At 66.2% G+C, this 112,426-nt stretch carries 105 protein-coding genes (2 of these 105 cut by a window edge); 48 read left to right on the forward strand and 57 right to left on the reverse strand.

Annotated elements, in window-relative coordinates; genetic code table 11:
• On the forward strand, window positions 1–41 hold the final stretch of the coding sequence (clpS, locus tag AAIO73_RS14780; RefSeq protein WP_431311938.1) for an ATP-dependent Clp protease adapter ClpS. The gene continues 310 nt to the left of window position 1, outside the view; 41 of the gene's 351 nt are visible here — the last part of the coding sequence; its start codon lies beyond the left edge, outside the window; its stop codon occupies window positions 39–41.
• A 20-nt stretch (window positions 42–61) separates the two neighbouring features.
• On the opposite strand, the gene AAIO73_RS14785 is transcribed toward clpS, so the two are convergent.
• Window positions 62–400: a hypothetical protein gene (locus tag AAIO73_RS14785; RefSeq protein ID WP_345878967.1), complete on the reverse strand. Its 339-nt coding sequence runs from the start codon at window positions 398–400 to the stop codon at window positions 62–64.
• Between the two features lie 261 nt (window positions 401–661).
• Between AAIO73_RS14785 and murA the strand changes: the two genes are divergently transcribed.
• The gene (murA, locus tag AAIO73_RS14790) at window positions 662–1,945 is read left to right on the forward strand and encodes a UDP-N-acetylglucosamine 1-carboxyvinyltransferase (protein ID WP_345878968.1); all 1,284 of its coding nucleotides are present in this window, start codon (window positions 662–664) and stop codon (window positions 1,943–1,945) included.
• Window positions 1,946–2,051: 106 nt separating this feature from the next.
• On the forward strand, window positions 2,052–3,191 hold the full coding sequence (locus AAIO73_RS14795) for an aldose epimerase family protein (protein ID WP_345878969.1): 1,140 nt from the start codon (window positions 2,052–2,054) through the stop codon (window positions 3,189–3,191).
• Between the two features lie 67 nt (window positions 3,192–3,258).
• Here AAIO73_RS14795 and AAIO73_RS14800 read toward each other — a convergent pair whose 3' ends face one another.
• Entirely contained in the window at window positions 3,259–4,206 is a 948-nt protein-coding gene (locus AAIO73_RS14800; protein ID WP_345879160.1) for a cation diffusion facilitator family transporter, read from the reverse strand.
• 128 nt (window positions 4,207–4,334) lie between these two features.
• Here AAIO73_RS14800 and AAIO73_RS14805 point away from each other — a divergent pair, with 128 nt between their 5' ends.
• Window positions 4,335–6,242, forward strand: coding sequence for a putative bifunctional diguanylate cyclase/phosphodiesterase (locus tag AAIO73_RS14805; RefSeq protein ID WP_345878970.1), 1,908 nt, complete (start codon window positions 4,335–4,337; stop codon window positions 6,240–6,242).
• Window positions 6,239–7,288: a sensor histidine kinase gene (locus tag AAIO73_RS14810; protein WP_345878971.1), complete on the forward strand. Its 1,050-nt coding sequence runs from the start codon at window positions 6,239–6,241 to the stop codon at window positions 7,286–7,288. The genes AAIO73_RS14805 and AAIO73_RS14810 overlap by 4 nt, the downstream gene beginning before the upstream one ends.
• On the opposite strand, the gene AAIO73_RS14815 is transcribed toward AAIO73_RS14810, so the two are convergent.
• Genes AAIO73_RS14815 through cysD form a run of 3 tightly spaced genes read right to left on the reverse strand, consistent with a single transcriptional unit; the run spans window position 7,271 to window position 10,850 of the window.
• Window positions 7,271–8,017: a 3'(2'),5'-bisphosphate nucleotidase CysQ gene (locus AAIO73_RS14815; protein ID WP_345879164.1), complete on the reverse strand. Its 747-nt coding sequence runs from the start codon at window positions 8,015–8,017 to the stop codon at window positions 7,271–7,273. The two genes, AAIO73_RS14810 and AAIO73_RS14815, sit on opposite strands and share 18 nt — an antisense overlap.
• Window positions 8,011–9,933 carry a sulfate adenylyltransferase subunit CysN gene (gene cysN / locus AAIO73_RS14820; RefSeq protein ID WP_345878972.1) on the reverse strand — a complete coding sequence of 641 codons (1,923 nt, stop codon included), beginning with the start codon at window positions 9,931–9,933 and terminating at the stop codon, window positions 8,011–8,013. Before cysN ends, AAIO73_RS14815 begins: the two co-directional genes overlap by 7 nt.
• On the reverse strand, window positions 9,933–10,850 hold the full coding sequence (gene cysD / locus AAIO73_RS14825) for a sulfate adenylyltransferase subunit CysD (RefSeq protein WP_345878973.1): 918 nt from the start codon (window positions 10,848–10,850) through the stop codon (window positions 9,933–9,935). The genes cysN and cysD overlap by 1 nt, the downstream gene beginning before the upstream one ends.
• Window positions 10,851–11,232: 382 nt before the next feature.
• On the opposite strand from cysD, the gene AAIO73_RS14830 reads away from it, so the two are divergent.
• From AAIO73_RS14830 to AAIO73_RS14860, 7 genes are all read left to right on the forward strand, one after another.
• On the forward strand, window positions 11,233–12,588 hold the full coding sequence (locus tag AAIO73_RS14830) for an EAL domain-containing protein (RefSeq protein ID WP_345878974.1): 1,356 nt from the start codon (window positions 11,233–11,235) through the stop codon (window positions 12,586–12,588).
• A gap of 97 nt (window positions 12,589–12,685) precedes the next feature.
• The gene (locus AAIO73_RS14835; protein WP_345878975.1) at window positions 12,686–15,118 is read left to right on the forward strand and encodes an ATP-binding protein; all 2,433 of its coding nucleotides are present in this window, start codon (window positions 12,686–12,688) and stop codon (window positions 15,116–15,118) included.
• Window positions 15,119–15,179: 61 nt separating this feature from the next.
• A complete protein-coding gene (locus AAIO73_RS14840) occupies window positions 15,180–15,569 on the forward strand; it encodes a response regulator (protein WP_345878976.1) in 390 nt (129 codons plus the stop codon).
• Window positions 15,570–15,690: 121 nt separating this feature from the next.
• Window positions 15,691–15,897: a 30S ribosomal protein S21 gene (rpsU, locus tag AAIO73_RS14845; RefSeq protein ID WP_056459186.1), complete on the forward strand. Its 207-nt coding sequence runs from the start codon at window positions 15,691–15,693 to the stop codon at window positions 15,895–15,897.
• An 87-nt stretch (window positions 15,898–15,984) separates the two neighbouring features.
• Entirely contained in the window at window positions 15,985–16,593 is a 609-nt protein-coding gene (locus tag AAIO73_RS14850) for an FKBP-type peptidyl-prolyl cis-trans isomerase (RefSeq protein WP_345878977.1), read from the forward strand.
• A gap of 130 nt (window positions 16,594–16,723) precedes the next feature.
• Window positions 16,724–17,761: a M48 family metalloprotease gene (locus AAIO73_RS14855; RefSeq protein ID WP_345878978.1), complete on the forward strand. Its 1,038-nt coding sequence runs from the start codon at window positions 16,724–16,726 to the stop codon at window positions 17,759–17,761.
• A 235-nt stretch (window positions 17,762–17,996) separates the two neighbouring features.
• Complete coding sequence (locus tag AAIO73_RS14860) at window positions 17,997–18,233, forward strand: hypothetical protein (RefSeq protein ID WP_200913333.1); 237 nt, start codon at window positions 17,997–17,999, stop codon at window positions 18,231–18,233.
• A 599-nt stretch (window positions 18,234–18,832) separates the two neighbouring features.
• Here AAIO73_RS14860 and AAIO73_RS14865 read toward each other — a convergent pair.
• The gene (locus AAIO73_RS14865) at window positions 18,833–19,615 is read right to left on the reverse strand and encodes a metallophosphoesterase family protein (RefSeq protein WP_345878979.1); all 783 of its coding nucleotides are present in this window, start codon (window positions 19,613–19,615) and stop codon (window positions 18,833–18,835) included.
• A 143-nt stretch (window positions 19,616–19,758) separates the two neighbouring features.
• On the opposite strand from AAIO73_RS14865, the gene galU reads away from it, so the two are divergent.
• The gene (gene galU, locus AAIO73_RS14870; protein WP_056459509.1) at window positions 19,759–20,625 is read left to right on the forward strand and encodes a UTP--glucose-1-phosphate uridylyltransferase GalU; all 867 of its coding nucleotides are present in this window, start codon (window positions 19,759–19,761) and stop codon (window positions 20,623–20,625) included.
• Between the two features lie 34 nt (window positions 20,626–20,659).
• Here galU and AAIO73_RS14875 read toward each other — a convergent pair whose 3' ends face one another.
• Genes AAIO73_RS14875 through AAIO73_RS14915 form a run of 9 tightly spaced genes read right to left on the reverse strand, consistent with a single transcriptional unit; the run spans window position 20,660 to window position 27,945 of the window.
• Complete coding sequence (locus AAIO73_RS14875) at window positions 20,660–21,001, reverse strand: DsrE family protein (protein WP_345878980.1); 342 nt, start codon at window positions 20,999–21,001, stop codon at window positions 20,660–20,662.
• Window positions 20,983–21,732 carry a HesA/MoeB/ThiF family protein gene (locus AAIO73_RS14880; protein ID WP_345878981.1) on the reverse strand — a complete coding sequence of 250 codons (750 nt, stop codon included), beginning with the start codon at window positions 21,730–21,732 and terminating at the stop codon, window positions 20,983–20,985. The genes AAIO73_RS14875 and AAIO73_RS14880 overlap by 19 nt, the downstream gene beginning before the upstream one ends.
• Entirely contained in the window at window positions 21,729–22,145 is a 417-nt protein-coding gene (locus AAIO73_RS14885; RefSeq protein WP_345878982.1) for a hypothetical protein, read from the reverse strand. The genes AAIO73_RS14880 and AAIO73_RS14885 overlap by 4 nt, the downstream gene beginning before the upstream one ends.
• Entirely contained in the window at window positions 22,142–22,579 is a 438-nt protein-coding gene (dut, locus tag AAIO73_RS14890; RefSeq protein ID WP_345878983.1) for a dUTP diphosphatase, read from the reverse strand. The genes AAIO73_RS14885 and dut overlap by 4 nt, the downstream gene beginning before the upstream one ends.
• Entirely contained in the window at window positions 22,576–23,385 is an 810-nt protein-coding gene (locus tag AAIO73_RS14895) for an alpha/beta hydrolase family protein (RefSeq protein ID WP_345878984.1), read from the reverse strand. The genes dut and AAIO73_RS14895 overlap by 4 nt, the downstream gene beginning before the upstream one ends.
• The gene (coaBC, locus tag AAIO73_RS14900) at window positions 23,372–24,547 is read right to left on the reverse strand and encodes a bifunctional phosphopantothenoylcysteine decarboxylase/phosphopantothenate--cysteine ligase CoaBC (protein WP_345878985.1); all 1,176 of its coding nucleotides are present in this window, start codon (window positions 24,545–24,547) and stop codon (window positions 23,372–23,374) included. The genes AAIO73_RS14895 and coaBC overlap by 14 nt, the downstream gene beginning before the upstream one ends.
• Window positions 24,544–25,632 carry a hypothetical protein gene (locus AAIO73_RS14905; RefSeq protein WP_345878986.1) on the reverse strand — a complete coding sequence of 363 codons (1,089 nt, stop codon included), beginning with the start codon at window positions 25,630–25,632 and terminating at the stop codon, window positions 24,544–24,546. Before AAIO73_RS14905 ends, coaBC begins: the two co-directional genes overlap by 4 nt.
• Window positions 25,629–27,161 (reverse strand): 2-polyprenylphenol 6-hydroxylase, encoded by a 1,533-nt coding sequence (ubiB, locus tag AAIO73_RS14910; RefSeq protein WP_345878987.1) that lies wholly within the window; start codon window positions 27,159–27,161, stop codon window positions 25,629–25,631. The genes AAIO73_RS14905 and ubiB overlap by 4 nt, the downstream gene beginning before the upstream one ends.
• Window positions 27,162–27,213: 52 nt before the next feature.
• A complete protein-coding gene (locus tag AAIO73_RS14915; protein ID WP_345878988.1) occupies window positions 27,214–27,945 on the reverse strand; it encodes a class I SAM-dependent methyltransferase in 732 nt (243 codons plus the stop codon).
• Window positions 27,946–28,171: 226 nt separating this feature from the next.
• Between AAIO73_RS14915 and mutM the strand changes: the two genes are divergently transcribed.
• The 3 genes from mutM to dnaA all read left to right on the forward strand — a co-directional run bounded on the left by mutM (window position 28,172) and on the right by dnaA (window position 31,217).
• Window positions 28,172–28,984 (forward strand): bifunctional DNA-formamidopyrimidine glycosylase/DNA-(apurinic or apyrimidinic site) lyase, encoded by an 813-nt coding sequence (mutM, locus tag AAIO73_RS14920; RefSeq protein ID WP_345878989.1) that lies wholly within the window; start codon window positions 28,172–28,174, stop codon window positions 28,982–28,984.
• A gap of 91 nt (window positions 28,985–29,075) precedes the next feature.
• The gene (gene rpsT, locus AAIO73_RS14925; protein WP_056459222.1) at window positions 29,076–29,339 is read left to right on the forward strand and encodes a 30S ribosomal protein S20; all 264 of its coding nucleotides are present in this window, start codon (window positions 29,076–29,078) and stop codon (window positions 29,337–29,339) included.
• Between the two features lie 471 nt (window positions 29,340–29,810).
• A complete protein-coding gene (gene dnaA / locus AAIO73_RS14930) occupies window positions 29,811–31,217 on the forward strand; it encodes a chromosomal replication initiator protein DnaA (protein WP_345879166.1) in 1,407 nt (468 codons plus the stop codon).
• Between the two features lie 254 nt (window positions 31,218–31,471).
• Here the strand turns inward: dnaA and AAIO73_RS14935 are convergent, their stop codons facing one another.
• The 4 genes from AAIO73_RS14935 to secB form a co-directional block, all read right to left on the reverse strand.
• Window positions 31,472–33,103, reverse strand: coding sequence for an alpha-D-glucose phosphate-specific phosphoglucomutase (locus AAIO73_RS14935; RefSeq protein ID WP_345878990.1), 1,632 nt, complete (start codon window positions 33,101–33,103; stop codon window positions 31,472–31,474).
• 102 nt (window positions 33,104–33,205) lie between these two features.
• Complete coding sequence (gene trpS / locus AAIO73_RS14940; protein ID WP_345878991.1) at window positions 33,206–34,210, reverse strand: tryptophan--tRNA ligase; 1,005 nt, start codon at window positions 34,208–34,210, stop codon at window positions 33,206–33,208.
• Window positions 34,211–34,222: 12 nt separating this feature from the next.
• Window positions 34,223–35,803 (reverse strand): murein biosynthesis integral membrane protein MurJ, encoded by a 1,581-nt coding sequence (gene murJ, locus AAIO73_RS14945; protein WP_345878992.1) that lies wholly within the window; start codon window positions 35,801–35,803, stop codon window positions 34,223–34,225.
• Between the two features lie 365 nt (window positions 35,804–36,168).
• Window positions 36,169–36,669, reverse strand: a complete 501-nt coding sequence (gene secB / locus AAIO73_RS14950; RefSeq protein WP_345878993.1) for a protein-export chaperone SecB — start codon at window positions 36,667–36,669, stop codon at window positions 36,169–36,171.
• A 179-nt stretch (window positions 36,670–36,848) separates the two neighbouring features.
• Between secB and AAIO73_RS14955 the strand changes: the two genes are divergently transcribed.
• The 4 genes from AAIO73_RS14955 (at window position 36,849) to AAIO73_RS14970 (ending at window position 40,475) form a co-directional block, all read left to right on the forward strand.
• Window positions 36,849–37,493 (forward strand): Tim44/TimA family putative adaptor protein, encoded by a 645-nt coding sequence (locus AAIO73_RS14955; protein WP_526023811.1) that lies wholly within the window; start codon window positions 36,849–36,851, stop codon window positions 37,491–37,493.
• A gap of 5 nt (window positions 37,494–37,498) precedes the next feature.
• Window positions 37,499–38,776, forward strand: coding sequence for a murein transglycosylase A (mltA, locus tag AAIO73_RS14960; RefSeq protein WP_345878994.1), 1,278 nt, complete (start codon window positions 37,499–37,501; stop codon window positions 38,774–38,776).
• Window positions 38,757–39,299, forward strand: coding sequence for a Smr/MutS family protein (locus AAIO73_RS14965; protein WP_345878995.1), 543 nt, complete (start codon window positions 38,757–38,759; stop codon window positions 39,297–39,299). Before mltA ends, AAIO73_RS14965 begins: the two co-directional genes overlap by 20 nt.
• Window positions 39,300–39,689: 390 nt before the next feature.
• Complete coding sequence (locus AAIO73_RS14970; protein ID WP_345878996.1) at window positions 39,690–40,475, forward strand: hypothetical protein; 786 nt, start codon at window positions 39,690–39,692, stop codon at window positions 40,473–40,475.
• Window positions 40,476–40,531: 56 nt separating this feature from the next.
• On the opposite strand, the gene AAIO73_RS14975 is transcribed toward AAIO73_RS14970, so the two are convergent.
• On the reverse strand, window positions 40,532–40,969 hold the full coding sequence (locus AAIO73_RS14975; protein WP_345878997.1) for a J domain-containing protein: 438 nt from the start codon (window positions 40,967–40,969) through the stop codon (window positions 40,532–40,534).
• Between the two features lie 123 nt (window positions 40,970–41,092).
• On the opposite strand from AAIO73_RS14975, the gene AAIO73_RS14980 reads away from it, so the two are divergent.
• The 3 genes from AAIO73_RS14980 (at window position 41,093) to AAIO73_RS14990 (ending at window position 45,329) form a co-directional block, all read left to right on the forward strand.
• Window positions 41,093–41,833 (forward strand): WecB/TagA/CpsF family glycosyltransferase, encoded by a 741-nt coding sequence (locus AAIO73_RS14980; RefSeq protein WP_345878998.1) that lies wholly within the window; start codon window positions 41,093–41,095, stop codon window positions 41,831–41,833.
• A gap of 106 nt (window positions 41,834–41,939) precedes the next feature.
• A complete protein-coding gene (locus tag AAIO73_RS14985; protein ID WP_345878999.1) occupies window positions 41,940–44,090 on the forward strand; it encodes a cellulase family glycosylhydrolase in 2,151 nt (716 codons plus the stop codon).
• Window positions 44,091–44,339: 249 nt separating this feature from the next.
• Window positions 44,340–45,329 carry a glycosyltransferase gene (locus AAIO73_RS14990; RefSeq protein WP_345879000.1) on the forward strand — a complete coding sequence of 330 codons (990 nt, stop codon included), beginning with the start codon at window positions 44,340–44,342 and terminating at the stop codon, window positions 45,327–45,329.
• A 41-nt stretch (window positions 45,330–45,370) separates the two neighbouring features.
• On the opposite strand, the gene AAIO73_RS14995 is transcribed toward AAIO73_RS14990, so the two are convergent.
• The 4 genes from AAIO73_RS14995 to AAIO73_RS15010 all read right to left on the reverse strand — a co-directional run bounded on the left by AAIO73_RS14995 (window position 45,371) and on the right by AAIO73_RS15010 (window position 50,162).
• Window positions 45,371–46,237, reverse strand: coding sequence for a P-loop NTPase family protein (locus AAIO73_RS14995; RefSeq protein ID WP_345879001.1), 867 nt, complete (start codon window positions 46,235–46,237; stop codon window positions 45,371–45,373).
• Entirely contained in the window at window positions 46,234–47,604 is a 1,371-nt protein-coding gene (locus tag AAIO73_RS15000) for a GNVR domain-containing protein (protein WP_345879002.1), read from the reverse strand. The genes AAIO73_RS14995 and AAIO73_RS15000 overlap by 4 nt, the downstream gene beginning before the upstream one ends.
• Window positions 47,601–48,941 carry an AAA family ATPase gene (locus AAIO73_RS15005; protein WP_345879003.1) on the reverse strand — a complete coding sequence of 447 codons (1,341 nt, stop codon included), beginning with the start codon at window positions 48,939–48,941 and terminating at the stop codon, window positions 47,601–47,603. Before AAIO73_RS15005 ends, AAIO73_RS15000 begins: the two co-directional genes overlap by 4 nt.
• A 69-nt stretch (window positions 48,942–49,010) precedes the next feature.
• Complete coding sequence (locus AAIO73_RS15010; RefSeq protein WP_345879004.1) at window positions 49,011–50,162, reverse strand: GumK N-terminal domain-containing glycosyltransferase; 1,152 nt, start codon at window positions 50,160–50,162, stop codon at window positions 49,011–49,013.
• 292 nt (window positions 50,163–50,454) lie between these two features.
• Here AAIO73_RS15010 and AAIO73_RS15015 point away from each other — a divergent pair, with 292 nt between their 5' ends.
• From AAIO73_RS15015 to AAIO73_RS15050, 8 genes are all read left to right on the forward strand, one after another.
• On the forward strand, window positions 50,455–51,639 hold the full coding sequence (locus tag AAIO73_RS15015; RefSeq protein ID WP_345879005.1) for an outer membrane beta-barrel protein: 1,185 nt from the start codon (window positions 50,455–50,457) through the stop codon (window positions 51,637–51,639).
• 17 nt (window positions 51,640–51,656) lie between these two features.
• Window positions 51,657–52,427, forward strand: coding sequence for an SLBB domain-containing protein (locus AAIO73_RS15020; RefSeq protein ID WP_242118185.1), 771 nt, complete (start codon window positions 51,657–51,659; stop codon window positions 52,425–52,427).
• A gap of 61 nt (window positions 52,428–52,488) precedes the next feature.
• Complete coding sequence (locus tag AAIO73_RS15025; protein WP_345879006.1) at window positions 52,489–54,030, forward strand: lipopolysaccharide biosynthesis protein; 1,542 nt, start codon at window positions 52,489–52,491, stop codon at window positions 54,028–54,030.
• The gene (locus tag AAIO73_RS15030; RefSeq protein ID WP_345879007.1) at window positions 54,027–55,106 is read left to right on the forward strand and encodes a cellulase family glycosylhydrolase; all 1,080 of its coding nucleotides are present in this window, start codon (window positions 54,027–54,029) and stop codon (window positions 55,104–55,106) included. Before AAIO73_RS15025 ends, AAIO73_RS15030 begins: the two co-directional genes overlap by 4 nt.
• Window positions 55,103–56,221, forward strand: a complete 1,119-nt coding sequence (locus AAIO73_RS15035; RefSeq protein WP_345879008.1) for a glycosyltransferase family 4 protein — start codon at window positions 55,103–55,105, stop codon at window positions 56,219–56,221. The genes AAIO73_RS15030 and AAIO73_RS15035 overlap by 4 nt, the downstream gene beginning before the upstream one ends.
• Window positions 56,222–56,383: 162 nt before the next feature.
• Window positions 56,384–57,772, forward strand: coding sequence for an exopolysaccharide biosynthesis polyprenyl glycosylphosphotransferase (locus AAIO73_RS15040; RefSeq protein WP_345879009.1), 1,389 nt, complete (start codon window positions 56,384–56,386; stop codon window positions 57,770–57,772).
• Window positions 57,773–57,820: 48 nt separating this feature from the next.
• Window positions 57,821–58,444, forward strand: a complete 624-nt coding sequence (locus AAIO73_RS15045; protein ID WP_345879010.1) for an acyltransferase — start codon at window positions 57,821–57,823, stop codon at window positions 58,442–58,444.
• Window positions 58,445–58,591: 147 nt separating this feature from the next.
• Window positions 58,592–59,044, forward strand: coding sequence for a PilZ domain-containing protein (locus tag AAIO73_RS15050; RefSeq protein WP_345879011.1), 453 nt, complete (start codon window positions 58,592–58,594; stop codon window positions 59,042–59,044).
• A 4-nt stretch (window positions 59,045–59,048) separates the two neighbouring features.
• Here the strand turns inward: AAIO73_RS15050 and AAIO73_RS15055 are convergent, their stop codons facing one another.
• From AAIO73_RS15055 to AAIO73_RS15065, 3 genes are all read right to left on the reverse strand, one after another.
• Window positions 59,049–60,359: a hypothetical protein gene (locus AAIO73_RS15055; RefSeq protein WP_345879012.1), complete on the reverse strand. Its 1,311-nt coding sequence runs from the start codon at window positions 60,357–60,359 to the stop codon at window positions 59,049–59,051.
• Window positions 60,360–60,501: 142 nt separating this feature from the next.
• Window positions 60,502–62,475, reverse strand: a complete 1,974-nt coding sequence (locus tag AAIO73_RS15060) for a M10 family metallopeptidase (RefSeq protein WP_345879013.1) — start codon at window positions 62,473–62,475, stop codon at window positions 60,502–60,504.
• Between the two features lie 2 nt (window positions 62,476–62,477).
• Window positions 62,478–62,915 (reverse strand): hypothetical protein, encoded by a 438-nt coding sequence (locus AAIO73_RS15065; RefSeq protein ID WP_345879014.1) that lies wholly within the window; start codon window positions 62,913–62,915, stop codon window positions 62,478–62,480.
• Window positions 62,916–63,627: 712 nt separating this feature from the next.
• Here AAIO73_RS15065 and AAIO73_RS15070 point away from each other — a divergent pair.
• On the forward strand, window positions 63,628–64,434 hold the full coding sequence (locus tag AAIO73_RS15070; RefSeq protein WP_345879015.1) for a hypothetical protein: 807 nt from the start codon (window positions 63,628–63,630) through the stop codon (window positions 64,432–64,434).
• Window positions 64,435–65,143: 709 nt separating this feature from the next.
• Here AAIO73_RS15070 and AAIO73_RS15075 read toward each other — a convergent pair.
• The 10 genes from AAIO73_RS15075 to murB all read right to left on the reverse strand — a co-directional run bounded on the left by AAIO73_RS15075 (window position 65,144) and on the right by murB (window position 81,757).
• Complete coding sequence (locus AAIO73_RS15075; RefSeq protein ID WP_345879016.1) at window positions 65,144–68,872, reverse strand: Calx-beta domain-containing protein; 3,729 nt, start codon at window positions 68,870–68,872, stop codon at window positions 65,144–65,146.
• 234 nt (window positions 68,873–69,106) lie between these two features.
• Entirely contained in the window at window positions 69,107–69,325 is a 219-nt protein-coding gene (locus tag AAIO73_RS15080) for a hypothetical protein (RefSeq protein WP_345879017.1), read from the reverse strand.
• 164 nt (window positions 69,326–69,489) lie between these two features.
• Window positions 69,490–71,421 (reverse strand): Ig-like domain-containing protein, encoded by a 1,932-nt coding sequence (locus tag AAIO73_RS15085; protein ID WP_345879018.1) that lies wholly within the window; start codon window positions 71,419–71,421, stop codon window positions 69,490–69,492.
• A 420-nt stretch (window positions 71,422–71,841) separates the two neighbouring features.
• Complete coding sequence (locus AAIO73_RS15090; protein WP_345879019.1) at window positions 71,842–73,431, reverse strand: hypothetical protein; 1,590 nt, start codon at window positions 73,429–73,431, stop codon at window positions 71,842–71,844.
• Window positions 73,431–73,697, reverse strand: coding sequence for a spike base protein, RCAP_Rcc01079 family (locus AAIO73_RS15095; protein WP_345879020.1), 267 nt, complete (start codon window positions 73,695–73,697; stop codon window positions 73,431–73,433). Before AAIO73_RS15095 ends, AAIO73_RS15090 begins: the two co-directional genes overlap by 1 nt.
• 597 nt (window positions 73,698–74,294) lie before the next feature.
• Window positions 74,295–76,019: a TolC family outer membrane protein gene (locus AAIO73_RS15100; RefSeq protein WP_345879021.1), complete on the reverse strand. Its 1,725-nt coding sequence runs from the start codon at window positions 76,017–76,019 to the stop codon at window positions 74,295–74,297.
• A gap of 147 nt (window positions 76,020–76,166) precedes the next feature.
• Window positions 76,167–77,552, reverse strand: coding sequence for an HlyD family type I secretion periplasmic adaptor subunit (locus AAIO73_RS15105; protein ID WP_345879022.1), 1,386 nt, complete (start codon window positions 77,550–77,552; stop codon window positions 76,167–76,169).
• Window positions 77,549–79,390, reverse strand: coding sequence for a type I secretion system permease/ATPase (locus AAIO73_RS15110; RefSeq protein WP_345879023.1), 1,842 nt, complete (start codon window positions 79,388–79,390; stop codon window positions 77,549–77,551). The genes AAIO73_RS15105 and AAIO73_RS15110 overlap by 4 nt, the downstream gene beginning before the upstream one ends.
• A gap of 46 nt (window positions 79,391–79,436) precedes the next feature.
• On the reverse strand, window positions 79,437–80,723 hold the full coding sequence (locus AAIO73_RS15115) for a UDP-N-acetylglucosamine 1-carboxyvinyltransferase (protein ID WP_345879024.1): 1,287 nt from the start codon (window positions 80,721–80,723) through the stop codon (window positions 79,437–79,439).
• The gene (gene murB, locus AAIO73_RS15120) at window positions 80,720–81,757 is read right to left on the reverse strand and encodes a UDP-N-acetylmuramate dehydrogenase (RefSeq protein ID WP_345879025.1); all 1,038 of its coding nucleotides are present in this window, start codon (window positions 81,755–81,757) and stop codon (window positions 80,720–80,722) included. Before murB ends, AAIO73_RS15115 begins: the two co-directional genes overlap by 4 nt.
• A gap of 426 nt (window positions 81,758–82,183) precedes the next feature.
• Here murB and AAIO73_RS15125 point away from each other — a divergent pair, with 426 nt between their 5' ends.
• Window positions 82,184–83,164 carry an SDR family NAD(P)-dependent oxidoreductase gene (locus tag AAIO73_RS15125; RefSeq protein ID WP_345879026.1) on the forward strand — a complete coding sequence of 327 codons (981 nt, stop codon included), beginning with the start codon at window positions 82,184–82,186 and terminating at the stop codon, window positions 83,162–83,164.
• Between the two features lie 337 nt (window positions 83,165–83,501).
• Here the strand turns inward: AAIO73_RS15125 and dapE are convergent, their stop codons facing one another.
• Complete coding sequence (dapE, locus tag AAIO73_RS15130; protein WP_345879027.1) at window positions 83,502–84,632, reverse strand: succinyl-diaminopimelate desuccinylase; 1,131 nt, start codon at window positions 84,630–84,632, stop codon at window positions 83,502–83,504.
• A gap of 91 nt (window positions 84,633–84,723) precedes the next feature.
• Here dapE and AAIO73_RS15135 point away from each other — a divergent pair, with 91 nt between their 5' ends.
• Entirely contained in the window at window positions 84,724–85,755 is a 1,032-nt protein-coding gene (locus AAIO73_RS15135; RefSeq protein WP_345879028.1) for an esterase-like activity of phytase family protein, read from the forward strand.
• A 249-nt stretch (window positions 85,756–86,004) separates the two neighbouring features.
• On the opposite strand, the gene rpmB is transcribed toward AAIO73_RS15135, so the two are convergent.
• Window positions 86,005–86,298 (reverse strand): 50S ribosomal protein L28, encoded by a 294-nt coding sequence (rpmB, locus tag AAIO73_RS15140; RefSeq protein ID WP_345879029.1) that lies wholly within the window; start codon window positions 86,296–86,298, stop codon window positions 86,005–86,007.
• A 167-nt stretch (window positions 86,299–86,465) separates the two neighbouring features.
• On the opposite strand from rpmB, the gene AAIO73_RS15145 reads away from it, so the two are divergent.
• Both AAIO73_RS15145 and AAIO73_RS15150 read left to right on the forward strand, forming a co-directional pair.
• Window positions 86,466–86,699: a hypothetical protein gene (locus AAIO73_RS15145; protein ID WP_345879030.1), complete on the forward strand. Its 234-nt coding sequence runs from the start codon at window positions 86,466–86,468 to the stop codon at window positions 86,697–86,699.
• A gap of 41 nt (window positions 86,700–86,740) precedes the next feature.
• On the forward strand, window positions 86,741–87,190 hold the full coding sequence (locus AAIO73_RS15150; RefSeq protein ID WP_345879031.1) for a nucleoside deaminase: 450 nt from the start codon (window positions 86,741–86,743) through the stop codon (window positions 87,188–87,190).
• A 3-nt stretch (window positions 87,191–87,193) separates the two neighbouring features.
• Here AAIO73_RS15150 and AAIO73_RS15155 read toward each other — a convergent pair whose 3' ends face one another.
• Window positions 87,194–87,871, reverse strand: coding sequence for a YiaD family glycine zipper/OmpA-like lipoprotein (locus AAIO73_RS15155; RefSeq protein WP_242118125.1), 678 nt, complete (start codon window positions 87,869–87,871; stop codon window positions 87,194–87,196).
• Between the two features lie 172 nt (window positions 87,872–88,043).
• On the opposite strand from AAIO73_RS15155, the gene AAIO73_RS15160 reads away from it, so the two are divergent.
• A complete protein-coding gene (locus AAIO73_RS15160; protein ID WP_345879169.1) occupies window positions 88,044–89,348 on the forward strand; it encodes a hemolysin family protein in 1,305 nt (434 codons plus the stop codon).
• 69 nt (window positions 89,349–89,417) lie between these two features.
• Entirely contained in the window at window positions 89,418–89,768 is a 351-nt protein-coding gene (locus AAIO73_RS15165; RefSeq protein ID WP_345879032.1) for a hypothetical protein, read from the forward strand.
• A gap of 80 nt (window positions 89,769–89,848) precedes the next feature.
• Here the strand turns inward: AAIO73_RS15165 and AAIO73_RS15170 are convergent, their stop codons facing one another.
• Entirely contained in the window at window positions 89,849–90,493 is a 645-nt protein-coding gene (locus AAIO73_RS15170; RefSeq protein WP_345879033.1) for a helix-hairpin-helix domain-containing protein, read from the reverse strand.
• Window positions 90,494–90,496: 3 nt separating this feature from the next.
• Window positions 90,497–91,771, reverse strand: a complete 1,275-nt coding sequence (gene purD / locus AAIO73_RS15175) for a phosphoribosylamine--glycine ligase (protein ID WP_345879034.1) — start codon at window positions 91,769–91,771, stop codon at window positions 90,497–90,499.
• On the opposite strand from purD, the gene xseA reads away from it, so the two are divergent.
• The 6 genes from xseA (at window position 91,770) to AAIO73_RS15205 (ending at window position 96,278) form a co-directional block, all read left to right on the forward strand.
• The gene (xseA, locus tag AAIO73_RS15180) at window positions 91,770–93,251 is read left to right on the forward strand and encodes an exodeoxyribonuclease VII large subunit (protein ID WP_345879035.1); all 1,482 of its coding nucleotides are present in this window, start codon (window positions 91,770–91,772) and stop codon (window positions 93,249–93,251) included. The genes purD and xseA overlap by 2 nt on opposite strands.
• Before the next feature lie 12 nt (window positions 93,252–93,263).
• The gene (locus AAIO73_RS15185; RefSeq protein ID WP_345879036.1) at window positions 93,264–93,461 is read left to right on the forward strand and encodes a DUF2093 domain-containing protein; all 198 of its coding nucleotides are present in this window, start codon (window positions 93,264–93,266) and stop codon (window positions 93,459–93,461) included.
• Window positions 93,458–94,252: a M23 family metallopeptidase gene (locus tag AAIO73_RS15190; protein WP_345879037.1), complete on the forward strand. Its 795-nt coding sequence runs from the start codon at window positions 93,458–93,460 to the stop codon at window positions 94,250–94,252. The genes AAIO73_RS15185 and AAIO73_RS15190 overlap by 4 nt, the downstream gene beginning before the upstream one ends.
• 56 nt (window positions 94,253–94,308) lie before the next feature.
• Window positions 94,309–94,833, forward strand: a complete 525-nt coding sequence (locus AAIO73_RS15195) for a superoxide dismutase family protein (RefSeq protein ID WP_345879038.1) — start codon at window positions 94,309–94,311, stop codon at window positions 94,831–94,833.
• 35 nt (window positions 94,834–94,868) lie between these two features.
• Complete coding sequence (locus AAIO73_RS15200; protein ID WP_345879039.1) at window positions 94,869–95,945, forward strand: lactonase family protein; 1,077 nt, start codon at window positions 94,869–94,871, stop codon at window positions 95,943–95,945.
• Window positions 95,946–96,017: 72 nt separating this feature from the next.
• Window positions 96,018–96,278: a hypothetical protein gene (locus AAIO73_RS15205; RefSeq protein ID WP_345879040.1), complete on the forward strand. Its 261-nt coding sequence runs from the start codon at window positions 96,018–96,020 to the stop codon at window positions 96,276–96,278.
• Window positions 96,279–96,281: 3 nt separating this feature from the next.
• On the opposite strand, the gene AAIO73_RS15210 is transcribed toward AAIO73_RS15205, so the two are convergent.
• From AAIO73_RS15210 to AAIO73_RS15230, 5 genes are all read right to left on the reverse strand, one after another.
• Window positions 96,282–96,878, reverse strand: a complete 597-nt coding sequence (locus AAIO73_RS15210) for a 5'-methylthioadenosine/S-adenosylhomocysteine nucleosidase (protein ID WP_526023812.1) — start codon at window positions 96,876–96,878, stop codon at window positions 96,282–96,284.
• Complete coding sequence (locus AAIO73_RS15215; protein WP_345879042.1) at window positions 96,793–97,389, reverse strand: hypothetical protein; 597 nt, start codon at window positions 97,387–97,389, stop codon at window positions 96,793–96,795. Before AAIO73_RS15215 ends, AAIO73_RS15210 begins: the two co-directional genes overlap by 86 nt.
• A gap of 76 nt (window positions 97,390–97,465) precedes the next feature.
• A complete protein-coding gene (locus AAIO73_RS15220) occupies window positions 97,466–97,867 on the reverse strand; it encodes a type II toxin-antitoxin system VapC family toxin (RefSeq protein WP_345879043.1) in 402 nt (133 codons plus the stop codon).
• On the reverse strand, window positions 97,864–98,235 hold the full coding sequence (locus AAIO73_RS15225) for a hypothetical protein (protein ID WP_345879044.1): 372 nt from the start codon (window positions 98,233–98,235) through the stop codon (window positions 97,864–97,866). Before AAIO73_RS15225 ends, AAIO73_RS15220 begins: the two co-directional genes overlap by 4 nt.
• Entirely contained in the window at window positions 98,228–98,623 is a 396-nt protein-coding gene (locus tag AAIO73_RS15230; RefSeq protein ID WP_345879045.1) for a hypothetical protein, read from the reverse strand. Before AAIO73_RS15230 ends, AAIO73_RS15225 begins: the two co-directional genes overlap by 8 nt.
• Before the next feature lie 291 nt (window positions 98,624–98,914).
• On the opposite strand from AAIO73_RS15230, the gene acnA reads away from it, so the two are divergent.
• The gene (acnA, locus tag AAIO73_RS15235) at window positions 98,915–101,590 is read left to right on the forward strand and encodes an aconitate hydratase AcnA (RefSeq protein WP_345879046.1); all 2,676 of its coding nucleotides are present in this window, start codon (window positions 98,915–98,917) and stop codon (window positions 101,588–101,590) included.
• 73 nt (window positions 101,591–101,663) lie between these two features.
• Complete coding sequence (locus AAIO73_RS15240; protein ID WP_345879047.1) at window positions 101,664–102,668, forward strand: glycosyltransferase; 1,005 nt, start codon at window positions 101,664–101,666, stop codon at window positions 102,666–102,668.
• Window positions 102,669–102,866: 198 nt separating this feature from the next.
• Here the strand turns inward: AAIO73_RS15240 and AAIO73_RS15245 are convergent, their stop codons facing one another.
• From AAIO73_RS15245 to AAIO73_RS15255, 3 genes are read right to left on the reverse strand one after another with little or no spacing between them, the layout of a single operon-like run.
• Window positions 102,867–103,613 (reverse strand): HAD-IIB family hydrolase, encoded by a 747-nt coding sequence (locus AAIO73_RS15245; RefSeq protein WP_345879048.1) that lies wholly within the window; start codon window positions 103,611–103,613, stop codon window positions 102,867–102,869.
• 55 nt (window positions 103,614–103,668) lie between these two features.
• Window positions 103,669–104,049, reverse strand: coding sequence for a hypothetical protein (locus tag AAIO73_RS15250; RefSeq protein ID WP_345879049.1), 381 nt, complete (start codon window positions 104,047–104,049; stop codon window positions 103,669–103,671).
• The gene (locus AAIO73_RS15255; RefSeq protein WP_345879050.1) at window positions 104,042–104,740 is read right to left on the reverse strand and encodes an EI24 domain-containing protein; all 699 of its coding nucleotides are present in this window, start codon (window positions 104,738–104,740) and stop codon (window positions 104,042–104,044) included. Before AAIO73_RS15255 ends, AAIO73_RS15250 begins: the two co-directional genes overlap by 8 nt.
• A 125-nt stretch (window positions 104,741–104,865) precedes the next feature.
• Here AAIO73_RS15255 and AAIO73_RS15260 point away from each other — a divergent pair, with 125 nt between their 5' ends.
• A complete protein-coding gene (locus AAIO73_RS15260; RefSeq protein WP_345879051.1) occupies window positions 104,866–105,864 on the forward strand; it encodes an adenosine kinase in 999 nt (332 codons plus the stop codon).
• Window positions 105,865–105,942: 78 nt separating this feature from the next.
• Here the strand turns inward: AAIO73_RS15260 and AAIO73_RS15265 are convergent, their stop codons facing one another.
• The 4 genes from AAIO73_RS15265 to AAIO73_RS15280 all read right to left on the reverse strand — a co-directional run bounded on the left by AAIO73_RS15265 (window position 105,943) and on the right by AAIO73_RS15280 (window position 108,458).
• Window positions 105,943–107,499: an amino acid permease gene (locus AAIO73_RS15265; protein ID WP_345879052.1), complete on the reverse strand. Its 1,557-nt coding sequence runs from the start codon at window positions 107,497–107,499 to the stop codon at window positions 105,943–105,945.
• Window positions 107,500–107,610: 111 nt separating this feature from the next.
• Window positions 107,611–107,988 carry a histidine triad nucleotide-binding protein gene (locus AAIO73_RS15270; protein ID WP_345879053.1) on the reverse strand — a complete coding sequence of 126 codons (378 nt, stop codon included), beginning with the start codon at window positions 107,986–107,988 and terminating at the stop codon, window positions 107,611–107,613.
• 4 nt (window positions 107,989–107,992) lie between these two features.
• The gene (locus AAIO73_RS15275) at window positions 107,993–108,310 is read right to left on the reverse strand and encodes a phosphoribosyl-ATP diphosphatase (protein ID WP_345879054.1); all 318 of its coding nucleotides are present in this window, start codon (window positions 108,308–108,310) and stop codon (window positions 107,993–107,995) included.
• 1 nt (window position 108,311) lies between these two features.
• Window positions 108,312–108,458, reverse strand: a complete 147-nt coding sequence (locus tag AAIO73_RS15280) for a hypothetical protein (protein WP_242118080.1) — start codon at window positions 108,456–108,458, stop codon at window positions 108,312–108,314.
• A gap of 171 nt (window positions 108,459–108,629) precedes the next feature.
• Between AAIO73_RS15280 and AAIO73_RS15285 the strand changes: the two genes are divergently transcribed.
• On the forward strand, window positions 108,630–109,391 hold the full coding sequence (locus tag AAIO73_RS15285) for a peptidase (protein ID WP_345879055.1): 762 nt from the start codon (window positions 108,630–108,632) through the stop codon (window positions 109,389–109,391).
• Between the two features lie 172 nt (window positions 109,392–109,563).
• Here the strand turns inward: AAIO73_RS15285 and AAIO73_RS15290 are convergent, their stop codons facing one another.
• The 3 genes in view from AAIO73_RS15290 to ychF are tightly spaced (at most 45 nt apart) and all read right to left on the reverse strand, a layout consistent with a single transcriptional unit that may run on beyond the window.
• A complete protein-coding gene (locus AAIO73_RS15290; RefSeq protein WP_345879056.1) occupies window positions 109,564–110,010 on the reverse strand; it encodes a MaoC family dehydratase in 447 nt (148 codons plus the stop codon).
• 38 nt (window positions 110,011–110,048) lie between these two features.
• Window positions 110,049–111,311 (reverse strand): alkaline phosphatase family protein, encoded by a 1,263-nt coding sequence (locus AAIO73_RS15295; protein WP_345879057.1) that lies wholly within the window; start codon window positions 111,309–111,311, stop codon window positions 110,049–110,051.
• Window positions 111,312–111,356: 45 nt separating this feature from the next.
• On the reverse strand, window positions 111,357–112,426 hold the 3' portion of the coding sequence (gene ychF, locus AAIO73_RS15300; protein ID WP_345879058.1) for a redox-regulated ATPase YchF. The gene runs 31 nt beyond the window's last position; 1,070 of the gene's 1,101 nt are visible here — the last part of the coding sequence; the start codon falls outside the window, past its right edge; its stop codon occupies window positions 111,357–111,359.

The raw sequence follows: 112,426 nt of genomic DNA on the forward strand, positions 1-112,426 counted from the left end.
AGAACCAGCACCCGCTGCAGTGTACGCTGGAGAAGGCTTGAGGTGGTGCCTTCGCCCCTGATCAGTTTGTACGGTTAAGTGTCAGGTCGCAGAGCCGAAGATGAATAGCATGGACGACGACCAGCAGCAGGGATGCCGATAGCAGCGTGGCCAGCACCGAACCGTCAGACCCCGGTGTCTGAGGCCGAAGGCGTGCCGTGACTTGGATTGCGCCGAGGACGATTGCTGCCAGCACTGGCGTGAACGCCAATGCGCCTCGGCGCGGCGCGGTCCAGTTCACGCGACCCGATAGCGACCATTGCATCGGCAATCTTGCCGTCGCACGGTGTCGCCGATCGTAGCGGACCGACATGACGATCAGCGTTGCGAGCGTCAGCAGCGTAATGGCAATTTCGGTCATGGGTCATCTCCATCGTCACCCAGTAACCGCAGAATGAGCCCGGCACGCTGGCGAAGCAACCGCCAGCCCAACAATCCTTCCCGTTCACGGGGAGGGGGACCCAGCCGCAGGCTGGTGGAGGGGGAGCGCCGCGTACGGAACCGTGGCGTTTGCCGCGACGCCCCTCCACCATCGCCTTCGGCGACGGTCCCCCTCCCCGTGAACGGGGAGGATTTGCTGGCACCTCTTGCGCGTGTGCTACCACACACTAGAAGCTGGCCCATGGATCGTATTGTCATTCGCGGCGGCAATCGCCTGTCCGGCCGCATCGTCATTTCGGGCGCGAAGAACGCCGCGCTTACCCTGTTGCCCTGTGCGCTGCTGACCGAAGAGCCGCTGACGCTGCGCAACCTGCCGCGCCTCGCCGACGTCGACAGCTTCGGCCATCTGCTCAACCAGTTCGGCGTGTCGACCACGGTCGAGGGATCGCACCCCAGCGAGTTCGGCCGCGTCATGACAATGCGCGGTCAGCGGCTGACGTCGACGGTCGCGCCCTATGACATTGTCCGCAAGATGCGCGCGTCGATCCTCGTGCTCGGCCCGCTGGTCGCGCGCGCGGGCGAGGCGACGGTGTCGCTGCCCGGTGGTTGCGCGATCGGTAACCGCCCGATCGATCTTCACCTCCAGGCCCTCGAAGCGTTGGGTGCCGAGATCGAACTAGCGGCGGGCTATGTGAAGGCGACCGCGCCGGGCGGACGGCTGCCCGGCGGGCGTTATCGCTTCCCGGTCGTCTCGGTCGGCGCGAGCGAGAATGCGGTGATGGCAGCGGTGCTTGCAAAGGGCACCAGCGTCCTCGAAAACGCTGCGCGCGAGCCAGAGATCGTCGATCTGTGCCGCTGCCTCGTCGCGATGGGGGCCAGCATCGATGGCATCGGCAGTGACACGCTGACCATCGAGGGTCGCGAGAAGCTGCACGGCGCGACCTATGCGGTGATGCCAGACCGGATCGAAGCGGGCAGCTATGCCTGTGCCGCCGCGATCACCGGCGGCGCGGTCGAGCTGGCCAATGTCGTGCCCTCCGACATGCGCGCGACGATCGACGCGCTGGTCGAAGCCGGCGTCGCGGTGCGCGAGGAAGCGACGTCGCTGTTCGTCGAGGCGGGCGGCGATATCCGCCCGATCAACCTGTCGACCGCGCCCTATCCGGGCTTCGCCACCGACATGCAGGCGCAGTTCATGGCGCTGCTGACCCGCGCCGACGGGGCGAGCGTGCTGACCGAGACGATCTTCGAAAACCGCTACATGCACGTCCCCGAACTGGCGCGGATGGGGGCGGACATCACCGTCACCGGCCGATCGGCGGTGGTGCGCGGCGTCGCCGGCCTGGTCGGTGCGCCGGTGATGGCGACCGACCTGCGCGCGTCGATGAGCCTCATCATCGCCGGGTTGGCGGCAGAGGGCGAAACCTCGGTCAGCCGCGTCTATCACCTCGACCGCGGCTATGAGCGGCTGGAGGAAAAGCTGCAGGCGGTCGGTGCCGATATCGAACGGCTCGGCGACGGCTGAGCTTTGCGTCGCTCGCCGCTTGAACAAGCCCTTATTGTCTGACTATACCCCTCCCGACGAACCGGACGCGGCGCGATAGTCCGCCGGTGATATTGGGAGGGTGACGATGAAAAAGGCGTTTCTGGTCAGCACGTTGGCCATGACAACGATGTTGTGCGGCGGGGCGGCCAATGCGGCGACGGCCAAAAGGTCGAGCTTTGGCAAGCTGCCCGACGGTACCGCGGTCGAAATAGTGACGTTGACCGGCCGCAACGGGGTCAGCGCGAAGATCATGACGTTGGGCGCCACCCTGCAAGCGTTCAACGCGCCTGACCGCAAGGGCAAGGTCGCCGATGTGACGCTCGGCTATGACGATGCCGCCAGCTATATCACCGCCCCGAATTACTGGGGTCAGACCATCGGCCGCTATGCCAATCGCATCGCCGGCGGCAAGTTCACGCTCGACGGCAAGGCGTATCAACTGACGCAGAACGATAAGGCCAATTCGCTGCACGGCGGCACGGTCGGCTTCGACAAGCGCGTGTGGCGGATCGTGTCGGTCAAGGACGGCCCGAGCGCATCAGTGACTATGACGCTGAACAGTCCGAATGGCGATCAGGGCTATCCCGGCACGCTCGACGTGACCGTCACCTATGCGCTCGACGACAAGGGCGCGCTGACCATCGATTTCGATGCGAAGAGCGACGCGCCGACCATCGTCAACCTGACCAACCATGCGCTGTTCGACATGGGCGGCGAGGGCAGCACGCTGGGTACGATGACCCATAAGCTGACCATCCCCGCCAGCCGCTACACGCCGGTCAACGATGCGCTGATCCCGACCGGCGAGCGTCGCCCAGTCGCCGGCACGGTGTTCGATTTCACCCGCGGGCGGATCGTCGGGAAGGACGTCCGCGACGGGCGCGATCCGCAGATCATTGCCGGCCGCGGTTATGACCATAATTTCGTGCTCGACGCCGGCATGACCAAGGAGCCGAAGCTGGCCGCACGCCTCGAAGACCCGGCATCGGGCCGTGTGCTCGAAGTGCTGACCACCGAACCCGGCGTGCAATTCTATTCGGGCAATTTCATCGACGGCACGCTGATCGGCAAGAACCGCCATGTCTATCGCATGGGCGACGGCATTGCGCTCGAACCGCAAAAGTTCCCCGATACGCCGAACCAGCCGGCATTCGGATCGGCGCGGGTCGAACCGGGCAAGCCGTATCATCACCGTATGGTGTACCGGGTATCGGTGGCGCGCTGACTTATCGTAGTTGAAACCGTATCCCCGCCTGCGCGGGGATACGCTCAGGCGCGGCGAGACCTTCCCCTCAATGGGCGTGGGTCAGCCCGCATTCGTCGCCGGTTTCGATCTGCACCGTCGCATGGCCGATGCCGAAATGATGCTCGAGTTCGTCCGACAGCTCGACCAGAAAGCCGTCACCGGGATGGCCGTCGGGGATCACGAGATGCGCGGTCAGCGCGGTTTTAGTCGTGCTCATCGGCCAGATATGCAGGTCATGGACTCGCGCCACGCCGGGCAGGCCGGCCAGCATCGCCTCGACCGCGACCGCATCGATCCCGCGCGGCACCGCTTGTAGCGCGAGCAGCAGCGATTCGCTCAGCAGGCTCCACGTCCCGATGAGGATGATCGCGACCACCACCAGGCTGACGACCGGGTCGATCCAAACGGCGCCGGTCCACAGGATCGCTAGCCCGGCGATCACCACCCCGGCCGAGACCGCCGCATCGGCGGCCATGTGCAGATAGGCGCCGCGGATATTGACGTCGCCATGGCGCCCGCGCGCGAACAGCAAGGCCGTGGCGAGATTGACGACGATCCCAGCGAGTGCGACCCATATTACCGGCAGACCATCGATCGGACGCGGCGACCCCAGTCGCTGGATCGTTTCCAGCAGGATCGCGCCGACCGCGATCAGCAGCACCAGCGCGTTGGCGAGCGCGGCAAGGATCGTCGATGCACCCAACCCATAGGTAAAGCGCTTCGACGCGGGCCGCTTGGCCAGTTCCACCCCGCCCCATGCGATCAGCAGTCCTAGCACGTCGGACAGATTGTGCCCGGCATCGGCGAGCAACGCCATTGAATCGTACCAGAAGCCCGCTGCCCCTTCGATCAGGACGAAGCCAATGTTAAGCAGCGTCCCGATCGCGAACGCACGACCGAAATCGGCGGGAGCATGGCTGTGGCCATGATGCCCATGTCCGTGATGTCCATGCGAATGGTGATCGTGACCGTGGCCATGGTGATGCGCGCCCATGGCCTGCTTCTGACAGGTGCCGGGCACGGTGACCAGATGCGACGCGGTGCAGCAAAAAGAAGGTTAAGCGATCGGTAACCTGGATCGAAAATGGATGCGACGCGCTGACCCGACTGGCACGCGGTCCCATGACCGCCCTTTGGAGCAGCGGTACCGCGAACATGGACGACGAACGATCATCGGCGCGCATATTGATCGTCGACGATGACGCCGCGGTGCATGAATCCTATCGCCTGTCGCTGCGCATCGGCGATGATACCGGGACGCTGGCGGATCTTGCCGCCGATCTGTTCGCCGATGTCGGCGGGCGCGACCCGGACCGCCTGCGCCTGCTCCCGACGCACGTGCATCAGGGGGCGGATGCAGTTGCCGCCGTGGCCGACAGCGTGCGCGACGATAGCCGCTTTGCTGTTGCCTTCGTCGATATCCGCATGCCGCCCGGCATGGACGGGCGCGAGACGGCGGCCAGGATCCGCGCGCTCGACCCCGATCTGCAGATCGTGATCGTCACCGGATATTCGGACGTCGCCGCAGCCGAAATCGCACGCGATGCCGGGCCGCCCGACCGCATCTTCTATCTCGCCAAGCCGCTGACCGCCGAAGAGGTGCAGCAGACCGCACTGGCGCTGTCCCATCGTTGGCTCGCGGATCGCGAACTGGCGGCGACCCGCGCCGCGCTGGCGGCGAAGGTTGCCGAACTGGAGGAACAGGCGCGCGAACTGGCGGCGAACGAAAGCAAGGCCATCCATCTCGCCAACCACGATCCGCTGACCGATGCGCCCAACCGGCTGGCGTTCCTGCGCGTCCTGACCGACAGGTTGCGCGGTACCGACCGGATCGCGATGGCGATGATCGATCTCGACCGGTTCAAGCTCATCAACGACACGCTCGGGCACCTCGTCGGAGACGAACTGATCCGCATCGTCTGCGCGATCCTGATCGAACAGGTCGGCGACGACGGCTTCGTCGCGCGGCTGGGCGGGGACGAGTTCGGCGTCCTGTTGCGCGTCGCCGACGAAGCCGATGCGATGGAGCGATGCGAGCGGCTGGTCCGCGCCTGTTCGACCGATCTGCTGGTGTTCGGCCATCCGGTGCGCGGTGCCGCGTCGATCGGCATGGTGTTGGCGGACGGCACGGGCGGGCGCGATCCGGTCGACGTGATGCGCCGCGCCGACCTTGCGCTGAACGAAGCGAAGCGGGCCGGGCGCGGCGTCGTGCGCCGGTTCGACGACAGCATGGACGAATCGATCCGCTTCCGGCGCGGCATCGAACAGGGGCTGACCCGGGCGATCGCGCAGGGCGAAATGGCGCTGCTGTACCAGCCGATCCTTGCCCGCGACACGCTGGACATCGTCGCGTTCGAGGCGCTGTTGCGATGGAACACCCCCGATTATCGCGACGTCAGCCCGGCAATGTTCGTCGCCGTGGCCGAGGAATCGAACCTGATCCACGAGCTGGGCGACTGGGTGCTGGACGAGGTGCTGGCCATATTGCCGGGCCTACCGCGACAATATGTGTCGGTGAACATTTCCCCGCGTCAGTTCCGTCGGCCGAACTTCGCGTCGTATCTGATCGATCGCGTACGCCGCGCGGGTATCGCGCCCGACCGGTTGCAGATCGAGATTACCGAGACCGCGATCTTCGACAATGCCGAACGCGCCGCTGCCACGCTGCTCGAGCTGCGCGACCGGGGGTTTCGGATCGCGCTCGACGATTTCGGGACCGGCTATTCATCGCTCTACAATATCCGCAAGTTCGCGCTCGACTGTCTAAAGATCGACCGCAGCTTCATCGACGGCATGGGACGCGAGCGCGAGAGCGCGGCGATCGTCCATTCGATCATCCACCTCGCCCGTGCGCTGCGGCTGGAAGTGGTGGCCGAGGGGGTCGAGACCGAGGCACAGGTGCAGGCGCTGCGCGTCGCCGGCTGTTCGCATCTGCAGGGCCATCATTTCGCCCGTCCGCTCGATGGGGCCGCTGCGACAGCGCTGGCGACCGACGGTCTCGACCGCCGCCGGTTGTCGGCGAACCGGTGACCGCGCGATCGTCGGTGGTTCGGCGATTGGGCCTGGTCGCACTTGCCGGCGGCCCGGTGGTGCTGGCGGCGATGGCGCATGCCCGCGATCGCCGGACCGCACGGCGGCTGGCGTGGATCGAGCGGCAGGTGGCGGCGATCGCCGACACCGGGAAATTCAACCTGCTCGATGCTGGGCCGCAGCGCGATACGGTTGCGGCACTTACCAGCGCGCTGAACCGGATGCTCGGTCGGTTGCAGGATCGTACCGGGCAGCTGGAACTCCGGGCGTTCGACCTTGGCCGGGCGGAGAGCCGCACCGCGATGGCGCACAATATCCGCAACGGATTATCGCCGATCAGCGCGATCCTGTCGCACAGCCTCGCCCAGCCGGCAGTCGCCGAACGTGGTCTGATCGAGCGGGCGGTCACCGAGCTCGGGCGTGACGACCTGCCGCCCGATCGCCGGGCAAAGCTGGTCGAATTCGTGCTGGCCGCCGTCGACGCGGTGGCCCGGGCACGGGTCGAGCGGCTGGCGCAGTTCGAAACAGGGCGCAGCGCACTCGCCAATGTACTCGACATCGTCGGCGATTCATCCGCGGGGGAGGGGCCGGTGTGTGAACGTTGCGACGTGACCGACCTGATCGCCCGCAACGCCGCCATCGCCCGCTATGGCGGTGACCGGTCGATCGCCGTCGCCTTCCCGGCACGATCCTGCTGGGTTTCGGCCAACCGGGTGATCCTGAGCCAGGTGATCGGCAACCTGTTCCGTAACGCGGCGGAGGCGATCGCGGCACGGACGGACGCGGCCGGGCAGATCGACGTCACGCTGCTGAGCGAACCGGGCGGGGTGAGCGTGGTCGTCACCGATGACGGCGAGGGCTTCGCGCCCGACGCCGCGGCGCGCCTCTTCCAGCGCGGCTATTCGACGCGGCTTCATCGGTCGGGCGGCCTCGGTCTGCACTGGTGCGCGAACGCGGTGGCGGCGATGGGCGGCCACCTCCGCCTCGAAAGCGACGGGCCGGGCCTCGGCGCCCATGCGATCCTGACGCTACCGGCCGCCGTCTAGACCGGCGATAATCGGCAGAATCCGTGCCGCATCGTCGCGCCGACAGATCAGCAGATCGGGCAGCCAGGTATCCATACAGTTATAGTAGAGGGGCGACCCGTCAATCCGGGACGCATGCAGCCCAGCCGCCAGCGCGACGGCGACCGGTGCGCAGCTATCCCATTCATATTGCCCGCCCGCGTGTAGATAGATGTCCGCTTCGCCGCGGACCACCGCCATCGCCTTGGCGCCGGCCGACCCCATCGGAATGAGTTCGGCATCGATCGCCTCCGCCACCGCCAGCGCCTGTGGCGCGGGGCGGGTGCGGCTGACGACCATGCGCGCACGGCTGGGCCGAGGGGGCACGATCGGCGCGGGGCTGCTCGACAAGGTCATGCCGAGCGCGGGCAATGCCACTGCTCCGGCTTCGGCACGCCCGCCGACCGCCAATGCGACATGCACCGCCCAGTCGTCGCGGCCCTCGGCATATTCGCGTGTGCCGTCCAGCGGATCGACGATCCAGGTCTTCGCGGCGGCACAGCGTGCCTTGTCGTCGGCCGATTCCTCCGACAGCACGAAGGCGTCGGGGCGGGCGGCGCGCAGCCGGTCGAGGATCAGGGCATTCGCCTCCCGATCGCCTCGGTCGCCCAGCGCCTTGCCGGTCTCACGCCCCTCCGCACGAATGGCGAGCAACAGCTTGCCCGCTTCGGCGGCGATCGCGGTAGCGAGCAGCGCGTCGTCGGTCACAATATCGGTGCCCAGATGCCGAGAATATGTTCGACGATGCGTTCCGCCGCGGCCTCGGGCGTCTCTTGCGTGGTGTCGACGCGAATTTCGGGCGCGAGCGGCGGTTCGTACGGGCTGTCGATCCCGGTGAAATTGGCCAGCTTGCCGCTGCGTGCCTTGGCATATAGCCCCTTCACGTCGCGTGCCTCCGCCACCGCCAACGGCGTATCGACGAATACCTCGACGAACTCGCCCGTCGGCAGCATCGACCGCGCCAGATCACGTTCGGCGCGGAAGGGCGAGATGAACGCGGTCAGCACGACCAGTCCGGCATCGGCCATTAGCCTAGCGACCTCGCCCACCCGGCGGACATTCTCGACCCGGTCGGCATCGGTGAAACCCAGGTCGCGGTTGAGGCCGTGGCGGACATTGTCGCCGTCGAGCAGGAAGCTGTGCTTGCCCAGCGCATGCAGCTTCTTCTCGACCAGATTGGCGATGGTCGACTTGCCCGACCCGGACAGGCCCGTGAACCATAGTACACGCGGGGACTGGTTCTTCTGCGCGGCATGCGCCTCGCGGGTGATGTCGATCGACTGCCAGTGGACGTTCTGGCTGCGACGGAGGCAATAGTCGATCATGCCGGCGGCGATGGTGGCGTTGGTGATCTTATCGATGAGGATGAACCCGCCAAGGTCGCGATCGTCGGCATAGGGTTCGAAGGCGATGCCGCGATCGGTGAAGACGTCGGCCACGCCGATATCGTTGAGCGACAACGTCTTGACCGACAATTCGGCCAGCGTGTTGACATCGATGGCATGGCGCGGCGGCTGGACCGTTGCCGACACGGTGCCCGCACCGGTCTTCAGCCAATAAGCGCGACCGGGCAGCAGCGGTTCGCCGTCCATCCACACGATCGTCGCGCGGAACTGATCGGCGACCTGCGGTGGCGCATCGGCGGCGGCGATCACGTCGCCGCGCGAACAGTCGATCTCGTCGGTCAGGGTTAGCGTCACCGACTGTCCGGCGACCGCCTGTTCCAGATCGCCGTCCATCGACACGATGCGCGCGACGCGCGACGTCCTGCCCGATGGCAGCACGCGGACGGCATCGCCCGGGCGGATGGTGCCGCTGGCGATCAGGCCGGCAAAGCCACGGAAGTCGAGATCGGGGCGGTTGACCCATTGCACCGGTAGACGGAACGGCCGCGCGGCCGCCGCCTCGCTGTTCAGTTCGACCGATTCGAGATGCTCGATCAGCGCCGGGCCGGTGTACCACGGCGTGTTGGCGGAGGCGGCGGCGATATTGTCGCCCTTGAACCCCGACAAGGGAATCGCGGTAAAGTCGGCGATGCCGACCGATTCGGCGAAGGCAGCATAGTCGGCGACGATGGCGTCGAACTTCGCCTGATCGTAGCCGACCAGATCCATCTTGTTCACCGCCAGCACGATGTGACGGATGCCGATCAGATGCGCGAGATAGCTGTGCCGCCGCGTCTGGGTCAGCACGCCCTTGCGTGCGTCAATCAGAATCACCGCCAGGTCGGCGGTCGACGCACCGGTGACCATGTTGCGGGTATATTGTTCGTGGCCGGGCGTATCGGCGACGATGAACTTGCGCTTCTCGGTCGCGAAGAAGCGATAGGCGACGTCGATGGTGATGCCCTGTTCGCGCTCGGCGGCGAGGCCGTCGACCAGCAGCGCGAAGTCGATCTCCTGCCCCTGGGTGCCGACCCGCTTCGAATCGCTCTCCAGTGCCGCCAGCTGATCCTCGAAGATCATCTTCGAATCATAGAGCAGTCGGCCGATCAGCGTCGATTTGCCGTCGTCGACCGAACCGCAGGTGATGAAGCGGAGCAGCGACTTGTTCTGATGCTGTGCAAGATAGGCATCGATATCCGCCGCGATCAGCGCATCGGGGGTATAGGCGGGGGAGGTCGCCATCAGAAGTAACCTTCCTGCTTCTTCTTTTCCATGCTGGCCGACCCGGCGTCGCGATCGATCGCACGTCCCTGTCGTTCGGAGGTGGTGGTCAGCAACATTTCCTGGATCACGTCGCTGAGCGTTGCCGCCTCGCTTTCGACCGCGCCGGTCAGCGGGTAGCAGCCAAGCGTACGGAAGCGGATCGATCGTTCGACCGGGACTTCGCCCGGCAACAGGCGGAAGCGGTCGTCATCGACCATCAGCAACATGCCGTCGCGCTCGACGGTGGGCCGGGGGGCGGCGAAATAGAGCGGCACGATCTCGATCCGTTGCGCCAAGATATATTGCCAGATGTCGAGCTCGGTCCAGTTCGACAGCGGGAAGACGCGAATCGATTCGCCCTTCGCTTTCCGTGCGTTATACAGATGCCACAGCTCGGGTCGCTGCGCCTTGGGGTCCCAGCGATGATTGGCCGAGCGGAAGGAGAAGACGCGTTCCTTGGCGCGGCTCTTCTCCTCGTCGCGGCGCGCGCCACCGAAGGCGGCGTCGAAGCCATATTTGTCGAGCGCCTGTTTCAGCCCCTCGGTCTTCCACAGATCGGTGTGCAGGCTGCCATGGTCGAACGGATTGATACCGCGCGCCTGCGCTTCGGGATTGTGGTGGACCAGCAACTCCATGCCGGCGTCCCGCGCGGCCTTGTCACGCAGATCGTACATCGCGCGGAATTTCCACGTCGTGTCGACATGCAGGAGCGGGAAGGGCGGCGGGGCGGGATAGAATGCCTTTTTGGCGAGATGCAGCATCACCGCCGAATCCTTGCCGACCGAGTAGAGCATCACCGGCCGTTCGGCCTCGGCGACCACTTCGCGCAGGATATGGATGCTTTCCGCCTCGAGCCGTTCGAGGTGGGTCAGGCGGCGGATGGTAGGATCGGTCATGGTCCTGTCGCAGGTAGCGACCAGAGACCGAGCGACAAGACAAGGATTCTTGCGAGACCCGCCAGTTCAGCTTTGTTGGGGCGTGCGGGGAAGGGGGGTGAACAGCGGGTCGGCCGGACGCAAAAACGCCTGGGTCGTCGCGGCGAACCGTTCCGACCCAGGACGCGTATTCCATTTAGACCGGACGAAGATCGTCGCCGTAGCCGTCACGGAACAGAGCGAAAAACGCCTGCATTTTCATTCTCCCAGTTACGCCGAAGCGCAAGCGGACATTAACCGAAAATTAACCATACGCCAAATTCTAATTGCAAGAAAACTGCGTCCTTTCAAACGCGAACGTTAACCGAAGCTTTGGGGTTCGGGCGGTAGCGATGGTTCCATCATGGCACGCGCCGATTCGGATCATATCCCGCTGGGCGGGCATTCGGGACAGGAGGGACGGTCACGTCCCGTGTCCGGTGTGCCTGTCGGGACCGAAGCGCCGCCGCCCGCGGCGGCGGCATGGCATCGCTTTGTCCTTCTGGCCGAGGTGGACGATTTCGCTACGCTGCGTCGCGCGGTCGGGATAGCGCGGGCGGCGGCGGTGCTGGAGGATGTTTCGGTGCGAATAGCCGCCGCGATCCCGGCGATTCGCGTGACGCCGGTCGGGCGGGGGACGATCGAACTGGGGTTCGCGGGCGAATCGGCGGCGGCGGGTTCGGGAATGCTCGACCGGATTCACGCGGCGATGGCGCCGGCGTTCGATCTCGATGGCGAAACCTACCGCTTGTCGCTGCGAATCGGCGGTGTCGGGGCGGAAGCTGCCGAGCATGACGACGTTCGCCTGATAGAAGCTGCCGAAGAGGCGCTGTCGGATGCGCGGCAAGCCAATGCCGACGTGCTGCGCCATTTGAACGATCCGGTGGCCGGCCATGATCCGGTCCAGTTGATGCGCGAACTGCCCGCCGCGATCGAGAGCGGCCAGATCTTCCTGCAATATCAGCCCAAGGTCCGGGTGCGGCAGCAATGTGTGGCGAGTGCGGAAGCGCTGGTGCGCTGGCGGCACCCGACACGCGGGTTGATCCTGCCGGGCGACTTCATCGAGGCCGCCGAACGATCGAATGCGATCGGCGCGCTGACGCTGTGGATCATCCGCCGGGTGATCCTCGACCAGCGGACCATCGCCGCCGCCGGCTACGACATTCCGATCTTCATCAATATCTCCGGCGTGCTGCTGTCCGACTCGGGGTTCGTCCGCGACGCCTGTGCGCTGGTGCGCGACGGCGATGCGCGCGTCGGGTTCGAGATTACCGAGACCGCGGTCATCCGCGATCCCGAAAGCGCCATCGCCAATCTGCGCACCTTTGCCGATATCGGCGTGCCGCTCGCGATCGACGATTATGGCGCGGGATTGTCGTCGCTGGCCTATCTCAAACGCCTGCCCGCCAGCGAATTGAAGATCGACAAGCTGTTCGTCACGCAACTGACCAGCAGCAACCGCGACCCGCTGATCGTACGGTCGACTATCGATCTGGCGCATGCGCTCGACATGGAAGTCACCGCAGAGGGGGTCGAGACGCCTGCTGCACTGGCGCTGCTGGGCGTCATGGGATGCGACATGGTGCAGGGCTATCTCATCAGCCGCCCGGTCGAGTTCGCCGCGTTCCGCACCTTCCTGCAGGAGGAGCGCCATGTCGCCGCCATGGCGAGTCCGCGGCTGTCGTTCCTGCGGAACGAAGGCCAGTGGAAGACCGGGTGAGCAGGGACGCGGCAAGGCCCGAAACGCATTTGCCAGCCAGTTTCGACAGTGTGCTAAACACTACGAATCATTAACCAAAGCGGACTAGGGTTCCTGTATGCGCCTGCGGTTCCCGCTTCTTGTCCTATCCTTGGTCGCGGCGGCGGGAGCCGTGCCCGCGACCGGACAGGCGACGCCGCTCGCCACCCGGTTCGAGGCGGTCCGCAGCCTGTTGCTGACCGATCCGCAACGCGTTCTGCGCGACGGTGGCGCCCTGGAGGACGCGGCGCAGCGTCGCGACGGCGATCGCTCGACGATGGTTGCCGCCAGCAAATGGCTGCAGGCCGAGGCCTATGTCCGGCTCGGCGATCCCAAGTCCGCCGCCCGCGAAGTCGAGGAAGCGTTGACGCTGCTCCACCGCCTGTCGGGCAAATATGCGATCGAGGGCGATGTGCTGCGCACGCGCGGCGACATCGCCGCCGATGCCGACAATGTCGCCGGGGCGTTGGCCGATTATCAGTCCGCCTATCGCGTCTATGTCGCGGTCGATGACCGCCGGGGACAGGCGATGGCGCTGCTCAGCATCGGCGCCCTGTATCGGCAGGGGGCCGATTTCGAGGCCGCGTTGCGCTATTACGGACAGGCGATCGAGGCCTATGATGACGACCCCGCCCTGTCGATCTCGCTGCTGAACAACCGCGGAAACGTTCTCTACGATGTCGGTCGGCACCAAAGTGCGCTGAACGATTACGCGACGGCGCTTCGGAAGGCGCGTTCGATCGGCAATCGCCCCTTCGAAGCGGTGATCCTGCGCAACATCGCACGGTCCCTGCGGGCGGTCGGCAATAGCGGGGGTGCGGAGCGGGCGCTTGCCGAAGGTCTGCGCATCGCGCGCGCAATCGGATCGCGTGGCGTACTGGATCAGCTGCGAACGCTGGGCGCGCGGCTGGCCGACGATCGCGGCGACAAGCTGGGCGCCGTTGCGTTGATTGACGAAGCGTTCGCCGGCGTCGACCTGACCAGAACCTCGCTGACGATGCGGGAGAATCATCGCAACGCCTATGCCGTATATCTGGCGGCCGGCGACGTGGCCAAGGCACTGCCGCATCTCGCGGCGATCGACCGGCTGAACGAGCAGGCGACGCAACTGACCACGTCGACCAAGACGGCGCTGATGTCGGCCCGGTTCGATTTCCAGAACCAGGAATTGCGCATCGCGCGGCTGAAGCAGGAGGAATTGCGCCGCAACATCGCGTTCGAACGGGCCAGTGCGCGGTTCCAGCGCATCCTGTTCGGCAGCATCGCCGCAGCGGTGGCGGTGCTGATCGCGCTGCTGAGCTTCGGCATCGTGACGCTCCGGCGCAGTCGCAATGCGGTGCGCCATGCCAACGTCGAACTGGCCGCGACCAATATCGCGTTGGAAAAGGCGTTGAAGGCGAAAGGCGATTTCCTTGCGACCACCAGTCATGAGATTCGCACGCCGCTGAACGGCATCCTTGGCATGGCACAGGTCATGTTGCGCGACCACCGGCTGACCCCCGACCTGCGCGACCGGCTGAGCATCGTGCATGATGCCGGCGTGACGATGCGCTCGCTGGTCGACGACATTCTGGATGTCGCCAAGATGCAGTCGGGGAACCTGTCGGTCGAGCGAATCCCGACGGACCTGATCGCGACGATCGAGGAACTGACCCGCGCGTCGCGACGCCAGGCCGAGGATCGCGGGCTGCGCTTCTCGCTCGACATCGGCGACGTGCCGCGCTGGGTCGAGGGCGATCCGGTACGGTTGCGGCAGATCCTGTTCAACCTGCTGTCGAATGCGCTGAAGTTCACCGAGACCGGCGCGATCGGCGTGCGCGTCGAAGGCGACACGCAGCGGTTGCGGATTTCGGTGCGCGACAGTGGCATCGGCATCGCACCCGATCGCGTCGAAGAGGTGTTCGAATCGTTCCAGCAGGCGGACACCAGTACCACTCGCCGGTTCGGTGGAACCGGGCTGGGGCTGACCATCTGTCGCAATCTGGCGCGGGCGATGGGCGGCGATATTCATGTGACGAGCGTGCCGGGGGAAGGGTCGACCTTCACGCTCGACCTGCCGGTAACGCTCGCCGCGCCGCCGGTATCGCAGGGCGGCGCGGACGCCGGCGGTACCACGCTGCTGATCCTCGAGCGCAATCCGATCGCACGCGGCATGATGCGGACGCTGTTCGCCGACCATTGCGGCTCGATCGAATTCGTCGACGACGTGGCGGCGGTGCGGATGCGGTTGCAGCAGGGGGGCGTGCTGGCGCTGCTGATCGACATGATGGCGCTTCGTGCGACGTCCGACGAACCGGAACACGACCTTGCCGCGATCGATGCGCTGCTGCAATCTTCGCCCTTGCCGGCGGTTTTGATGCTGACGTGCGAAGATTATGGCGTAAGCGACGGTTATGACGCCATAACATTGCTGAATAAGCCCGTTTCGGCTAAGCAACTTATCGACGCGTTGTTCGTCGTTCGGAATGAGCCGGGTGCAGTGCCAACAGCCCTTGTTTCAAATGCGGCGTAGCGATAGCGGATTTCGATATGCAAGGCTTTGAAATCACTGCGATCGGCCGGGTCAACGACGCATGAGGATATTGTTCGTCGAGGACGATGCGATGAATCGTCGGGTCGTTCGCGACATGCTCGACGTCGCCGGGGCGACAATGGTCGAGGCCGATCTGGCCGAAGCCGGGCTGCGCCGGATTGACGAGGATGAATTCGACCTCGTCCTGCTCGACCTGCGCATGCCCGGCATGGACGGGTTCGAGGTCATTCGTCGCGTGCGGGCGCGCGAGGACGCGAAGCGGACGCTGCCGATCGTGATCGTCACCGCCGATACCGCGATCGACCTGACCGAACGTTGCCTCGCCGCCGGGGCCGACGAAGTGCTGTTCAAGCCGGTGGCGATGGATGCGCTGTTCGACGCGATCGGCCGGATCTTGGCGAAGCGTGCCGGGGGCGACCTGCTGTTCTGACCGCAGAGGCGGTTGGACTTGCCCGCAGACGACACTCCTGTTAGGGGGGCGTGTCACGCCGCGGCCATGCTTCGGCGAACCCTATTCTATTGCGATTTAAGACCCGGAGTTTTTCGACCTCATGCAGATCATCGTTCGTGAAAACAATGTCGATCAGGCCCTGCGCGCGCTCAAGAAGAAGCTGCAGCGCGAGGGCGTGTATCGCGAGATGAAGCTGCGTCGTCATTACGAAAAGCCTTCGGAAAAGCGTGCCCGCGAGCGTGCCGCCGCCGTGCGCCGCGCCCGCAAGCTGGAGCGCAAGCGCGTCGAGCGCGACAGCGCCCGATAATATCCGGTCGTGGCTTGCCGACATGGGTGTCGGTGGGCCGCCGGTTTCCTGTGATGCGGTGCGCGAGGCGCACGATAAGGGGTGTCGATGTCGGTCACTGCCGTTCCGCTGCAACCCGTGAAGCAGCGCCATATCGTCTGGGTGTGGGTCGGGATCGCGCTGGCGTTGCTGGCCGCGGCCGTGCTCGCCCGGATGGGCACCCGCAGTGAAGCGGCGTCGTTCCTCGCAGCCAACGCAGCGCGCACCGGCGTGGTCACCACCGCCAGCGGGCTGCAATATGAAGTGCTGACCAAGGGTAGCGGGCCGACGCCGACCGATGCCGATGTCACGCTCATCAACTATGTCGGCAAGCTGACCGACGGTACGATCTTCGATCAGAGCCGCAACCCGACCCCGATGTCGCCCAAGCAGGTCGTGCCGGGGTTCGGCGAGGCACTGAAGCTGATGCCGAAGGGATCGCGGTACCGCTTCTGGCTGCCGCCGCAGCTCGGTTATGGCGCGCCGCGTCCCGAGGGTGCGCCGCCAATGTCGCCCGAGGTCAAGAAGCTGTCGAAGCAGGTGCTGGTATTCGACGTCGACATGATCGAGTTCATTCCGGAGGCGGTGCTGCAGCAGATGCAGATGCAGCAGATGATGCAGGGCGGTGGCGCAGGTGCGCCAGCCCCCGGACAGGCGCTTCCGCCCGGCGCGCGCTGATCGCGACCGATTGGATAGGAGACGGCGTCGGAGCTTCCGGCGCCGTTTTCTTTTGTGTCGGCGCTATGTCGAGCGCGGGCCTGCCCGCATGGCATCGCCTTGCACCCGGCAATCATGCTACCGACCGGTGATGTACTTTACTCTTCATCGCGTGGCGCAGCGGTGTCGTGCGGTGCGACTGCGGCGCGGCCTTCTGCTTGCTGGCGCATGGCTGACGATCGGTGCGGCCCCGATCCCCGCAGTGACCGCCGAAACCGATCGGGCGACGCTGGAGGCGTTGCGTGCTGCCGACTTGCGGCTGGGGGCGATCGGCTATCGGCTGGCGCGGGCTAACGCCGCGCTGTGTAGCGACCTTTCTCCGGTCACCGGGATGATCGTGCATGCGATCGATCAATATGACCTGACCGAACAGCTGGTCGCCCGCAGCACCTTCGGCTTCGAGACCGGGATCGCCGTCGAAGCGGTCGTAGCCGACAGTCCGGCAGCGCGCGTCGGTGTACACGCCGATGATTCGATCGTCAGCGTCAACGGGCACCCGGTCCCCACGACCCGGGGTGGCGGGCATGTCACCACCCGCGACGCGTTTGCCGCGTTGCTCGATGCGCAGGCGGCGGACCGCCCGCTGTCGATGGTTCTGCGCAGGGCGGGGCAGGACCGGACGCTCACCATTCCGGCATCGCCCGGCTGCCGCACGCTGTTCGAACTGCGAATCGGGACGGGTCTGGAGGCCGTCGCCGACGGGCGATTGGTACAGATATCGAGCCGGTTCCTCGAACGATTCGATGATTCGCAGCTTGCGGTCGTCGTGGCCCATGAATTGGCGCACAACATCCTGCGTCACCATGTCCGGCTCGACGCGGCGAAGGTCAGTCGCGGCGTATTTCGCGAATTGGGCCGAAATGGACGCATCTTTCGTACGACCGAAGACGATGCCGATCGGCTGGGCGTACATCTGTTGCGTAATGCAGGCTGGGACCCGACGGCGGCGGTTGCGTTCTGGAAAGGGCCGGGTGCGCGCATCGATGGCGGCGTCTTTCATAGCAGAACGCACTCATCCGCTAGAAAACGCGCCGAAAATATCGCCGCGGAGATTGCCGCCATCCCGGCCGGTGCGCCAATCCCCTATCGGCCGAGCGTGCTGAACACCCGCGATCAGCCGCTCCAATAACCCGACCATTGCCGTACCGGCCGCGCTTGCCTCATTTCGTACCGCACTGCATATTGAACTGCCGCGATTGCGAACGAAACCGGGTGATGCCTGGCGAGTTTCAGCCGTGTGCAGGGCGTGTCGTACTCCGCTGTCCCCGGTAACGGTCGGCTGCGATCGGTGCGATAAGGCTTGCAGGGGGGCGGGCCGTATGCGAAGGGCCGCTCGACGTGTAGTAACACAAGGGAGTGTTGAAATGGGTTTTGCTAAGAAGATGCTGATCGCGGCCTCGGCCGTGTCGATGACCGTTGCTCCGACGGTTGCGACCGCCGCCAACGCTTCGAAGCTGTCGGTTGCTCGTGCGTCGGCTCCGGCCGCCAAGGGCGAAAAGCTGGCCGGCGGCGGCGTGATCGTCGCGATCCTCGCTGCGGCTGCTGTCGTTGCGGGCATCGTTGTCGTCGCCGACTCGGACAGCGATTCGGACAGCAACTGATTGCTCGCGCGGGAAACCGCGCTTCAGTCTAGGGAAGGGGCGCTCCGTTCAGGGCGCCCTTTTTCGTTTGTGCAGCTTCCGGCTGGCGCCCTTTCGGGATGGAGCCGCGGGTTCTGCCTTTTTTGACCCGTAAGTAACACCGCCACGCCGTTATTCAGCCGCAGCTGCCCAGTCGGCGATTTTGGGTCTGATCCAGCCAACTGGCAATGTCGCGTCAGCGAAGACGGGCGTCTCATGCGGCTCCTGCCTCGCGCTGTCATGCAAATCCCAGCCCGCGCTGGGATGACGCCCGGTCCGGTAGGTGGATAAGGCTTCAGCGCTTGGCTCCGGCCGTCGGAGGCCTGCCCGACCCGCCGGTTCGCGGGGCATCGCTGACCTTGTTGGGGGATCACCATGCGCGGCTCGACATGGGTTCGACGCGGCGACCAAGTCCATGTCGACCCCCGGGTCCAATCCGGGTCCGATACTGCACCGGGTCGAAGAAACAGGCCCCGGATCAAGTCCTGCGACGACGATCCGGCTTGATCCGACCGCGTATAGTGGAATCGCCGAATGTCGATCCGTCCCGGAACCCTTCCGCCGAAACGCTCCGATCGAAGCTACGCCGCTGCCGCGTAGGTGCCGGCGGCCAATGACGTCGACAGAAAACGCCGCGTGTCGCCATCGAGCACCAGTGCGGTAAGCCGGCCGCTGCGATAGGCGCCGGTATCGATGCCAATCCGGTTGGTACGAATGTCGGGATCGCCGGTCACGGTATGTCCGTGGATGACGAAGCGCTCATGGGGGCCGCTATGGTCGAGAAACGGCGACCGGATCCAGCGCAGGTCGGAGGACTTCTGCGCGTCGAGCGGAACGCCGGGACGGATGCCGGCATGGACGAAGGCATAATCACCGACGATTAGGTGGTCGGGGAGGTTGCGTAGGAAATGCAGATGTTCAACCGGCACATGCTCGGCGATCAGGCGCTGCACGCCCTTCAGGTCCTCGCGCTCATAGGCGTCCTCGCTGACGCCGTAGCTCAAAAGGGTTTCCCTGCCACCGGCACGTGCGAAGACGCCCAGCGCCTGTCGCGAACCCTCGGCGGCGGTAAACAACAATTCCTCGTGGTTGCCGCACAGGCAGTGGACGTCGTCGCTTGCGGCGCGCATCGCCATTACCCGGTCGACGACCCCGCGCGAGTCCGGACCGCGATCGATCAGGTCGCCCAGAAACACCAGCATCGCCCGCCGCCCGTCGCGTGCCGGATCGGTATCGATCTGCACCAGCAAATCGTCCAGACAATCGAGTCGACCATGCACGTCGCCGATCGCATAGACGAGCAGGTCGTCGGGAATGCGCGGCGCAGGGGTTGCAGGCCTGCGAAATAGCTTGGAGAATACCATGATGCGCGTCGCCCTTAGGGGAAAGGGGCTGTACGATCAATGAACCGCTGCACCGCCGCGAACCGGCGGTCCGCCGGTCATTGGCCGTTTGCCAATCCCCAAACGAATCTCTATTGCGGCGCAGCAATTTTGGGGATGAAACAATGACGATCAAGAAGGTTCGCAAGGCAGTCTTTCCGGTCGCCGGTCTGGGCACCCGGTTTCTTCCCGCGACCAAGTCGATGCCGAAGGAAATGCTGACGGTCGTCGACAAGCCGCTGATCCAGTACGCCGTCGAAGAGGCGCTGGAAGCAGGCATCGAGCAGATCATCTTCGTCACCGGCCGCGGCAAGGGTGCGCTGGAGGACCATTTCGACGTTTCCTACGAACTGGAAGCGACGATGAAGGCGCGCGGCAAGTCGATGGCGCTGATCGAGGGTATCCGCCAGAAGCCGGGCAGCCCGGTCTATGTCCGCCAGCAGGAGCCGCTCGGCCTCGGCCATGCCGTCTGGTGCGCGCGCGAGATCGTCGGCGACGAGCCGTTCGCGGTGCTGCTGCCTGACGAACTGATGGTCGGCGGGTTCCTGAAGCAGATGGTCGACGCCTATGAAAAGGTCGGCGGCAACGTGATCGGTGCGCTGGAAGTGCCCGACAGCGAGACCGACAAGTACGGCATCATCTCGCCGGGCAAGCAGGACGGCCGCCTGACCGAAGTCACGGCGCTGGTCGAAAAGCCCAAGGGCAAGGCGCCGTCGAACCTGATGATTCCGGGCCGTTACATCCTGCAGCCCGAAGTCATGCAGATCCTTGATTCGCAGGAGCCGGGTGCCGGTGGCGAAATCCAGCTGACCGACGCGATGGCGAAGCTGATCGGCAACCAGCCGTTCCATGGCTTCACCTTCGACGGCAAGCGGTACGACTGCGGTGACAAGGCCGGCTGGGTGCAGGCGAACATCGCGCTGGCATTGGCCCGTGCCGATATCGGTCCGGCGGTGCGCGCATTTGCCGAGGAAGCGCTCGCCAACGGTTGAGCGACCGGGCGGAGGTTACGGTCTCCGCCCGCTTCTACAGGGTGACCAGCCGGTCGTCGGCAAGGGTCGCGAGCAGGTCGATCCATCCGCCTGCCGCGACCCTTTCCGTATCCGCCGCCAGTCCGGCAAGGGCGAGGCCGGTCTGGCAGGCGATCAGCTCGACCCCGCTCTCGGCCGCGATCGCGCGCAGTTCGGACGGGTCGGGCAGGCCGGGCGGCGCGGCGGCGGCCATCGTCAGCAACGCCACCGCCCCTTCGTGCAGATAGACGCGCGTTCGCCCGCCGAGCGCGGCGGCGGCGCAGGCCATGGTCAGCGCGGCGCGCCAGCGGTCGGGATCGGGCTGTACGACGACGATCGTCAGCCCGCGCATCGGCATCCCGGATCCTTCGGCAGCGCCAGCGTGCGGAAGCGGAAGGCAAGCAGGTCGGCGACCAGCAGCTTGCCCGCCGGATCGTCGCCGAAGCCGATGATCGCGCGCAGCGTCTCCAACGCGGCGAGGCTGCCCATCACCCCGGTCAAGGCGCCGAGCACACCCTGATCGGCGCAGCTGGCGTCGGCGCGCGCAGGATCGTTGCCGACGAAGCAGCGATAGCAGGGCAGATGCGCTTCCCAGCCGCGGAACACGCCCAACTGCCCCTCGAACTGGCCGACGGCTGCCGAGACCAGCGGGATGCGCGCCGCCAGCGCCGCGTCGGCGACGGTGAGGCGGGTGGCGAAATTGTCGCAGCCGTCGAGCACGACGTCCGCCCCGGCGAGCAGCGCGGCGGCATTGGCGGCGTCGATCCGGGTCGGTACCGGTTCAACGGTCACGTGCGGGTTGATGCGGGCGAGCGCCTGCGCGGCGGCAGTCACTTTCGCGGTGCCGATATCGGCGTCGCCGAACAGGGTCTGGCGTTGCAGGTTGCTGGCGTCGACCGTGTCGTCGTCGATCACGACCAGCGTGCCGACCCCGGCCGCCGCCAGATATTGCAGCGCCGGCGATCCGATGCCACCGGCGCCGATCACGACGACGCGTGCGGCCTTCAGCGCCGCCTGTCCCGCGCCGCCGACCTCGCGCAGGACGAGGTGGCGGGCGTAGCGATCGAGCTCGGCGTCGGAAAAGGTCATTCGGTCCAGTCGAACTGCAACGAGGCGCGGTACCAGCCGCCCTCGCTGACGAATTGCGGCATCAGGTTGCCGCGCGCGAAGCTGACCACCAGTCCGGCGCCATATTGCTCCACGACCGGACAGCCGATCGCGCGGGGAATGGTGGCGCGGACCAGCCGATCCTCGCCGATCAGCACCGCGACGTCGATCTGCAACCGGGTGTGCCCGTCGACCGGCATCGGCCGTGGACATTCGTTGCGGTGGATTTCGGACGAGACGAAGGCGATCATCGATGCGGTCGGCTGCGGCGCGCGGCGATAGGGAAGCGGCGGCAGCGCGGTCCAGTCGATCGGCGAGCGGGCGGCCGGGGCGGTATCGGGCACCGCAACCAGCGGCAAGGCCTGCGCCAGCGTCAGCAGGGCCAGCCCTATCATCGTCCGGTCGAACCGAATCCGTCGGCGCCGCGCGCGGTATCGTCGAGCGTATCGACCTCGGCCACTTCGGCGCGGGTGACGGCGGCGGGGACGAGCTGGGCGATGCGTTCGCCGCGCACCACCTGGAACGGTTCGTCGCCCAGATTGGCGAGGATCACCTTCACTTCGCCGCGATAGTCGCTGTCGATCGTGCCAGGGGTGTTGAGGCAGGTGATGCCATGTTTGAGCGCAAGGCCCGAACGGGGGCGGACCTGTACCTCATAGCCTGCCGGAATGGCGATGGCGAAGCCGGTGGCGACGGCATGGCGCGCGCCGGGCGCCAGCGCGATATCCTCGGCCGCGACGATATCCATGCCCGCCGCGCCTGCAGTGGCATAGGCGGGCAGCGGCAGGCCGTGTCCATGCGGCAGGCGGCGGAGGCGGATCGGGATCATGGGGTCACCATCGCACTACGTTGCGGGGTCGCGGGGGGCGCGGCGGCCATGCGACGCACCGCATCGATCAGGTCGCCGTCGCGCAGCAGGTCGTGGCCGCGGCCGGGCAGGACGCGATAGTCGGTGGCGATACCGCGCAATGCCAAGGCTTCGGCATAGCCACGCGAGAAGCGCAGCGGCGTTTCCTTGTCGTCGGCCCCGACCAGCAGGGTCACGCGGGTCGACGGCGCGATGCCGCCTACCGTCTGCAACGGATCGAAGCTGTTCACCGTCGTGCCGAAACCGGTCGCGCCCTGTTTCGCGCGATATTTGCGCCATTCGGGCAACATGCACGGACATCCCGCCAGCACGACTCCGTCGACCAGCCCCGGCCGTACCCCCATCAGCGTCGCCGCCATCGCCGCGCCGCCCGATTGCCCGACCAGGATCGTGCGCGCTTGCGGATAGCGGGCACGCCAGCCGGCGACGGCATCGGCGACCGCCGCGACCCGGTCGGCGGTATAGCTGTCACCATCGGTCCCGCCGCGCGTCCCGGGCGAGACATTGCCCGCTGCGTCGGCATAGCCCGGCCGCAGCAGTGCGACCGCGCGCGCACCGGGGATCGCGTCGGCGATGGCACGCGCGGCGGCGTTGAATTCGGCCGGTACCACGCCGTCGCCATCGCCGTGCAGGATCAGGACCAGCGTCCGCACGTCACGCGACGCGGACGGACCGAAGCTTTCCCCGGCCAGCGTCACCGGCGGCGGGGCGGCAGTGGTGGCGCAGCCGGCAGCGGCAAGGAGCAACAGGGGACTAAAGCAGCGCATCGGCAATCCGGTCGGCCAGTCGGGCCGCGATGTCGGTCTTGGGGGCGTCGGACCAGCGTTCGATGCCGTCGGCGGTGACGAAGTGGACGGCGTTGCGATCGCCGCCCATCACGTCGCCGGACACGTCGTTGGCGACGATCCAGTCGGCGTTCTTGGCGGTGCGCTTGGCGGTTGCATGGGCGAGCACGTCGTCGGTTTCGGCCGCGAAGCCGACCAACAGACGCGGGCGGCGCGGCGATCGGCCGAGCATCGCCAATATGTCGGGATTGGGCAGCAGGGTGAGGGCCGGCGGACCGTCGCCCTTTTTCAGCTTCGAGGGCGCCGCCTCGACCTGCCAGTCGGCGACGGCGGCGACCATGACGGCGGCGTCGGCGGGCAGCGCCTGTGCCACGGCATTGGCCATGTCGCGCGCCGATTCGACGTCGACGCGGGTCACGGCCGGTGGGGTCGGCAGTGTCACAGGTCCGGCAATAAGTGTCACCCGCGCCCCGCGCGCGGCGCAGGCGGCGGCGATGGCGAATCCTTGTTTGCCCGACGAGCGATTGGCGAGATAGCGGACCGGATCGATCGCCTCATGCGTGGGACCGGCGGTGACCAGCACATGGCGGCCGGTCAGCGACTGCGGCACGGTTGCCACCATCGCCTCAATCGCAGCGACGATCGCCGGCGGTTCGGGCAGGCGACCGGGGCCGAATTCGCCGCACGCCATCGCGCCCTCGTCAGGGTCGAGCACGGTGACGCCGCGCCCCCGCAAGGTGGCGATATTGGCGGTGGTCGCCGCATGTTGCCACATGCGCACGTTCATCGCCGGGACGGCCAGCACCGGCTTGTCGGTGGCGAGCAGCAGCGTGGTGGCGAGGTCGTCGGCCATGCCGGCGGCCATGCGCGCCAGCAGGTCGGCGGTGGCAGGCGCGACGACGACCAGATCGGCCTGCCGGCTGAGCTGGATATGGCCCATCTCGGCCTCGTCCTTCAAATCCCACAGGCTGGTATGGACCGGCTGTTCGCTCAGCGCCGCCAGCGTCATCGGCGTCACGAACTGCGCGCCGCCGTGGGTCAGCACGCAGCGCACGGCATGGCCGCGCCCGCGCAGCAGGCGGATCAGCTCGCACGCCTTGTACGCCGCGATGCCGCCGCCGACGATCAGCAATATGCGTGTCATCGGGTGATCCTCTGCACCCGAACGCGCCGCCTGTCGAGCAAAGGTCGGGCAAGGTCGCGTACCGCGTCGGGAAGAAACGCCATGCCGATCAGATAGGCCGGCGCGGCGGCGAGCGCCCAATAGAAGTTGTCGGTGCGTGCGAACATCGCGATGGCCAGCGCATAACTACCGAAGGTAAGCGCCGCGCGTCCGCCCAGCGGCCCCGGTGCCGCCGCCCAGCCGAACAGCGTCAGCATCGCCAGCGGCCCACCCAGCCACCATGGCAGCAGGGTGAGCGCGGTTGAGCGCGCCATGGCGGAGGCGAACAGGCCCGGGCCGTGCAACCCGCCCCAGCCGGGCGATACCGCGTCGAGCGGCCCGGCGATCATCGCCACGGCGCGCGCATGGAGCAGGAGCACGGCGACGAACACCAACAGCGCCGCGACCCAGCCCAGCGCCTCGCGCCGGCGTCCCTCGACCAGTGCCGCCGCCAGCATCGCCAGGGCGTAGAGCGCCGCCGTCTCGCGGATCACCATCGCGCACAGGGCCAGCGCGACCGCCTCTACCCAGCGATCCTCGCGCCGGATCGCCAGCGACCATGCGATCAGCAAGCCGGCCCACAGCTCGTGAAAGGCGACCAGCGACGGCTGGACGAAGGCGACCATGCCGCCCGCCAGCAGGAACAGCGCCGTGATGCGCGGCGGGCCGCGGTCGAACCAGCCGCCGATCCGCCGGGTCCAGGCGAGGCCGGTCGCGGCCGCGATCGCGATCAGCAACAGGATAGAGGCGAGGTCGGGCAACGCCGCCTGCACCACGCTCAAGGTCGGCAGGCGGATGGCGGGGAAGGGGTGGAGCGGGGCGCGGCTGGCACGCAGCTCCTGGGCGGTGACGGCATAATAATCGCCACCGGTGCGCAGCCCCTCGACGACCGAAGCATAGACGTCGACGCTCATCGCCATGCCGCGTGGCGTGTCATCCTCGGGCAGGATCCATGACGATGCCAGCAGGGCGAGCGCCAGCAGCGCGACGGCGAGCGCCACGCCGGGTCGCAGCGTCGCGAACCGGCTGGAGCACGACAGCCAGACCGGCGGTCGCGCGCGGATCATCCCAGCAGCAACGTCGACGCCGCGCCGACCAGCCCGCCGAAGATGCCGACCAGTGCATAGCGCCAGCCGCCGCCGACACGGACGACGGCGACTTCGGGGAGCGGCGGCGAGGGCGGGGCACCGCCTGGGGCGGGATAGCGCGCCTCGATATTGCGGATCAGGTCGGGCAGCCGGGCGAAGGTGCGCAGGTCGGTGATGATCCGGTCGGCGACCATCGCCTCCGGTCCGAGTTCGTCGCGGATCCAGCCGCGCACGAACGGCGCCGCCGTTTCCCACAGGTTGATATCGGGATCGAGCGCGGTGGCGACGCCCTCGACCATCACCATCGTCTTTTGCAGCAGCAACAGGTGCGGCTGCGTCTCCATGTCGAAGTCGCGGGTGATGTTGAACAGCGAATCGAGCATCATGCCGACCGACATGTCCTTGACCGCCAGCCCGCGCATCGGCTCGCCGACCGCGCGCAGGGCGGTGGCGAATTCGGCGACATTGTGATGGGCGGGGACATAGCCCGCCTCGAAATGGATCTCGGCGACCCGCTTATAGTCGCCGGTGATGAGGCCGTAGAGGATCTCGGCCAGCCACACCCGCGCGCGGCGATCGATCCGGCCCATGATCCCGAAATCGATCGCGGCGATGCGACCATCGGGCAGGGCGAACAAATTGCCCTGATGCATGTCGGCGTGGAAGAACCCCTCGGCGATCGCCTGCCGAAGGAAGGCACGGACCAGCCGCGTCGCCATCGCGTGCAGGTCATGGCCTGCCGCGATCAGCGCGGGGCGGTTCGACAGCTTGATACCGTCGATCCATTCAGTGGTCAGGATCTTCGATGTCGTGCGCTGCCAGTCGATCGCGGGAATGGTGAAGTCGGGCTCGGCCTCCATCCCCTGCGCCAGTTCGGAGGCGGAGGCGGCTTCGCGGCGCAGGTCGAGTTCGCGCGCGGTCCAGCGCTTCATCGTCTCGATCACGAGGCGCGGGCGCAGGCGCTTCAACTCGCCGCCCATCGTCTCCATGCGGGCGGCGGCCCATTCATAGGTATCGATCGCGTCGAAGAACTGCGCCTCGACGCCCGGACGCAACACCTTCACCGCGACGCGGCGACCATCGGTGGTGATGGCGCGGTGGACCTGCGCGATCGAGGCGGCCCCGACCGGCGTTTCCTCAATCGACTGGAACAGGCGCTCGATCGGCTGGCCAAGGCCCGATTCGATCGCGGGACGCACCACGTCCCATGGCAGCGGCGGCAGCGCGTCCTGCAGCGACAACAGGTCCTGCGCGACATCCTCGCCGACCAGGTCGGGGCGAGTGGCGAGCGTCTGCCCCAGCTTGATCGCGGCCGGACCCAGCGCGGCGAATGCCTCGGCATAGCGCGGCGTCGCGGGAACGCGTGCCCCGAAGCGGGCGAGGCGAACGACGCGACGCAGGCGCGGCGGGGTGCGCGGATTGCGTTCCAGTTCGATCAACGCGCCGTGGCGCGCCAGCGTGCGGCCCCATTTCAGGATGCGCCAATAATGGGTCAGGGTCGTGGTCATGCGGCTATTCGCCCTGGACCCCCGCCTGCGCGGGGGTTTGATGCGTGCCGCATCAAATCTTCCACCCGCTATGGATCGCGACCAGCCCGCCAATGATCGGTTCGACGCGCGTGCGGATGAAGCCCGCGTCCGCGATCATCCGTTCGAAGGTCGGCATGTCCGGGAAGCGGCGAATCGATTCGATCAGATAGCGATAGCTGTCCTCGTCATTCGCCAAGAGCTTGCCGAGCTTGGGCACCAGCTTGTGCGAATATTGGTCATAGACGTCGGCGAAGCCGGGCCATGTCACCGTCGAGAATTCGAGGCAGAAGAACCGACCGCCGCGCTTCAATACGCGGTGTGCCTCGCGCAGCGCCTTCGGAATGTCGGTCACGTTGCGGATGCCGAACGCGATCGTATAGGCATCGAAGCTACGGTCGGCGAAGTCGAGCGTCTCGGCATTCTGTTCGGACCAGACAAGGCCGTCGATGCCGCGCTTTTCGGCGCGTTCCATGCCGACGCCCAGCATCGCCGGGTTGATGTCGGCGACGGTGATGTGCGCGCCGTGCTTCGCCATGCGGAACGCGATGTCGCCGGTGCCCCCGGCCATGTCGAGGATCGATTCGCCCTTGCCCGGCTTCACCCGCGCGACGAAGCGGTCCTTCCACAACCGGTGCATGCCCCCCGACATGGCGTCGTTCATCAGGTCGTAGCGCGAGGCGACGCTGGCGAAGACATCGCCGACGCGCTTGGTCTTTTCGGCGGGGGCCACATCTTCGTAGCCGAAGGATACCGTGTCGTTCATTCGTCTGCCCTAGCCGCGCCTTGTGGCGGGAGCAAACCGAACCTAGCTGTTTGTCGACGAAGGTGCGGTGATAACCCAGCCCGCCAGTCCCGTTCGTCCTGAGTAGCCATTGAGCCTGTCGAAATGGCGTATCGAAGGACCGCTTGAGGCAGGTGCTTCGATACGGGTCTTCGACAAGCTCAGCCCCTACTCAGCACGAACGGGGAAGAATGGATCAGAACGCCGAATGCCCGAACTTCCCGAAGTCGAGACGACCGTGCGCGGTCTGGCGCCGGTGCTGACCGGGCAACGGCTCGCGCGGGTCGTTGCCCATCGTGCCGATCTACGCCGGGCGATGCCGGTCGATTTGGGGCAGCGGCTTACGGGTGCGACTATCACCGGCCTGTCGCGCCGCGCCAAATACGGACTGATCGAGACCGATCGTGCCGATACCTTCATCTTCCACCTCGGCATGTCGGGGCGATGGCGCGTCGATCCCGCCGAGCCGCTGGCGTACGATCATCTGCTGCTGGCGACCGATGCCGGGCGGCAGGTGGTGCTGAACGATCCGCGCCGTTTCGGATCGGTCGATCTGCTGCGGACTGCCGAAGTAGCGGCGTGGCCGCCCTTCGCCGCGCTGGGACCCGAGCCGCTCGGGCCGGACTTCACCGCCGACCATCTGGAGCGGCGGTTCGCGGGGCGGATCGCGCCGGTGAAGATCCTGCTGCTCGATCAGCGAATCGTCGCGGGACTCGGCAACATCTATGTGTGCGAGGCGCTGAACGTCGCGGGCATTTCGCCGACGCGCCCGGCCGGACAGATTGCGCACGAACGGCTGGCGGCATTGGTCGACGCGACCCGTGCGGTGCTGCTGTCGGCGATCGAGGCGGGGGGATCGACGTTGCGCGACTATGCCCGGCCGGATGGCGAACTGGGCTATTTCTCGAAACAATTCAGGGCGTATGGCCGCGAAGGCGAAGCGTGCCCGTGCGGGGGTGTGGTCGAGCGGCGCGTCGATGGCGGACGCTCCACCTTCTGGTGTCGATCGTGCCAGCGATAGTTGACCTTCCGGCCCCGACCGGTTAAGGGGCGCACCTTCTCCGGTCGGATTGCCCGATCGGCACCAATCATTTGCGAGAGTCGAGGACGGCATGGCGAATACGCCACAGGCGAAGAAGCGTATCCGGCGCAATGCGCGTCGTGCGGAAATCAATGGTGCGCGCGTCGGCCGCATCCGTACCTTCGTGAAGAAGGTCGAAGCGGCGATCGTCGCCGGTGACCGTGAAGCGGCGACCACCGCGCTGGCGAACGTCCAGCCGGAACTGGCCCGTGGCGTCGCCAAGGGTGTGCTGCACAAGAATACCGCGAGCCGCAAGTTCTCGCGCCTGACGAAGGCGGTTGGCGCGATCGCCTGATCGCCCGCGCATCGTCGGACAGGATTGACCCCGTCGGCCCAGCGGCCGGCGGGGTTTCTTGCGTCGGTCGACCATGGCGTGACGCACGTGGCGAAGGGTGCGTCCCGTGGTGAAAAGGTTCCGCGAAACCCCCTCGAATCAAGCGGTCTGGAAAACCGCGGAAATCCGTGGATTCGAGCGTTCGCGGGCGACCAATCGACCGTAAGATACTGACAAAAAACGCGAAAAAATAAATCCGACGCGTTTCCGCCACTGGGGGGCTGTCAACTGCCTTTATTTCGGTTTCGTGACTTGATCGACCGGCGTCACGGTTCCTAAACAGCACTTCCCGGCGCCGATCGCGGTGGTCGGGGCCCGCACGAATCTTCGTGTGCGACCGCCGCTTCGGCGCGGTCAGGGGGGCTCTTAAACGATGGACGAACCGTGGCGGAGAAGCTGATTCTCCGGGCGGGAGGGGTGTGTTCGGTGACGATGGCGGTGGATCATGGACAGGTCGAGGTTGCAGCGGCATGGGCCCGCGTGCGACACAACCTGCGTGCATCCGCCGGACAGCGCGTGTTCGACCGGTGGCTGAAGCCGATGGAACTGGTCGCACCCGACGAGGACGGCGTCGTCCGCCTGACCCTGCCATCGGCGTTCATGACCGATTGGGTCCGCAATCATTATGCCGAACGATTGACGCACGAATTCCGTGCGCAACTGCCGCAGGTGCGCGACGTGGTGGTGGAAACGGCCAGCGCGCTGCAGGCGCGAATCGTACCACCCGCCGCGTTGCCCGAATCGAAGCCGGCACCGGTGGCGACGCCCGCGCCGATCGCCTTTGCCGCTGCCGTGCCGCAACGCGCACCCGCCGAACGGCCGGCGTTCGATCCGCGCTATCGCTTCGACCGATTCGTCGTTTCGGCATCGAATCGAGTCGCGTTCAATGCGGCGAAGGCGCTGGCCGAGCCCGGCGTGCCGCGGTTCAGCCCGCTATTCCTGCACAGCGGCACGGGTCTCGGCAAAACCCATCTGATGCACGCGATCGGCCATGCGTTTCTCGACGCCGATCCGGCGGCGAGCGCGGTCTATCTGCCCGCCGAGCGATTCATGTTCGAATTCGTCGCGGCGATGCGTGCGCGGGATACGCATGGGTTCAAGGCCCGCCTACGCGGCGTCGACCTGTTGATGATCGACGACCTGCAGTTCGTGGCGGGCAAGGACGCGACGCAGGAGGAATGCCTGCACACGATCAACGCGTTCATGGATGCCGGCAAGCGGGTGGTGATCGCCTGCGACCGATCGCCTGCGTTGCTCGAGGGGATCGATCCACGGCTGCTGTCGCGCTTGGGCGGCGGGCTGGTGGCCGATATCAAGCTGCCCGAGACCGACCTGCGCCATGCGATCCTAGCCGCCAAGCTGGCCGAGGTGCCCGGCATCGTCGTGCCCGGGGACGTGCTCGACCTGCTTGCCGGCCGTATTCGCGGCAGTGTGCGCGAGCTGGAAGGGGCGCTCAACCGGCTGATCGCCTATGCGTCGCTGACCGGCGACACGATTGACATGGCGTTCGCGCATGCGACGCTGGGCGAGATGCTGGCGGGTCCGGCCAAGCGCGTGACGATCGACGATATCCAGCGGGCGGTGTCGGTGCATTTCGAGGTCAAGCAGCTCGATCTGATCTCGGCACGGCGCGCACAGGCGATCGCTCGTCCGCGACAGGTGGCGATGTATCTGGCCAAGCAGCTGACGACGCGGTCGCTGCCCGAGATCGGGCGCAAGTTCGGTAATCGCGATCACTCGACGGTGATTCATGCGGTACGGCGGATCGAGGAACTGCGCGGGGTGGATCGCGAGATCGACAGCGCGGTGCGGACGCTGCTGCGCTCGCTCGAGGGCTGAACGGGGCTCACCCACCCCATTTGGTTCGAGCGGCTTCGCGCTTGTCGAGACCGACGTTCGTCACGCGCGCGGCAAGAAGAAGTAGAATTGGTTCGCGCAGAGGCGCAGAGGCGCAGAGGGGTTGCGTTCGCTCAACGCCGTATCCGCGTCGGCGGCCTTTTCTATGCAGCGGCCATGAATGCAACGGTCTCCCGATCGCGGAGGTGTTGCCGATTTCGCAACCCCTCCGCGCCTTCGCGTGAATCCGCTTGTTCTTACGTGATGACGTCCGGCGCGTTGCGGCCGGTATGCTGGGCGATCGACGCGATCGTCTCTGCGGCCGCTACCAGCGGCGCCAGTGCGTTACCGGTCTCCTGTGCCAGGTCGCCCTCGGCCGGCTCGTAGCGTTCGATATAGACGCGCAGCGTTGCGCCCTGGGTGCCGGTGCCCGACAGGCGGAACACGATGCGGGAGCCATCGGCGAACAGGATGCGGATGCCCTGCTTGCGGCTGACCGATCCGTCGGTGCTGTCGTGATAGGCGAAGTCGTCGGCTTCCGAGACGGCCAGGTCACCGATCGCCGTGCCGGGCAGGGTGGCGAGGCGGACGCGCAGCGACGCCATCAGCGCGTCGGCACCGGCCTGTTCGACGCCCTCATAATCGTGGCGCGCATAATAGTTGCGGCCATAGCGCGCCCAATGGTCGGCCATGATTTCAGCAACCGGCTGTCGGCGCGCGGCGAGGATGTTGAGCCAGAGCAGCACCGCCCACAGCCCGTCCTTTTCGCGGACATGGTTGGAACCGGTGCCGGCACTTTCCTCGCCGCAAATGGTGACGAGGCCGGCGTCGAGCAGGTTACCGAAGAACTTCCAGCCGGTCGGCGTTTCGTAGAGCGGCACGTTCAGCGCCTGCGCCACGCGGTCGGCGGCGGCGGAGGTCGGCATCGAACGGGCGATACCGGCGATACCATCCTTGTACGCGGGCGCCAGATGCGCGTTTGCGGCGAGGACCGCAAGCGAGTCCGACGGCGTTACGAAAATGCCGCGACCGATGATGAGGTTGCGGTCGCCATCGCCGTCCGAGGCTGCGCCGAAATCGGGCCCGTCGGCGGCCATCATTCGCTCGTACAGTTCGTGGGCGTGGACGAGGTTCGGGTCTGGGTGATGCCCGCCGAAATCGGGCAGGGGGGTGCCGTTGACGACGGTCCCGGCGGCGGCACCGAGCCGGCGTTCGAGGATCTCGGTCGCGTAGGGACCGGTGACCGCGCTCATCGCGTCGAACGACAGGCGGAAGCCGCCGGCGATCAGGTCGCGGATCGCGGCGAAATCGAACAGCGTCTCCATCAAGTCGGCATAGGCCGCGACCGAGTCGATCACCTCGACGGTCAGGCCGTCGACATCGCGTTCGCCGAGCGTGTCGAGGTCGATGCCGGTCACGTCGCTGATGACGTAGCGGTCGATCTCCAGCGTGCGGGCGTAGAGCGCGTCGGTGAAGCTTTCGGGCGCGGGGCCGCCGTTCGACACATTGTATTTAATGCCGAAATCTTCGTCGGGGCCGCCGGGATTATGGCTGGCCGACAGGACGAGGCCGCCGATCGCGCCGCGCTGGCGGATGACGTTGGAGGCGGCAGGGGTCGACAGGATGCCGCCCTGTCCGACGATCGCGCGGGCGAAGCCGTTGGCGGCGGCCATGCGGATCGCGGTCTGGATAACCTCGCGGTTCAGATAACGGCCGTCGCCGCCGATCACCAGCGTCGCGCCGTCCTTGCCCTCGACCACGTCGAACACCGACTGGATGAAGTTTTCGGCATAGCCAGGCTGCTGGAATACCCGCACCTTCTTGCGCAGGCCCGACGTGCCGGGCTTCTGGTCAGTGAAGGGCTTGGTTTCGACGGTGGTGCTGGTCACGAACGGCTTCCCCTGTAGTGGCCTTGCCGAACGCATAAGGTGACGAAGGTGCCACGGACAACATATATTTGGCCGTGGCACTCGATTAACTAAAACAAATATTCAAACTTGCAGTCCCAGTGCCTGTTGGGCGGCGAGCAGCGTCGGGCGGGCCAGTGCATCGGCCTTTGCCGCGCCCTTCGCCAGCGTTGCGCCGACGGCAGCGCGATCATCGAGCAGCGCCAACAGCCGGTCGCGGATCGGGCCGAGCTTCGCGACCGCCAAATCGGCCAGCGCGGGCTTGAATGCACCGAACCCCTGGCCGCCGAAGTTGGCGAGCACGTCCTGCGACGTCTCTCCGGCCAGCGCGGCATAGATGGTGACGAGGTTGCGTGCTTCGGGCCGTTCGGCGAGGCCGGCGACTTCGGAGGGTAGGGGTTCGGGGTCGGTCTTGGCCTTGCGGAACTTGGTTGCGATCTGATCGTCCGAGTCGATCAGGTTGATGCGGCTCATGTCCGACGGATCGGACTTGGACATCTTCGCGGTGCCGTCGCGCAGGCTCATGATCCGTGGGGTATCTTCCGGAATCATCGGTTCGGGCAGCGGGAACAGGTCGACGTCGAAATCGAGGTTGAACTTGGTGGCGATGTCGCGCGCCAGTTCCAGATGCTGCTTCTGATCCTCACCCACAGGGACATGCGTCGCCCGGTACGCCAGGATGTCGGCGGCCTGCAGCACCGGATAGGTGAACAGGCCGACGCTGGCACCTTCGCGGTTCTTGCCGGCCTTGTCCTTCCACTGGGTCATGCGGTTGAGCCAGCCGACGCGGGCGGTGCCGCCGAGGATCCACGCCAGTTCGCTATGCGCGGGCACCCGCGCCTGATTGAACAGGATCGAGCGGTCGGGATCGATCCCGGCTGCCAGCAAGGTCGCCGCCATCTCGATCGTGTTCGACGCCATCACCTTCGGATCCTGCGTCACGGTCAGCGCGTGGAGGTCGGCGAGGAAGAACAGGCAGACATCATCCGCGCCCATCCGGTCCTGCAACCGTACCCAGTTGCGGATTGCGCCCAGATAATTGCCGAGATGAAGATTGCCGGTGGTCTGGATGCCGGAGACGACACGCATTTCTGTTTCCTATCAGGCGGCGCGCCGACGCAGCAGCGCGCGGAGATCGGCCAGCCGGAACGCTCCGGTGGCAAGGCAGGCAAGGCCATAGACGATGGCACCGGCGCCGACGAGCGCGACCATGCCGATGATGCGGGTCATCACTTCGCCGGTCGTCCACGGGCCGACGATGCGATCGGCGAAGAATAGCGCCGCCCCCATCAGCAGCGCGGCGATGGCGAAGCGCGGCAGGCGGTGGGTCAGTTGCCGGTCGAACGCGAAATGCTTGCGCCGCCGCAGCGTCACGTACAGCATCGCGAAATTGACCCATGCCGAAACCGCCGTGGCGAGCGGCGGGCCGATATGCGCGACGGTCGGGATCAGCGCGAGGTTGAGGACGATGTTGACGACGATCGAGAGCATCGCGAAGCGCACCGGGGTCCGCGTATCCTGTCGCGCATAAAAGCCCGGCGTCATCACCTTGATCAGGACATAGGCGGGCAGGCCGAGCGAGAAGGCGGCGAGCGACTGGGCGCTGCGCAGCGTATCTTCCGGTCCGAACGCGCCATGCTGGAACAGGGCGCGGATGATCGGTTCGGCGACGGTCAGGAAGGCGATGGTCGCGGGCAGCGTCAGCAGCAGCGCCAGTTCGATGCCGCGATTCTGCGTGTCCATCGCCGCCGCGTCTTCTTTCCGCGCCAGTTGCCGGGAAATCGTCGGGAGCAAAATGGTGCCAAGACCGATGCCGATCAGCCCCAGCGGCAACTGGTTCAGCCGGTCGGCATAATAGATGTAGGAAATCGATCCCTGATCGAGCAGCCGCCCCGACAAGGCGGTCGAGATTAGCAGGTTGATCTGCATCGCCCCCGCGCCGATCGCAGCGGGGACGATGAGACGCAGCATCGCGCGCACGTCGGGAGTCAGGCGCGGGCGCTGCGGGCGGAGCGACACGCCGGCCCGTCGACAGGCGAACATGAGCCAGCCGAGCTGCAACGCGCCGCCGACGGTGACCGCCCATGCCTGTACGCGGGCCGTCGCATAGGGATCGGGGCCGTGAAAGAAGAGTAGGCCGGCGACCATCGCGACATTGAGCAGAATGGGCGCGGCGGCATTGACCCAGAATTTGTCGAGCGAATTGAGGATCGCGCCCAATAGCGACACGATCGAGATCAGTAGGAGATAGGGAATGGTGATCCGCGACAGCGTGACGGCATAGGCGAATTGCGCGGGGGTGGGGTCGTTGAACCCGCCCGAGAGCAGGTACGTAAGCGGCCATGCACCGATCAGCATGACGATCGTCGCGGCGACCAGTACCGGCAACAATACCGACAGTACCGCCTGCGCAAAGGCGATGCCGGCGGGCAGCCCCTGACCCTCCGCCGCCGCGTCGCCCTCGGCCACTTTCTTGTTGAACAGCGGCACGAAGGCGGCGTTGAACGCGCCTTCGGCAAAGAGAGCACGAAACATGTTGGGCAGGCGGAAGGCGACGAGGAACGCGTCCGACGCGAAGCCTGCGCCGACGAACGTCGCCTGCAGCGAGTCGCGGCCCAGCGCCAGCACGCGGCTGGCCAGCGTCAGTCCGCCGACCGACCCCAGCGATTTCGCCAGTTTCATGGACTCATGGCCGATCGAACCGCCGGCCGTGCGCATTGCCAGGCGAGACTTTTGCGGCAGTTGCCGATCCGTACCCCGGCGAAGGCCGGGCTCCAGTCAGAAAGGCCTATCCGCATATCACTGACGTTCCCCAACTGGACCCCGGCCTTCGCCGGGGTACGGCGAGGAGTTGGCTGCGTTCGCGACGTTCGCAGCGATCTCGAACAGACGACGGGGCGGGATAACGACAGGCCGACATTCGTGACCCTGGACCCCCGCCTGCGCGGGGGTAGGAGTGGCCGAAACTGCGTGTCACCCAGCTGCATGGCAGTCGGCGTCCTCGATTGTCGATCGGACCGACGTCCGCTCCCGCCGCCCGGAAAAGATCAGGCGTGGCCGGCGACTTCGCCGAGCGCGCCCTGCTGTTCGGCCTGCGACAGATAGAGCTGCGCGAAGTCGATCGGTTCGAGCAGCAGCGGCGGGAAGCCGCCGTCGCGCACCGCATCGGCCAGCACGCGACGGGCGAAGGGGAACAGGATGCGCGGCGCTTCGCCGAGCAGGAAGGGCTGAAGGTGCTCGGCCGGGATGTTGCGCAGGCCGAACAGGCCAGCGAACGACAGGTCGACCAGATACATGACCTGATTCTCGACCTCGGCACGCGCCTCGATCTTCAGCACCACTTCGTGGACGTCGTCGCCGACCTGGTTGGCACCGATGTTGAACTGCACGTCCAGCTTGGGCTGGCCGGCAATCTGATAGACGCCCGGCGCGCTCGGATTCTCGAACGAGAGATCCTTGACGTACTGGGTGATGACGTTGACCGACGGCTGGCTGTCGTCCCCGTTGGCAAAGGCGTCGATGCCGCCTGCGGCGTTCTGTTCGTCCATGTCGATCCCTGTCGGCTCGGGCGGATAGCTTTGGCGCTTCCCGCGTTAAGATGGCGCGGACTAGCAGCGGCCCGACCGTGATTCAACGGGTCGACCACCCCGGCGAACTTATGGCCGTCACGCCGTTTGTATCCGCGCTCGTTCGGTCCTATGTCCGATCGATGGAAGGAAGTGAAGGCATGGTGGTTTTTGTCGTCCTGCTCGCAATGGTCGCGGCGTTTCTGGCGATGCGGCTCTATGCCGTGTTGGGGAAGCGGACCGGTCACGAACCCTTGCCGCGGACCGCGGACGAGCGGATCGCGACGCCGCCGGTCGCGCGCCCGATCGAGGTGACACCCGAAGCACGCGTGCTAGGTCCGCGCCATGTCGAGAGCGGGGCGGAGAGCGGCCTGCGCTCGCTGATCGCTGCCGATCCGTCGTTCGACGTCGCACAGTTCATCGAAGGTGCGAAGTCGGCCTATCGCATGATCCTCGAAGCCTTTTGGAAGGGTGACGAGGCGACGCTGGAATGGCTGACCGAGCGCGATGTGCGCGAAGCCTTTGCGCAGGCGATCGCCGATCGCAACGCGGCGGGCCATGTGCTCGACAACCGGCTGGTGTCGATCGAGCGTGCGGTCGTGACCGAGGCGTCGGTCGAGGGTGGCGTGGCGCGCGTGTCGGTACGCTTCGATGCCGATATCGCCGCGATCACCCGTGACGCCGAGGGCAATATCGTTGCCGGGTCGATGTCCGACGCGGTCGAGACGCATGACGTCTGGACCTTCCTGCGGGTGCTCAAGAGCAACGACCCGAACTGGAAGCTTGCCGATACCGACGAAGCCTGACGTCGATGCGCAAGGGGGGATTGGCGGCGCTCGCCGCGCTGCTGCTGGCTGGCTGTTCGAATGCGATCGTGCCGCGGGGCGTGGAGACGGCGACGTCTTCTCGCCCGCCGACGCGCGCACAAGCGCCGGTGCAGCGACCGGTGGCGGTGCGTCAGCCGACCGGGGCGGTGCCGCTGCCGCCGATTACCGGGGGTGTCGCCGTCGATGGCGCGACGACCGCATTGACGGCAGGCGTCGTGGCCGGACCGCCGGTCGCTTCGCTGCCACTGACCGAAGAGTCCGCCGCGCGGGCGTTGGCGGCGTTTCGCATTTCCTGTCCGTCGCTGGTACGGCGGACCGATCCGACCGGGTTGACGCGGGGCGCCGACTGGCAGGCGGCATGCGATGCCGCGCGGGGCGTCGGCGCGGGGCAGGCGCGGACCTTCTTCACGCAATGGTTCGAGGCCGTGCAGGTCGGTGACGGGAAGGCGTTCGCGACCGGCTATTACGAACCCGAAATCCACGGGTCGCGGACGCGACAGCCAGGGTATGAAACGCCGATCTATGGTGTGCCGGGCGATCTGGTCGAGGCCGATCTCGGGCTGTTCTCGGCGGACCTGAAGGGCAAGCGGATACGCGGCCGTGTCGATGGTACGAAGTTCGTACCCTATTACGACCGGACCGCGATCGAGGAAGGCGCACTGGCCGGGCGCGGGCTGGAGATCGCGTGGGCGGCCGATCCGGTCGAGATGTTCTTCCTGCAGGTGCAGGGGTCGGGACGGCTGCGCCTGCCCGATGGCGGGGTGATGCGCATCGGCTATGCCGGGCAGAATGGCCGCGACTATACCGGCATCGGCAAGCTGATGCGCGACCGTGGGCTGATCGGCCCGGATCAGGCGTCGATGCAGGGGCTGATGGCGTGGTTGCGCGCCAATCCCGAACAGGGGCGCGCGGTGATGCGCGAGAATAAGAGCTTCGTGTTCTTTCGCGAACTGACCGGGCCGGGGCCGCTGGGCGCGATGGGCCTGCCGGTGACCGGCAATGCCAGCGTCGCCGCCGATGTGCGGTTCGTGCCGCTGGGCGCGCCGGTGTTCCTGTCGATGGATCGTACCGACGCCTCCGGCCTGTGGGTCGCGCAGGATACTGGTGGCGCGATCAAGGGCACAAACCGCTTCGACACCTTCTGGGGTGCGGGCGACGAGGCGCGGGCGATCGCCGGGGGGATGAGCGCGCGCGGCACGGCGTGGCTGTTGCTGCCGATCGGGACCGTCGCACGGATCGCGAGTGGCCGGCCGACGCCTTGATCCGGGCGAGGCGGCGCTGTGGGCGCGGGTCGTCGCGGCGGTAAAGCCGTTGCACGGCGCGCGACCGGTCGCTGCCACGGCGCCGCTCGAACCGCATGGTGCGCCCAAGCCGAAGCCGGCGCGGGTCGTCGCCGCGCCGGTCGCCAAAGCTGCTCGTGCCGCGCGGACACCGGGCGAGACACTCGATGCCGGATGGGACCGCCGGCTGGCGCGCGGGCTAGTCAGTCCGGATGCGACCATCGATCTACATGGTCACACGCTGGCCACCGCCCATGCGCGACTCGATCAGGAACTGGGGCGGGCGATCGCGCGCGGCGACCGCGTGCTGCTGGTGGTGACGGGCCGTCCGCCGCGCCCCGAATCCGAACGTCCCCATGCGCGTGGCGCGATCCGCGCGGCGATCGGCGACTGGATCGCTGCAGGGCGGCATGTCGACCGCATCGCCTCCATCCGCGGCGCGCATCCGCGTCATGGCGGCGGGGGCGCGCTCTACCTTATTTTGCGGCGCAACCGGACGCCCTAGGAACCGCCCTGCAGGGGTCGGAACCGACTGCCGAACCGGGGGGCGGGGGCATCGAAAATCACGGCCAACCGCCGGTCGTAACGCCTCCGTACCAGACCAGATATCGGCGCGGGGAACCAGCAGCGGTTTCAACGGGTTAGTCCCGGTTTGAGACATTTTCGCCACGCTTGTGCTGTCCCGCAACGGGACGTATGTAAATGCATGTCTCTGACCGGGAACGAAATGGTTACTCGAAAGTAAATGCCGTGCTCGTCGAGTAGACGTTGCTGAACCGGGGAAGGCATTCGAAAAACCTGTTTCCTGCCACTGCGCGGAAAAGGGGGACTGAATGGTGCAGGGGGTCGATCGTCGACCACCGCGCACCTCCCGGGCAACAAGGAGGATTGTGATATGGCATTTGGTGACAACAGCGTTTTGATCTCCACCGCAACGCGGCAGGACGTGGTCGCAAACGGAACCAGCGACACCTACCAGGCCGGTGACGGCGCCAACGCGTTCGTGATCGCGAATGGCAATGTCGGTAACGACCTGTTCTTGGGCTGGGGCGCAAACGACTCGATCATCAACAACCGTCAGATCTTCGACGGCAATGGCGATGGCTTCATCCAGTTCGGTTCGAACGGCGTGCTCGACATCGATCGCACCAGCCGTCGCAATGCCGGTCAGGACCAGCTTCAGCTCGCCGGTGACAACGCGAACATCACCGAGCTGCGCTATCTGGGCAACAAGAACGGTGGCTTCGTCTATGCCGACTCGGCCACGCTGAAGAACCTGTGGGAGCCCTTCGGCCGCACCAACGTGATCGAAGGCACGGTCGGCGACAACACGTTCGACCTGTCGGGCGGCGCCAAGGTGCTGTTCCATGACAACGCGCTGGGCCTGAACCTGGGTGGCGACACGATCAACAACTTCGGCGACGACGATCTGCTCGTCACCACGTCGATGATCTTCGACAGCGACTCGAACCAGACCGTGACCTTCGGCCAGAACAACGTGCTCGACATTTCGGGTTCGAACGGTCCGTCGGCCAGCGATCCGCAGGGCGGCCCTGGCGGTCAGCTGGACTTCACCAGCCAGACCTCGGTCACCTATCTGGGTTCGAACGAGATCAACGGCGTGACCTACTACTACTATGGCACTGCCAACTCGACCTTCGATCCGACCCCGAGCGCATAAGCGTTCGCATCGCGATCCATGGAAAGCCCGGCACGAAAGTGCCGGGCTTTTTATCGTTAAGGGACGGCGGCAACGGCCGCGATCGCTTTCCCGTCGCGATGTTCGCGTTGATAGGCGCGTAGATCGGGCGCCAGCAGATAGGCGACCAGCACGACCGCGATCGCCGCCGCCGCCGTGTCGCGCACCAGCATCGTCAGGTTGCGCTGTCGCGACAGCGCCGCCCGATCCGCCGCCCGCCGGACGGTCTGTCGACGTTCGGCCCCCGGCGGAACGGGGTGCCGGTCGCGACGCCGGTCGACCATCCGCCGCCGTTCCGGATCGGACAGCGTGCGGTAGGCGCTGATGATCGCCGCCGCCCGGTCCGCCGCATCGGCATCGGGCGAGCGGTCGGGATGCGACCGTGCGATCATCCGGCGAAAGGCGCGCTTGATCTGGTCCGCATCCGCCCCACGATCGATATCGAGTACCGTATAGGGATCGGCAGTATCGGTCATCGTCCCGCCTCGATTGACTATTCGTCAAAGCCATTGCTACGGACGCGGTTGCGGGGCGGTTGAGCAACAGGCTTAGCGCCGGGTTCACCATGTTGCGCGCAGTGCCAACCCGACGGAGCAAACATGATCGAGGCGGAAACCAGCAGGATCGGCCCGGTCGATATCGCCGTCCTGACCTTTGACGAAGCAGTGGCGGCGGTCGACGATCGGATCGATGCCGCCGACGGTGCCAGCGTCACCTTCTGCAATGCGCATAGCGTCAATCTGGCGCGCGACGACCGGCGGCTGGTCGACGCCTATGCGAGCAGCCTCGTGCTGAACGACGGGATCGGCGTCGATATGGCGCGCAAGCTGCTCTACGGCGCGCCGTTCCCGGCCAACGTCAATGGCAGCGACTTCATCCCGATCTTCTTCGAACGCAGCCGGCATGAGCTGCGCCTGTTCCTGCTCGGCAGCCGCCCTGGCATCGCCGCGCAGGCGGGCGAGATCATCGCCGAGCGCTATCCGCGCCACCGGGTGGTCGGCGTACGCGACGGCTATTTCAAACCGGAAGACGAACCGGCGCTGGTCGAGGAGATTGCGCGGTCAGGCGCCAATCTGCTGGTGATCGGCATGGGCCAGCCGCGGCAGGAAATTTTTGCCGCGCGGCATGCCGACCGGATCGGCATGGCGTCGATGAGCGTCGGCGCGTTTCTCGACTTCACCTCCGGCGCGATTCCGCGCGCGCCCAACTGGCTGCGCACGATCCGGCTGGAATGGCTGTACCGGCTGGGGCTGGAGCCGAAGCGGATGTTCAACCGCTATGTCCTTGGCAATCCGCGGTTCCTGTACGGCGTCCTAAAGGATCGCAAGCGTAACAATTAAAAGATGATGAACGGCGCGTTAGCCCCGTCACGCAACCGAATATCGACAGGGCAGCCAGCATAACACCCGGGAAGGTCGCAATATTGCGACGGATGCGGGGTCTGTAATGCTTGGTATCAACCTGTCCGGTGCGGAGTTCGGCAAGGGCGACCGCTATGGCTATGACTATATCTACCCGTCGCTGAAGGATCTGGCCTTCTACGCCGCGAAGGGGATCGAACTCGTCCGTCTTCCGGTCAAGTGGGAACGCCTGCAGGACAAGCTGGGCGGGCCGCTGGACGAACAGGAACTGGGGCGGCTGCTGAAGTTCCTCGACAATGCCCAGAGCCTGGGCATGAAGGTCATCATCGACGTCCATAATTACGGACGGTTCGCCGGCAAGGCGATCGGCACCGCCGATGTCCCGGTCGAGAAGTTCGCCGATTTCTGGTCGAAGCTGGCCGATGCGGTCGGCGACAAGCCGGCGGTGTACGGTTACGACCTGATGAACGAACCGCACAACATGCCGAACAAGACGGTGTGGCCGGCCGCGGCACAGGCGGCGGTCGACGCGATCCGCGCGCTGGGCGACAAGACGACGATCTTCGTCGAGGGCGAAAGCTGGGCCAATGCGACCAACTGGGCGTCGAACAACCCCAATCTGGACATCAAGGATCCGGCCGACAACATCGTCTACGAAGCGCATCTCTATCTCGATAAGAACCAGTCGGGCACCTATGCCGGCAGCTACGACCAGGAAGGCGCAACCGCCGATATCGGCGTGAAGCGGCTGCAGGCCTTCGTCCAATGGCTGGAGGAAAAGGGCGCGCGCGGCTTCATCGGCGAATTCGGCGTGCCGTCGGACGATCCGCGCTGGCAGGTCGCGCTCGACAATATGCTCAAGGCGATGAACGATTACGGCCTTTCGGGCACCTATTGGGGCGCGGGGAAGTGGTTCAACGGCTATAATGTTGGGCTGCTCGACAAGAGCGGCAATGGCAAGGCGTCGCTCGACACGCTGCTCAAGAACCTGGCCGATAGCGACGAGGTCGGGTTGGCGCAATTGTGGGCGCCCAATCCGGTTTCGACTGGGACGGCGGCCAATGCGGCGTCGTCGGCACCGCGTATCGGCACCGCCGACCATTACGACAAGGTCGATTTCTCGGCCGCGACGGCGGGCGTCACCGTCAAGCTCGACGGCGTGAAATATGTGTCGATCGAGGAAGTCGTCGGCAGCGCGTTCAACGACGTACTGATCGGCGACAGCGCCGCCAACACGCTGATCGGCGGAAAGGGCAATGACGTGCTCGACGGCGGGGCGGGGGCCGATATCCTGACCGGCGGACTGGGCGACGACATCTATTATGTCGACAATGTCCTCGACGTGCTGACCGAACGGGTCGGCGAGGGACATGACCTGGTCCATGCCACCGTCGACTGGGTGCTGGGCACGTCGTTCGAGGACCTGAAGCTCGACGGCAGCGCGATCAGCGGCACCGGCAACAAGCTGGACAACGTCATCGTCGGCAACGCCATGGCGAACATCCTGAGCGGTGGCTGGGGCGACGATACGCTCGACGGGCTGGGCGGCGCCGACCGGATGCTCGGCGGGACCGGCAACGACACCTATTATGTCGATAATGTCGGCGACCAGACGATCGAGGGGTATAAGGAAGGCAACGACACCGTCATCGCCTCGATCGACTGGACGCTGGCCGCCAATGTCGAAAACCTGACGCTGGCGGGCGATGCGCGGCGCGGCACCGGCAACAGCAGCGCCAACAAGCTGACCGCCAACGATGCCGGCAACCATCTCTACGGGTTGAAGGGCGACGACATCCTGACCGGCGGCGCGGGCAATGACTGGCTGGAAGGCGGCGAGGGCGAGGACCAGTTGTTCGGCGGTGCCGGCAACGACGTGCTGATCGGCGGGACCAATCGCGACTGGCTGACCGGTGGTGCCGGCCGCGACACGTTCCGCTTCCTTGCTGCCAATGAATCCAAGGGCGGCACGATGGACCGCATCATGGATTTCACCCGCGGCGAGGACGTGATCGACCTTTCGGCGATGGACGCCAATACCAAGCTCAGCGGCAATCAGGCGATGACCTTCATCGGCGACGCGGATTTCAGCCGCAAGGCCGGGCAGCTCCGCTACGAGCGGATCGACGACTATACCCAGATCGAGGTCGACCTGAACGGCGACGGCAAGGCCGATTTCGGCATCCGGCTGGAAGGGTTCCAGTACAAGCTGTCGGCCAGCGACTTCATCCTCTGAAACGACGGGCCTCGGCCCGGCTGGACCGTCCGTCCCGGCAAGGGGCGGGCGGTCCTTCCGCGTTTCGTGCAGGCCGCGGTACGCGTGCCGGCCGGCCCATTAACCCGCGGGTAAAGGCGGTCGCTTATGCAGGTTCACATTCCGCCAATCGCGGTGCGGCTGCCCTGACATTCGGGGGCAGACTTCGCGCCGCCGATGTCCTACGATGCCCGGCAGGACGGTCGCCGTAGGACGATAAGAGGAAAGCGAATGACCGACCTACCCCGTGTGTCGGTGGTGAGTGCCTTCTACAATCGTGGCAGCCGGGTGAGGAATTCAGTCGGCAGCGTGCTGGCGCAGACCTATCCGAATCTGGAAGTCGTGATCGTCGACGATGGGTCGACCGACGATACGCTGGCACAGCTGCAGGCGTTCGACGATCCGCGGCTGACCGTCATCTCGCGCGGCAATCGCGGCTTTGTCGCATCGATCAACGACGCGATCCGTGCCAGCAGCGGTGCCTTCGTCGCCATCCACGGATCGGGCGACCTGTCCTTTCCCGATCGCGTCGCGCGGCAGGCGCAGGTGCTGATCGACGACCCGGCGATCGGCGTGGTCGGATGCTGGGTGGAGGATGACGAAACGGTGGGGGACGGGACGCTCGTGTTCCGCCCGCCCGCCGGATTGCCGTTCCACGAAGCGCTGCTGACCCGCAACCTGTTCACCCATGGCGAGACCATGTTCCGCCGAGCGCTGTACGATCAGGTCGGCGGCTATCGCGAATTCTTCCGCTATGCGCAGGACCGCGACCTGTGGCTGCGCATCTCGCGCCATGCCGATTATGCGATCGTGCCAGACATCCTCTACCGGCGGTTCAAGCCGGCGGGCGGGGTGAGCGCCGATCCGCAGAAGCTGGTGCTGCAAGCCTATCTGTCGGACTTCGCGGTGCAATGCGCGCGGGCGGTCGACCGGGGGGAGGCCGATCCGCTCGACCGGCACGGCTATCTCGCGCCGTTCCTGCGGCAGCGGCCCGAGGTGCTGGGCCGCAAACTGGCGTGGTTCGGGGCGCGGCTGATGGTGAAGGGCGATTTTGCGCGTGGCTGGCCGGTAATCGAGCAGGCGCGCAGCGAGGCGGGAAGCTGGCAGGTGCGAATGATCCACGCGCTGGCCGGACTGCACCGGTCGCCCTTGCTGTGGGAACGGATCGGCCGGCCGATCCTGACCCGGCGACTGGCATTTTTCCGCCAGTCGGACGAGTGATCGGGGGCGGGACGGCCCTGTGCGACCGTCCCGCCCAGTTTTCAGCGGATCAGGATGCTGCCGAGCACCGGCACGTCGGCCGCTTCGAGACGCGGTAGCAGTTCGTCGAGCGCGGCGAACGGCGTCTGGGTGCGTTCTACCACCAGCAGCAGCCCGTCGGCGCCGCGCGCGATCGCCGCGACCATTTCGGGCGGCTGGTGACCGGCGTCGATGATCGCGAAGCGATGCCCCAGCCGTATGGCGCGAATCTGTTCGACCAGCGACACGCGCTCGACGGTTTCGGGCAGCGCATTGATCGCCGGGCCGGCCGCGATCAGCGAAAGATTGGGCACCGGGGTTTCGACCACCGTCGCCGCGCGATCCTCGGCACCCGACAGCAGCGAGGTGGCGCCCTCGGCCGGGTCGACCGCGAACAGGCTGTGATGGGTCGGCGCGGCGAAATTCGCATCGACCAGCAGGCCCGGCTGGCCGAGCTGCGCGACGAGCGTCGCGAGATTCGCGGCGACGCCCGGCGCATCGTCGGTACCGACCGCGGCGACGACGATCACGCGCAGGTCGCCGCGTTCCAGATCCTCGATCGCGAACAGGCTGGAGCGCAAGGCGCGCAGCTTCACGGTCAGCGCATTGTCGGGATCATAGGCGGCAACGACCGCGCGGCTGACTCCGGTGGCGTCGGGATCGATCAGCGTGCCCGCCTCCGCCCGCGTCGCGAGCGTACGCTGCACCTGTTCCGGCGCGACCACGCCGAGATCGACCACCGCTTCGGTGAAGCTGGCGCCGGTGCGGGCGCGATACGCCTCGATCCGGTCGAGCTCCTCGCGGCCCAGCCGGTTGGCGTCGATCAGCGCGGTTTCGACGTCGCTGTAGCGATCGGTCGCTGCCCGCGACGTGCTGGAACGCAACCTCATGCCGATGCTTCCTTTCCGGCGAAACCAACATGGACCGATCCGCGGCTGAGATCGACGAGCACCGGCAGCCCGGTCGCCCGTTCGAACCCGTCGATGGTGCGGACGCGTGGCCGGCGCCATTCGAGGAACAGCGCGAGCATCACCCCGGCGAACACGCCGCCGACGATGCCGAGCAGCAGCCGCAGGGCGACGTCGGGGCTGGATGGCAGCGTCGGTGCGGTGGCGCGGTCGAGCACGCTGACATTGGTCTGCGGGATCTCGCTCTGCAGGCGAACTTCGTTCAGCCGCGCGGTGACCGCGTCATAGGCGGCGCGCGCCGAATCGACGTCGCGCTGCAACACCGCCATCTCGTCCTGCGCGCTGGCGAGGCGCAGCACGCGCTCGCGCTGGGCCGCGACCAGACCGCGCAGATTGGCCTCGCGCGCGGAGGCGGCGGCGCTGTCGGTGCGGACCGCATCGACGACGGTGCCGACCGCCGCGCTACGCCGGTTGCGCAGTTCGGTGATCTGCGCCTGCGCGGCGACGACCATCGGGTGGTTGGGGCCGAGCGACTGGCGCAGTTGCTGCAATTCGGCCGACTTGCCCGCGATCTGCCCGTCCAGTCCCTGCACCACGGCGGATTGCTGCGCCGAGGACGACGACCCGACCGAGGTGTTGGCGCGGGCGCGTGACTGTGCCGCTTCGGCCTGGGCGGTGGTCATCTGCTGCGACAATTCGCTCAGCTGCGCCTGTTCGATATCGAACCGGCCGGCACCGACCAGTCCGCGCGCCTGCTGGAAGCTACTGAGGCGACGCTGCGCTTGTGCGAGGCGATCGCGCGCCTCGTTAATCTGCGACTGGAACCACTGCGAATAGACACGGGCCGGGTCGATGCGCAGCTGCAGCTGCGTCTGGACATAGGCTTCGGCAAAGGCGGTGGCGAGCTGCGCGGCCTTTTCCGGGTCGGCGCTCTTGTAGTTCAGCGACAGGACGTTGGTCGACCGCGTCGTCACGACCTCGAGCGGGGCGACGAGCCGGCGACCGATCCATTCGCGCAGGCCGATGCGCTGTTCGCCCGATTCGCGGTAACGCTGGATCAGGTCGGGGTCTTTGTCATAGCCGAGCTTCTCGGCGACGCGCTGGGCGACGACGCCCGACCGGATGATGTCGACCTGCGTACCGAGCACCGATGCCGATGCCTTGGCAGCGCCGCCGCCGCCCGCGACCGGATCGGCCTGTTGCAAATCGAACAGCAGCGTCGACGACGCGGTGTAGGTGCGCGGCGACTGCCATGTCCAGATCGCGACGGCGAGGATGCACGCCAGCGCGACCAGTGCGATCAGCCGCCAGCGGCTCTTCAGCGACTCGAGATAGTCCCAGACGTTCATTGCATGGTTCCTTCGTCGGCGGCCGGCACGGGGGCAGCGCCCGTCCGCGTCGTCACGCACATCGACAGCAGCAATTGCGGCGCAAGCACGTCGTCGAACGCCAGGCGCTGCGACCCTTGCTGCATGCGCCCAAGGGCAGGCGAGAAGCTGTCGATCAGGTCGGGCACCAGCGCCGGGTCATGGCCGTCGCGGATCAAGGCGTCGGTCAGGTCGGCGACGGTGAATTCGAGATGGGTGGCACAGGCCCGCGCGAAGCTTTCGAGCAACGCGATCGGATAGCGACGTGCGGCGAGCAGTTGCGAGAACAGTTCGTCGTCGCGCGGATTGGTCGTGCGCCAGATCGCCTGTGCGCGACGCAGCCCCTCGGTCATCGCCGTATCGTCGACCTCCTGCTGTCCCCGGTCGATCGCGACCAGGCACGCCTGCAGGCTGAATAGCCGCATATGATAGGGCGAACCGCAGGCAGCCCAGCGCAGCGCCTCCAGCGCGTTCGGGGCGATGGTCAGGCCGATGGCGTTGCTGGTCAGGCGGATGAAGTTCTTCACCTCGGCATCGGCGATCGGCTTCAGCCCGACCGCGGTCAGGTGGCGGCGGACCGAGGCGTGGACGTCGATCAGTTCGCTGACGTCGCCGGAAATGCCGACGAACAGCAGGCGCACGCGCGAGCGCATGTCGGACAACAGTTTCAGCAGCAGCGCGAGCTGTGCCTTGGTCTCGGTGTCGTCGAGGCGGTCGAATTCGTCGAGGATGAAGACGACGTCGTCGCGGTCGGCACGGGCCAGCAGCGCGGCGACCGCGCGTGGCGTGGGCGCGGCCGACAACAGGTCGATCGCCTTGTTATATTCGTCCGCGCGCAGCCCGAACGGAGCGGGGCCAAGTTCGTGGAGATAGGGCAGGATGACCTGCCCGAAATCGCCGGTGCCGGCGCACGACAGATAGATGATCGTGGCGCCGCGCGCATCGGCCATGTCGCCGAACACGCGGACCAGCGACGTCTTGCCGCTGCCGCGCGGGCCATGGATGACGGCGTGCATGCCCGATTCGAGCACGGCTTCGCGCAGCGTCCGCAATTCGGCTTCGCGCCCGAACAGGTCGCGCGGATTGTCGACCGGCTGATTCGCGCCGAACAGACGGACGGCGAGCGCGCGGGTGCGCTCGATCCGGCGTTCGGGCGACAGTTCGGGGGCGGCGGTCCGCGCCGGCGGTGTCGGCGCGCGCGGAACCGGCGGGCGCGACGCCTGTGCCGCGACCTTCAGCGGGCTGGGCAGCATCCGCCCGGTATCGCCATTGATTCTGCGCAGCAGCAGGCGGACATGCGCCATCAACCGATCGAACATTCCGCCTCCTTCCCCACGGGCCGGCCCCGGCCTGCCCGAACCTTGCATCGCATAAACGTCATCAATTGCCTATCGGTTCGAATGCGGTAGCGCATGCTTCGGCAGAGCGGTGTCCGGATAGCGTTCGGGGTGCAGCAGCCGTTCGCCGATCCCGTCCCAAGTCGGAAAGGCGCGCGGTGCCACGCTGCCCGCTGCTGCCAGCGCATCGCGTATTGCCGCATGGATCGATACCGGGTCGTCGTTACGATATCCGAAACGCGATGCGATATCGCCCTGCGCGAAGTCAGGGCAAACCGCTGGCAGGCCCAGATATTCATACTGGGCGAGCTTCAGGCTCGATTCCGCCAGATATTCGACCCCCGCAGCACGCTGATAGGGCGCAAGGCCGATCGTCGCATGGCGCAGATAGGGCAGCGTCGCACGGAACGGCATTTCGTCGTGCAGGATCACGTTGGGCGGGCAATCGAACTTCGCGCCGCTGCCGATCACGTGGAACTGCACGTCGGGAAAGGCGGGGGCGGCGATACGAAAGAAATTCTGGTCGAACAGCATCGCCCCGACCGACACGGCGTTGATCGTGCCGGGCGCATAGGGATTGGTGCCGTCGTCGACGAAATCGTCGGGATCAATGCCGAAACCGATGCGGGTCAGCCGGTCGGTCGCCCAGCCGAAATCCTCGGCCATCACGCTGGAGCGCAGGCTGACATGATGGACCAGCGCGCCGTCCACCTCCAGCCGCTGCCGGACATAGGGGTGGGCGCCGACGGTATCGAGCCGGTCGGTCGCGTAATAGATGATGCGCGCGGTGGGATTGAGCCGGCGCATCCGCCGCAGCATGACCGCCGCGACCGTCGCCTCGACCACCAGATAATCGGCCTCGGCGAACATCCGGTCGACGTCGCGATTGGGCAATTCCGCATAGAGCGGGAACAGTGTCCCCATCACCTTGTCGCCCAGCTTCGAGCCGGTCGCGAAGGGGTGGAAGGCGGTACGCCAGAGGTAACAGCGGATGTTGTCGACCGTCTCGAACCGGTTGGCCCGATCCCACAGGAACAGCCGCGAATCACCCTTGCGCCGCGACAGCCGGCTGAACCGCGTCGACAGGAAGGTGACGTCATAGCCGGTATTGGCCAGCGCCTTGGCGATCGGATGGATGCTCGCCCGCTTGGCGGTGCGATAATCGTGAAAGGCGGACACGAACACGACCCGTCCCTTGCTCATGTCGCGCTCCCTGTAGCGTGCTGCGCCTGTCATCGACCCGCGCCTCTGGCCACGCAATGGCTTGCCATTTGCGCGGGGTCAATGGTGCGGAGGCGAAATGATGCCGCAATGCAGCATAGGGATATACTTGTCGAGCCGGCGTGGTTAGTTACCCCGTTTGTCGCGGTGACGGGACGCTGTCCTACACCGCCGGCACGCGGATCGTAACGGGTGCGTCCGGGTTTTGACCGGACCGCCGGAAAGTCATAGAGCGGATGGCCGGATGCGCCGCATCCGACAGGGAGTTCGGGGAATGAAGGGTCCAGTCGCCATCGCCGCGACCGCTGGCGCAGTCGGCCTTGTCGTGGCCGCGGCCCCCGCGCAGGCGCAGGAAAACAAGTTCGACCTGTCGCTGGCGGTGGTCGAAACCTATGACACCAACATCCTGCGTCTGGGCGAACAGCGCACCAACGGGCCGACCGACAATCTGTCGATGGCGCCGCGTGTGACGCTGGACTACAGCCGGCAACTGGCGCGGCAGCGGATTTTCGCCAACGGCTATGCCGGCTATGTCTGGAACGACCGCTTCCGCTTTCTGAATCGGCAAGATATCGCGCTGATCGGCGGCGCGGACGTGCGCGTCGGACCGAAATGCCGCGCGACGGTCCAGGGCGGCTTCTTCCAGGCGCAGTCCGATCTCGAGGATCTGGGCGTCGTCATCAGCAACGTCGCGACGACCCAGGATTATTCGATCAACGCCAGCTGCCCGCGTCCGGCCGGCTTCTATCCGCTCGCCTCGGCTGGATATTTCAAGGTCGACAACCAGCGCCGGCAGGAGCGGAACCAGAACACGGTCGATGGTCGCGTCGGCATCGGGTACAGCCGCCCCAGCCTCGGCACGGCGCAATTGTTCGGTGCCTTCTCGACGATCCGGCGCGCGCGCGTGTTCACCACGCCGGAAGGGCCGATCCGCGACGTGACGCAGGTCCGCTCGGCCGGTTTGCGCCTCGCCCGCGACGTCGGTACCCGGATCAAGGCGAGTGCCGAGGTCGGCTACACCTCGGCCGATCCGGCATCGCCACAGGCGTCGCCCTTTAGCGGGATCACCTATGCGATCGACGCGTCCTATACGCCGATCTCGCGATTCGTGCTGTCGGCGGGCTATGGCCGGTCGGTCTCCGCGCGCGGCAATCTCGGCACCAGCTATATCCTGCGGCGGCAGGCCGATTTCAGCGCCCGGCTGACGGTCAGCCGGAAGACGTCGTTCGGTGCCGGCGTCCAGTTGTCCGAGCGCGATTATCGGGGCGAGGATCCGCTGTTCCTCGCGCAGCCACGCGGTTCGGATACCCAGCTTACTGCGCAGGCCGATGTCCGCTACCGCCTGGCACAGCCGATCACGCTCGAACTGGCGACCCGCTACCGGCAGCGTACCGCCGAGAATGATTTTTACGATTATGACAGCTTCTCCACGACATTACGGGCGTTGCTGCGCATTTGATGGGAAAGGATAAGGGGATGAAGGCGTTCGTCAGTCTGGCCATCGCGATCGCGATGCCGTGCGCCCTCGTGCAGCCCGCGGCGGCGCAGGCGACATGGGATGGATATCGGTTGGGGGCCGAGGACCAGATCGAGGTGTCGATCTATGGTCAGGGCGGTTCGGTGACGAAGACCCGGATCAAGTCCGACGGGTCGATCACCCTGCCGCTGGTCGGCCGGGTCGAGGCATCGAATCGCACCACGCAGGCATTGGCCAGCGCGATCCAGGAACAGCTGCGCCGCGGTGGGTACGTCAACGATCCGATCGTCAACGTCGAGATCGTCGATTACGCCAGCCGCACCGTCACCGTGCTCGGCGAGTTCGCCAAGCCGGGGATCGTGCCGCTCGACCGCCCGACCCAGTTGAGCGAACTGGCGGCACGGGCCGGCGGCCTGCGCGAGGGTGGCTCGGACATCGTCGAACTGCGTCGCGGCGGCAAGGTCACGACCTACAGCCTGACGCAGATCGCGCGCGGGCAACAGGCCGATATCGCGATGCAGCCGGGCGATGCGGTCTATGCGATCGCGGCGCCGCAATATTATGTCTATGGCCAGATCGGCAATGCCGGTGCGTTCGCGATCGCGCCGGGCATGACCATCCGCCAGGCGCTGGCGCGCGCCGGCGGCCCGACGCTGTCGGGGTCGGAGCGGAAGGTGACGCTGTATCGCGGTGGGCGTGAGCTGGAGGCCGAACTGGCCGCGCCGGTGCTGCCCGACGACGTGCTGTTCGTGCGCGAGCGCATTTTCTGACCGGGGCGGCGGACGTTCCCGGGGAGCGTCCGCCGGTTGGTACGCACCGGCGCAGCGATCGATGAGCGACGACAGCCGTATCGAGGATCGCGATCCGGTGGCACGCGCCGGCCCGCCGGGGTCGATGAAGCGCACCCTGGCCGCCGGGGCAGGGTGGACCACCGCGCTGCAACTGACGTCGAAGGCGATCGAGCTGGGCTTCACCGCCGTGCTCGCCCGCATCCTGTTCCCGCATGATTTCGGCGTGATCGCCGGCGCCACGATCTTCATCGAACTGGCATTGTTGCTGGCCGAAGTCGGGATCGGCGCGACGATCGTGCAGATGCCGGGGCTGACGCGCGACGATCTGCGCGTCGCCGGCACGCTCGTCGTCCTGAGCGGCATCGGCTATTTCCTGCTCGCCCAGCTTCTGGCACCGCTGGCGGGCGATTTCCTCAACATCGACGGGGTAACCGACGTCCTGCGCGTGCTGGCGCTGGTATTCGTCCTCCAGTCGTTCGGCATCGTGCCCGAAAATCTGCTGGTCCGGCGACTCGATGTGCGACGGGTGATGATCGCGCAGGTGCTGGGCCGGATCGTCGGCACCGGCGGGGTCGGCATCCTGCTGGCATGGCTCGGCTGGGGCTATTGGGCGCTGGTCGCTGCGGCGCTGTTCGAAACCGCGTTCAAGGCGGGGTGGCTGGTCGCGATCGTCCGCCCGCCGATGCGGCCGCTGCTGACGCGGGCGGGCGTTCGACGGCTGATGGGGCGCGGGGCCGGCTTTTCGCTGGCGCGCATCCTGAATTTCTTCGCGTTGCGCTCCAATAATCTGGTCGTCGGGCGGACGATGGATGCCGCCGCGCTCGGCATCTATTCGCGCGCGTTCAATCTGATGAGCGTGCCGTCCGAACTCTATACCCGCATCGCCGAACGGCTGGTGTTTCCCGCCATGGCACAGGTGCAGGACGATGCCGTGCGGCTGCGCGCCGCCTTCCTGCGCGGGACCGAACTGACCGCAGCGATCGGCATGCCGATGTCGGCGCTGCTGGCGGTGCTGGCTCCGGAGGTGATCGATATCATCCTCGGCTCGCGCTGGGCGGCGGTGATCGGGCCGTTTGCGATCCTGTGTTCGGCAAGCTATTTTCGCCTGGGGTCGAAGATCGGGGGATCGTTGCAGCGCGCCAGGGCGGCGACGGGGGCGATGATCTTCAATCAGATCGTGTATCTCGGGATGGTCGTCGGCGGGGCGTTGATCGCCTATCCTTACGGTATCGAGGCAGTCGCATTGGCAGGGAGTATCGCGGTGGTGGCGTCCTATTGCATCATCAACGTCAGCGCCTGTCGCATCGCCGGCGTCGACCTGCGCGCGTTCGTTGCCAGCCACGGCCATGGCCTGTTGCTGGCGGCGTTGAGCGTCGCGGTCGTGCTGCCGGTCGTGACGCTGTTGCGAAACGCGGCGGCGCCCGCGCTGGTGACGGTCAGCGTATCGGGGGCGGCGTTGCTGGTCATGGGACTGATCCTGTTGTGGCGGCGGCCGCGCTGGTTGCTGGGAGAATTTCTGGTGTCGCTGATCGATTCTGCCGCGCGCTCGATCGCCCGGCGGCGGCGGGGGGCGGCGTCGTGAGGCGCGCGCCATGGCTGCTGGCCGCGATGCTGCTGGTCGCCGGCTGTAGCGGGCAGAGCGATGCCGAACCGAAGGACCCACCGCGCCGGCCAGCCCCGCCGCCGAAGTTCGGCGTCAACCTGTCGGGTGCGGAGGGTCGCGAGAATGACGCGGCGCGCCCGACGCTGGCGGATGTCCGCAACGCCGTCGATCGCCTGCGCTTCGGCCTGATCCGCTATCCGTTCCGACCCAGCCGGATGACCGCCGACCGGGTCGACGAACTAAAGGCCATCGCCGCCTTCACCCGCTCGCGCGGCGTGCCGTTGATCCTCGACAATCACAATTCGCGCTGGAACCCGGTCGGCGAGCAGATCGCCTTCTGGACCGATCTGGCGCGGCAGTTTCCCGATGACGGGTCGGTGATGATCGATCTGGTCAACGAACCCGGCAATGTCGAGTGGATGCATTGGGCGAGCGAGGCCAAGGCGGTGATCGCCGGGTTGCGTCGGGGCGGCGTCCGCCATCCGATCCTGCTGCAATGGCCCGGCTGGTCGGGCATCCAGCGCTTCGACAAGCATGAATCGGCAGACGGCGCATGCCAAAGCGCCGGCTGCGCGCTCGACCGGACGCCGGGGCCGCTCGATCCGATCGACCGCACCTTCCTGAACGGCCATCGCTATTTCGATTCGGACGGTTCGGGGACCAAGCGCGACTGCACCAACGACAAGGGCGAGCCGCGCACAGAAAGCGGGTTCGACCGGTTCGCCCGGCAACTGCGGCGGCGCGGCCTGCGCGGGTACATCACCGAATCGGCGTTCGGCAGCTATGCGGCGATCCCGCCGGGCTGCATGGCCGTGGGCGCCGATGCCGTTGCGCAGCTGCGCGCCAATAGCGACGTGCTGCTCGGCGTCACCTGGTGGGGTGGCGGCCGGATGTGGCCCGACCGCTATCTGTTCAAGATCGAATGTCCCAAGAACGTTCGGTTCACCTGTCCTCCATCGGAGTATCAACGGATGCTGAATCCGGCCCTTTCGACCAGCCCCGGACCCATGCCCGGCCCCGATCCTCGCACCGGCCCGACGGAGTCGCGCCGATGAGCGCCGAACGGCCGCTGTCGATCGTGCATGTCGTCCGCCAATTCCATCCGGGGATCGGCGGCATGGAGGAATGCGTGCTGCAACTGGCGCGCTATCAGCAGCGCGACGGACATGGCGTGCGCGTGGTGACGCTCGACACCATCTTCGACGAAGATGCCGCGACGAAACTGCCGCACCACGACGCGATCGACGGGATCGAGATTCGCCGCGTCGGCTGGAAGGGGTCGAAGCGCTATCCGGTCGCCCCCGGCGTGCTGCGCCACCTGAACGGTGCGGACATCGTCCACGTTCATGGCGTCGATTTCCTGTTCGATTATCTGGCGCTGACCAAGCCGATCCATGGCCGGACGCTGGTGCTGTCGACGCATGGCGGGTTCTTCCACACCCAGTTCGCCGGCAAGATGAAGCTGCGCTATTTCGCGACGGTCACCCGCACCGCGATGCGTGCCTATGCCGGGACGGGTGCGTCGAGCCAGCAGGATTACGACCGGTTCCGGCAGATCCGTCCGCGCAATTTGCGGCTGATCGAAAATGGCGTCAGCCTCGACAAGTTTCGCGGGCTGGCCGATCCGTCGGCGCGCACGATGCTGTATTTCGGGCGACTCGCGCCGAACAAGGGGCTGTTCGATCTGCTGCCTTGGTTCGCGCAGGCGCGTTCGATCGATCCGGCGTGGCGGCTGGTGATCGCCGGCAAGCCGATGGGCGTGGAGCCGGGCGAATTGCGCGACCGCGCCGCCGCCGCCGGCATCGCCGACGTGGTCGAGGTGGTGGTGACGCCGAGCGACTCCGAAATCGCCGATATCGTCGGGCGCTCGTCGGTCTATGTGTCGGCATCGAGCTATGAGGGCTTCGGGCTGGCGGCGATTGAGGGGGCGTCGGCGCATCTCTATCCGGTGTTGAACGCCATCCCTGCCTTCGAACGGACGATCGAGACGATGGGGTTCGGCCGTATCGTCGATTTCACCGATGCCGCATCGGGCGCGGCGTTCGCACGCGACTGGCCGACGATCGCCCGGCCCGATTCTGCGGCGCTGGATAGCCTGCTCGACGCGCGCTTCGGCTGGCGCGGGCATGTCGATGCGTTTTATGACTTGTATCGCGCTGCAGCGAAGTAAAGATGTGGTAACGCTTTTACCGTATCGCCGCCTGAACGGTCGCATCGCCCCGGACTTGCGCCGCAAGCGCAACTGATCCATGGACGCGCGGCGCACGTACGGGCTTTAAGACCAAGACCAACTATAGCCGTTACCGGCATATAACGGACATCGGGGATCAGGGTGACAGGAATACCAGCCGATTCCGGAACGGATATTGCTGGCGCGGCCAGAAGTTCGCGCTTCTGGCTGACCCCGCATGCGCTGCGCCTGCGGCTCTATGCCACGTTGCTCGTTCTCGACATTACCGCAATTGCGTTCGGGTTCCTGCTGCCGAGCCATTTGCTGAAGTCCGACTTCAAACTGTTCGAGCTGCTGACGGTAACCGCGATCGTCTATACCGGCATCGCGTTCAATTCCGGCGCTTTCTCGCTGCGGTCGACGCAGGACGTGTCGGTGGACACCGCCCCTGCCGTCCGGGCGCTGCTGTTCACCTATGGCGTGCTGTTCCTGCTGTCCTATTTCCTGAAGCTGGAGCGCGATTTGTCGCGCCTTCTGATCGGCATCGCGATGGTCGTCGGCACGCTGACGCTGGTCGTGTTCCGGCAGATCGTCGCCATCTACGTCGAATCGAAGCTGCGCGACCGGTTGCTGGTGCAGATGTTGATCCTCGACGGTGCCGACATGGCGCCGCCGCCGGGGTTCCGCGTGGTCCGCGCCAGCGATATCGGCCTGGTTCCCAACCTGCGCGACCCGGCGATGCTCAACGCTTTCGGCTCGCTGATCCGCGAATGCGAACGCGTGGTGGTCGCCTGTTCCGAAGCGCGCTGCCAGGACTGGGCGATGTTGCTGAAGGGGGCAAATGTTCGCGGAGACGTGGTCGTCGACACCATCGCCCACTTCGGCGCCCTCGGCGTGTCGCAGATCGGCGACCGCCCGACGCTGACCGTGTCGGTCGGGCCACTGTCGCTGCGCGATGCCTTTGCCAAGCGGGCGTTCGACCTCGCGGTGTGCGTGCCCGCGCTGATCGCGCTGGCGCCCGCGCTGCTGCTGACGGCCCTGCTGATCAAGCTCGACAGCCCGGGGCCGGTGCTGTTCCGCCAGCGACGTGTCGGGCGGGGCAACGAGTTCTTCGACATCCTCAAGTTCCGCAGCATGCGCGTCGAGCAATGCGATGCCGACGGCAATGTCTCGACCAGCCGCGACGACGACCGCATCACCCGCGTCGGCTATTTCATCCGCCGCACCAGCATCGACGAACTTCCGCAGCTGCTGAACGTGTTCTTCGGCCAGATGAGCATCGTCGGGCCGCGTCCGCACGCGCTGGGTTCACTGGCCGGCAATCACCTGTTCTGGGACGTCGACACCCGTTACTGGCACCGTCATGCGCTCAAACCCGGCATCACCGGTCTGGCGCAGGTCCGTGGCTATCGCGGCGCGACCAACCATGTTGAGGACCTGACCCGCCGGTTGCAGGCCGATCTGGAATATGCCGCCAACTGGTCGTTCTGGCGCGACGTCACGATCCTGGCGATGACGGTGAAGGTCGTCGTCCACAAAAATACTTATTGAACCAATTCGGAGTAAATTCGTTCGTCGCCGATCGACGAAGGAATTGATTTGGGTTTGTTTTCTCGCGCGAAGCCGGTCCTGCGGTTGCTGCTGCGGCTACGGCCGCTGGCGACGTTGTTCGCCAATCTCAGGACGCCGTTCCGGGTCATCCTCTATCGCCGTGCGCGCCTGTCGATCGCCGGCCCGGTCAGCGGCCGGGGACGGCTGGCGATCGGCAAATGCTGGCCGGGGCAGGTGTCGCGCGGAACCGAGGTCGCGGTGCGGCCGGGCGGCGCGATGTGCGTCGACGGCATCTTCGCGTTGCATCGCGGCGTCGAGATTCGCGTGAGCAAGGGCGGTCGGCTGACGCTGGGCAGCGGCTATCTCGCCGACGATGTCCGAATCGATTGTCATCAGGCGGTGACGATCGGCCACCGCGTCGCAATCGCGGCACGGACCGTCATCATGGACACCGACCATCACGACCTGACCGGCGCACGGGCGCGGACCGCGCCGGTGGTGATCGGCGACGATGTGTGGATCGGCATGGGGGTGATGATCCTGAAGGGCGTGACGATCGGATCGGGTGCGGTGATCGCGGCAGGATCGATCGTGGTACGCGACGTCGCCCCCGGCATGCTGGTCGCCGGCAGTCCTGCACGCGATATTCGCGCGGTAACCTGGTCGCTCTGATAGTTGCGTTATTTGGTGAACAATAAAGGCGCAATCATTTACCGCGCGTTTACCAACTATCCTTTAGTAACCATCATTCCGGTAGCTGCAGAAAAGCTTTGGTAAGACCTGATCCGCTATCTGGTGTGCAGCCAGATGGAGGATGCCATGAGTCTTCAGGCACGCATAATTGAAGAACAGCTTGTCGGTCGCCGCGAAGACGACCGTGTTTCGGTCGGTCGCGCGTGCGTGTTGCGCGTGTCGGGACGGCCGCCAGTGCATAGCGCGCTGCTCGACCTGACCCGGCATGGTTGCCGGATCCGGACCGGGCATCCCCTTGCCGTCGGCGAGTCGGTGCTGCTTGGCCTCGCCGGGGTCGGTACGGTCGAGGCGACCGTGGTGTGGGGCGAAGGCACCCAATATGGCTGCGAATTCGTCACCACGCTGCGATCGGGCGCCGTGTCGGATGCCACGCGCGGCAACGTCGTCAGCTTCGACGTCGCGCCCGCCGCGCAGCCGTTCAAATGGTCGCCCCGCCAGCGGTTGCTGACGATGGCCATTTATGCGGTAACGCCGTGGCTGGCGATCATGGCAGCGATCCCCCTGTTCAGCTCGAACTGAACGGTCAATTGGCCGCGATTTGTCGTCGGGCCATGCGCTCGCGCGGGGTCAGCCGGTGTGCCTCAGCCTGCCGGCGCGCGGGATCGTCGCGCGCCGGCATATAGGTCGCGCGGCAATAGCCGAGCAGCAGCCATAGCAGCGGCGCCGATTTCATCGAGAAGGTGCCGGTGCCGCCGACCAGCAGCCACACATAGACGTACAGCGCGGCGGCCCAGGCCGCCCGGCGCGACGTGTCCGAATTCTGCGGCACGACGATGATGAAATAGGCCCAGTAGACGAAGGCGCCGGCCAGTCCCATCGACGCGATCACGAAGCCATAGCCGGTATCGCCAGTGCGCGATATGAGCGAAGGAACGCCGAACAGATAGTCGCCGGCATCATATTCGGTCAGATAGCGATAGGTCGTGCCCAGTCGCCCGACCGGATCGTCGCCGGTCCGCCAAGGGATGAAGGCGAACAGCAGGAAGGTCGCGCCCAGCGACACGACCGGGACCAGCCCCTGCCAATAGCGCGGCAGGCGCGGGAACAGGAAATAGCCGATCAGGAACAGCGGCGCGAGCAGCGACGACATGCGCGCATTGTTCGTAACGACGATCAGGAACACGGTGGCCAGCGCCAGTACCCGCTCCGCGATGCTCAGCCGCTGCCACAGGGTGCACAGATACACCATGATGACGATCGAGAAGCAGTTGATGCTGACTTGTTCGAGGAAGATCGACGAGGTGCGCGGCCCGTCATACAGGCCGAAGGTGAAGCGCCCGCTGTACGAGATCGTCCCGATTGCCAGCGAGTTTTCGTCCATGAACTCCTTGGCGACGAAACCGCGGGTCTTGATCAGATAGTTGGCCGGCTGGAAAATCGAGGCATAGGTGTCGACGCTGCTGATCTCAAGCAACAACACGCCGAGCGCGATGACGCAGCTGACTGCGAAGGCGATGCGCACCATGCGTTCGTCGCAACGTATGCCGAGGATGGTGAAGGCGGCGATGATGAGCGCGTTGCGCACCCCTTCGATCATCGGCCGTTCGAACACCAGCGACCCGATCACCGCGACCAACACGATGCCGGAAACAAGCAGCAACGGCGCCACGTCCTCGCGGCGGATGCCGTCGCGAAGGAAGGACATGCCCATCGCGCCGAGGATGATCGCCAGTTCGGCGGCGATGACGATCACGTTGTTCATCGGCGCGCCGGCGGCGGCAGCGGCGGCGAAGATGCCGTTATAGGCGATGGCGATCGGCGGCAGCAGCGTCATCGCCCAGCGCAGCCCCGCCGAGTCGCGGCTGGTGCCGGCCTGAAGTGCGACGCGGTTCACCGCGCCGCCGCGTGCTTGAGGCCAAACGTCACGGCGATCATTCCCTTCCCAGCGAAGCCCCGCCAATAGCAGAGCCTTGGCCGCTTTGCGAAGGGGGGAGGCACGATCCGTCCGTTCGACGTACCGTGCCTCCCGCAGCCGATTATACGTCGACGCTGCCCAGCCCGACGCTCGATCCGACGGCGCTGTAGATATAGAAGCGCATGCCGTTCTGTTCGATCATCCCGTCGAACTCGAGCGCGCGCGTACCGGTGATGGCAACGGTGCCGCCCGCACCCGACAGGTCGAGGACGCCGTCGTTGAAGCGGATGATGCCGTCGTCATTGCCATCGAACAGTGCCGTGGTGGTGACGATCATATCGCGCGCAGTGAGGGTCAGTGAATCATTGCCGAGGCCCGCGACCGGATTGGCAGTGTCGAAGAAGAAGATGTCGCTGATCTTGCTGTTGCTCGACGACTTGAGCACGTCGTTGCCAAAGCCGCTTTCGGCGACCTGCTGGTTGCGGCCGGCGACCGGGCGGACGCGGGCGTCGCCATAATAGAAGACTCCATCGATATTGCCCAGCAGCCGCAGCCCGGCGGCGCCGTTCGCGCCGGCCAGCACGACCGCATCGCCATCGCTGGTGTCGAGTGCCACCGTGCTGCCACGCCAGGTGATGATGCCGTCGTTATTATTGTCGCGGATCGCGCGGTCGACCGCCAGCACGTCGCCGCGCTGCCAATCGGTGACGGTGTCGACACCCGAAACGCCGGAGGTCCGCAGTTCGAAGATATCGCGCCCCGCACCGCCGGTCAGCTTGTTGGCGACTTGGTTGCCGATCAGCCGGTCGTTGCCGCCGCCGCCGATCGCATTCTCGATCGTGACGCCATAGGCGATCGAGATATTGTCCTTGTACAGCCCGTTGGTCAGGCCCAGTTCCTCGCGCAGCGCGGTATAGGCGTCGAACGTCGCTTGGCTGCGTGGGGCAAGCCCCTGCGCCGCGCGGTTGGCGTTGACCTGTTCGAGCGTCAGGAACGATTCGATCCCGCCGCCCGAGGAGAAGGCACCGGCATTGAGGTCGATGACCGACGGCGTGTTCCAGCCCGAGAAATCGAGCGTGTCGTTGCCGCCCGCGTCATAGATGGCGACGATCGGCGCTGCGTTCTTGGTAAAGTCCAGTTCGGCGCGGTTGGCGGTGGAATTGAAGCCGTAGACAGTGTCCCCGGTGCGGGTCGTCTTGTCGGCGCCATAGAGTTTCTGGATGGCGACGATGTCATGCACCATCGGCGTCGATGCATAGCCGAAGCGCAGATTGGCCCAGTCGATATGCTGCGCGCCCGTCTCGTACGCGTCGAAATAGCTCATGATCGAATATTGCGCCGAATCCTGGGCATAGGCGGCGTCGTTGGCATAGGTGATCGGATCGGGAACGCCGTCGCCGTCATCGTCGTCCAGCGCGTCGTAATCGCCAGGATGGCTGAGGCCCAGCGAGTGGCCCAGTTCATGGACGATTGTCGTCTTGGCGTAGAAGCTGTCGCGCACCGGGAAGAAGTTGGAGCTGACGAAGCCGTCGATCCACACGTCGCCGCTCAGCCGGCCGTAATCCTCGAGATCGTAGAATTTGGCGAAAGCCGAATCGTCGTAGATGTTACCGAACGGCAGATAGGCATAGGCCTGTGCCCCGCCGGTGTTGGTGTTGCCGAAGGTGATGTCGGCATTGTACGACTTGGTTTCCTTGAACGTGATGGCGATCAGGTCGTCCCACAACGCGATCCCGGCGCGGGCCAGCATCCGCTGGTCGGCGTTGAATGCCGAAAAGGCGTCTGCATAAAAGGCTTCGTCGAGGGCGATGGTGCCGGTCGCGTTGACGTAATAGCTGTTGGCCAACTCGGCATAGCTGTTCCAGAAGCCGAAGTTCAGAACGCCATCGTTCAGTTCGCCGTAGTTGTTGAGATTCCAGCTGTAACCCGAACGCGTCAGGATATTGCCGGCCTGCGTCGCCGTGGCGATCGGCTTGTTCGCATAGGTCTGCCCCGCGAACGGATCGAGCGACAGCGACTCGACGATGTCGTCGGCACCGCCCAGCGGCCAATCGCGTTCCACCGGCGTGCCGGGTACCAAAGTGCTCAGTTCCATACTCAATTCTCCCCTGTAAGTCGGTTGTTCGGTCGTGCGCCGCGCCATGGCAGCGCTTGGTCCAGCGCGCGTTCGGCAAGGGTCTCGAAATTCTCGCCCTTGCCGGCGATGACCGCCGGACCGATCCATTCCCCCTGCGCATCGTCCATCACGATCGATGGGCGCGCGGATAGTGCGATCGCCGGCCGGCCATCGACCGGCGCCAGATCGGCCGTGATCTGTACGCGCGCCCGATCGGCAGCGTCGAAGTTATCGACCGGCACCGGCGCGCCCCGTTGCAGGATGGCAAGCAGAGTCGTGCATTGGTCGGGCGTTGCGGCGATGCAGGTCAGTCCGACCGACCGGACTCCACGCCAAAGTGGCGCGGCGATCGTGCGCTGCGACATGGCGACGGTGAAGCTGGTCAGGGCGGGCGGCGGTGCATTCGGCAAATCGGGCAACGCTGCGCTCCCTGGACAACTGTCGCGATGATGCGCGCGCCAAGAAAAAGCGCCAGACAATATTACCGAATTTTAACTAACCTGCCGCAACCGTTGCGAAAATGGCACACAGCGTCCCATTGCGGGAATGAAGGTACATAATTCATGTCGCACTGCCGCAATCCAACTTGCATCGATATGCGTTTGTCGTAGATGCGAACGAAGGGGAGCGGGGGGTTTTGGATGTCCGGAAGGATGAACTGGCAGATCTGCGTAGCGCGCTGCTGATGCCAATGGTGGGGTGAACTCCGCCGGAAATCGATCAGAATCCGCGGAATATGATGGCAGGCTTCTCGCGAAGCCCATCTTGCCAGTCGTTTTGCTGCGTCCCGGCCCACCGATTCTAAAGTAACGGTATAATATTCGCTCGCTTTCGCGTGCGCTCGATCCGCGGATCGTCGCTTCTCGGGGGCGGGTCGTCGCGTGTGCCCCGCAAATACTTCATCCGTGGTAGAAAAAATCCGGGGTCAATCCCGGGTTCCACTGCGGTCAACGGATTTTGACGGTTAACGGCTGTCCTATAGCTGGAAAACATGGACGCCTGTTCATGATCGATAGTTGAGAATTCCTTGACCGTTCAAGAAATTGAACGTAAATGCCGCTTTAAGCATAGTGCGCCAGCAACGGCGAGTGTGCTGACGGAATGTTTTCAATATTTTAGGAAGGAACGACGATGGCCGATCCGATTTTTCGCGATAACAGCAACCTGATCACCACCGCTTCGCGTGTTGACATCACGCTGAACAACACCTCGGACGTCTATGACGCCAGCGGCGCGTCGACCGCGTTCGTGTTCAAGGAAGGCGATGCCGGCGACGACACGCTGACCGGCTTCGGCAGCAACGATTCGATCCTGAACTACAAGAAGATCTTCGACGGCAACGGCGACGGCTTCATCCAGTTCGGCGCGAACGGCGAACTCGACATCGACCGCACCAGCCGCAAGAAGGCCGGCAACGACCAGATCCAGGTCACCGGCGAAAACGGTCCGGTCACCGAACTGCGCTATCTGGGCAGCAAGGGCGCTCCGGGCGACCTGCATGTCTATGCCAACTCGGCGACGCTGAAGAATCTGTGGATTTCCGAGTTCGGCGGCCGTGCCAACGTCATGGAAGGCACCGTCGGCAACGACACGATCGATTTCGGCGGCGGTAACAAGACCCTGCTGATCGACAACGCGCTCGGTCTGAACCTCGGTCAGGACACCTTCACCAACTTCGGCGCCGGCGACAAGATCGTCACCACCGCGAAGCTGTTCGACAACACGATGAACAACGTCGTCGGCTTCGGCAAGAACTTCGTCCTCGACGTTTCGGGTGCGGCCGGCCCGCTGCCGACCGATCCGAAGACCGGCCCGGGCGGCCAGATCGACTTCGCGACCCCGGACGTTCAGCAGATCAAGTTCGTCGGTTCGGAAGTCCATGGCGGCGTGACCTACTACATCTACGAAGCGCCCGACGCTTCGACCCCGCCGCTCTAAGCTGACGGCAAACGGTCGCTTCTACTGCGATCGGAACGGGAGGCGCTGGCGAAAGCCGGCGCCTCTTTTTTTGTTTATCGTTCGTGCGATTGAGCGTTGGACGACCCATGCGGCGGCGGCTGGCCGTTTTGCCGGAGGGGCACTGCGACGTCGCCAAGCGCCTTCGCTCGGTGGTCCAGGCGGATTGACCTTAGGGTTGGATGACCTGAACCTGACCCGTTCGTCCCGAGTAGCCATTGAGCTTGTCGAAAAGGCGTACGAAGGACCGTCTGTGGCAGGTGCTTCGATACGGGTCTTCGACTTCGCTCAGCCCCTACTCAGCACGAGCGGTTTTACTTCATGTCATGACGCCACAGCTCGCAACGCTCGGACTGGATGCAACGAGCGTCCGTAGAAGCTTCAGTATTTGCCGTCCCCCGAACGACCGTAGCGGCTTGGCGACCGATCGACCGTCGCGTTGAATGACGGCTGGTAGAGCCGTTGGTGTCGGGTAGGGGGTGAGCTTGTCGCGAAATACCTGCCCGAAACGGTCCGTCGATCCGGCATTTCGGCAAGCGCAATGCCTGTCATGCGCGATTGCCGCAGCAGGGCCGTCCAAGGGACTATCGAGGACGAACGGAGCAGGCTCCATGTCATCATGCTTCGGACACGAAAAAGGGGGCGGAACCGGCAACCCGGTCCCGCCCCCTCGATCGCCGACGAAGGTCGTTCAGAGCAGCGCCAGCGCCTCGGCCGGATCGGTCGCCGAACCGATCATGCTGTAGATGTAATAGGCGACGCCATTCTTCATCAGCATGCCGTCATATTCGATCTTCCGTACGCTCGATCCGTCGGTCGCCTCGATCGCGATCGAACCGCCCCCCGACAGGTCGAAAACCTTGTTGGAGCCGGCACCGATCAGCCCGTTCTTATTATTGTCGCGGAGGCGGACAGTGGTGACGAGGAAATCCTCGGCCGAAAAGTCCTTGATCCGGTCCTTTCCGCCCGCGCCCGTCGCGTCGTAGAAGAAGACGTCGCTGCCTGCGCCGCCCCACATGGTGTCGCTGCCCGCGCCACCGATCAACAGGTCGTTGCCGTCGCCACCGAACAACTGGTCGTTGCCGGCCAGTCCCTCGATCCGGTCGTTGCCGCCGAGACCCTCGATCCGGTCGACGGCGGCTGTGCCGCGCAGCCGTTCGCCGAAGTTGCGGAAATCGAACTGCGCGATCGCAGGGTCATGGTCCGACAGCGCCGGGTTAGTGCCGCCTTGCGTGTTATAGCCGGTGTTGATGTGGACGACATCATAGTTGGCGACCGCGCCAAGTTGCTGGTCGACGATGACATGGTCAATCGCCTGCGACCGTCCGTCGAACATATAGGTATAGCGTTCGGCCTCGGACAGTTTCGTCACGGTCAGATTGTCGAACCGCGCGCCGCCGTCGCGGGCGTTGCCGTTCGCATCGACATAGCCGGTCGCCGCTTCCAGCGCCCGGTTGAAGTAGAATTCGTTCCAGTCGCCGCCCGCGACGATCCGGTTGTCGGCCGAAGCCGACTGGATCGTGTCCAGCATGTGCCACACGTCTTCGGCAATGGCGTTGCGCTTCGCCCAACCGTTATTGAGCGGCTGACCGTTGTCGATATCCTGGTCGAGCTGCCAGAAGCTGCCCGAACCGCCCTTCGACGGTAGATGGTTGGCGGCGACATAGACGCTGTTACCGGCGAATTTGAACTCGCCGAGCAGCGACTTGCGGGTATTGTTCCAGTCGGCGGCGTTGATCTGGGCGGCGATCTCGCTGTCGTCATGGCCGATCCGGTCGCCGGCGTCGCGCACGCCATCGCCGATCCGGTCGGTAAAGGCGCGGCGCTGTTCGATCGTCGCATCGGCGGCGAGGTCGCCCAGTTGCACGCGGTTGGTGTTGTAGAGGAAACCGACGCGGATATTGCCGCTCTGCTGTCCGCCTTCGGCATTATAGACCGGCAGTTCGTCGACCCATTGATAGCGCTGCCCGGTGGCGGCGTTGACCGCATCGACCAGCTTCTGCCACGTCAGCGACGCATCGGTGCCGGTCGACGAACTGCCGTCGCCCGCCGCCGCGCCGTTATTGTCCTGTATTTCCTCGATCGTCAGGATGTCGGGCGCCTTCAGATTGACGGCGATGGCATCGGCGATCGCGGTGAAGCGGGCCGCCGGATCGGTCGCCGCCAGATTCTCGACGTTGAACGTGCCGATGGTCAGCGCACGCGAATCGGCAACGATGGTCGTCACCTCGCGAACCGGGGTCGTGTCCTCCTCGATCGTCACCGGATCGGTCACGACCAGCTTCAGGTCGGTGAAATCGAATTCGACGATGCCGGTCACGTCGCCCAGCTTGTCGCCGGCCGACGCCGAATCGATCAGTCCGGCCGGGGCCGCGGTCGCGAAATCGGTGAAGTCGAGTTCGAGAATGTCGGGATTGGTGTCGCCGTCATGGATATAGCGACCGCCCGAGTGGACATCGTCACGCGTGTCGCTGGTGTCGGGCGGCGACAGGCTGGGGTCGCCGGCGATCGTATAGCCGCCACGGCTGTTGATCTGGTCGGCATCGGCGTGAACCGTCGAATAGGCTTTCAGGAACGGCTTGCCACCCGACACGCTGACGAAACCATCGGCGACGACCATGTCGGGCACGGTGACCCGCATCCCTTCGATCGTCTCGAAGAAGTCGAGTGCGTCATTGGCGGGATCGAAGCCAGCGCCACCGACCGAATCGAAATAATTGGGCACTTCGTCGGTCAGGATCGCGCTGGGAATGGCACGACCCGGCGTGCCGTCGAGGATCAGCGTCGGCAGGTCCTGGTTGCTGGCATCGATGGTAATGCCGCTGACGCCGGTCAGCACGGTGCGCGGCATGTTGGTGAACGCCTGATATTCCATCACCTGCGCGGTGACGGTCACCAGGTCGCCGACGCGCAGGTTCGGGGCGAGCGCCGCCAGCGTCGTGCCGGCGTTGCGATCGTCGCGGGTCATCACGAAGATGCCTTCGGAGGTCAGCGCGCTCGAATCCCAGTCGGCGGTTTCCTCGGTCAGGTAGAAGCCTTGGCGTGCGCCGCTGCCGTCGAGTGCGGTGACCACCGCCTGCACGGTCACGGTGGTGGTCGAGCGGATATTGAAGCCGCTGACGCCGTCGGCTGCCAGTACCGGGCTGAAGAAGGCGGCGCCCTGCACGTCATGGATGCGGTACAGGTCGTCGTTGACGATCGTCGCCTCGCCCAGCGAATCGGTCAGGGTCGCGCCGTTGGTGGCGTCGGACAGCGCGACATAGAATTTCTCGTTGCCCTCGCGGACGGTGTCGCCGTTTACGGCGATCGAGACCGTCGCCGTTTCCTGGCCGGCGGCGAATTCGACCCGGCCGCTGGCGCCGACGAAATCGCTGCCGGCGGTGGCGGTGTTGCTCATCGTTTCATAGGCGACCGAGAAGGCCTCGCTGCCGCCGGTGCGGGTGATGGTGAAGGTCGCCAGCGTCTGGCCCGAATCGCCCTCGACCACCGAAACGTCGCCGATCGAGACCGAGGGCGGGGTGCCGTCGTCGTTCAGGATCGTGCCCGTGGCTTCCGCAGCCGCGATGGTCGCACCGCCCGTGGCATTGGTCAAAGCGAGCGCGATCGTTTCGTCCGATTCGCGTACGGTGTCGCCGGCCACGGTGATCGTCACCGTCTTGGCGGCCTCGCCCGCGGCAAAGGTCAGCGTGCCGCTCGGCAAGGTGCCGACGATGTCGTCGGCATCGGCGGTGCCGAAGGTCGCGGCGAAATCGACGGTCGCCTCGCCGGTGCTGCCGCCGTCGCGGGTGATGGTGAAGGTCAGGTCGACGGTGCCGGCATCGCCTTCGTCGACCGTCACGTCACCGACGCTGAACGCACCGGCATTGTCGCCACCGCCACCGACGGTGAAGCCCTTCGCATAGGCGACGCCGGCGGCATCGTCGTTGGTCCAGTTCGCCCGGTTGGCGATCGCGTCAAGGATCTCGGCGCGGGTGCCGGTCGTCGGGCCGGTATAGGCACCGTTATCCTCGCCAAAGGCCAGCGCATCCTTGCCGGCGGTCAGGCCGGTCGGCACCGCGCTGGTGTTCGAATTGGTCGCGTCGCCTGCGAACGCCGTCTTGCCGTCGGCGAAGTTGAGCGCGAACAGGAAGGTCGGGTTGGCGGCGGTGCCGCTATAGGCGAGGATCTGGTCGCCGCTGGTCGACGGATTGAACTGTCCGGTCAGACCGGTGACCTCGAACACCGTCCCGATCTTGGCATCGGCGGGGATGGTGTAGGCGACGGTGCCTTCATTGGCGCGGAACCCGCCCGCCGCCAGCCAGCCATTATCGGTGAAATAGATGGTCTGCCCGGCCAGATCGGCCAGCAATACGAACGCGAACGACTTTACCCCGGTATCGGCACCATAGCCGATTAACGCGATATCCCCAGCAACTGCCACGCTATTTCCCCTTTTCCGGTTTGATCGCCGGCTAGGATGGTAACATGACAGCTATATTAATTACCCGTAACCATATCGTACGATCGCCACTGGGTCGGCATGGTACCATCGTGTCGGCCGGTCCGGTCGGTGGTCGTTGCGACAGCCCCGAACGACGACGACCGGATACGCGATCGCGCACCCGGTCGTCTTTCGGCGATCATCGCCGCGCCGGGCCGATCCCGGTCGCTACGGTTACGCGCTGAAACAGTCGTGCATGAACGGCGGAATCGTCTGCATCCACAGCTTCGCTGCGGGTGTCGCCGCCTCGCCATGTGCCGGGGCGACCGCGCCGAGCGCAAGGACCGCTTCGGCAATGGCGCGGACTTCGCTGGGCGCGAGGATTTCGCTGACCGGATCGCCGCCCATCAGTTCGACTTCGGCAATGATGGCGCAAAGATTATCGAGATGCATGGCTTACCTCCCACCGATTCCCCATCGATAGCCTGTAAAGATGAAGAAAGGATGTGCCAAACGGGGGCGGGGCGTTTTGAAAAATTTTCGCGGTCGCAATATCGCTCGAACGACGAAACGCCGGCCCCGTCGGGACCGGCGTTCGTTTTCGGGCGATAGCTGGATCAGAAGCTCAGATCGCTCGCATCGGTGCCGACCGAGCCGACCAGCGAGTAGACATAGTAGGTCAATCCGCCGCGGACGACCGATCCGTCGAATTCGAGCGAGTCGATCGCGGCGCCCTTGGTATCGCTGACCAGCAGCGAGCCGGTATCGCCAGGCAGCGCGAACTTGCCGTCGCTGGTGGTGATGATGCCGTCGTTATTGTCGTCGGCCAGCTTGGTGGTGGTCACGACCAGGTCGTGCTTGCCGAAATTGCCGATCGTGTCGTTGCCGAGGTCGAGACCGTGGGCGGTGTCGAAGAAGAACACGTTCTTCGACTTGTTGCGGGCGTCGCCCATGAACGCGTCGTCGGCGGTGGTGCCTTCCTTCGCGCTCTTCGGACGGGCGCTGGCATCGGCATATACCGCATGGCCTGCGTCGTCGGTGCCGAGGAAGCGCAGCTTCGACACACCCTCGATCACGACCGTGTCGCCGCCCTTGCCGCCATCGATCGACACCTTGCTCTTCGACAGGGCGATGATGCCGTCATTGTTGCCGTCATACAGCTTGGCATCGGTGACAAAGAGGTCGGTCTTGTCGAAGCCGACGATGCGGTCCTGCCCGGTGCGTGCTTCGTTCGAGAAGTAGAAGACGTCCGAACCGGCGGTCCCTTTCAGGATTTCGTTGGCGCTGGCATTGCCGTTGATGACCGATGCGGCCTGCAGCAGGTCGAGGAACGGATCGGCGGTGACCGGCGGGACGACGACCGGGGCAACGACCGGCGGCAGTTCGACGACCGGTTCCTCGACGACCGGGGCGGCCTCGATCGACAGGTCGACGGTGGCGTTGGTCAGATGGACGCCATCCGATGCGGCATAGGTGAAGCTGTCCTCGCCGCTCCAGCCTGCATTCGGGGTGTAGATGAACGAACCGTCGTCCGAGAACTTGATGGTGCCGTGATCCGGGCCGTCGACCAGGCTCGCGGTCAGCTTCTTGCCCTCGGGGTCCTTGTCGTTCGACAGGACGTTGCCGGTCACCGCATTGTCCTGGTCGCCGTCGAACGCGTCGTCCACCGCCTCGGGGGCGAGGTTGACGACCGGCGGGGCAACGACCACCGGCGCCTTGCCGGCGTCGATCTCGCTGATCGTCGCCTTCAGATTGTCGGTGACACCCATGTACAGCGTGATCTTGGTCGATTCACCGGCCTTGAGCGTGCCCAGGCTGAAGGTCAGGTTCAGCGTCTGGTCGACGGTCTTGGCATAGCCCTTTGCCTGCGATGTGTTGGCCGCCGCGAACGGATCGAGATTGACGAAGCCGTAGAAGGAAGCGGTTGCCCGTGCGTCCTGCGAATAGAGGAAGAAGGGCGTGTCCTTCTGCAACATCGCCGTCACCAGCGCGCCGTCGCCCTGTTCGATCTTGTTGGCGGTGTCGTACTTGCCGGCCTGATCGGGATCGGCGGTCCGCATGTAGCGGACGTCGTTCATCGTGGTCGACGAATTGTTGGTCAGGACGACATCGATCTTGATGTACTTGGCGTCATCGGCCAGCGTGATGGTCTGCGCGATGCCCAGCTTGTCCTTGGTCGCACCGACCCATTCGGCCTTGCCTTCGGCGGCGTTGCTGGCATCGGTCAGCTCGCCCTTGATCTGGCGATAGCCGGTCAGCAGCTGGTTGCTCTGGACGACCTTGTTCGAACCGATCGTGTAGCCGACGTTGAAACCTTCGATCGAGCGGCCCTGCAGCAGCACGTCGTCGAGGGTCGTTTCCTTGCCCTGGCCGAAGCCGTCGAGGTCGGCGACCATGCCGAGGCGCAGGAAGCCGCTGTCGGCGTCGGTGGCGAAGCCCTTGGGCGCGTTCTTGGTGGTGCCCAGATTGCCGTCGGCATTGATGCCGATGCTGAGATAGGTGCCCTGCAGATGAAGTTCGCCGTTGGCGATCGCGCTGTTGATGGTCATCGTTTTTCCCCGCCGAAAAGAACTGTGAAATCTCGTCGGAACTCGCGGCCTGCAGTGTTTGTCTGCTTCGCAAATCCTGTGACCATAAACACCGAATCCCTTTTCCGATGTTCTAAAGTACTAGGTTATAAGGATGTTTACCGAAGTTTGTCGGCCGGTCCGGCCGGGCGGAACCGCCCTAAATCTGCGGGGAAATAGGTAAAATTGCCTTTGATCGCAGTCTATCCTGCGTCCCGCGCCGACACGGGGAATGGTAATTCTTCCATTTACCTTGTTGCCAAAGTATATCGAACGATGTCGTTCATCGAAGACAATACACCGTTGATCGACGGCGTAACGAAATCTGTGCGATCGCGGGACGCCCGTCCTTCTATGGGACCGGCCGGCGCGGGCCGCGAAAGGTCCGCGCCGTGCACGCGATCACATAATATAGGACAGCAGTCGATTTCGTGCCGGATTGCCCGAACTCGTCGCGCCGTCGTTCGCAATCAGCAGCGAATCGCCAAGAATATGAACGCCTTCGATCGAATCGGCTCCGGTCAGCACGTCGATGCCGATCTGATTCGGCCCGCCATAATCACCACTGCGCAGCCGCAGCACCGATCCGTTCGCGCCATTCGTGCCGAAGCTTATCAGCAGGTCGCCCACGGCATGGTCGCCCTGTGCCGATTCGACGACGAAGCCGTGGTCGCTATTCGCCGGCAATTCGATCGCGCCGGTACGTGGCCGGCCCTGCCGATCGTAAAGCACCAGTTCGTTCTGGTCGCGTACGATCCAGAAACTGTCGCGGCGCGCGTCATAGGCGATGCCATTGTCGCCCGCCAGGACCTGGAGCGGCGTGCCCGACAGTGCTCCGGCCGCCGGATCGAAACTTGCCAGATAGGTCTTGTCGCCGCTGCTGCCTGCCTGCTTCAGCAGGAACCAGATCCGTCCCGTCGTCCGGTCGCAGGTCATGCCCTGCACCGATCCCGCGAAATCGGCCGACAGGCCGAGGCGGGTCAGGTCGAACTCCTCGTCGATCGTTGACAGGTCGGGCTTCATCCGCGTGAACAGCAACGTCGTTCGCGCTGCGCGGCCATTGCCGAGATACCAGCGCCCGGCAAGATCGCGAGTTACGCCGCTTACCGCCATGCCGCTGCCCACGGCGATCGGCGCCGACCCGTCGGGCAGGGTGGCTGCCTGCGTCAGCGTCAGCGTCCGGGTGGTGACCGCGGGCAGGGGAGCGACGCCGACATCGCGCATATAGGTCGCGAGCGCGCCCGCCAGCGTCTGATGCTGCGCATCGGACAGCGTGCCGCCGGCGACGAAGGCGCAGAACTGCCCCTGTGCATAGATGTCGTTGGTCAGTCCCATGCCGACCGTCGCCGAAGCCGGAGCGGTCGATGATGCCGAATTGGTCGTGCCCGCCACCCGTCCGTTGATGATCTGGCGCAGTCGCGACGAACTGCTGCGGTCGACGGCGGTAAAGCCATAGCCGGAATCGACGGTACCGCCGCCGACCAGCGTCGATCCGTTCAGCCGGCCGGTGCTGGCGTTGCCGGTATTGCGCGGGTTGATCAGCAGCGAGCCGCCGGTGATCGTGCCGATCGGTGCGGCCGGGTTGCGCGCGTCCTTGCGCACCCACGCGCCGATCATCGCCGTGTTGCGCTGGAACTGCGTGGCCGAGACCGGCACCAATGCGGTGTCGATCCAGTCGTCCAGTCCGTCGCACCAATAGCCGCGATCGGCGACGAACACCGGCGCCCCGCCGCCGATCGCCGCGTCGCGCCGTCCGGTCCAGTTGAGCAGCGCCACCTTCGGCCCATGCGCGGCAAGCAGCAGCAGCGTATCGAGCCGGCCCCAGATATCGGCATCGATCAGCGTCCCGATCAGCCGGTCGATCTGCATCGTCCGCTCGAACGACGGCGGCGGGTCCATCCGTGCGATCAGGTCGCGGGTCGGGCCGCGCCATGATGGCGCCGCCCTGCGCCGGGGGCGTATCCCGGCGATGTTCAATGCGAACCCCAGCATCAGCCGAGCGCCACGATCGCGGTGGCGGTGGTGCCGGTCGCCCGCACGAACTGTACCCGCACCGGCAGCACGCTTCCCGCCGGCACCGCGCTTAATACCACGTCGGCGGCACTGTCGACGCACCGCAACGTCACGTCACCGCCGCCGCCGATATAGAGCGCCTTGGGCAGGCGGGGCAGGGCAATGTTGTCGCTCGGCACTACCGCGATGGCGGTGCGCGCCGGACCTACCGGCGAATCGGTGAAGGACTGGAACGGATCGGACATGCACTTTCTCCCGCTGGCGATCCGGCTGGATCGTTCATGGTTCGTTCCACAGGCGGCGGGCTGTAGGAAAGTGCTTTGTGAGCGGCAGGGTGGGCACGCGACGTCGTGACGTCAACGCGGCGCCCTACCGCAACGCCCCGGCGCCTCTTCGCTCTCCCGGCGGGAGAGCGAGGGCGCGGCGCAGCGAAGGAAGGGTGAGGGTGAGGGTGAGGGTGAGGGTGAGGGTGAGGGTGATCAACGGTCGTCGAGGGAGACGCAAGAACCGATTGGCATTCGCGACCCGAATGAGTTCAACTTTGCCAACGGACGTACCGTCACCCCGGATTCGGGCCAGGGTCCCGCTTCTCTTTCGATCACTCGAAAAGCGGGACGTTGGGTCAGGCCCGGGGAACGAAGAGATTCTCGTTCCGCTTCGGCCCGCTTGTAGGGGTTGCCGAAGTAGCTGGAACCGCCAGAGCAATTCGCCGGGGTTCTGGTCGAATTCGGCATGATGCCAACCCGAACGCCCCGTTATGTCCGAAACCGGATCGCGCGACCGTCAGGTCGCGACCGGCACCCGACCGCCGCCGGACCCGAAGGCCCGGCGGCGATCCGGCCTCAATCCTCCTTGCGTACCGCCGCCGGGTTGCGCCGCGTCGAGGGCGGTGCGGCGTCTTCGGGCGGCAGTGCGATCGCGCCCGGATCGCCCAGCATCGGCAGTCCGGTGCCGAGCGGACGGCCGGGTAGCGGCGCCGTCGGCGGCAGCAGGTTCGGCGGGCCGGCGACCGGCACTTCCGGCGGCGCCTTGGGATCGTCGGGCGCCCGCGCCAGCTTGTCGAGCACGCTGACGAAGGGCTGGAAGGGGTCGATCTGCATCGCCTTCTGCTTCTTCAGGTTGCGCTCCATGTCATAGGTCGCGGCACCCGGATTGAGCAGCGCGGTTTCCAGCCGACCGATATAGGTGAGCAGCGTCGCCTGCGAGCTGTAGCGCTGATATTCGGCATTCGCGACCAACTGCTGCGCGTTGAGCAGCCGCTGTTCCGAATCGAGCACTTCGAAGTTCGACCGGAACCCTTCCTGGAAGCCGCGCCGGACACCCTCCAGCGCGCGGGCCGCCGCCTCGACACTGCGCAGGCCGATGCTTTGCTGTTCGCCCGACGAAATCGTCTGGTTCCATGCCTGTTGCACCTGCGACGTCACGCCGCGCCGGGTCGCTTCGACGGTAAAGGCCTGTGCCTGCTGGTTCGCCAGCGCCGCCCGGACGCGCGAATCGACGACGCCGCCTGTCAGCAGCGGCACGGTCAGCGTCGCCGATGCGCTCGCGCCGCGCCGCAGATTGTCGAATCCGATCCCGTTCGGGTCGTTGATCCCGATCGACGCATCGGCGCTGAGCACCGGATTGCGCTCCGCACGCTCGGCGGCGACCCGCGCTCGCGCACCGCGTTCGTTCAGGATCGCCTGCCACAGCGCCGGGCTTTCCTGTTCCGCGCCGCGATAGGCGAGGTCGATCGAGGCCGGAATACCCGGCAGGATCGGCGGCGGGGTCAGATTGCCTGGATTGCGCCCGACCGCCGCGGCAAAGCGTGCGCGGCTGCGCTGCAGATTCGCCTCACCCTGCGCCAGCTGCGCCTGCACGAGACCGAGCTGTGCCTGCGCCTGGTTGATGTCGGTCTGGGTCAGGTCGCCGGCACGTTCACGCGCCTGTGCCTGATCGACCTGCCGCTGGTACGAATCGACCGAGCGGCGCTGGATCGCGATCAGCGTCTGGTCGCGCAACACCGATGCATAGGCATCGACGACTTCGAACAGGATGAAGCTTTCGACCTCGCGCAGCCGTTCGCGCGCCGACAGCACGTCGGCTTCCGCCGCCGAGACCTGCGCGGCGGTGCGGCCGCCGTTGAACAGGATCTGCGACGCGGTCAGCGACGCACCGGTCGCACGGTTCCGGTTGGTGATGAGGTCGTTGAAGAAGATCTGGCGCTGAACCTGTTCCTGATAGCGCACCGTGCCGACCACGCTGGAGCGCAGGCGGTAGGGTGAGCTCGCCTGGATCACGGTCTCGTCGATCGCCCGCAGCTGGGCCCGCTGTGCCTCGAGCTGGGGATTGTGGCGATAGGCATCGGCGACCGCCTCGGCCAGCGTTTCGGTCCGCGCAGTCGGGTCGGCGGGGAGCGTCGGCATTTCCAGCGATACCGGATCCGACCGCACCGGGGCGGGGGCGGGCGGCGTCGGCCGGGTAACCGGCCGCGTCGTCGGGCGCGCGACCTGCGCCATCGCCGGTGTGACGCCGGTCAGCGCGACCGACAGCAGCAGCATTGCTCGCGAACGAAATCCCGCCGGCATAAAATCCCCCTTGTCAGGACCAGCCCCCGGCTTCCCTGTCCGGGCGGGCGGTCGTGTCGATGCCGCGATCCTTATCGCAGCGCCCGACGGATGTAACCATGATAAGTGCCGGACGCGGCGCGTTTGCGCGCGTCCGGCACGGTTGGCTCAACGCTCGTGCAGCGACCGGCGGAATGCCTCGGTCAGCGGATCGAGCATATATTGCAGCGCGGTGCGCGGACGCAGCTTCACCAGCACGCTCACCGGCACGCCGGCGCGGATGCCGGTGTCGGCGCCGCGCACTTCCTTCAGCATCGCGATCTGCGATTGCGGCACGACGATCTCGGCGGTGAAGTAGCTACGGCCGGACTTTTCGTCGACCAGGCTGTCTGCCGACACGTTGCGGATATTGCCGAGCAGGATCGGCAGATCGCGTTCGTGCAGGTTCAGGAACTTCACCTCGGCCTGACGCCCTTCATAGACGCCGTCGATGTCGCTCGGGTCGAAATTGGCGCGCACGACCAGCGGCGCGGCATCGGGAACGATGTCGAGGATCGGCTGCCCGGCCTGCACCACGCCGCCTTCGGAAAAGACGCGCAGTTCGACGACGCGTCCCGATACGGGCGCGCGGATGACGGTGCGTTCCAGCTGTTCCTTGGCGGCCAGCCATTTCGGCATGACCTCGTTCAGCTGGAACTGCGTGTCGCGCAGCAGGGTCGCGGCGTCCTCGACATAGCGGCGCGACGTCGCGATCGACGATTCGCGGGCTTGGCCGACCTGTTCGCGCGCCGCGGCGGCTCGCGATGCGTAATCGGCATCGGCACCTTGCAACTGCTGGATCGAGCGTTCGATCTGGCGGACCGAGTTGCGCGAGACATAGCCTTCATCGGCCAGCCGCTTGGTGCTGGCGAGTTGTTCCTCGAGCGAGCGGCGCTGTTCGGCGGTGGCGCGCGCCTGGGCCGAAAAACCGCCGATGCTCTGCGACGCTTCGGCCTGTTGCTGGCGGATCACGGCACGGTTGGCCGCCAAGGCGTTGTTGCGCGCATTCTGCTGGGCAAGCTGCAGCGTCTTGGCACGTTCGACCAGGACCCTGTCGTCCCCGGTCGCCTGCGCAAAGCTTGCCGGCCACTGGATCGGCGTACCGCGAATTTCCGATTCAAGGCGTGCGCGCTGCGCTTGCAGGTCGATCACGCTGCCCGCCAGCGCGCGCTCGGTCGCCTGCACCTCGGCCCCGCGCAGGCGGATGATGACCTGCCCCTGTTTGACGTGCTGGCCCTCGCGGACGTCGAGATGCTCGATATAGCCGCCATCGCGATGCTGTACCGTCTGGCGGTTGCCCGACACCACGACCCGGCCATCGCCCGCCGCCGCCGCATCGAGCCGGGCGAACGATGCCCAGCCCAGCAGCACGACGAAGAACAGCACGGCGATGATGATGCCGGTACGCAGCGCCTTGTTGGGCGAATCGTCGATTTCCAGCCGTTCGCGGATCGCCTGCGACACCGGAATGATATTCTGCCCCGACTGGGGGGCATTGACCAATTCGCCGCTCACGCTTCACCTCCATTGGCGCGGTTGCCGCTCGCCGCGGCATCCGTCCCGTCATTACCCGGCAGCGGCGGGGCGGGCGGCGGGTTCGCCGGTCCCTGGCCGCCTTGCGGCGGCGTGCCGCCCGGCGCACCCGCGCCCTGCTGTTCCATCTGCGGTGCCGCCGGGCGGATCACCTTGCTGCGATCGTCATAGATCTGGATCACGCCGTCGCGCAGCAGCATCACCTTGTCCACCGCCTGCAACAGGCCGGTGCGGTGCGTCGACACGACCACCGTCGCGCCGCGTTCGCGCAGATGGGCGAGCGTTTCCATCAACCGCCCCTCGGCACTGATATCGAGATGCGCATTGGGTTCGTCGAGGAACAGGATGCGCGGCGACCCGAACAGCGCGCGCGCCAGCGCCACGACCTGCCGCTGCCCGGCCGACAGGCCGCCGCCCTCGCGCATCGCCAGCTGCGTGTCGTACCCGCGTTCGAACCGCAGGATCAGGTCGTGGGCACCGGCCAGCTGCGCGGCGGTCACCACCTGCGCGTCCAGCTCCTGGCCGCTCAGCCCCTCGAACTGGCGGAAGCGCGAGATGTTCGAATGGACCGTCGCCGGGAACAGCGTCGGCGTCTGCGGCATATAGCCCAGATGGCGCCCCAGCTCCTCGCGGTTCCAGTCGTTCAGGCTTGCGCCGTCAACGCGGATCTCGCCCTCGTCGGGGTCGATCGCCCCGGCCAGCGCGCGTAGCAGCGTCGACTTGCCGGCGCCCGACGGCCCGACCAACGCGACGATCGTGCCCGGTTCGATGGTGAAGCTCAGCTTGTTGAGCAGCACCCGGTCCGACCCCGGCACGCGGACGGTCAGCCCGTCGACCTCGATCCGGCCGAGCGGATCGGGCAGCGACGTGCGCTGCACCGTCACGTCGGGCAGGCGGCAAAATTCGTTCAGCCCCTTATAGGCATTCTGCGCGCTGATGACGTTCTTCAGCGCATTCAGGATCTGTTCGACCGGCTGCAGCGCGCGGCCGAGGATCAGCGACGCGGCAAAGATCGCGCCGCCCGAAATCTGCTGGTTGATCGCCAGATAGGCGCCCAGCGCCAGCGCCATCGACTGCAGGAACAGGCGAAAAAATTTCGTGATCGCAAGGAAGATGCCCGACGTGCCGGCAATATCGCCCTGCGCGCGGACCAGATCGGCGCGTTCGACCAGATGGCGGGTGACCAGCGCGCTGCGCATGCCCAGCGCACGGGCGACTTCGGACGCCTGGATCGAATAATCCTGCGACCGATACGCCATGTTGGTCCGCTGCCCGACCTCGTTCAGCCGGCCCTTGGTCGTCTTGTCGCTGAGCACCGCCAGCGTGATGAGCAGCGCCGAGCTGAGCAGCGCCAGCAATCCGATCAGCGGGTGGAGCAGATAGGAGATGATGATGTAGATCGGCGCCCATGGCGCGTCGAACATCGCGATGATCGCCGGCCCGGTCAGCGTGCCGCGCAGCGTGTCGAAATCGCGCATCGCCTGTGCCCGTTGCGCCGGCGTCGCGCCGTTGGCGCCCAGGATACGGTGCAGGATGTTGCCCGCCGCCATCTTTTCCAGCCGCATGCTCGCTTGAAGCAGCAGCTTCATGCGCACCGTGTCGAGTGCTGCGAAGACGATCAGCGATATCGCGAGGATCAGCGACAGCACCAGCAGCGTCGCCGTGCCGCGCGTCGGCACGACCCGGTCGTACACCTGCAACATGAAGATCGAGGGCACGAGGTACAGGATGTTGATCAGGCCGGAGAAAATGCCGGTGGCGATGAAATGCCGCCGACATTTGCGCAGGGCTGCCTGCAACGGGTTCGATTCGTAGGACATGGGAAGAAGCCGAATCCCTTTAAAACGGGCCAGTTATGTGCGCGCGTTATGAACCATGATAGGCAAGCGTAGCGTTAAGACTGCGCGCCTTCTCGAGAAATTTATCATAGCCGCGCTCGATCTGCCACGCATCGCTGATGCGCGTCTGTCCCGCGGCCTTCATACCAAGTAATGCCAGCGCCGCACCCGCGCGCAGATCGGCGGCGCGGACATCGGCCCCGACCAGCGTCTGCGTGCCGATGATATGCGCGGTACCGTCGCGTACGAAGCTCTCGACGCCCATCCGCCCGAAATCGGGAAGATAGGCATAGCGGCCGGCGAACCGCAGGTCGACGATCCGCGATTCGCCGCGCGCACAGGCGCCGAGCGCGGCGAACAGCGGCTGCATGTCCGAATTGATCCCCGGATAGGGGCCGGTGCTGATCTCGACCGGATAGGGCCGGCCCGACCGGACGATCGCGACATTGCCGTCGCGAAAGATCCTCGCGCCACTTTCGCGCAGGAAGATCAGCGGGACTTCGAGATCCTCGAACGGAAAGTCGCGGATCTCGACGTCGCCGCCGGTGATGACCGACCCGACCAGCCACGTCATCGCTTCCATATTGTCGGGCATCACCCGCCATCCGGTGCCGGCAAGGTCGGGCGCGCCGGTGATCTCGATGCTTTCCTGCCCGAATACGGTGATCGTCGCCCCCATCGCGCGCAGGAACGCGCACAGGTCGAGGATTTCGGGCCGGATATGCGGGTTCCACAACCGCGTCGTACCCTTTGCCAGCGATGCGATCAGCAGCGCATTTTCGGTCGCGCCGGTCGATCGCAGCGGCAGCACGATCTCCGCCCCGGTCAGCCCGTCCGGCGCCTCGGCAAAGAGCCGGCCATCCTTGCCCCACACCCGCGCGCCCAGCCGGGTCAGCACCAGTTCGTGCAGGTCATAGCCACGCCCGCCCAGATCGCATCCGCCGGGCAGGGGAACGCTGCCCGCCCCGGTCCGCGCGACGAGCGCGCCGAGGATCAGCAGCGTGTTGCGGATCGACCGCCCGTCCCACACCAGTTCGCTCGGCGGCGGCGCGGCTTCCTCGATGGTCAGCGCGCCATGCGCGACGGTGCAGCGCTTGCCCAGCGCCTCCAGCATTCCGACATGGACCTGCGCGTCGAGCAGCCCTTGCGGATAATTGTCGAGCACGATCCGCTCGGGCGTCAGCAGCGACGCCGCCATCAGCCGCAGCACGCTGTTCTTGGCGCCGCTCACCGTGACGATGCCTTCGAGCCGCGACGGCTCGACGGTCAGGATGCGGTCGGTCGGCTGGGCAGCGTCGAAAAGCTGGTCGGTCATGCGGTTGCTCCCGGCAGCGCCCGGTCGCCGAGCAGTTCGGCCACTTCATGCGCGGGACGCATGACGCCGTCGGGGGCGAGGTGGCGGACTTCGGCGTCCATGGCAATGCCCGACAGGTCGGCGACCGATTGCCGGGCCAGCCGGATCAGGTGCAACACGTCCTTGGCACGCGCGCCGCCATTGTTGACGATGAAATTGGCGTGGTCGGGCGAAATCTGCGCGCCGCCCGCCGATACGCCTTTCAATCCGGCGCGTTCGATGGCGAGGCCGGGCGGGCCGATCTGCGCATAGAGCGCGGGATCGCTGACGAACACCGACCCGCAATTGGCGCGCACCCGCGGGAATTTGGCCCGGCGCGCGGCAAGGATCGACAACGCCTCGCGCCGCATCGCGCGGGCGTCGCCCGGCGCGAAGGACAATTGTGCCGCCACGACGATCAGGTCGCCGCGCTGCAATCGCGACGCGCGATAGCGATAGTCGAGCTGTTCCTGCGTCAGCCGGTGCATCCGCCCCTGATGGTCGATCGCATCGACATGCACGACATTCTCGCCAATGCCCTTGCGCTGGCTGCCGCCGTTCATGGTGACGAGGCCGCCCAGCGTGCCCGGAATGCCGATCGCATGGACCGCGCCGGCCATGCCCCAATCGATCACCTGTCGCACGAACGCCGGCACCCACATGCCGGCGCCCGCCTCGACCGTCGCTTCGTCGAGCCGGCGGATGCCGCCCAGTCCGCGACCGATGCGCAGCACGACCCCGCGAAACCCGGCATCGTCGAATAACAGGTTCGATCCGTCGCCGATCACGATATGCCGCGCCGCATATCGGGCGATCACCGCCAGCGCGGCCGCCAGCGTGTCGACCGATTGCGGCGTAACGACGATATCGGCCGGCCCACCAATGCCCCAGCGGCCGAGCGACGCCAGTGGCACGTCGGTCGCGACCGCACCAGTGGGAAGCGCGTGCCGCAATGCGGCAAGGACGTCGGCATCGGGCGCATGGCCCCGCGGGGCGAGATCGGCAGCAAAAGTCATCCGTCCCTGTTCCCCGTTGGCCCGACGATCCCGGCACCTACCGCGTTCGCCCTGTGCCGGCCCAGATCCCCTGGCGTTCCGGCGCCGGGCAAGGTCGTTGACCGGCAGTGCATTAGATCGTCCGGTCCGACGGGTCCAGCCCCGGCGCTCCGATCGCCCAAGTCCATGGAAAGGCGATAGCAAGACGACCATGCCAATTTATTAACGGCCCCCGGCATAGCTCGCTGTCCTGGTGACCATGCGACTTGCATGGCGGGGGATGGCCGATATGCTAGGTGCTCCATTGTGTCTTCATGCGTATGCCGATGTTGCACCGCGGCACGATATCAACATGTTGCGGTAAAGGAAACGGACGATGCGCAACCTTGGACCGGGGCCGTCGACCCTGATCGTTCCAGCGGCTCGCCTCGGGACGGAGCGCTGCTGATGTCGGTACCGATTCTGGTGACCGGCGCTGCCGGTTTTATCGGCCATGCCGTCGCCCACCGTCTGCTCGCGCGCGGTGAACGGGTGCTCGGCATCGATATCGTCAACGACTATTACGACGTGACGCTGAAGGAAGCGCGCCTCGCGACGTTCGACGGGGTCGACGACTTCACCTTCCACCGGATCGACGTCGCCGATGCCGATGCGGTCGCCGCGCTGGTCCGCGACCATGGCGTGCGCCGCGTCGTCCATCTGGCGGCGCAGGCGGGGGTCCGGCACAGCATCGACAATCCCTTCGCTTATGAACGCTCGAACGTCGGCGGACATCTCGCCATATTGGAGGCGTGCCGTCACGCCCCGGGCTTCGAACATCTGGTCTATGCTTCGTCCAGTTCGGTCTATGGCGACAAGCCGATGGGCGGGGAGGGGTTTCGCGAGGATGAGCCGGCCAACCGCCCGGTCTCGCTCTACGCCGCGACCAAGCGCGCCTGCGAGTTGATGAGCCAGTCCTACGCGCATCTGTATCGCATGCCGCAGACCGGGCTGCGCTTCTTCACCGTCTATGGCCCATGGGGCCGGCCCGACATGGCTTATTTCAGCTTCACGAACAAAATCGTCGCGGGGGCACCGATCGAGGTGTTCGGCGAAGGACGCATGGCCCGCGATTTCACCTATATCGACGATATCGTCGACGGCATTGTCGGCGCGCTCGACCATCCGCCCGAACCAGGTGGCCACCGCGTCCTCAACATCGGCGGCAGCCAGCCGGTCGGGCTAATGGACATGATCGAAACGCTGGAACACGCGATCGGGCGCGAGGCGGTGAAGATCATGAAGCCGATGCAACCCGGCGACGTCACCTCGACCTATGCCGATGTGTCGCAACTCCACGCGCTGACCGGCTATGAACCGAAAGTGCGGCTGGCCGAGGGGCTCGGCCGGTTCGCCCAGTGGTACAAGGGCTATTACAAGGTCAACTGACTGGGCTTCGTCACTCCCGCGCAGGCGAGACCTCTGCAAAAGTCGCTCGATCGCCTCAAAACTGCCGTACCCCGGCGAAGGCCGGGGGCCAGTTGGGAAGGCTTTTCCGCGCCTTACCGACGTGCCCCCAACTGGGCCCCGGCCTTCGCCGGGGTACGAGAAGGACTTTCGCAGAGGTCTCGCGCAGGTGGGGGTGCAGCGCCAAGTAGAACAAGCGCTTGTGGGAGCGGCCATCGATTCCCCCTGCGCGGGGATACGGTACAATCCCTTTCCCGCCGGGAGAGGGAGGGAGCGGCGTAGCCGCGCAAGGGTGCGGGCGATCGAGGTCGGTCTGGCGTCATTCCCCCGCCAACGCAGCCCGCACGATATCGACATACACCGCCTCCAGCAGCCGCAGATCGTCGATCGCCACCGCCTCGTCGACCTTGTGCATCGTCGCGTTGAGCAGGCCGAACTCGACCGTCGGGCACAGTGCCGACAGGAAGCGGGCGTCGGACGTGCCCCCGGTCGTCGACAATTCCGGTGCCAGCCCGGTGTGCTTGCCGATCGCATCGGCGATCAGCGTCGAGAACGCGCCCGGTGCGGTCAGGAACGCCTCGCCCGATACCCGTCCGACCACCTGCGCGTCCGGCGCATGCGCCCGCACGATGCCCGTGATCCGCTCGACTAGCGCGTCGCCGCGCTGTTCGTCGTTGAACCGGATCGACAGCCGCGCCGCCGCATGGCCGGGAATGACATTGGTCGCCGGATTGCCGACGGTCAGGTCGGTGATCTCGATGTTCGACGGTTGAAACCACGCATTGCCGCCGTCGAGCACGATGCCCTCGATCTCGTGCAGCGCCGCGATCAACGGGGTGATCGGGTTGTTGGCCAGATGCGGATAGGCGACATGCCCCTGCCGTCCGGGCACGTCGATCCAGATATTGACCGACCCGCGCCGCCCGATCTTGATCATGTCGCCCAGCCGCTGCTGCGACGTCGGTTCGCCGACCAGGCACAAATCGGGGCTGATGCCGCGCGCGGCCATGCGATCGATCAGCGCGCGGGTGCCATAGACCGCCGGTCCTTCCTCGTCGCCGGTGATGATCAGGCTGATCGTGCCCGCATCGGCCGGTACCCGCGCCGCCGCCGCGACGAAGGCTGCGACCGCGCCCTTCATGTCGACTGCGCCGCGCCCGAACACCAGCCCGTCGCGGATCGTGCCGCCGAACGGATCGCCCTGCCATCCGGCGCCGGCGGGCACGACATCGACGTGGCCGGCAAAGGCGAAGTGCCGTCCGCCCGTCCCCCGCACCGCCAACAGATTCTCGACCGGCCCATCGGGTGCCTCGCCGACGATGAACCGGTCCACCGCGAAGCCGATCGCGGTCAGTTCGGTCTCCAGGACGTCGAAGACACTGCCGGTTGCCGGGGTCACGCTGTCGCAGGCGATCAGGCGGCAGGTAAGGTCGACGACATCGGCAGGCATAACGATCTCCACACGCATTTCGTCGCGGCTGTAGCGTCTGCGCGGGCAAACGCCACTGGCGCTTGGGGCATGGGATGCTACAGCCGGGGCGATGCGGGTTCTCTTCGTCATATTCGCGGTGCTGCTGCTGGTCCCCGGCTGGAGCGGGTCCGAACGCCTGCCGCTCTATGCGAAGGTGCCGACGATCACCGCCGAGCGGGTCGCGCTCTATCCCGAAAATCCGAAGCGGCGCGATCTGGGACCGTTCACCTATCTTGGCGGGGTGGTCCTGCGCGGCAACGACCCGGCATTTGGCGGCTTCTCGTCGATGCATGTCGATGGCGACCGGTTCAGCCTGTTGTCCGACGGGGGATCGCTGGTGCAGTTCACCATGGGCAGCGATTGGACTCCGCGCGACGTCGCGGTGCGCGAGATCGCCGGGCCCGGGACCGGCTGGGAAAAGCGCGACCGCGACACCGAATCGCTCGCGGTCCGCCCCGACGGGTCGGTGCTGGTCGGCTATGAACGCCATAACCAGATCTGGCGCTTCACTGCCAACCTGTCGCGTCCGCTATCGCATGCCGCCCCGCGCCTGATGGCCGAATGGTCGGCGAACAGCGGTGCGGAGGCGATGGCGCAACTGCACGACGGCAGCGTCGTGGTGCTCAGCGAAAGCAACGGCAAGAAGGGGCGGCGCGGCTATAGCGCGATCCGCTTCCTCGGCGACCCGACCGATCCGCGGACGCCGCGCTACAGCTTCCGCTACGCGCCGCCCGCCAGTTTCGTGAACACCGACGCGGTGCAATTGCCCGACGGGCGGCTGCTGGTGCTGACCCGCCGCACCCGGCTGAAGGACTTCTTCACCACCGGCATCGAACTGCTCGACATTCGCGGCGTCCGTCCCGACCAGTCGCTACGCGGCCGCACGCTCGCAAGGCTCGCCCCGCCGACGTTGCACGACAATTTTGAGGCGATGGCTCTCACCCGCGAAAACGGCCGCCTCATCCTGTGGCTGGCGACCGACGACAACCAGTCGATGCTGCAACGCTCGCTGCTGCTGAAATTCGCGGTCGGCCCGCTGCCCGAGTCATGGCGGCCGAAGGCGAAGCGGCAGTTGAAACTGAAGCGTAAGAACCGCCGCTGACTTCCATCGTCATTCCGGCGAAAGCCGGAATCCATGGACGCGGCCGGCATCGATTCTATCGAAACGTTCCGTATCCGTGGATCCCGGCCCGCACCGGGATGACGAACGTTGTGTCATACACCCGTCCGCGCCGCGAAGGCGCGACTCCATTACCGCAACGCAGGCGGTCGGAGTGAACCGGGACAACCCGCGACAAAACCCCCGGCGCCGCTGGGGCGCCGGGGGCATATCTCGCGTCACCCGAACCGCTTACGCGGCGGCGGCAGCGACCTTCTTGGCGACGTCGCGCTTCAGGCGACGGGCGCGCAACGACAGGTCGTCGTCACGGGTCTTGAGCAGCCAGTTGTCGAGGCCGCCGACATGCTCGACCGAGCGCAGGCCGTGCGTCGACACGCGCAGGCGGATCGAGCGCTCCAGCGCTTCCGACATCAGCGTCACATTCTGCAGGTTCGGCAGGAAGGTGCGCTTGGTCTTGTTGTTGGCGTGGGAAACATTGTGACCCACCTGCCGGCCCTTGCCGGTCAGCTCGCAGATGCGCGACATGATCGTTGATCCTGATTCTGTGTCGGGACACATGCCCCGGAAAGACGGCGCGGATAGCGTCGAACGGCGCGGACGTCAACCGTCCGCCGCGCGTGCAACCCTCGCCGCCGCCACCGCGTTGTTACGCCATCGATTCGGATAGTGGCAAGTCGCAAGGGAGTGGCGGAATGCGCGCAATATTGGTTCTGCTGGGCGTCGCGGCGTTGATCGTCGCCGCCCTGATGGCCTTTGGTTTCATCAGCGTCGACCAGACGCGCCCGGCATCGATGCCGCAGGTGCGGGTCGAGGGCGGGCAGGCGCCGAAGTTCGACGTCGATGTCGGCCGGGTCGATGTCGGCACCGTCAACCGCACGGTCGAGGTGCCCGCGATCACGGTCGAGCGCCCCGCCAACGCACAATAACCCGCTGGCCGCCGCCGGTCCCGGATGGCAAGGGATGCGCGATGTTCGACGCATCCCCCATGCAGGCGGCGCTCGCCGCCGCCCGCGCCGCGGCAGATGCTGGCGAAGTGCCGGTCGGCGCGGTCGTGCTGCGACAGGGCAGGGTGATCGCGACCGCCGCCAACGCGCCGCGCACGCTCAACGACCCGACCGCCCATGCCGAGATGCTCGCGATCCGCGCCGCTGCACAGGCGTTGGGGCGCGACCGGTTGGAAGACTGCGACCTCTGGGTCACGCTCGAACCCTGTGCGATGTGCGCCGGGGCGATCGCCCATGCCCGCCTCGCCCGGCTCTATTATGGCGCCGACGACCCCAAGGGCGGGGCGGTGGCCCACGGCCCGCGATTCTTCGCCCAGCCGACCTGCCATCACAGGCCCGACATCTATTCGGGGATCGGCGAGGTCGAGGCCGCGGCGCTGCTCCGCGATTTCTTCGGGCAGCGCCGCAGCTGAAGATTAGCGCAGATCGTTCTGCGCGATCGGCACGATCTTGATCTCGACCCGGCGATTTTCCGACCGCCCTTCCTCGGTCTCGTTCGACGCGATCGGCTGCGTCTCGCCGAATCCGCGCGTGCCGATCCGCGCCGACTGCACACCCTGGCTGGTCAGATAGCTGGCGACGGCCCCCGCGCGGCGTTCCGACAGCGTCTGGTTGTACGCGTCCGACCCGGTCGAATCGGTATGGCCGTACACGTCGATATAGGTCTGGTTATATTCCTTCAGCACGTCCGCCACCTGGTCCAGCGTCGGGCGGAACTGCGGCTGCACATTGGCGCTGTCGGTCGCGAAGGTGATGCCCGACGGCATGTTCAGCACCAGATCGTCGCCGCGCCGCGTTACTTCGACATCGGTGCCGGCGGTGCGGGCGCGCAGGTCGCGCTCCTGCTTGTCCATGTAAGCGCCGATGCCGGCCCCAGCCAAACCGCCGATGCCCGCACCGAGGATCTTTTCGGTCCGGTCGCGCCGTCCACCGACCAGATCGCCGAGCAGATAGCCGCCGACCGCGCCGCCGATGCCACCGATCGCCGCGCGCGAGATGCTCCGCTGCCCGGTTTCGGGGTCGGTGACGCAGGCCGAAGTCAGCATCGCTGCCGAGAGCGCGCCGGCCACCCACATTTTCGAACGAGCCGCCATTATGTCCTCCATGGTATTCGATTTCGTCGTCGCCCGGAAAAACCGGGCAGGCGGGTCGTTGTTCCGCAACCGTTTTGAACGGACGCTGACCGAAGCGTTCATCAAATCGTGTCGCGGGCACGACTCGCCGGTTGTGCCGGACGCGGCATTGCGGCATGGGTGGGCCAGTTCGATGGAACCTCTCTCTCCCTTCCCCTGGTTCGACGTCGTCATCATCCTCGCGCTGGTGGCGTTGAACGGCGTGTTCGCCATGTCCGAGCTCGCCATCGTGTCCGCGCGCAAGGCCCGGCTGGAGGGACTGGCGCGCGCCGGCGGGCGCGGTGCCGCCACCGCGATGCGGCTGGCCGACGATCCCGGCAAGTTCCTGTCGACCGTCCAGATCGGCATCACCCTGATCGGCATCCTGTCGGGCGCCTATTCGGGGGCCAGCCTCGGCGGGCCGGTCGGCGAACGGCTGGTCTTGCTGGGCCTGCCCCCCTCGCTGGCCGAGAATGTCGGCTTCGGCGTGGTGATCGGCGTGACCACCTTCGCCAGCCTCGTCATCGGCGAACTGGTGCCCAAGCAGTTCGCGCTGCGCAGCCCGGAGCCGATCGCGGTGCTGGTCGCGCTGCCGATGCTGTGGCTGTCGCGAATCACCGCGCCGTTCGTCTGGCTGCTCGACACGACGTCGTCGCTGATCTTCAAGCTGCTGCGCATGAACCGCGAGTCCGAAAACCGGGTGACGGCGGAGGAACTGCATCTGCTGGTCGCCGAAGCCAGCAAGTCGGGGGTGATCGAGGAGCATGAACGCTCGATCATCTCGGGCGTCGTCCGCCTCGCCGACCGGCCGGTGCGTGAGGTCATGACGCCACGCACCGAGGTCGAATGGCTCGACGTCACCCTCGACGAAGCCGGCATCCGCGCGGCGATGGCGGCGACGCCGCACACCCGCCTGCCGATTGCCGAAGGATCGGTCGACGCCGTGATCGGCGTGGTACAGGCGCGCGATATCGTCGCGGCGCTGTGTCGGGGCGAACCCCTGAACTTACGCACGCTGCTGCACGAGGCGCCGGTGCTCCCCGATCAGGTCGACGCCATGGATGCGTTGCAGGCGATCCGCCGCGCCGCCGTGCCGATGGGCCTCGTCCATGACGAATATGGCCATTTCGAAGGGATCGTGACCCCCGCCGATCTGCTGCGCGCGATCGCCGGCGATTTCGCATCGGACGCGGAGGAGGGCGATCACCCGCACATCGTCCGCCGCGACGACGGATCGCTGCTGGTCTCGGGCCAGACCCCGGCCGACCAGCTTGCCGAACGCATCGGCATCGACCTGCCCGAGGACCGCGACTATGCGACCGTCGCCGGCCTCGCGCTAGCCATCCTCAAGCACCTCCCGACCGAGGGCGAGCATTTCAACGAGCAGGGCTGGCGCTTCGAGATCGTCGACATGGACGGGCGCAAGATCGACAAGCTGTTGGTGGAACAGGTCGAGTAGACCATTGGACGATGCTGCGACGCGATGCGAATGTTGCGTTGCAATATAGTCGGATGGTAGTTTCCGACCATGCAGATTTCATCGGAATATGCGGCGCTGATACAGTGGATCCGCGACAACACCGATGCGTCGGACCCGGTGTTGCACATTCACGCCGGCATGGCGGTCCTGATATTCGCGCGACTCATTACCCGTTATCCGCTGTCGCATCCGGTCCCGTTGCTGATCGTGATCGTCGTGGCGACAGCGAACGAGGTGCTGAACCGGCTGAATTTCGGGTCGTGGCGGTGGGACGATACTACGGCCGACTTCATCTATTCGGTGTTCTGGCCGGCGATGCTGTTCGTCGTGCTGGCAGCGAAACGGCGGCTGGAGCGGCGAGCGTCTCGGCGAAAGCCGGCCTTCGCACGATCGGGCTGACGGATCGTCACGATCTATCACCCTCACCCTCCTTACCTGGCGGAGCCGAGGAAGGGTGAGGACGAACCGCTAAGCCCCTACTACAATTTCCCGAACACCGCCTCGAACCCGGCAATATCCCCGGCGGCCAGATAGCGCGCCTGTTCGACCCAGCGATCCTTCGCCATGCGCGGCGCGAAGGCCCCAAGCCGCGCCGCCACCGCGTCCGCCTCGCCCGGTTGCAGCCGTGCCAGCGTCGCGATATCGGGGATCCCCTGTTCGACCAGCATTGCCGCGACCTTGGGACCCAGTCCCTTCAACCGCGTCAGGTCGGTACCCGCCGGCGTGGGCGGCACCACCGGCGCGGCGGTCTCGACGAAGGGCGCCCGGGCCGGTTCGGCGGCAACCACCGGCGGTTCCGGCGGGACGACCGATTGTTCCAGCGGCGTGGTGACGGGTTCCGGCATGCCCTGCGCGACGGGTTCCTGCAGGACCGGCGCAACCGGTTCGACCTGCGTCGGCGCAGGCGGCGCCACCGGTTCGCTCGGCGCATCGCCGGTCCGCTCCAGATGCCCTGCTTCTTCCAGTTCGCGTGTCGCCGCCCGCCGTTCGCGGGACAGCTTCATGCCATACAGGATGCCGATGATCGCCAGCACCGCCAGAATGGCGATGATGACGAAATGCACCGTGGTCAGCGTTCCCAGAAAGCCCGGCGATTGCAACGGGGTCGTACCGCTATCCTGCATGGTTCAATCCTGCTTGTTCTCATTCTCACGCGCGACTTCGCGCCAGCCGATGTCGCGGCGGCAGAAGCCCGGAAAGTCGAGCGCATCGACACCGCGATACGCCGCCGCCTGTGCGGTGGTGACGGTCGCCCCGCGCGCGGTGACGGCCAGCACCCGGCCTCCGGCAATGACAACGCCCGCATCGCCCATCCGGGTTCCGGCATGGAACACGGTCGTGCCCGCCGCTTCCGCCGCATCAATGCCGCCGATCGGACGGCCGGTCTCGGGCGTACCGGGATATCCGGGCGCGGCCATAACCACCGTCAGCGCGCTATCGCCCGAGAAAACCGGCGCTTCCGCCTCGGCCAGCCGACCCTCGGCGACCGCCAGCAACAGCGGCAACAGGTCGCTGTCGAGCCGGGCCATCAGCACCTGACATTCGGGATCGCCGAAGCGCGCATTATATTCGATCAGCTTGGGGCCACGCTCGGTCAGCATCAGCCCTGCATAGAGCACCCCGGAATAGGGCGTGCCCCGCGCCGCCATCGCCGCGACGGTCGGGCGGACGATGGTATCGATCGCCAGTCGCTCCAGCTCGGGCGTCAGCACCGGCGCGGGCGAATAGGCACCCATGCCGCCGGTATTCGGGCCGGTGTCGCCGTCGCCGACGCGCTTGTGATCCTGTGCCGATCCGAACGGCATCAGCGACACGCCATCGGTCAGCACGAACAGGCTGGCTTCCTCACCGCTAAGAAATTCCTCGATCACCACCTCGCCGCCGGGCTTTTCGAAGATTGCGGCCAGCGCCTCTTCTGCCTCGGTCCGGTCCATCGCGATCGTCACGCCCTTGCCCGCTGCCAGCCCGTCGGCCTTGATGACCACCGGCAGCGAGAAGGGGGAGAGGGCCGAAATCGCCGTGTCGAGATCGGTGACGCGAACATAGCCAGCGGTCGGGATATCCGCCTCGCGGCACAGATCCTTGGTGTATCCCTTCGACCCTTCGAGCTGCGCGGCGGCAGCCGACGGACCGAAGGTCGCGATGCCACCTGCGCGCAAATCGTCGGCGAGGCCCGCAACCAGCGGCGCTTCCGGTCCGACCACCACCAGCTTGACGGACTGTTCGACGCAGAACCGCACCACTGCGGCGTGATCGGCGACGTCGAGCGGGACTAGCGTGGCGACTTGCGCGATGCCGGGGTTGCCCGGTGCGGCATAAAGCGTACCTAGGAGCGGCGAACGCGCCAGCTTCCACGCCAGCGCATGTTCGCGCCCACCCGATCCGATCAACAGGACATTCATGGACGATCGCTTCCCCGGTTTTCAGTCGAGCCGGCTCGTAGCCGAGCAACAGCCCGGCGACAACGCCGCGCCCGAAAGCGTGTCCGAACTGGCCGGTCGCCTCAAACGCATGGTCGAGGGCGAATTCGGCCGCGTCCGCCTGCGCGGTGAGATTTCGGGCTATAAGCGCGCGTCATCGGGCCATGTCTATCTGTGCCTGAAGGACGATTCGGCGCTGATCGACGGGGTGATGTGGCGCGGATCGGCGGGCAGCCTGCCGTTCACCCCGCAGGACGGGGTCGAGGTGATCGCCAGCGGCAAGCTGACCACCTATCCCGGCCGCTCGCGCTACCAGATCGTGATCGACCGGATGGAACTGGCCGGCGAGGGCGCGCTGATGGCGCTGCTCGAAAAGCTGAAAGGAAAGCTGGCGGGGGAGGGGTTGTTCGACCCGGCGAAGAAGCGCCGCCTGCCATTCCTGCCGCGCACCATCGGCATCGTCACTTCGCCGACCGGCGCGGTGATCCGCGACATATTGCACCGGCTGGAGGATCGCTGCCCGACCCATGTCATCGTCTGGCCGGTCAAGGTGCAGGGCGAAGGATCGGCGGCGGAGATCGCGCGGGCGGTCCAAGGGTTCGGGGCGCTTCCGGTAAGGCCGTACCCCGGCGGAGGCCGGGGCCCAGTTACGGACCAGTCGGAAGGAGCCTCGGACGTCACCCAACTGGACCCTGGCCTCCGCCAGGGTACGGCGGGCGACGGGGAAAACACCATTTACCGACCCGACCTGCTGATCGTCGCGCGCGGCGGCGGGTCGATCGAGGATTTGTGGTCGTTCAACGAGGAGATCGTCGTCCGCGCCGTCGCCGGCTCGCCGATCCCGGTCATCTCGGCGGTCGGTCACGAGACCGATACGACGCTGTGCGACCATGCCGCCGACCTGCGCGCGCCGACCCCGACCGCCGCGGCCGAGATCGCGGTGCCGGTCCGCGCCGAACTCGCGCACAACATCGCTACCCTGTCGCTGCGCACCCAGCGCATCGTCCGCCGCTATCACCAGCGCGGCACCGAGCAGCTGGCGGCGCTGGTCCGCGTGATGCCCCGCCGCGACGCGTTGCTCGGGCCGCAGCGCCAGCGGCTCGACGATGTCGCCGCCCGCCTGTCGCTCGCGCTCGAACGCCGCGTCGCGACCGCGCGCCGCAATCTCGACCGCCACGGCCATGCGCTCCGCCCGGCGATGCTCACCCAGCGGCTGGCGCAGGCGCGGGCGCAGTTCGAGGGGACGGCGCGGATGCTGGCGCAGGTCGATCCCGACAATCTGCTGCAAAAAGGCTATGTCCGCGTCACCGCGCGCTCCAGCGGCAAGACGGTGACCTCCGCCGCCGAAGCCCGATCGGCAGGCGCGCTGCAGCTCCATTTCGGCGACGGCGTGCTCGAGGCGAAGGTTGAGCGCACCCCCGGCCGCGCCTATGTCGAACCGACGCAACCCACCTTGCTCTAGAACCGGAACCCCATGCTGAAATCCGAAAGCCGCCCCGCGAAGCTGCAATATCTGACCAATAATTTCCGGGTGCTGGTCGATGGCGACTTCGTGACCTGTGCGGTCACCGGCGCGCGCATTCCGCTCGACGAACTGCGCTACTGGAGCGCGGATCGGCAGGAAGCCTATGTCGACGCCGACGCCTCGACCAAGGCACTGGCGCCGCAGTGATCGTGCTCGCCGCCGCGCTGCTGCTGGCGGCTCAGCCCGCGATCACGCTCGACGGTACGCCGGGGCAGGGCGCGGCAATGACCGGACGGGTCCCGCCCGGCGCGACGTTGACCCTCAATGGGCAGCCCGTAGCCGTCGCCCCCGACGGCGCGTTCCTGATCGCGTTCGATCGCGACGCCGGCCCCGCCGCCACGCTGCTGGCGACGCTGCCAGATGGCCGCCCGCTGGTCCGCACCCTCGCTATCGCCCCGCGCGCATGGCGGATCGAACGGCTGCCGACCCTGCCGCGCGTGTCGCAACCCTCCGCCGAGTTCCAGCGCCGCCGCGCCCCCGAACTGGCGCAGATCGCCGCCGCCCGAGACGAGGCGACCGACGCGCAGGGCTGGCGGCAGCGCTTCGTCTGGCCGGTTACCGGCCGCATCTCCGGCCTGTTCGGATCGCAGCGCATCTATGCCGGCGAACCCGGCGCCTATCATTCGGGCGTCGACGTCGCCCGCCCGACCGGCACGCCCGTCGTCGCGCCCGCCGACGGGGTCGTCATCCTCGCTGCGCCCACGCCCTTCACCCTCGAAGGCAATCTGCTGATGATCGACCACGGCATGGGGTTGAACAGCGCCTTCCTGCATCTGTCGCGCATCGACGTGAAGCCCGGCGACCGCGTCGCCCAGGGCCAGGTCGTCGGCGCGATCGGCGCGACCGGTCGCGCCACCGGCCCGCATCTCCACTGGAGCATGAAGTGGCACGACGCGCGCATCGACCCGCTGCTGCTCGCCGGCGCGATGCCGCATTAAAGGAACCGCCGACCATCTCCGATCATTCCGCCTCCAGATCAAAGGGGACTGCGACCATGCTGCGTGCCACCATCCTGACCGCCCTTGCCGCCACCGCGCTCGCCGGCTGCACCACCACCACCGGAGCCGGCGCCACCGCCGGCCGCAGCGCCACCGCACCGCTGCGCACCGCGACCGGGGCCGATGTCGGCACCGTCACCGCCACCGAAATGAATGGGGGCATCCAGATCCGCATCGATGCGCGCGGCATGCCCGTCGGCATCCACGGCGCGCATGTCCACACCACCGGCCGCTGCGACGCGCCCGATTTCACCACCGCCGGCGGCCACTGGAACCCGACCTCGAAGCAGCACGGCACCAGCAATCCGGCAGGCCCCCATGCCGGCGACGCACCCAATCTGACCATCGGCGCCGATGGCACCGGATCGGTCACGATCACGCTGCCCGCCGGCACGATCGACGGAATGCTCGACGCCGATGGTTCGGCCTTCGTCATCCATGCCAATGCCGATGACTATAAGACCGACCCGTCGGGCAATTCGGGCGGGCGCATCGCCTGCGGCGTGTTCACCGCCGCCTGATTGCGCGCACGACCGGCCAAGGGCATAGCGTCGGGATGACCACCCGACGCACGCTCCTGGCCGGCATGGCCGCCACCGCCACGCTCGCCGCCATTCCCGCCCGGGCCCAGCGCGGCGGGATGGATTTGATCGCGGGCACCTATGCCCGGCCGGGCGGGCAGGGGCTCTACAAGCTGCCCGCGCGCGGTCGCGGCTGGAGCGTCGGCGCCGCCGACCCCGCGCTCAAGGACATTTCGTTCGGGGTCAGCCGGGGAACGATGCGCTATCTGGTCCGCGAATCGGCGGCCGGCCGGCTGCTCGCCACCGATCGCGACGGTCGCATCCTTGCCGATCTGCCGAGCGGCGGCGACGATCCCTGCCATGTCGCACTCAACCATCGCGGTAACCTGCTGGCCGTCGCCAACTATTCTTCCGGAACCGTCGCGCTCTATCCGCTCGCCGCCGGCCTGCCCCAGCCGCCGATCGTCCGCCAGCACAAAGGTACCGGCCCCAACAAGGATCGACAGGGCGCCCCCCACGCGCATTGGGTCGGCTTCACCCCGAATGATCGCTTCTGCCATTCGGTCGACCTCGGTGCCGACACGATCTTCGCCTATCCGCTAGAAAGCGGCGAGATCGGCGATCCGGTCGTCGCGTGGCGCGCCCCCGCCGGGGCCGGCCCGCGCCACATGGCCTATCACCCGACGCTGCCGATCGGTTACGTCGTCACCGAACTCGCCAACACGCTGGTCACGCTCGACGCACAGGCCGATGGCAGCTTCACCACCCGCGCCACCACCTCGCTGCTCCCGCCCGGCTGGGAAGGTCAGTCGCAGGCCGCGCATATCGCGATCGACAGCGCCGGCCGCCGCCTCTACGCCTCGAACCGCGGTCACAACAGCATCGCCATGTTCGACCTTGCCGAAGACGGCACCGCGACGCTCGCCCAGCATATCGACTGCGGCGGCAACTGGCCGCGCTTCTTCCTGCTGATCGAGGATAGCGGCCAGTTGCTGGTCGCCAACGAACGCAGCGGCGACGTGGCGGTGTTCACCGTCACCGTCGACGGCCCAATGCGCCCGACCGCGGCACGGCTGAAGGTGCCAGGCGTGGTGTTCCTAGACCGGGCGTAGGTTGCCGCCGCACGCAAACATGTTTTGAAACAGCGGCTTGCTGGTAACCGTCCGACGTCTCACCATGCGACCATGGCGATCGAAGGTCACGACGGTTACGAAGGGGCGTCGCAGCGGACGCGGTGGGGGTGCTTCGCTGCCTTCTTTGTCGGCACCCCCGTATTCACCTTTCTGTTGTTCGTCGATGCCCTCGGCGACTGCATGCCGGGCAGCGGGTGCAGCCATGGTTTTCTGAGCCAAGTGCTCGTTCCCGGCACGATTGTCGCGCTGGTCGCATTCTTTGCCGCCCGCGCCGCGATCGGGCGGCGGCAACGGCGCAACGACCGACGATAGCCGCTACCCCAACCGATCCACCGCCACCGCCAGCCGTTCGTCGAGCACCCCCAGCATCGCCGTCCACCCGCCCAGCGCCTCCAGCTCGCCCGGCCCATCGGACACGCCGCGCAGCCCCATCACCGGCACCCCGAAACGCTGGCACGCGCGCAGCACCGCGAACGTCTCCATGTCGACCATATCCGCGTCGATCGCATCATAATCGCTGCCGCCGATGATATTCGCCCCCGTCGACAGCCGCGCCACCGGCCAGTCGAGCGGCGTCGCCAGTGGCATCTCGGCGGGATGATCCGAAAACGGCGTCACGCCCTTCGCCACCCCGATCCGCGTCGCATCCATGTCGCGCCACGACACGCTGGCAACCTGCCAGATCGACCCTAGCGGCAGCCGCCGCGACCCCGCCGATCCGATCGACACGACCAGCTCGGGCAACTCCGCCATTCCCGCCAGCGCCTGCGTGGTCCCGATCGCCGCCTCGACCGGCCCGACCCCGGTGATGAGCGGCACGAAGCGTTCAGCCAGACAGGGTCCATATTCGTGGTCCGTGGCCATGACGAACGCGACCCGCCGCCCCCCGATCCGCGTCACCTGCATCGCCATTCCCCTGCTGTTCCGCGCCGCTGGTGGCGGCAGGGGCGGGCGCAGGCAAGGCTTTCCGTACGGCTTCGGCCTCCATCCGACGTCTCGCTGCCTTGATGTTGGCAATCAACATGGCGTCGGTTTCCGCCTGTGTCGCCATATGCGCGATAACCGGCTCCCCGTCGTCCCGCCGCCCATCGCCGATGCCGCGCGTCACCAGTAACCGCAACAGGCTGTCCGAATAGCGCCGCCGATGCCCGACGATCTTGCCGCCATGCCACACCGGCTCCTCCCATCCCAGCACGGCGCGTTCATATGCCGCCTGTTCGATCGTCGGCGCGACCTTGGCCAGCGCCCGCCGCCACGCCCGGTCGAACGTCACCGACCGGTCGCGCATCCGATAGGCAGAGGTGGTGGAAATCTGCGCCCGCGCACAGGCATCGCGCACCGACCCCGTCTCGCTCAACGCCCGCAGGAACGCCCGCTGCCGCTGCGGCGTCCACCCGTCATGCCGCACCCGATATGTCGCCATCGCCCGTCCCTTTCGATTAGGGCTGGAACGTTAAGGGAACAGATGGGCTGTAGGAAAGCGGTTCGTCGTTCCGCCGCTATCGGCGACGCTGGTGCAGGCGAATGTCCGGTGAATAGGCGGCGACCTTCGTGTCCGAGGTGACGAGGGTGATACCATCGACCAGCGCCTGCGCGACCAGGATGCGGTCGAACGGGTCGCCATGGATCGGATCGAGCCACCGGACCCGTTCCGCATGGCGGCCATGGATCGGCAATTCGATATAGCCCGCCGCGATTAGCCCCGCATGCAGGTCGGCAGGTTCGATCAGAAAGTCCGGCCGTTGCTGCCGGCATTTGATCGCGACTTCCCAAATGCTGGCGGCGCTGAAATAAATCGTCTGCGCGGGGTCTTCGACCAGAGCCTTTACCGCAACTGGCAGCGAAGGTGATTCCTCCGCTACCCACAGCAGTAGATGCGTGTCGAGCAGAACCGGGGTCACCCCTCGAACATCGCCTGGATTTCGTCCTGGAACATCGTGTCGAAATCGTCAGGGACGCTGATCACGCCCTTCAGGAACCCGATGCGCGGAACAGGGCCTCCGTCAGGCAGCGACCCGATACGATATTGGCGACGCGGTTTTTCCATAGCATCGTCCTGCCGCATCGTCCGCTTAGGCGTCCACGCCCCCAGATAATGCCGCCGGTTTCGAAGCGGAGATATGTCCAGCCGGACGACGACATCTTCCCGCTCGCGCGAATTGTCGTCTTCATCGAACCATCGAGCGATCGGTTCGAATGGTTCGTGGACGGGGGAGGCGCCGTGGACGTAGCTGTATTGGAGATGCTGCACGATGGCTAGTTCACCCATCGTGATTCTCCTGCTCCGACTTCGCTATCCGTTCTTCGACTGCGGATCGAACGATCGCGAAGTTCTTTTCCAGCACCTCGGTCGACAGGGCTAGGGATGCCAGTTCGAGGAGGATGTCCATCGCCAATGCATTCGCGGCGTCGGGGGTCATCCGCACCGATGCGAGTTCCTCGATCACCCGGCGCCGGCCGACCCGGCTGGGCTGCGGATTGTCGTCATCCCATATGACACCGGAGGGGCGGATGCTGTCGATCAGTAAACTGATCGACACGGCGTCGTGAATGCGTTCGACGATCGCCGTATCAGCAGACAGGTACTGAAACGACGATCCCCGTTCGACGTCGCGCCGTAAGGCTGTATCCAGCGGCGCTTCGGTAGCTTCGGTCATCGTCGTGCGTTCCTGCATTGTCCAGCCAAAGGGCTACCGGGATATGGGGGGGCGTTCAAGCATTCGCACCATCCGGACGTCCGATGTAGATATTGCTATTGCAAATCTAATTCATTTACGCTTTGCTTTGATATGGGGTTCATGCGTCCCGAACGCCGATTCACCCACTTCCCCCCGCTTTATACGGTTGCTAAGGGCCACCGGTACAGCTCGATAACCTCCCGCGGCGGCATGCACGTCGACGGCCCCCGGCCGATCGATCCCGCCCGCGACCAACTGGGAAGGATCCGCATGACCGCTATCGGCCAGGACACGCTCGGCACCCGCGACACGCTCGATGTCGGCGGCAAGACCTATTCTTACTATTCGCTGGCAAAGGCGTCGGCAAAGCTCGGCGACGTGTCGCGGCTGCCCTTCTCGATGAAGGTGCTGCTGGAGAACATGCTCCGCTTCGAAGACGGCGTGACCGTCACGCCCGAGGACGCGCAGGCGATCGTCGATTGGCAGAAGGACGCCCGCTCGGACCGCGAGATCCAGTATCGCCCGGCGCGCGTGCTGATGCAGGACTTCACCGGCGTTCCCTGCGTCGTCGATCTGGCGGCGATGCGCGATGCGATTACCAAGCTCGGCGGCGACGCGGGCAAGATCAACCCGCAGGTTCCCGTCCACCTCGTCATTGACCACTCGGTCATGGTCGACGAATTCGGCACGCCGACCGCCGCCGAGGAAAATGTCGAGCTGGAATATCAGCGCAACATCGAACGCTATGAGTTTCTCAAGTGGGGTTCGAAGGCGCTCGACAATTTCTCGGTCGTTCCCCCTGGCACCGGCATTTGCCACCAGGTGAACCTCGAATATGTCGCGCAGGCCGTATGGTCGTCGGAATCGACCGACGGTTCGGGCACGATCGCCTATCCCGATACGCTGGTCGGTACCGACAGCCACACGACGATGGTCAACGGCCTCGGCGTGCTCGGCTGGGGCGTGGGCGGCATCGAGGCGGAAGCGGCGATGCTCGGCCAGCCGGTGTCGATGCTCATCCCCGAAGTCGTCGGCTTCAAGCTGACCGGCAAGCTGCAGGAAGGCATCACCGCCACCGACCTCGTGCTCACCGTCACGCAGATGCTGCGCGCCAAGGGCGTGGTCGGCCGCTTCGTCGAATTCTATGGTCCGGGCCTGTCGTCGATGACGCTCGCCGACCGCGCGACGATCGCCAACATGGCGCCCGAATATGGCGCGACCTGTGGCTTCTTCCCGATCGACGACAAGACGATCGACTATATGCGCCTGACTGCGCGTCCGGCCGAGGTGATCGCGCTGATCGAAGCCTATGCCAAGGCGAACGGCTTCTGGCGTGACGAAAACGCCGTCGACCCGATCTTCACCGACACGCTCGAACTCGACATGTCGACCGTCGTGCCGTCGCTCGCCGGGCCGAAGCGTCCGCAGGACCGCGTCGAACTGCCGAGCGTCGACGACGTGTTCAACGGCGACCTGACCAAGGTCTACAAGAAGGACGCGCCGAAGCGCGTCGCGGTCGAGGGTGAGAATCACGACATTGGCGACGGCGACGTCGTCATCGCCGCGATCACCAGCTGCACCAACACCTCGAACCCGTCGGTGCTGGTCGCCGCCGGCCTCGTCGCGCGCAAGGCGAACAAGCTCGGCCTCAAGCCCAAGCCGTGGGTCAAGACCTCGCTGGCGCCCGGTTCGCAGGTCGTCACCGACTATCTCGACAAGGCGGGTCTGACCCAGGATCTCGACGCGGTCGGCTTCAACCTCGTCGGCTATGGTTGCACCACCTGCATCGGCAATTCGGGTCCGCTGGCGGCACCGATTTCGGCGGCGATCAACGGCAACGACATCGTCGCCGCCTCGGTCCTGTCGGGCAACCGCAATTTCGAAGGCCGCGTGTCGGCCGACGTCCGCGCCAACTTCCTCGCCTCGCCGCCGCTCGTCGTCGCCTATGCGCTGAAGGGCACCGTGACCGAGGATATGGTGACGACCCCGATCGGGCAGGGCGCGGACGGGCAGGACGTCTATCTGAAGGACATCTGGCCGTCGAACGAGGAGGTCGCCGACCTCATGGCCGCCAACATCGACGACGGCATGTTCCGTTCGCGCTATGGCAACGTCTATGCCGGCGACAAGCACTGGGCCGGCATCTCGGTCGAAGGGTCGGACACCTACAAGTGGCCGACGTCGAGCACCTACATCGCCAATCCGCCCTATTTCGAAGGGCTTACGATGACGCCGAACCCGACGTCAGACATCATCGAGGCCAAGCCGCTGGCGATCCTCGGCGACTCGATCACCACCGACCACATCTCGCCGGCCGGTTCGATCAAGGCGGACAGCCCGGCCGGAACTTTCCTGCAAGAACATCAGGTTAGCCGCCGCGACTTCAACAGCTACGGCGCCCGCCGCGGCAACCACGATGTCATGATGCGTGGCACCTTCGCCAACATCCGCATCAAGAACGAAATGGTCCCCGGCGTCGAAGGCGGCATGAGCCGCTACGACGGCGAAGTCATGCCGATCTACGACGCCGCCATGCGCCACAAGGCCGACGGCACGCCGCTGGTCGTCATCGCCGGCAAGGAATATGGCACCGGCTCGTCGCGCGACTGGGCGGCGAAGGGTACCAACCTGCTCGGCGTTCGCGCAGTCATCACCGAAAGCTTCGAGCGTATCCACCGTTCGAACCTTGTCGGCATGGGCGTGCTGCCGCTGCAATTCGCCGAAGGCGTGACCCGTCAGACCCTTGGCCTGACCGGCGACGAAACCTTCACGATCCATGGCGTCGCGAACCTGCGCCCGCGTCAGGACGTCGAGGTCATCATGGTCCGCGCCGACGGCACGACCGAAACCTTCCTCACCAAGTGCCGCATCGATACCGTCAACGAACTGGAATATTTCCTGAACGGCGGCATCCTGCAATATGTGCTGCGCAAGCTGGCCGCATAAGCGCCGGTAACTGGCATAGGGCGGGCCGCGTCTCCGACCGGAGACGCGGCCCGTTTCGTTTGGGGAAGCGGCCATGGCAGGCATCACGATCATCACGGTGTTCCATAACCGCGCCCACCGGGTGCGCCCGTCGATCGAATCGCTGCTCGCGCAGGATTGCGAAGACGTGCGGATCGTTGCGATCGACGACGGTTCACGCGACGACACGCTGGCCGAACTGCACGCACTGTCGGCGCCGAACCTGACCGTCGTCGCCCAGCCCAACCGAGGCTTCACCGCGACCATGGCGGCGGCGTGTGCGGCGGCTGACACCGATTTCATCGCCGTCCATGGTGCGGGCGACGAGAGCCTGCCCGGCAGACTCCGCGCGCAACGCGACTTCCTGCTCGCCCACCCGGACGTCGTCGCGGTCGGCTGCGCGATCGAGAATGTCGAGGAGGGCGGGAAGGGCTATGTGATCCAGCCTACGCAATCGATCCGCAAGGGGCCGATGATCGCCGGCTTCGGCATCTCGCACGGTGAGGTGATGTTCCGCCGTTCGGCCTATCTGGCGGCGGGCGGCTATCGCCCCATTTTCCGCGTCGCACAGGCCACCGACCTGTTCCGCCGCCTGAGCCGGATCGGCGATTTCGGCTATGTCGACCAGCTATTGTACCGCCGTTTCCTGTTCCGCGACGGCGTCAATGCCTCCGCGGCCAAGTTCGCCGAACACGAACTCTACTCCGCCATCGGCCACGACGCCTTCGTCGATGCGCTGGCGAGCGGCGCGGCGGCCGACGTCATCGACCGGCACGGCGTCCTTGCCCCCTACTACATGCCGCGTTCGAAGAAGATCGCCGGCGGCCTTGCCCGCGCCGCGGTCGTCCACTGGCTGCAGGGCGACGACTGCATCGCCCGACACCTCGCCCGCCGCTCGCTTGCCGAGAAGCCGACGTTGCGCGGCGCGATCGTCGCCGTCCAGTTGCTGCTGTCGACCATCGGCCTGCGCGACGCGATGCAGCGGCTGGCGGTGAAGACCAATCGCGGACGCAACGAATACGCGCTCTCCCGCTTCTACCGCCCGCCCGCCCGGAAATAGCGCATCGTGCAGCCTTCAGGACGCCGCTTTCCTACAGGGAAGGGCTTATCCTATCGTCGACAGCGCTCTTTCACAGGTCCGTTGCAGAACGCGGTCGACAGGGCGAAAGCGTCTCACCGCGCAACGCTGCACGAGTGTGAACTTTGTGAACTTTGGGCCGCGAGACCCGCCCCGCACGCGGCGGGGCAGGGGGCGCGGTTACTTCTGGCAGGCGACGATTGCCTCGATCACCGCCAGCGTCTCCTGCGGGTCGCGGATCTTGACCGTGTCCATGCCCGCCGCCTTCGGCGCATAATCATTGCCGCCGGGGAAGATCGCGTCGCCGATGAACAGCATGTCGTCGGTGGCGATGCCGCTGATATCAGCCAGCTTGGCGAGGCCGGTCGCCTTGTCGACGCCTTCCTTGGTAATGTCGATCGACGTGGCGCCGCCCATGTTGATCGATAGTCCGGGCAGGCGCTGTTTCAGATCGGCCTGGATGATCTTGCGCTTCTCGAACTTGGGGTCCCAATGTTCCTTGGCATCGATCGGTGCCTGCTGGCCCAGTGCCGAGAAGGTGATCTGGCTGCCGCGATCCTCGATCCGCTCGCCCCAGGTCTGTTCGGGGACGAAGCCGGTCGCTTCCAGCGCGGCGTCGAACGCCTCGAGGATCTTCGCCTTGGTCGCATCGTCGAACAGGTCGGCATAGACCGTGTTCCAGCGGCCATCGCCATGGGTGTAGAGCTTGGTGCCGCTGGTCGGCATCATCCACAACCGGCTGAGATCGGCGCGTTCGGGTAGGCGGCTGGCGACCTGCTTTTCGAACTGCGGCCAGTCTCCGCCGGAGATGATCGCGACATGCGCGACGCCCAGCAGGTCGGCGAGCGCTTCGCCCATCGCCTCGGTCAGTTGCTGTTTGCTTTCGGCCAGGGTTCCGTCGAGGTCGAAGGCTACGAGTTGCTTCATTAGTTCACTCCGGCATGGGGTGGGCGGCGGCGGTGCCGTCGCGGAAGGAAATTGGTCAGCGGCCACCCTCGCGGCGGGTCAGCGCGGCGACGCAGCTTGCCCGGTCGATCGGTGCGCCGTTGCGCTGGCGCGAATCGATATGGCGGACCACGGGCACACCCCCGTCCTGCGGCGGGTAGAGATAGGCGTCGAGCACGCAGATGTTCGACCCGAATTGCAGCTTGCGACCCGCCCCTTCGGTCAAGTCGAGCTGCGGCTGGCCGAACAGGCCGGTCAGTGCATTGGCGTTCTGCCCCAGCACCCGTTCGAGGCCGACGGTGCCATAGGTCGGTTTGGGCGGGACGGGCAGGGCGTTCTGGCGGACGACTGGCGCGGTCGACCCGGCACAAGCCGACAGGGTCAGCCCTGCGGCGACCGCGATGAAACCGCTACGCATGTCCGTCCCCCCTCGGGCGCCGCCGCTGGAACCGATGCGTCGCCATCGCCGCGCCGATCAGGGGCGCAACGAAATTCACAAACGGCACAAGCAGCAATCCGGTTCCGGCCAGCCCCAGCACGAAGCGCCGCCCGCCCGTGGCGGACCGTTCGGCGCGCATCGCCGCGGGCGGCAGGTGCCGGGCGGCGACCATGTCCGACAGGTCGCGTCCAAGCAGCCAGCCATTGACGACGAAGAACACCGCCGCCGTCCCGATCCCGGTCGCCAGCAGTACGAGGTAGAGCGGCAGGAAGAACAGATTGACCGCCAATGCGCGCAACGCCGACGTCGCGCTCATGCGCAACGACCGGCCGATCGGCACCGGTCGTGCGGTGGCGAGGGCGGCCGGATAATGTTTCGCCTCGACCGCTTCGACCACTTCGTCGGCGAACAGGCCGATGACCGCGATCGCGACGATGCGGAACAACAGCCATGCGATGCCGATCGCGGCGATCGCCGCGGCCACCGCCGCCAGCGTACCGGCATCGTCGCCCAGCAGCAGGAAGTCGGCGGTCAGCCAATGCGCCCCCCACGCAAGCGCCGCGCCGAGGGCGGCGAGCAGCAACAGCGTCAGCGCCACCGATTTGGCGAGCACGCGCAGGAATGCACGGTCGCCAAGCTGGCCGACGGACAGGAGGAAGCTCTCGATCATCGTCCGCGACGATGCGGGGCGCGCCGCCCGCCGTCAACGCCTTGCCTGCCCCCGCGCCGCTGGCTAACGCCGCTGGCAACGTCCGCGCCTATGCTGGCGGCGGACCGATTGTTCGGAGACCTTATTTGACCCAACCCACGCTCGACGTCGTCGCGATCGGCAACGCCATTGTCGATATTCTCGCGCAGTCCGACGACGCCTTTCTGGCCAGCGAAGGCATGACCAAGGGGTCGATGCAGCTCGTCTTCTCCCCCGCCGATGCCGATGCGCTCTATGCGAAAATGGGTCCGGGCCGCGAAGTGTCGGGCGGGTCGGCGGCCAACACCGTTGCGGGCATCGCCGCGCTGGGCGGCAAGACCGGCTTTATCGGGCAGGTCGCCGACGATCAGCTCGGCGCGGTGTTCGCGCACGACATCCGTGCGGCGGGCGTCCGCTTCGACACCGCGGCCCGCGCGGGCGAGCCGACCACCGCGCGCTGCCTGATCTTCGTCACGCCCGATGGGCAGCGGACGATGAACACCTTTCTCGGCGCGTCGCAGTTCCTGCCCGAAGCGGCGCTGGATGCCGATCTGATCGCCAGCGGCGCGATCCTGTATTTGGAAGGCTATCTGTGGGATCCGGAGGAGCCGCGCGCCGCGATGCGTGCCGGCATCCGCATCGCCCGCGACGCGGGGCGCAAGGTCGCCTTCACCCTGTCGGACACCTTCTGCATCTCGCGCCATGGCGACGACTTCCGCGCGCTGATCGCCGAGGGGCAGGTCGACATCCTGTTCGCCAACGAAAGCGAGTTGTTGGCACTGGCGCAGATCGAGGATTTCGACGCGGCGGTCGACCAGGTCAGCGCGCAGGTGCCGGTGCTGGTCGTGACCCGCGGCGAACAGGGCGCCATCGCCGTGACCGGGGGTGAGCGCACCAGCGTGCCCGCCCAACCGATCGAGCGTGTCGTCGACACGACCGGCGCGGGCGACCTGTTCGCCGCCGGCTTCCTGCACGGCCAGTCGCACGGCTATGACATCGAACGCTCGCTGAAGCTCGGCGCGCTGTGCGCTGCCGAGATCATCTCCCACTATGGCGCACGGCCGGAAGTCGACCTGACCAAGCTGATGGTCGAGAAGCTTGGCTGAACGCCGCGGATACCGCATAACGAGAAGGGGCCCGGAAGCTGACTTCCGGGCCCCTTTTTTTGGTCCATCGTCGGAGCGTTACGCCGCCGGCGTCTGGTCCGGATGGTTGTCGAGGTCGGTGACGGTGACGATACCGCGGCCGAGATGGCTGTTGCGGTAGCTATAGGCGTAATAGATCACCACGCCGATCAGGCCCCATGCCGGCAGCACCAGCATCGCTTCGAACGGCAGGTTGACGAACAGGAAGATGCAGCCTGCGATCGTAAGCGGTCCGACCAGCCAGAGCAGCGGCGTCTTGAACTTGCGTTCGCGGTTCGGCTCGGTCCGCCGCAGCATCATCACCGCGATCGCGACCATCATGAACGCGTACAGCGTGCCGGCATTGGCGATATCGGCGAGCTTGCCGACCGGCAGGAACGCTGCCGACAGCGCGACAACCGCACCGGTGATCAGCGTGACGACGTAGGGCGTCTTGTACTTGGGGTGGATCTTCGACAGCCCCTCGGGCAGCAGCCCGTCGCGCGACATCACGAAGAAGATGCGCGTCTGACCAAAGATCAGGATCAGGATGACCGACGGCAGCGCGACGAAAGCGGCGATGCCCAGCATGTTGCCGATCGTGCTGAACCCGATCGCGCGCAACACATGCGCCAATGCTTCCTTCGAACAGACCAGCGCATCAGCATATTGCGGCAGCGCGCACTGACGCGCCAATTCTTCCGAACCGGCAGGGAAAGGGATGCCGTTCGGTCCCATGATCGGCGTGCCGCCGATCGTACCGATCGCGCCGGCGGCGACGAGGATGTAGAAGACGGTGCAGAACAGCAGCGATCCGATCAGGCCGATCGGTACGTTCCGTTGCGGGTTCTTGGTTTCTTCGGCGGCGGTCGAAACTGCGTCGAAGCCCACATAGGCGAAGAAGATCGTCGCCGCGGCGCCCACTGCGCCGATGCCGGTGCCGAATCCGCCGAATACCCCGGCCGGCAGGAACGGGTTGAACCGGGCCATTTCGACCCGCGGCAGCGTGAGGATAAGGAACGCCGTCAGCGCGGTAACCTTGATCGCGACCAGGACCGCGTTGAAGCGGGCGCTCTCCTTCGTGCCGACGACCAATAGCCATGTGACGAACCCGGCGATGACCACGGCGGGCAGGTTGATGAAACCACCCGGCGATCCCCCGAACGCCAACGGCCCGGCCGACAGCCAGCTTGGCATCTGCAGGCCCAGAAACTCGCGGATGACCGTCCCCTGAAAATAGTCGGACCAGGTGACCGACACCGCCGATGCGGCCACGGCATATTCGAGGACCAGTGCCCAGCCGACGGTCCAGGCGAGAAATTCGCCCATGACCGAATAGGTATAGGTATAGGCCGATCCCGCGACCGGAATCATGGCTGCGATTTCCGCATAGCATAGAGCGGCAACGATGCAGATCGCCCCGGCAATGGCGAAGGCGAGCATCAGCCCCGGACCCGCCTTCTGCGCGCCCGATGCGGTCAATGCGAAAATGCCGGTGCCGATCACGCACCCGATGCCGAACAAGGTAAGCTGAAACCAGCCTAGGGTCGGCTCCAGCGATTTTGCCTTGGCCGTGGCGAGAATGGCGTCGAGTGGTTTGACGCGCCCGAATATCATGAAGCTATCCCCTGGATGCGCCGCACTTGCACCGGCGGCGCTCTCGTTTGAACGGGGCGATGCTACCCGCAAATCCGGCCCGCGCAATTCCTTTCGTGTAATAAAGCTGTCCTATCGCGAAAGCATCGGTCCGAGCGGCGCTCCGCCGAACAGGTGGACGTGCAGATGCGGCACCTCCTGTCCGCCATGGCCGCCGATATTGGCGAGCAGGCGATATCCCGGTTCGACCAACGCGTTGTCGCGCGCGATCAGTCCGACCGCACGCACGAAACCGGCGATTTCGGCGTCGCTGCCGCGCGCCGAAAAATCGTCCCACGAGACATAGGCGCCCTTGGGAATGACGAGGATATGGACCGGTGCCTGCGGGGCGATGTCGTGGAACGCGAGGGCGAATTCGTCCTCATAGACCCGCTTGGCCGGGATCTCGCCGCGCAGGATGCGGGCAAAGATATTGTCGGGGTCGTAAGCCTGGGTGGCGTCGATCGGCATCGGATCACTCCTCGGGACGGGCGGCCTTTTCGGCGATGCCCGAGCGGCCGTCACGGGCGGTCAGTTCGGCGCGGACATCGTTCAGCGTAATGCCACGATCGGCCAGCAGTACGGTCAGGTGGAACATCAGGTCGGCGGCTTCACCGATCAGACCGCTGCGGTCGTCCTGGCAAGCGGCAATGACGCATTCGACCGCTTCCTCGCCGACTTTCTGCGCGATCTTGGCGGTACCGCGCGCATGAAGCTTCGCGACATAGCTTTGGGTGGGATCGCCGCCGATGCGGCTGGCGATTACCGATTCGAGCCGGTCGAACGCGTCCATGTCAGTCCTTGCGCTTGCGGTTGCGGATCGCGCGCCGGGCCAGCACCACCATGAACACGAACGCGGCAAAGGTCGCGACGTCGGACAGGGCAAAGCCTTCGCGGGGGGGAGCGACACCCGAATGGGCGGCGAGGGCGGCGGTCGGCATGGGCAACGCTCTAGGCGGTTTGGCGGGCGGCGGGCAAGCGGCGCGATCCGCGCCGTACCGGGACGGTCGCGCACAGGAACCGGCTGGATCGGCCGGTCGTTTTCATCGATCATCCATCATCGGGCGCTGCGACCCTTGCCGGGTCGGACGGCGACCTGCGGGAGTAATCGCATGTTTTACCGGCTGCGCGCGATCGTGCTGGCTTTGGCGGCAGGGGCGGGCGTGTCCGCCTGCGCCTATGGCGATTTTGGCTATGGCGGCGTGGGGGTCGGCGTCGGGTCGGGCTATTATGGCGGGGCCGGCTATGGCGGCTATGGCGGCTATTACGACCCGTACACCACCGGCTTCGGCGACCCCTATTGGGGATGGTTCGGTGATTATTATTATCCGGGCACCGGCTATTACGTCTATGACCGCTATCGTCGGCCGTTCCGCTGGAACGATCGCCAGCGCTATTACTGGCAGCAGCGGCGCGGCCAGTGGCGTGGTGGCTGGGGCGACAACCGGCCGCGCTGGGACGGCTGGGACCGACCGGGCTTTGACCGGCGTCCGGGTTTCGAGAATGTGCCGCGCGGGTCCACCCAGTCGCCGCTGCCGGGGCGTCCGGGCGGCTGGCGTGGGCGGAGCGATGCCCTGCCGGGTAATCCGCCGCGCCAGGGGTTCGAACGGCGGGGCTTCCAATATGTCCCCCGCGGCTCGACTCAGTCACCCGTTCCAGGCCGGACCGACGCTGCTCCGGGCGGCGCGACACGCCCGGGATTCGAGCGGCGCCGCGGGTTCGAAAATGTCCCGCGCGGGTCGAGCCAGTCGCCGCGACAGGGGGCAGGGGCGGTGCGTGGCTTCGATCGGCCGGAAGGGGTTCGGCCGGGCGGTGGCCGGTTCCGGGGTGCAGAAGGACGCGGACCGGGTCGGGGCGGACGACGCCCCGATTGAGGCGGCTGTCGCGGGAATCCGAAAGGCTCGGGACCTGGACGAACGGTTGACCTTCCTTGATATCGGAACCGGGTCTAGCCCCTTGCCGTGACTCGGCTAAGGCGGTCGAGAGCCTTCGGCGATAGCGTGGTGGTGGCAGCGCCTGCGGTTCCGGCCCGGCTGGCCGGCGATCCTAACCGGACCGGGTCGCGATCAGCGCCTGCGAAATGAACGTCAGCACCACCTGATCGTCCTGATTGCGCACCGTCACCTGGCTCGCGACGCTGCCCATTTCGGGGCGACTGGTCGAAGGTCGCACCGACAGCACTTCGGTCTCGCACGACAGCGTGTCGCCCGGATAGACCGGTCGCCGCCAGCGCAGTTCGTCGATCCCCGCCGCGCCAAGGCTGGCGACGGGGTGCGTGGTCCAATGCTCGACCAGCATCGCCATCGTCATCGCACAGCTATGCCAGCCGCTCGCCGCCAATCGCCCGAAATGGGTCCGGGCGGCGGCCTCTTCGGACAGGTGGAAGGGTTGCGGATCATATTGCCGGGCGAAGTCGATCACCGCGTCGCGATCGACCAGGTAGGAGCCGAAACGGGCGGTGTCGCCGACGGCAATGTCCTCGAAATAGCGCATCGCACGGATTTCAGGCCGAACCGGCCCGCTGGCAAGCGTTATCGCAGCGCGCGTCCCGCCATATCGTCATCGCCGTCGAGCGAGGGGTCTGCGGGCAGGCCGAGCATCTGGCGCAGCAGGGGATGGATGGCGGTGTTGCGGAACGGCGGCAGCGTCACGCCCGAGCGAAAGGCGGGACCGCCCGCGACGAACAGCGCCTGCATTTCCGGCGCGGCATTGTCATAGCCGTGCGCCCCGCCGGTGACCGGGCGGGTTGGAGCGGTCGGCGCGATCATCCAGCCAATTTCCGCAAGGCACAGGAACGACGGCGCCCGCGGGTTGGTGCCGTAACGAAGCCGCGCCGGGACCTTCGCCTTGGGCCAGCATTGCATATGCTGCCGCGGCTTGGCGAGGGCGGTTGCGAGCGCGGATTGCTGTCCCGGCATCGGCTCGATCGCGGCATAGGGGCCGGTTTCGATCAGGCGGTAGCTGCCGGTGGGCGCGATACGGTCGAACGGGATGACCCGGTCGGTGGCGACCGCAGCCATGCCATGGTCGGCGACGATGACGAGGTTGGCCGGCTGGCCCAGCGCCGCCAGGTCGCGCTGCAACCGGCCGATCGCGGCATCGACGCGGGTCATCGCCGCCAACGTCTCCGGCGCGCCGGGGCCATGGTCGTGGCCGGCGACGTCGACATCGTCGAAATAGACGGTGACGAAGCGCGGGCGGGTCGCCGCCGGACGCCGCAGCCAGTCGATAACGCCATCGACGCGCTGTTCGGCGGTGATCGCCTGATTGAATGCCTGCCAGTCCGATGCGTGACGGCCGCCGGCATAGACGCCGTGATCGGCCTTGCCGGTGCCGCCCCACGCGACCTCGCTGCCCGGCCAGAACAGCGTCGCGCTACGCACCCCGGCTTCCTCGGCGGCGACCCAGATTGGCTTGGCGCTGTTCCACCAGAAAGGGTCGTCGCTCTCCATGGTGAAGACTTCACCGGGGCGGGCGGCGTCCTCCATCTTGTTGCCGACGATGCCCGACTTGTCGGGGCGGACGCCGGTGGCGATCGTCCAGAAATTCGGGAAGGTCTTGGTCGGAAAGCTTGGCTGCATCGACGCCGACACGCCGTCCGCCGCCAGCCGCGACAGGTTGGGCGCGATCGCAGGCGACAGATAGTCGGGACGGGCGCCGTCGACGCCGATCAGGATCGTGACCGGCGCCTTTGCCTCGGCAACCGCTGCGGCCGGCGGCGGAGCGACCGTCTCGCTATGGACGACGCAACCCGACAAGGCAGCGAGTGCGACGAACAGGGTCGGGATACGCATGCCTAGCTCCCTATCGCCCGCGCGTGACGGGAATGTGGCGGGCGATCAGACGTTGAAGCGGAACAGCATCACGTCGCCGTCCTGCACGACATATTCCTTGCCCTCGGCGCGCAGCTTGCCCGCATCGCGCGCACCGCTTTCGCCCTTGCAGGCGATATAGTCGGGATAGGCGATGGTTTCGGCGCGGATGAAGCCGCGTTCGAAATCGCTGTGGATTTCACCCGCCGCCTGCGGCGCCTTGGCCCCGACCGACACGGTCCAGGCGCGCGCTTCCTTCGGGCCGACCGTGAAGAAGGTCAGCAGGTGGAGCAGCGAATAGCCGGCGCGGATGACGCGGGCGAGGCCGGTTTCCTCGAGGCCAAGATCTGACAGGAATTCGGCGCGGTCGGCGGGGTCCATGGTGGCGATATCGGCCTCGATCGCGGCAGAGACGACGACCGCCTCGGCCCCTTCCGCCTTGGCCTTGGCAAAGACCTTGGCCGACAGTTCGTTGCCTTCGGCGGCGTCTTCCTCGTTGACGTTGCAGACGTACAGGACCGGCTTGGCGGTCAGCAGTTGCGCCTGCGCGAACAGCCGCTCCTCTTCCTCGTCCTTGATCTCGGTCAGGCGGGCTGGCTTGCCTTCGCGCAGCAGGTCGAGCGCGCGGCCGAGGACGGCGGCGGCGACCTTCGCCTCCTTGTCGCCCTGCTGGCCCTTCTTGGTCAGGTTCGGCACGCGCTTTTCGAGGCTTTCGAGGTCGGAGAGCATCAGCTCGGTCTCGACCGTGTCGGCATCGGCGATCGGATCGACCCGGTCGTCGACATGCTGGATGTCGTCATTTTCGAAGCAACGCAAAACGTGGACGATCGCGTCCACTTCGCGGATATTGCCGAGGAACTGGTTGCCCAACCCTTCACCCTTCGACGCGCCGCGCACCAGGCCGGCGATATCGACGAACGCCAGCTGCGTCTCGATCTTCTTGGTCGAACCGGCGATTTCGGCCAATTGGTCTAGGCGCGGGTCGGGGACGGCGACGTTGCCGACGTTCGGCTCGATCGTGCAGAAGGGATAATTGGCCGCCTGCGCCGCCTGTGTCTGCGTCAGTGCGTTGAACAGGGTGGACTTGCCGACATTCG

The sequence above is a fragment of the Sphingomonas epibiotica genome (assembly GCF_039615155.1).
In the GTDB taxonomy this organism is placed as follows: domain Bacteria; phylum Pseudomonadota; class Alphaproteobacteria; order Sphingomonadales; family Sphingomonadaceae; genus Sphingomonas.

Excerpts from the sequence above, each read along its gene's own strand:
- AAIO73_RS14785 (WP_345878967.1), bottom strand. The coding sequence starts at position 400 with ATGACCGAAATTGCCATTACGCTGCTGACGCTCGCAACGCTGATCGTC.
- murA (WP_345878968.1), top strand. The coding sequence starts at position 662 with ATGGATCGTATTGTCATTCGCGGCGGCAATCGCCTGTCCGGCCGCATC.
- AAIO73_RS14795 (WP_345878969.1), top strand. The coding sequence starts at position 2,052 with ATGAAAAAGGCGTTTCTGGTCAGCACGTTGGCCATGACAACGATGTTG.
- AAIO73_RS14800 (WP_345879160.1), bottom strand. The coding sequence starts at position 4,206 with ATGGGCGCGCATCACCATGGCCACGGTCACGATCACCATTCGCATGGA.
- AAIO73_RS14805 (WP_345878970.1), top strand. The coding sequence starts at position 4,335 with ATGACCGCCCTTTGGAGCAGCGGTACCGCGAACATGGACGACGAACGA.
- cysN (WP_345878972.1), bottom strand. The coding sequence starts at position 9,933 with ATGGCGACCTCCCCCGCCTATACCCCCGATGCGCTGATCGCGGCGGAT.
- cysD (WP_345878973.1), bottom strand. The coding sequence starts at position 10,850 with ATGACCGATCCTACCATCCGCCGCCTGACCCACCTCGAACGGCTCGAG.
- AAIO73_RS14830 (WP_345878974.1), top strand. The coding sequence starts at position 11,233 with ATGGCACGCGCCGATTCGGATCATATCCCGCTGGGCGGGCATTCGGGA.
- AAIO73_RS14835 (WP_345878975.1), top strand. The coding sequence starts at position 12,686 with ATGCGCCTGCGGTTCCCGCTTCTTGTCCTATCCTTGGTCGCGGCGGCG.
- AAIO73_RS14840 (WP_345878976.1), top strand. The coding sequence starts at position 15,180 with ATGAGGATATTGTTCGTCGAGGACGATGCGATGAATCGTCGGGTCGTT.
- rpsU (WP_056459186.1), top strand. The coding sequence starts at position 15,691 with ATGCAGATCATCGTTCGTGAAAACAATGTCGATCAGGCCCTGCGCGCG.
- AAIO73_RS14850 (WP_345878977.1), top strand. The coding sequence starts at position 15,985 with ATGTCGGTCACTGCCGTTCCGCTGCAACCCGTGAAGCAGCGCCATATC.
- AAIO73_RS14855 (WP_345878978.1), top strand. The coding sequence starts at position 16,724 with ATGTACTTTACTCTTCATCGCGTGGCGCAGCGGTGTCGTGCGGTGCGA.
- AAIO73_RS14860 (WP_200913333.1), top strand. The coding sequence starts at position 17,997 with ATGGGTTTTGCTAAGAAGATGCTGATCGCGGCCTCGGCCGTGTCGATG.
- AAIO73_RS14865 (WP_345878979.1), bottom strand. The coding sequence starts at position 19,615 with ATGGTATTCTCCAAGCTATTTCGCAGGCCTGCAACCCCTGCGCCGCGC.
- galU (WP_056459509.1), top strand. The coding sequence starts at position 19,759 with ATGACGATCAAGAAGGTTCGCAAGGCAGTCTTTCCGGTCGCCGGTCTG.
- AAIO73_RS14875 (WP_345878980.1), bottom strand. The coding sequence starts at position 21,001 with ATGCCGATGCGCGGGCTGACGATCGTCGTCGTACAGCCCGATCCCGAC.
- AAIO73_RS14880 (WP_345878981.1), bottom strand. The coding sequence starts at position 21,732 with ATGACCTTTTCCGACGCCGAGCTCGATCGCTACGCCCGCCACCTCGTC.
- AAIO73_RS14885 (WP_345878982.1), bottom strand. The coding sequence starts at position 22,145 with ATGATAGGGCTGGCCCTGCTGACGCTGGCGCAGGCCTTGCCGCTGGTT.
- dut (WP_345878983.1), bottom strand. The coding sequence starts at position 22,579 with ATGATCCCGATCCGCCTCCGCCGCCTGCCGCATGGACACGGCCTGCCG.
- AAIO73_RS14895 (WP_345878984.1), bottom strand. The coding sequence starts at position 23,385 with ATGCGCTGCTTTAGTCCCCTGTTGCTCCTTGCCGCTGCCGGCTGCGCC.
- coaBC (WP_345878985.1), bottom strand. The coding sequence starts at position 24,547 with ATGACACGCATATTGCTGATCGTCGGCGGCGGCATCGCGGCGTACAAG.
- AAIO73_RS14905 (WP_345878986.1), bottom strand. The coding sequence starts at position 25,632 with ATGATCCGCGCGCGACCGCCGGTCTGGCTGTCGTGCTCCAGCCGGTTC.
- ubiB (WP_345878987.1), bottom strand. The coding sequence starts at position 27,161 with ATGACCACGACCCTGACCCATTATTGGCGCATCCTGAAATGGGGCCGC.
- AAIO73_RS14915 (WP_345878988.1), bottom strand. The coding sequence starts at position 27,945 with ATGAACGACACGGTATCCTTCGGCTACGAAGATGTGGCCCCCGCCGAA.
- mutM (WP_345878989.1), top strand. The coding sequence starts at position 28,172 with ATGCCCGAACTTCCCGAAGTCGAGACGACCGTGCGCGGTCTGGCGCCG.
- rpsT (WP_056459222.1), top strand. The coding sequence starts at position 29,076 with ATGGCGAATACGCCACAGGCGAAGAAGCGTATCCGGCGCAATGCGCGT.
- dnaA (WP_345879166.1), top strand. The coding sequence starts at position 29,811 with ATGGCGGTGGATCATGGACAGGTCGAGGTTGCAGCGGCATGGGCCCGC.
- trpS (WP_345878991.1), bottom strand. The coding sequence starts at position 34,210 with ATGCGTGTCGTCTCCGGCATCCAGACCACCGGCAATCTTCATCTCGGC.
- murJ (WP_345878992.1), bottom strand. The coding sequence starts at position 35,803 with ATGAAACTGGCGAAATCGCTGGGGTCGGTCGGCGGACTGACGCTGGCC.
- secB (WP_345878993.1), bottom strand. The coding sequence starts at position 36,669 with ATGGACGAACAGAACGCCGCAGGCGGCATCGACGCCTTTGCCAACGGG.
- AAIO73_RS14955 (WP_526023811.1), top strand. The coding sequence starts at position 36,849 with ATGGTGGTTTTTGTCGTCCTGCTCGCAATGGTCGCGGCGTTTCTGGCG.
- mltA (WP_345878994.1), top strand. The coding sequence starts at position 37,499 with ATGCGCAAGGGGGGATTGGCGGCGCTCGCCGCGCTGCTGCTGGCTGGC.
- AAIO73_RS14970 (WP_345878996.1), top strand. The coding sequence starts at position 39,690 with ATGGCATTTGGTGACAACAGCGTTTTGATCTCCACCGCAACGCGGCAG.
- AAIO73_RS14975 (WP_345878997.1), bottom strand. The coding sequence starts at position 40,969 with ATGACCGATACTGCCGATCCCTATACGGTACTCGATATCGATCGTGGG.
- AAIO73_RS14980 (WP_345878998.1), top strand. The coding sequence starts at position 41,093 with ATGATCGAGGCGGAAACCAGCAGGATCGGCCCGGTCGATATCGCCGTC.
- AAIO73_RS14985 (WP_345878999.1), top strand. The coding sequence starts at position 41,940 with ATGCTTGGTATCAACCTGTCCGGTGCGGAGTTCGGCAAGGGCGACCGC.
- AAIO73_RS14990 (WP_345879000.1), top strand. The coding sequence starts at position 44,340 with ATGACCGACCTACCCCGTGTGTCGGTGGTGAGTGCCTTCTACAATCGT.
- AAIO73_RS14995 (WP_345879001.1), bottom strand. The coding sequence starts at position 46,237 with ATGAGGTTGCGTTCCAGCACGTCGCGGGCAGCGACCGATCGCTACAGC.
- AAIO73_RS15000 (WP_345879002.1), bottom strand. The coding sequence starts at position 47,604 with ATGAACGTCTGGGACTATCTCGAGTCGCTGAAGAGCCGCTGGCGGCTG.
- AAIO73_RS15005 (WP_345879003.1), bottom strand. The coding sequence starts at position 48,941 with ATGTTCGATCGGTTGATGGCGCATGTCCGCCTGCTGCTGCGCAGAATC.
- AAIO73_RS15010 (WP_345879004.1), bottom strand. The coding sequence starts at position 50,162 with ATGAGCAAGGGACGGGTCGTGTTCGTGTCCGCCTTTCACGATTATCGC.
- AAIO73_RS15015 (WP_345879005.1), top strand. The coding sequence starts at position 50,455 with ATGAAGGGTCCAGTCGCCATCGCCGCGACCGCTGGCGCAGTCGGCCTT.
- AAIO73_RS15020 (WP_242118185.1), top strand. The coding sequence starts at position 51,657 with ATGAAGGCGTTCGTCAGTCTGGCCATCGCGATCGCGATGCCGTGCGCC.
- AAIO73_RS15025 (WP_345879006.1), top strand. The coding sequence starts at position 52,489 with ATGAGCGACGACAGCCGTATCGAGGATCGCGATCCGGTGGCACGCGCC.
- AAIO73_RS15035 (WP_345879008.1), top strand. The coding sequence starts at position 55,103 with ATGAGCGCCGAACGGCCGCTGTCGATCGTGCATGTCGTCCGCCAATTC.
- AAIO73_RS15050 (WP_345879011.1), top strand. The coding sequence starts at position 58,592 with ATGAGTCTTCAGGCACGCATAATTGAAGAACAGCTTGTCGGTCGCCGC.
- AAIO73_RS15060 (WP_345879013.1), bottom strand. The coding sequence starts at position 62,475 with ATGGAACTGAGCACTTTGGTACCCGGCACGCCGGTGGAACGCGATTGG.
- AAIO73_RS15070 (WP_345879015.1), top strand. The coding sequence starts at position 63,628 with ATGGCCGATCCGATTTTTCGCGATAACAGCAACCTGATCACCACCGCT.
- AAIO73_RS15080 (WP_345879017.1), bottom strand. The coding sequence starts at position 69,325 with ATGCATCTCGATAATCTTTGCGCCATCATTGCCGAAGTCGAACTGATG.
- AAIO73_RS15085 (WP_345879018.1), bottom strand. The coding sequence starts at position 71,421 with ATGACCATCAACAGCGCGATCGCCAACGGCGAACTTCATCTGCAGGGC.
- AAIO73_RS15090 (WP_345879019.1), bottom strand. The coding sequence starts at position 73,431 with ATGCTGGGGTTCGCATTGAACATCGCCGGGATACGCCCCCGGCGCAGG.
- AAIO73_RS15095 (WP_345879020.1), bottom strand. The coding sequence starts at position 73,697 with ATGTCCGATCCGTTCCAGTCCTTCACCGATTCGCCGGTAGGTCCGGCG.
- AAIO73_RS15100 (WP_345879021.1), bottom strand. The coding sequence starts at position 76,019 with ATGCCGGCGGGATTTCGTTCGCGAGCAATGCTGCTGCTGTCGGTCGCG.
- AAIO73_RS15110 (WP_345879023.1), bottom strand. The coding sequence starts at position 79,390 with ATGTCCTACGAATCGAACCCGTTGCAGGCAGCCCTGCGCAAATGTCGG.
- AAIO73_RS15115 (WP_345879024.1), bottom strand. The coding sequence starts at position 80,723 with ATGACCGACCAGCTTTTCGACGCTGCCCAGCCGACCGACCGCATCCTG.
- murB (WP_345879025.1), bottom strand. The coding sequence starts at position 81,757 with ATGACTTTTGCTGCCGATCTCGCCCCGCGGGGCCATGCGCCCGATGCC.
- AAIO73_RS15125 (WP_345879026.1), top strand. The coding sequence starts at position 82,184 with ATGTCGGTACCGATTCTGGTGACCGGCGCTGCCGGTTTTATCGGCCAT.
- dapE (WP_345879027.1), bottom strand. The coding sequence starts at position 84,632 with ATGCCTGCCGATGTCGTCGACCTTACCTGCCGCCTGATCGCCTGCGAC.
- AAIO73_RS15135 (WP_345879028.1), top strand. The coding sequence starts at position 84,724 with ATGCGGGTTCTCTTCGTCATATTCGCGGTGCTGCTGCTGGTCCCCGGC.
- rpmB (WP_345879029.1), bottom strand. The coding sequence starts at position 86,298 with ATGTCGCGCATCTGCGAGCTGACCGGCAAGGGCCGGCAGGTGGGTCAC.
- AAIO73_RS15145 (WP_345879030.1), top strand. The coding sequence starts at position 86,466 with ATGCGCGCAATATTGGTTCTGCTGGGCGTCGCGGCGTTGATCGTCGCC.
- AAIO73_RS15150 (WP_345879031.1), top strand. The coding sequence starts at position 86,741 with ATGTTCGACGCATCCCCCATGCAGGCGGCGCTCGCCGCCGCCCGCGCC.
- AAIO73_RS15155 (WP_242118125.1), bottom strand. The coding sequence starts at position 87,871 with ATGGCGGCTCGTTCGAAAATGTGGGTGGCCGGCGCGCTCTCGGCAGCG.
- AAIO73_RS15160 (WP_345879169.1), top strand. The coding sequence starts at position 88,044 with ATGGAACCTCTCTCTCCCTTCCCCTGGTTCGACGTCGTCATCATCCTC.
- AAIO73_RS15165 (WP_345879032.1), top strand. The coding sequence starts at position 89,418 with ATGCAGATTTCATCGGAATATGCGGCGCTGATACAGTGGATCCGCGAC.
- AAIO73_RS15170 (WP_345879033.1), bottom strand. The coding sequence starts at position 90,493 with ATGCAGGATAGCGGTACGACCCCGTTGCAATCGCCGGGCTTTCTGGGA.
- xseA (WP_345879035.1), top strand. The coding sequence starts at position 91,770 with ATGGACGATCGCTTCCCCGGTTTTCAGTCGAGCCGGCTCGTAGCCGAG.
- purD (WP_345879034.1), bottom strand. The coding sequence starts at position 91,771 with ATGAATGTCCTGTTGATCGGATCGGGTGGGCGCGAACATGCGCTGGCG.
- AAIO73_RS15185 (WP_345879036.1), top strand. The coding sequence starts at position 93,264 with ATGCTGAAATCCGAAAGCCGCCCCGCGAAGCTGCAATATCTGACCAAT.
- AAIO73_RS15195 (WP_345879038.1), top strand. The coding sequence starts at position 94,309 with ATGCTGCGTGCCACCATCCTGACCGCCCTTGCCGCCACCGCGCTCGCC.
- AAIO73_RS15200 (WP_345879039.1), top strand. The coding sequence starts at position 94,869 with ATGACCACCCGACGCACGCTCCTGGCCGGCATGGCCGCCACCGCCACG.
- AAIO73_RS15205 (WP_345879040.1), top strand. The coding sequence starts at position 96,018 with ATGGCGATCGAAGGTCACGACGGTTACGAAGGGGCGTCGCAGCGGACG.
- AAIO73_RS15210 (WP_526023812.1), bottom strand. The coding sequence starts at position 96,878 with ATGGCGATGCAGGTGACGCGGATCGGGGGGCGGCGGGTCGCGTTCGTC.
- AAIO73_RS15215 (WP_345879042.1), bottom strand. The coding sequence starts at position 97,389 with ATGGCGACATATCGGGTGCGGCATGACGGGTGGACGCCGCAGCGGCAG.
- AAIO73_RS15225 (WP_345879044.1), bottom strand. The coding sequence starts at position 98,235 with ATGGGTGAACTAGCCATCGTGCAGCATCTCCAATACAGCTACGTCCAC.
- AAIO73_RS15230 (WP_345879045.1), bottom strand. The coding sequence starts at position 98,623 with ATGACCGAAGCTACCGAAGCGCCGCTGGATACAGCCTTACGGCGCGAC.
- acnA (WP_345879046.1), top strand. The coding sequence starts at position 98,915 with ATGACCGCTATCGGCCAGGACACGCTCGGCACCCGCGACACGCTCGAT.
- AAIO73_RS15240 (WP_345879047.1), top strand. The coding sequence starts at position 101,664 with ATGGCAGGCATCACGATCATCACGGTGTTCCATAACCGCGCCCACCGG.
- AAIO73_RS15245 (WP_345879048.1), bottom strand. The coding sequence starts at position 103,613 with ATGAAGCAACTCGTAGCCTTCGACCTCGACGGAACCCTGGCCGAAAGC.
- AAIO73_RS15250 (WP_345879049.1), bottom strand. The coding sequence starts at position 104,049 with ATGCGTAGCGGTTTCATCGCGGTCGCCGCAGGGCTGACCCTGTCGGCT.
- AAIO73_RS15255 (WP_345879050.1), bottom strand. The coding sequence starts at position 104,740 with ATGATCGAGAGCTTCCTCCTGTCCGTCGGCCAGCTTGGCGACCGTGCA.
- AAIO73_RS15265 (WP_345879052.1), bottom strand. The coding sequence starts at position 107,499 with ATGATATTCGGGCGCGTCAAACCACTCGACGCCATTCTCGCCACGGCC.
- AAIO73_RS15270 (WP_345879053.1), bottom strand. The coding sequence starts at position 107,988 with ATGCCGATCGACGCCACCCAGGCTTACGACCCCGACAATATCTTTGCC.
- AAIO73_RS15275 (WP_345879054.1), bottom strand. The coding sequence starts at position 108,310 with ATGGACGCGTTCGACCGGCTCGAATCGGTAATCGCCAGCCGCATCGGC.
- AAIO73_RS15280 (WP_242118080.1), bottom strand. The coding sequence starts at position 108,458 with ATGCCGACCGCCGCCCTCGCCGCCCATTCGGGTGTCGCTCCCCCCCGC.
- AAIO73_RS15285 (WP_345879055.1), top strand. The coding sequence starts at position 108,630 with ATGTTTTACCGGCTGCGCGCGATCGTGCTGGCTTTGGCGGCAGGGGCG.
- AAIO73_RS15290 (WP_345879056.1), bottom strand. The coding sequence starts at position 110,010 with ATGCGCTATTTCGAGGACATTGCCGTCGGCGACACCGCCCGTTTCGGC.
- AAIO73_RS15295 (WP_345879057.1), bottom strand. The coding sequence starts at position 111,311 with ATGCGTATCCCGACCCTGTTCGTCGCACTCGCTGCCTTGTCGGGTTGC.